Origin of the sequence: Rhizobium sp. ZW T2_16 (assembly GCF_044987325.1) — a bacterium.
Taxonomy (GTDB): domain Bacteria; phylum Pseudomonadota; class Alphaproteobacteria; order Rhizobiales; family Rhizobiaceae; genus Neorhizobium; species Neorhizobium cellulosilyticum.
This window is the reverse complement of record NZ_JBJDRG010000004.1, coordinates 1-115,343: the sequence shown is the minus strand read 5'-3', so window position 1 is coordinate 115,343 and position 115,343 is coordinate 1. Positions and strand designations below refer to the sequence as shown.

Genomic DNA, 115,343 nt, shown 5'->3' with positions numbered 1-115,343 from the left:
ACGGCCGGTGACACGGACACGAACCTCGGTCGGTTCAGGAGCAGGGGCCAGAACGTCAGCGTGGATCGAGTTGACGCCGATCAGATCGAAGCGCAGCTCGTTGGCCTTGACGCCGGTGATCTTGAGCCTTTCCCTGACGATATCGAGAGCCAGCTGGGCACGCGCCAGCGCACCGGGACCAGCATAGGAAATCTGGCCTTCGCCCATGTAGCCGTCGTTATAGCCGACCGAAACCTTGAAGGTGTCAGTGCGGGCACGACCGGTTACGCCACCGACCTTGATGCGGTTGGGAGCTATTTCGGTAAAGGTGATCTGCGAGAAGTCGGCAGTCACATCCGGCGTCAGGTAGGTCTTGGGATCATGAACCTCATAGAGGATCTGTTCCTTGCAGGTGTGCTCGGTGACCTTGCCACCCGAACCCTCGACTTTGGTGATGACGATCGCGCCGTCTTCGGAAACTTCCGCGATCGGGAAGCCGAGGCGTGCGAGGTCGGCAACGTCCTTCTTGCCGGGTTCGGCGTAATAACCGCCGGTGACCTGACCGCCGCATTCCAAGAGGTGGCCGACGGCCGTGCCCTTGCCGATCTTGTCCCAATCGTCCTGCGACCAGCCGAATTCATGGATCTGCGGGGCTAGGAACATCGACGGATCGGCGACGCGACCGGTGATGATGACATCGGCACCGTTGGCAAGTGCCTCGACCATGGGGGCGGCACCCACATAGGCGTTGGCGGAGACGAGCACGCTGGCCATGCTGGAAGCCGGAGCGCCGGTTTCAAGAATATTGGTGTCGCTGACCTTGAGGGCTTCGACGACATCATCCCCGGAGATTGCTGCGATCTTGAGCTTGCCGAGACCCAGACGGGCGGCAATTTCGCGAACCTTGGCAGCGCCGGCCTGCGGATTTGCAGCGCCCATATTGGTGATGATCTTGATGCCGTTCTTCTTGCAGATCGGCAGCACGGCCTCGAAACGTTCGACCAGCAGCGGGTCATAACCCTTTGTCGGGTCGTTCAGCTTGGCGTTCTGGGCGATCGCGATGGTGCGCTCTGCCAGGCATTCGAAAACGAGGTAGTTGATGTTGCCTTTTTCGGCGAGTTCCACCGCCGGCTCGATGCGATCGCCGGAATATCCGGCTCCGGATCCGATGCGAATAGTACGCATTATTGTAACTCCTTATTTCAAATCAGGTGGGCGCGGCTCATCCGAACGGGGATGGGATGACACCCAGGATCACTGCGGTAATGGTCATCAGGACCGTGGCAGCGAAGAGGAATGGAATTGCCAGTTTCTGGTGTTCACCGAGGCTGACGCCGGTAAGGCCCATGATCAGGAAGGTGGCGGGCGTCAGCGGGCTGACGGGGAAGCCGGTGGTCATCTGGCCGAGAATGGAGGCCTGGGCGACGTGGATCGGGTCACCGCCGAAGCTGTGATAGACATTTGCCAGAACCGGCATGACACCGAAGTAGTAGGAGTCGGGGTCGAACAGCAGGCTGAGCGGCATCGACAGGATACCGGTGATGAAGGGAATGGCCTGTGCATGGTCCGCCGGGACGTAGGTTGCGCCGGCTGCGGCCATCGCCTTGATCATGCCTGTACCGCCCATGATGCCGGTGAAGGCGCCAGCGGCGAAGAGGATGGAGGCCATCATCAGCGCGGCTTTTGCATGGGCATCGACGCGAGCCTTCTGGTCCTTGACCTTGGGATAGTTGATCATCAGGGCAAGCACGGTACCGATCATGAACATCGGAGCGGCATCGACATAACCCGAGATCATCGTACCGAGGATCGCAAGCGCCAGAAGAATGTTGACCCAGAAGAGATGAGGACGACGGATTTCCTTTTCGGCATCGGTGAGTTCGCGCTTGTAGGCGCCTTCCGAACCTTCGCCGGTTGCAGCAACCGTGGCGCCAGCACCAAGGCCAAGGCGACGTTCCTCGCGCTTACCCATGTACCAGGCTGTGGCGAAGACGAATACCAGACCAACAATCTGCACGACAAAGAGCGGTGTGAAGATCGACGATACCGGAACATTCAGTGCAGCCGAAGCGCGCAGAACCGGACCTGTCCAGGGCAGGAAGTTGACACCGGCAGCCAGAGCCACGACGAGTGCCAGAATTCGGCGTTGCATGCCCAGACGGTCGTAGAGAGGCAGCATGGCTGGAATGGTGATGAGGAAGGTGACCGCGCCGGAACCGTCGAGATGGATGATCAGGGCGAGCAATGCCGAGCCGACGACGATGCGGGTCGGCTTTAACCCGACGGCTTTCAGAATGCGGTCGATGATCGGGTCCATCATGCCGGCGTCAGTCAAGACACCGAAGAAAACGATCGCAAAGACAAACATGGCTGCCGTCGGCGCGATGTTTTTGACGCCACTGACGATGAATGTTGCTGTTTCTGCACCGAACCCACCAATCAGCGATGCGATGATCGGGATCACGATGAGGGCAACCAATGGTGACAGCTTGTTCGTCAATATAACTGTCAACAGAACAAGGATTGTCACTAATCCAAGAATAGCTAGCATATCTGCTCTCTCCCAAGTAACGCTAAAATTAGGAAGCGTTTACTTTTGAATTTGAAATGTATTTCCTCAGAAAGGGCTCCTTTTGTTTCTGATAAGCACAAATGATCGAGTGCAATCCATGTCGAGATTGCCTCAAAAAAAACTGATCTGAATTTGCTTTTCACTTCGAAGGAAGCGCCTGAAAACTTTGTGGCAGAGATGTGACGTTTAAAGAATTGAATTTATTGGATCACTGTAATTAGCAAACGTAATGACAAGAGAGATTTCTAGAAAACGTTATATTATCAACCGGTTGCCTGCGTCATTGAGATGGATCCAAGCGCGTGTGGATCAAAATGTTGACGTTTTGTCGCATATTTCGGGCTATGCAACGTCGCCTTAGTATTGGCTTCGGCTAGTTTCGGCCTGAATTGTCTCGGGGCTGGAGAAGCCTTCGATCGGGTTTGTTGCGTTTATAGATAGTGGATCACCTCTCGACGGACTGCAGCACGTGGGGCAAGTCCTGTTGCATATCCGTTCGCGCTTCCGAATTTTGACAAAGCTCTTTGCCCGGCACTGTGGGTGCAGCTATCGCGCAGGTTCATCAAGCGAGCAGAAACTCAGGCTTCAAGGAACAACCTAATCCATGCCGATGAACTGTCGGCCTCACGCCTGCCCTCTCAGTATCAGGCAGAGAGCAGTGGCATATTCGAATGTCTGATTTGTTGGACGAGTGGTTCAGGTGATCGGGGCAGGTCTAGGCGCCTTGCACCAGAATGAGTTTTGTTCGATTTCGGCCAGCGAGTTTGGCGTCGTAAAGTAATCTGTCGGCCTGCTTGTAAAGCTCGGCGAAGCCCGCATCTTCATCTGGTCGGGAGTTTGTCATGCCCATGCTGGCGGTGACCGCTTGCCCAAGTTCCGGTAGCGCAGTTGCGACTGCGGCAGTAATTGCCTGGCGCCGACGTTCCGCCCGTAGCTGGGCGTCTTCACCGCGTACGAGAAGCACGAACTCCTCGCCGCCCAGACGAAATGCACGAATCTGAGGGTCGGCCTGCAGGGTCTCGGCCACCGCTTTCAGAACCTCGTCGCCGATCCCATGACCGTAAACGTCGTTGATTTTCTTGAAATGGTCGAGATCAAGTACGGCAAGCGCGCGATATCCCTCGGCACGATACGTTTCGAAATTCTGTTCTATTGCCCTTCGGTTGAGCAGCCCCGTCAGTGCGTCGGATTCCGACAGGCGCTCGAAGACATCCGCCTCGAAGCGTGCGCTGTCTCTCTGGCGCCGGATCGCCATGAAGCGATCGGCAACCCCCAAGGTGGTGAACAAAACCTCGCATGCGCATCCCATATAGAAGAGCAGCATGGCATCATTGCTCTCCAGCCAAGGAGTGATACCGGTAACCAGCCGCACCGATCCGGCCAAGATCACGGGTATGTAGCCAAGCGCCTGGAATTTGGCGGCACGGCTGCCTCGCATCAAGGCGTCGGCAACTGACAGTAAGAAAATGACGAGAATCGGCGCAAAAGCCGCCGTATAGAGCGTCGACTGAATAGGGCGCGCTACGAAAGGAAATGCAGCGTGAGAGATGCTCAGCAACATTGCCCAGCCTGCGCAATAAAGCAACGCTCGGCGCAGGATGGGATGCATACGTCCGGGTTCGATGAAACTATGCGTAAACATAGCCCCGGATGCCACCGTAAAACCGAAAATGATCGTCGTCATCCAGCTTAGCGTCATCGCCGGCAGGTCGAAGAGAACCGCTGCAAGTCCAGACGAGACCAATATCGTCAGCAGAAGCGAGATGGTCAGCGTGGAATGCCACAATACAAAAGGCTCGTTCAAGATCCTGTAGAAAGCAGCGTTGAAAATGAGCGGCATGGAAAGCATGCCGGCAAGGATGGCAAGAAGCAGAAATGATCGTAGAAGATTGCCACTCAACGGGAGGTCGGATTGTGACAGATACGCTCGCTCCAGCGTCATCCGATGGCTTGGCAGATCAAATGCAGCTATGACGTGTTGCGTGTTGCGCGTGACTTCAGGCAACGATGCCTTGAAATACCCGCCACGAAGGGAATTCGACAGGTCACCTGAGGAAAATGAACTCTGGCGTGTCGCGCCATCCCGGTCGATCACCAACAGATGAACGGCCTGAAGTGCGCTTCTCCTGGAGAACAGATAGCGGGGAAGCGTATCGTCGGGCCCGATTTCGAAGCGCAGAACCACCCTTTCGCCCTCGAGCGAATAGGTCTGATCCCCGCAAATCCAATGCTCAAGCGATCCTGCAAGTTCGACCATGTCGCTCGATAATCCGCTCGAGGTCCAGCAGGAGCTAACAATTTTTGAAGGTTCTTCCGCACGCAAAGGATTGGCAACCAGATAGACCAGCACCGCCAAGCCTAACATTGCTATAAAGAATAACTTTTGAATTCTGTCCCTCAGCATCTCTCGACGCTATACGCCAAACATTGCAATGAAGTTACACCAGTTGTGTGTGTTCTTGCCTATGCTAGGTGCCTTGCCGGCCGCACCTGCGAGATTTTCGCGGCCGGCTGACCGCATCCACATTTGCATAAGCCAACCAGTCTGTGTTCATGTCAGACGCCATACTTTATCGCTTGCGGCTGACCGTTCTTAAGTTTCAGATCACGATGCAGCGGTGACCGCCATGGCCGCCCCCTTGAACATGCCGGATGCTCCGAGAAGAGAGATATTGGTTGACGATGCTTCCACCGTTCAGCCACAAGCGACCGACTGAAGGATGGAAGTTTTATGATCGAGTCCGTTTCCAGAACCACCCTCATTGGCTCGGATAGCAGGCTTGAAGCCCGAGACGTCACGTTGGTTTATGGCGACCGGACCATTTCGCGCGATCTGCGTTTCAAGGTTCCGGACGGTCTCTTCACCGTCATTGTCGGCCCCAATGCCTGCGGCAAGTCCACGCTTTTAAGAGCGCTCGCCCGGATCATCCGGCCGGATGCCGGTCATGTCGTGCTTGACGGCAAAGAGATCGAACGCATCCCGGCTCGCCATGTCGCCCGCACGCTCGGTCTTCTGCCGCAGAGTTCGGTCGCGCCTGACGGGATCACGGTTGCCGATCTCGTTGCTCGCGGCCGGTATCCGCACCAGTCTTTTCTGCAGCGCTGGAGCCAGGCGGACGAAGACGCGGTCTCATGGGCGATGCGTACCGCACGGGTCGAGGAGCTTGCCGAGCGCGCCGTTGACGAGCTTTCCGGCGGGCAGCGCCAGCGTGTGTGGATCGCCATGGTGCTGGCACAGGAAACGCCGCTTCTTCTGCTCGACGAGCCGACGACCTTTCTCGACATTGCCCACCAGATCGAACTTCTCAATCTTCTGCGCGATCTGAACCGGCGGCAGGGGAATACGGTCGTTGCGGTTCTGCACGATCTCAACCAGGCCTGCCGTTATGCGGATCACATCGTTGCCATGCGCGACGGAACCATTGTCGCGGAAGGAAATCCGCGCAGCGTCATGACCGCAGAGCTTGTCAAAGCGGTTTTCGGGCTTGCGGCAATCGTTATCGACGATCCGGTGACCGGTGATCCGATGGTCGTGCCGCTGGATGAGATGGCAACGTCGCCGTGACCCTGCCGTCAGCGCTGTTTTGATCGCGTGAGCAGCCACAGAAGATAGAGGCCGCCGACAAGGCCGGTCGTCCGCCCGATGGGCAGGACAATATCTGCGGCAATGTACTGGGTCACAAGATCGGCGATGACCAGAAGGAAAGCCCCCATGGCTGCGGCGCTCACGACCGGCATTCCGCGCGAGGCGGTCAAACGTGCCGCAAGCTGCGGTGCCGCCAGCGCCAGAAAGGCGATCGGTCCCGCCGCACCGGTGGCGACGCCGGCGAGAAGAACGGCGCAGGCAATCATGGCGAACCGCGTCCGTTCGACATTGACGCCCAGCTGTCGGGCCAGATCGTCGCCCATCTCGATCATCCGCAGCCGTGTCGCGGCAAGACCGACCAGCGGAATGAGCAGAAGCGCGCCACCGATCACGGTCGAGGCGTGATCCCAGTTGCGGGCATCGAGCGAACCGGCAAGCCAGAGATTGGCGGCGATCGCATTGTCGAGGTCGCCCTTCACCAGCATCAGGCCGTTGAGAGCATTGAGCGTTGCACCGGCGCCGATGCCGATCAGGACCAAACGATAACCGCCGGTCACTCCCTGCCGGAATGACAGGAGATAAACGAAGGTTGCCGTCACCAACCCACCGAGCATGGCCGAGAACGCCACGGCAAGCGGGCCTCCGCCGAAGATGACGATCTGTATCAGCGCGCCTGTCGCGGCCCCGGTGGTGAAGCCGATCACATCCGGCGAGCCGAGCGCGTTGCGGGACACGGACTGGAATACGGCACCCGATACGCCGAGAGATGCGCCGGCAAAGATCGCAACGAGCAGGCGCGGCAGGCGCAGGTTGATGACGACCTGTTGTCGCATGCCGCTCTCTCCATATCCGAATAGCGTTGCCACGACCTCCATGAAGGGAACCGAGACGCGCCCGAGCGTGATGGCGAAAAGTGCGGCGAGGAGTGTGAGAACCGTCAGGCAGAGCGTGATCGCGATCGGGCGGACGGCGATGGCAAAGGACATGCGCCGGCTGCGCCAGACAAGCCGGCGAGCCGTGCCGGTGGAACTGGAGGCAGATGCGCGGCTCATAGTTTCGATATCCTGTGGCGACGCACGAGCGTGATGAAGAACGGTCCACCCATCAGCGCCACCATGATGCCGACGCCGACTTCTCCGGGTGGTGCGATGATCCGCCCAAGCGCGTCGGCGCTGACTGTCAGGAGGGCGGCGATGGTCATGGCGTAGGGCAGCAGCCAGCGGTGACCGGGCCCGGTCATCAGCCGGGCGATATGCGGCGCGGTGAGGCCGATGAAGCCGATCGGACCCGCGGCCGCCGTCGCCGCGCCGGAAAGAATGATCACGGCAAGCGCCGAAAGGCTCCAGACATGCAGCGGATTGCCGCCGAGCGCCTTGGCGAGGTCCGCACCAAGGGCTGCCGTGTCCAAGGCCCTGGTCAGGGTGAGCGCGATCAGGATACCGACCGACGAGAGGGCGAGAGCAGGCACAAGAACCGCATAACCGCGGCCCTGAAGCGATCCGACGGACCAGTTGCGAAACTGATCAAAAACCTGTTCGTCGCTGTTGACCAGAACGATCTGGGTCAGCGACAGAAGAACGACGGAAAGCGCGGCACCTGCCAAGACGACACGCACCGGATCGCCGTTTTGCCCGAGATTGCCGAGCAGATAGACGGCCGCTCCGGCAAATGCGGCCCCGGCGATACCGAAGGCCATATAGGCCGTCACATCGGTTATGCCCAATACGGCAATCGCGCCCGTGACCGCCATCGCTGCCCCGGCATTGATGCCGAGAATGCCGGGATCGGACAAGGGATTGCGGGTCAGTGCCTGCATGATCGTGCCGGCCGCCCCGAGCGCTGCGCCGACCAAGATGGCAAGCAGCGTGCGGGGAATACGCAGCAGCCGAACCAGAAGATGATCGCTGTCGGCGGGATCGAAATGGGTAATCGCGTTCCAGGTGGTGGCAAGCGGGATGGGCCGGGCGCCAGCGACGATGCCGAATACGACCGCGGCGAGAACCAGCACGAAGAGCGCGCAGAGCCCGGCCGTCAGGCGGCTGTCACGTGTGCGGGTTGCCGCTGCCATACGTCTCGGGCCGCTTCGCAAGACCTCAGTCTCCGAACCTGGAGACGATGCCGTCGACGATTTCCTTGCCGCTGTAATAGTCGATACGGAAGGAATGGATACCTAGTCCAAAGACCTGGCCGTTCTTCACTGAAGGCAGGTTGGCAAGCACGGGATCGTTGCGGAAAGCTGCCGCCTTGCTGTCATCCACGCGCAGGAGGAATGTTGTTTCGGCCTTCAGATCCACCAGGCGCTCGTAGTCGGCCCAGACGAAATCGTCGCGGCTTGCCGCCTGCGTGTGCCATGCTGGATCCGGAGCCTCGATGTCGAAGCCGAGAGCTGCCAGAAGCGCTGCATGCGGACCGCCCGGTCGCCCGATCGGATTGCTCTGGCCGGCTCCGTTGAAGCTGATGATATTGGCCTTGCCGGCTGGGATCTTGATCCTGGCTCTGGCTGCCGCAACATAGGCGTCGAAATCGGCGATCGATGCGGCGGCCTCTTCCTCCAGCCCCGTTGCTTTAGCCAGTTCGGTTGCAAGTTCCTGCCAGGAAAGGGCGCCGTCATCGACGAGAATGGTCGGTGCGACCTGCCGGAATGCGGCAAGCTGGTCCCTGGTCGAGCCTGCGCCGCTTGCCGTCACGATGATGAGATCGGGTTCGGTGGCATAGACGGCTTCCAGATCGACCTTGCCGGCTGGCCAGGCATTGTCGACGTTTTTCTCCTTGGCGACCTTTTCCCACTGGGCAAAGAACTGGCCGTTGGCGGCCGAACCGCTCGCGGCAACTGGAGCCTTGATCGCCAGAAGCGTGCCCGTCAACGTCACCGAGGTCGAGAGAATGCGCTTCGGCTTGGCCGGTATTTCCGTCTGGCTGCCATCGACATTGGTGAAGATGCGCGGCCAAGTCTCGGTGGCGGAGGCCTGCGACCAGAATAGCAGCGACGCAATCGCCGCTGTGGCGATTCGCGCCGCGATTCGGCTGGTTGTCGCAATCCTCATGGCTGCATTCTCCGCTGACGGCGTGGGCAGGGCAGGGGCCGTGCCGTCCGCTCGCAGCCCGTGCGGGCGGCAGCATTAGCATCGCAGACCGGCACCCGCTACCAAAACATGAGCGCATCGCGCAGGATTGTTGGGGCTGCGTCGTTCAGCCCTCGATCTGTCCCGTCTGCCGTCGCAGTGACGAAGGCGGATAGCCGAAATGCTTGCGGAAGGCGGTCGTGAAGTTCGATAGATGCACGTAACCTGCCTCATAAGCGATGTCGGAAATGCTGCGATTGCTGAAGAGAAGCGCCTGGCGCGCCTCGGTCAGCCAGCGGTTGCGGATGAACTCGTTGAGGGAGCAATGATGCGCCTTGCGCACCAGCCGCTGCAGCGTCGCCTGGCTGGCACCGAGTTCGTTTGCCATCTCGGTGACGGCCAGTTCCTGGGCTGAATGACGATCGATATACTGCACAAGCGCATAGATGCGCTGCTGTTCTGCTGCCGTAAGGTTCGTCGGCGGCATCACCGCATCGGGATTGGAGCCGAAGGCTGCCGTCAGCGCTTCATAAACGATGGCGAGCGTATGGCTTTCCAGAAGCACGGCCGAAAACGGCGGCTTGCGGGCTGCGATATCGAACATCTGCCGGGCCAGGAATTCCACTTTGCGATTTGGCTGCCATTGCCAGAAACCGGGGTTTCCGCCCAGAAGCGCCTGGAATTTGTCAGGAGCCTCGCTTGTCTCGGAAAAGCGCTGCAGCCATTCGCGCGACATGCCGATGACCATCTTGTCGAGATACTGGCCCTTGCGTGCTCGCCGCCGCAGCCGCGCGCCGTTTTCGTGGGAAACGATGATTGCCGATGATTGCCAGCGTCCCTGCGCCGTGCGTTGCGGCATGGGCATCGGCACCCCGTTCAGCGAGGCCTCGACGAAACCTTCGAGGAAGATCTTGATGCAGACCTGAGCGTCGAGCGCCACTTCCATCTCGAGATCGTCGACCTGCATGCGGCGGCCGAAATTGACGTGGATGCCATCCATCCGCACCTGCCCGACAATACCGCATGCGACAACCGCATCGCCTTGATCGCCGCCATCGAGCACGCGCACGCCGTTCTTGCGCAATTCGCGCCGCGTCAGGACGGGGTTGGGATTGGCGAGCACGGGCGGAAGGGGATCGACGGCACTGTTCACACAGGTCTCCTGCATAAGTTTATGCGTGATTAACGAAAGCGGAGGTTTGCAAGACCACGTATAGGAATACATGAAATATGCACTCAAGAATAGCCGCGACGGGGGACGTCCGGCACTGTTTGCCGTGTGGGGCGCGACAATCGTGCGGAATGAACTGGTTGCCCAGGGGTATGGGAATGAACGGAAATAAGACAATCGCACAGCGGCAGGCAATCGGGCGGCTGACGCGGATCCTGCTGGCAACGACCGTGCTGACGGGCCTTGCGACTGCGGCGCAGGCGCAGGACGGCAGCGACAATCAGGACAGCAGCACGGAACTGGCGCCGATCGTGCTCGAAGGTGCGACCTACGAGACTGAAGGCACGAACAGCTATACGACGAAGGAAATCAGCGTCGGCGACAAGGACACGCGCACCCTGCGCGAAGTGCCGCAGTCGACCACCGTGATGACGCGCGAACGTCTCGACGACGGCAATTTTTCTTCGCTCGATACCGTCATGCGCAAGACGCCGGGCGTTGTGGTTCTGACCAATGACGATGGTCGCTCCAGCCTTTATTCGCGCGGCTTCGAATATGACACGCTCTACATGAACGGCCTTTCGACGCCGGTCTCTTCGATCTACGGCACCCAGCCGGACATGGTTGTGGTCGACCATATCGAAATCCTGCGCGGGCCTTCCGGTCTTTTCGGCGGGGCAGGCGAGCCGGCCGGTGCCGTCAACATGCGCCTCAAGCAGGCTTCCGATCAGTACAGGGCCAGCATCAACACGATCATGAGTTCGTGGGACGGCAAGCGCATCGAGGGTGATGTGACCGGACCTTTGACCAAGTCCGGCCGGGTGCGCGGTCGCCTTGTCGGCGCGCTTTCGACCAAGGACAGTTTCATCGATACCGTCGACAACAAGGTCGGTGTCATCTACGGCACGATCCAGGCCGACATCACCGACAACACGACGGCAACGCTCAGTGTCAATCACACCCGCCGCGACATCACGCCGTTCAACGGCCTGCCGACATTTGCAGATGGGACGCTGATCGATCTACCGCGTTCGACCTATACCGGTGCGGACTGGAACAATTTCGAAAACAACGTCACGCAGTATATCGCCGAACTCGAGCACCGTTTTGATGACGGTGGTCATGCGAAGATTTCGGCGCTCTATTCGCATGTGGACGTCAATTTCCTTTATGCTTACGCGGCAAGTGCCGCATCGCCAACCGGCAATGTATCCGCGACAGCTGGAGGCATTACTGGCGGAACGCGCTGGCTGGCGCGCGACTATCAGCAGGATTCGTTTTCGCTAGATGCCCACATCAGCAAGCCCTTCGAATTTTTTGGCCTTGAAAACAATATAATCGCTGGCGCCGACTATCGTGGTTCGGATGACAGCCTGCGGACGGCAACCGGCCTGATCGCGGGAACGCAGAATATCTACGATTGGAATTCCAACGTCGCAAAGCCGACCGTCAATTTCGGTAGCCCTGCCGAAACGGAGACCGATCAATATGGTATCTATGGCCAGTGGCGCATCAAGCCGATCGACAAGCTGACATTGATCGGGGGTGGCCGCTTCAGCTGGTACGATGCTCAGTCCGGAACCAGTGAGGTCAAGGTCAACGGTGAATTCACCCCCTACGCCGGTATCATTTACGATCTGACAGACCGCTTGTCGGCATATGCCAGCTATACGGAAATCTTCCAGCCGCAGTCTTCTCTTGAATACGCGACGAAAGATATTCTCGATCCGCGTACGGGTGAGCAATACGAGATCGGGTTAAAGGCTGAATTGACTGAAGATCTCAATGCTTCACTGGCATGGTTCGATCTGACTGACAAGAATCGCGCGGTTTCAGATACGGATCCGGCCCATAGCGGTTACTATCTTGCTGCAGGTGAAGCGCATATGCGGGGCATTGAGTTCGAGATCAATGGGGAAATCCTGCCCAACTGGGAAGCAATGGCCGGTTACACCTATACAGATACCCATTTCAAAAACACGACGCGCGCTGCAGGCTCCGAGTTTTACACCCCGGAGCATATGGTTCAGCTCTTTACCAAATACACGTTTGACGGCTCAGGCACCTGGACCGACGGCATCTTCGTTGGCGGTGGCGTGAAATTGTTCTCCTCGTTCCAGAACATTTCACGCACGGCTGCAGGTGGAGCCACCACAATCGAAGCCCCGGGTTACGGGGTGGTCGATTTACAGGCAGGTTACAAGTTCAACGAAAATCTGACGGCGAGCCTGTCAGTCAACAACGTGTTCGACAAGAAATACTACGAACGGGTAGGTGGCACTTCGGTGTTCAACTTCTACGGCGAGCCGCGCAACGTTGTCTTCAAGCTCAACGCGACTTTCTGATCAGGAGATTGCAAATCTCAAGAAGACGGCCCGGAACCAATGTTCCGGGCCGTCTTCGTTTTGCGGTCGATCTCAGTCGGCGGAACCCGCCTCGGTGAAGGCCATTGCCTGTGCGCGCCTGACACCATGCAGCAGCATGTCGAAATGGTCGTGATCGGCAGCGACGATCAGATCGACCTTCATGGTCGGGTTAGCGCGGGCGATCAGGCCGGCAGCTTCCGTGATATTGTCGACCATGGCCCGGCGCGACAGGTGGTCCTGCCGTCCGGCCGGCAGAGCGTGCGTTGCATATTGCTCGTCCTTGCCTACTGTGATCACAAGCCGCTCGGCCGCTCTCGTCGACGCATCCTCGCGCATGCGGCGCATCATCAACGCGTCGCTGAACCAGAGTGACGGGCTTGCGGCCCAATATCGCTGGAAATGGCCGGGACAGTGCAGCAGAGTGTGGACGGTAAAGAGCCCGCCATAGGAGAAGCCGAAGAGAGTGTTGCGGGTCGGGTCCAGCGGATAGAGCGCTGAAAGCGCCGGACGGAGTTCTTCAACGAGGAAATGCAGGAAATCCCTGGCGCCCCCGAAGACACCGGAGACGATGTCGCCGGTCTCCTGATCCGGCTGCGGTGTGTAGTTTCTGGATCGTGCGGGCGCATCGAACGGTGTGCCGCCGGGAAAGCCGATTGCAACGGTCAGACCCGTGCCCAGATCTGCCGGCGTCGATGCCGCAGGGAAAAGCCCGCCTGCAGGCTTGCTAAAGACGAGTGGGAAGCTCGCGTCCCCGTCTAGCATCCACAAAGCCGGATAGCCTGCCTGTGGAGGCGGCCCCAAGGGGGCGCGGACTAAGATTCGGTAGATTTCACCCGTGTGTTGAGAGTGGATTTCGAATGTTTGTGCTCCAGGCAGATTAACCGGCTGCCATTCACTCATGCCTTGCATAATAGAGGTCATTTTCGTCCGATGGCGTTATGCTGAGCCGCTTGGCAGAACACAGCTTGGCTCGACGAGATTCTGAGGAAAATCTATCAGTGATCAGTAGTTTATGGTACCTCTCTATTTGCGTTGAAGCGCGTCACTTCCGCAAAGTTTTTGCAAAGAATCAGGCATGGGTTCGATATCGCGCCTTCTGCATGCTGTTACTCCCGTCAGCGTGCCTTTTGTCCCGGATGCAATACGTCTGAGGCTTGGTGATCCGTAGATCCGGTTAGCGGCAGTCTAGCCTTCTGGCCCGATTTGATTGCAAACAGCAATCATCAGTGCGGATATTCTGTGGGTTATCGGATGACAATTCACTCGGTTGAGACTAGCTGTCGCTTACGAACGTGATGGGAGCCGAGCTTGATCTCTGGGACCACAGGCGTGCGACGCACGCTACATAGCGAAATTGTCGACGCTATCCGCGAGATGATCGTCGATGGACATCTGGAACCGGGTCAGAAGATCCCGGAAAAAGAACTGTGCGACAGGTTCGATATCTCTCGCACCCCACTCAGAGAGGCTCTGAAGGCGCTTGCCGCCGAAGGCATGCTCGAGCTTCTGCCGCAGAGAGGTGCCCGGGTCGCGATCCTCGATGAAGAAGAAGTGGCCGAGCTGTTCCCGATCATTGCAGCCATGGAGGCGCTTGCCGGCGAACTCGCCTGTGACAGGATCACCGCTCCGCAGGTCGAAGAAATCCGGCAGATGCATGAGCGTATGCTGTCCGCATTCAACCAATCCGACCGGCTGGAATATGCCATGCTCAATCGTGCCATTCACATGGCAATCTTCGATGCCGCAGGCAATGCGGCGCTGACTGCGCTTTATCGCAACATGGAACTCAAGATCCGCAACATCCGCCACACGATGCGCCAGCTCCCCGATGACTGGAAGCAGGCGCTCGATGACCATAATGAGATGCTTTTTGCACTCGGTGTTCGTGACAAGGTACGTCTTTCAGCGATCATGAAACAGCACGTGTTGAACACGGCAGAGGCTGTTCGTCATTCGATGGACGATCTCAATGGGCCAAGATTCGCTGCGGAGAGTGGCTCTTAAAGAGGCGATCGCAGGTCAATATTGAGGCAGATATTCATTTCTCGCCGAAGCTTTGGGCGGAAAAATAAATTCATAATTCATTATTCTGTTTTTGGTTGACGAGCGAAGCGGCTTCCCCAAGCATGGGTCCAATAACAGGCCTGTTCACCTGCCAATCGGTGGGGGATCAACAAACCGGGGAACCTTCATGACGATGAAACTGCTCGCGGCGCCGCTGATGACGCTGATGTTTGCCGCATTGCCTGCGCATGCCGCAGAAGAGAGTGCCACTCTCGCCAAGATCGCCGAGCGTGGCGAGATAACCGTCGGGCACCGGGATGGCGCGGTACCGTTTTCCTATTATGACGATCAGCAGAAGCCGATCGGTTACGCGATGGACATCTGCGCACGCGTCGTCGATGCGGTAAAGGCAAAACTCGGCAAGCCGGATCTGAAGGTCAGCTATATGCCGGTCACGGGTACGACCCGCATCCCGCTTCTTGTCAATGGCACGATCGACATGGAATGCGGTACGACGACCAACCATGCCGAGCGTCAGAAGCAGGTGACTTTCTCGACCACCAATTTCGTTGCCGGCATTCGCATCCTGTCGAAAAAGAGTGCGCCGGTCGCCTCCATGGCCGCCGCCAAAGGCAAGACGGTGGTGACACTTTCCGGCACAACGAGCGTGAAGCTGATCAACGCGGCAAATACGGCCGAAAATCTTGGCCTCACAATCCTCTCGGCCAAAGATCTTGCCGAAGGCATGCTGACGCTGGAGACCGATCGCGCTGTGGCGCTGATCTTCGATGACGTCTCTATCGCCGGTGCCGCTGCTACGTCCAAGGCGCCGCAGGATTATCAGATGTCGTCCGATCCGCTGTCGGTTGAACCCTATGGCATCATGTTGCGTCGCGATGACGACGGCTTCAAGTCTCTGGTCAACGGGACGATCGAAGGCCTCTACAAGGGCGGTGAGATCAACGGCATCTATGAGAAGTGGTTCACCCAGCCCATTCCGCCGAAGGGCATCAACATGAACTTCCCGATGTCGGCCCAGTTGAAGAAGGTCATCGCCAACCCGACCGACGATCCGAACCCGGATCTCTATCGCTGATATTTTTTATCCTCCCGGTCGCACCGTTGGCCCAGAGCCGGAACTGCGGCCGGGAGGATCTGCTATTCGACGGACACCCCCATGAATTATCACTGGAATTGGTGGATCTTCTTCGAGCCCTCGCTCGATGGCACCAACACGTATCTTACGACCCTTTTCTGGGGGCTCGGCTGGACGGCGGCAACCGCAGTCGTCGGGTTTGCCATCGCGCTCGCACTTGGCTCCGTCGTCGGCGTGGCGCGTACTGCGCCAATCGGCTGGGTGCAGACGTCGGGCATGGTGTTCGTCGAAGTCTTCCGCAACATCCCGCTGCTGGTGCAGATGTTCCTCTGGTACTTCGTGCTGCCGGAAGTGTTGCCACGGGATGCGGGAATGTGGCTGAAGCAGCTTCCCAACGCCCAATTCTACACCGCCGCAGTCTGCCTTGGTTTCTACCATGCTGCCCGTATGGCCGAAGTGGTGCGCGCCGGCCTGCTTAGCCTTTCCAGGGGGCAAAAGATGGCCGGACAGGCACTTGGCCTGACCTTGCCGCAAACCTATCGTTACGTTCTTCTGCCTGTCGCCTATCGCATCGTCGTGCCGGCTATCACATCGGAATTTCTGAGCTGCACCAAAAACACCTCGGTCGGCATTGCGATCGGTCTGGTGGAACTCACCGGTACTGCCCGCGCCATGCAGGAGAACACATTCCAGGTTTTTGAGGCTTTCGCCGCTGCAACGGTTCTATATCTGGCGCTCAACATGGTCATCGTTTTTGCCATGCGTTCTGTCGAGAAAGCGGCAGTCATTCCGGGGCTCGGCAATCGTATCGCTGGACGGGGGCGCTGAGATGCTGTCCGGTTTCGATTTTCAAATCATCGTCCACGCGCTTCCCTACCTGTTCCTGTCGGGTATGTCGTTCACGCTGACGCTGACGCTTTGCGCCACGATCGGCGGCATGATTTTCGGCACGCTGCTTGCCGTCATGCGACTTTCCGACAACCGCCTATTGTCAGCCATCGCTGGCGGCTACGTTAACCTGCTGCGGTCCCTGCCGCTCGTGCTTGTCATTTTCTGGTTCTATTTCCTTGTGCCGTTCATGGCGCAATGGCTGACCGGTTCATCAAGCCCGGTCAGGATCGATCCGTTCTGGTCGTCCGTGATCACCTTCACCCTGTTCGAAGCCTGCTATTTCTGCGAAATCGTGCGCTCGGGCATTCAGTCGCTGCCGCGGGGACAAACGCTTGCCGCCAGCGCGCTCGGCATGACCGACCGGCAGGCGCTCTTCTACATCATCCTGCCGCAAGCGCTCAGAAACATGCTGCCGCTGATCCTGACGCAGACCATCATTCTCTTTCAGGACACATCGCTCGTTTATGTGCTTTCGATCACCGATTTCCTCGGTGCTGCCGCCAAGATCGCCCAGCGCGATGGCCGATTGCTCGAGATGTATGTGTTCGCTGCGGTCGTCTATTTCATCATTTCCCTCATCGCGTCGCAGGCAGTCAGACGATTGCAGAAGCGTGTCGCGATCATTCGCTAGGGGCACTCCATGAGCATGATTACACTTCGAGACATCAACAAGACCTACGGGGATTTCCAGGTCCTGTCGCATTGCTCGACATCTGTTTCCAAGGGCGAGGTCGTGGTTGTCTGCGGTCCGTCGGGGTCGGGCAAGTCGACGCTGATCAAGACGATCAACGGGCTGGAGCCTATCGACAGTGGCGATATCATCGTCGACGGTACAACTGTCTCGGCGCCGACGACAAATCTCCCACTTCTGCGGTCTAGGGTGGGGATGGTGTTCCAGCATTTCGAGCTTTTCCCGCATCTCAATATCCGTGAGAACCTGGCGCTTGCGCAGGTGAAGGTTCTGAAGCGGTCGAAGGATGCTGCAATGGAGAAGGGCATGGCGCTGCTTGATCGCGTCGGTCTTACCGCCCACGCGGAGAAATTTCCGGGTCAACTTTCCGGCGGCCAGCAGCAGCGTGTCGCCATCGCGCGGGCGCTTGCCATGGATCCCATCGCGATGCTGTTCGACGAGCCGACATCGGCACTCGATCCCGAGATGATCAACGAAGTGCTGGACGTGATGGTGGAACTTGCCCGTGACGGCATGACGATGATGGTCGTCACCCATGAGATGGGTTTTGCCCGCAAGGTGGCGAACCGCGTGATCTTCATGGATCGCGGCGAGATTGTTGAGGATGCCGACAAGGGCGACTTCTTCGGCAAACCGCGCAGCGAGAGGGCACAGCAGTTCCTCTCCAAGATTCTCGTACACTGACTGGCTTGAAAATGGATATCGACGTCTGGAACGAAAACGGTCTACTGCAGGCGGCTGCGGAGCGAAGCTGGGTGTTGTCGCGTGAGCGCATCGTGCTCTATGCCGGGGCAAACCTTCCTAGCGAGGCAGCACAAAATGCCTATTCCGCAGGTCTGAGCGCCTATCCCGCCATGGGGCCGAGTTTCGACAAGGAGCAGCCGGAGACCGATCTCGTTTCGCGATTGGAAGTGGCTGTTCGATCTGAAATTTGTGCTTTGTTTTCAGCCGAATGGGCGGAGCCACGGCTGCCAAGCTGCACGATCGCCAACATGGCGGTCTTCCATGCGTTCACAAAGCCGGGCGATCTTCTGCTTGCACCGTCCGCCGATCACGGCGGACACTTGAGCCAGCGTCGCGGTGGTACGCCTGATCTTGCCGGATTAGAAATCGAGGATCTGCCCTTCGATATGGAGAACTGCCGGCTTGACGCCGCGGCCGCTGCCGCTGCGATACGCAAATCTGCGCCTGCCATGGTCATGCTCGGTCGATCGGTGATGATCAAGCCGGATGAGCTTGCGCCGGTGGTTGCTGCTGCAAAGGAGGTGGGAGCAAAGACTGTCTTCGATGCCTCGCATGTCTCGGGATTGATCGCGGGTGGAGCTTTTCCCAATCCGCTTTCACTTGGTGTCGATGTGATGACAAGCTCGACCTACAAGACGATTGCCGGTCGGCCACATAGTATCATCGCAGGTCGTATTCGAGGCGACGGCGAAAAGCTCGCGGCCCTCATCGATCAGAAATTCCTCGCCAATTTTGATGCCGGCAAGCTACCCTCGTTCCTCTTGACGCTCCAGGAGACGCGCGCTGGCGCGAAAGCATATGCTGCGAGGGTTTGCCATAATTCGCAGGTATTTGCACAGGCGTTACGCGAACGCGGCATAGAGGTTATCGCTCCGTCAGAAGGCGAGCAGTTTACCCATCAAATTCTTTTGCCGCTCGCGGATCATCTCAATCCGCCGCAGGTGATGCAAGGTTTGGAAAAGCTCGGGATTCTGGTTGGTACGTGCAAAAATCCAATCTTGCCTGGCCGGCATGCGCTTAGGGTCGGCACGCAGTTCATAACGGCGCAAGGTTGCGATAACGACTATCTTCATATGGTGGCCGAGAAGCTGGCCAAAGTTCTGGTTCATCTTTGTCTCTGAATTTCGTCGGGTCTGGTTGGGCGCGTGGTATCTTTTGGAGGTGCATCTTGACTTTGGGCCATCGCGCGCCGGAATTACCTAGGCAAAGCTAAAGTTGGCGGGCCGTGAGCATGCGTTCCGTATGGTGCCGGATCACGAAGCTGGCCTTCCGTGTCTCTAGCGTTCGCAATGTTTGGGCAATTAAAGTGTGAAGGCTTCGATGTTGCCTCTATATGGTCGCCAGGCTTATGAGGTTGATGTGCTTGCAGGATATCATACGCACAAACCCATCGCGCGACATTGGCACAGCAGACGGCCCCTGGTCCATTGGACCGGGTGACACCTCATTAGGGCTCCGGCACCGAACACGCTATGGGCTTCGTCTGATTTGCCTTCGTTATCGATGTTTCCACGCTTCGCATCGTGGGGTGATGAGTGAGCCGGAGGGCACATGCGATTTTTTCGCGATGTTCTGCGGCCGATCCTTCATGATCGACGTTCCACTCGTTGGCCGTCTCATGCCTCACTATTCCGACAAAGGGCGGATCGTCATTAAAGATTGCCTTGCGTCGTTCGAAGGTATGAAAACCGCTTGCAAACGAATAATCCGTCGCTAACATACCGATATATCGGGTAACGGGTCCGATGCAGGACCCAGGGAGTTTTTGATTGACGACCACCCCCTACATGCTTCTGACCGGCGCCAGCCGCGGCATTGGTCACGCGACGGTCAAGCTGTTCATGGAGCACGGCTGGCGGATCCTGACGGTTTCGCGCCAGCCTTTTTCCGAGGAATGCCGCTGGCCCTCTGCCCGCGAAAGCCACATCCAGGCCGATCTCGCAGACCTATCGACGATCGATGCGCTTGCCGCGACAGTGCGTGAACGGTTGCCTGACGGGAAGCTCGCAGCGCTGGTAAACAATGCCGGGATTTCGCCCAAGGGACCGGGCGGCAGCCGCCTCGGTGTCGCGGAAACGGATGCCGAGACCTGGATGAAGGTGATGAACGTCAACCTCATCTCGACGGCGCTTCTGGCGCGGGCGTTGTTGCCGGAACTAGAGGCCGCACGGGGATCGATCGTCAACGTTACCTCGATTGCCGGCTCCCGCGTGCACCCGTTTGCCGGTGTCGCCTATGCTGCGTCGAAGGCCGGGCTTGCTGCACTGACCCGCGAACTGGCGCATGAATTCGGTCCGCGTGGCATTCGCGCCAATGCGATTGCACCGGGCGAGATCGCGACCTCGATCCTGTCGCCAGGCACCGACGAACTGGTCAAGGCCGAAGTGCCGCTGGGTCGGCTCGGCACGACCATCGAAGTTGCCAAGACCATCTATTTTCTCTGCACCGAACAGTCGTCCTACATCAACGGTGCGGAAATCCACATCAATGGCGGACAACATGTCTGACCCTGTCATCTAAGGATAGACGCAGGCCAACTGCGCACCCTGCTGGAGGAAACGAAAGGATCCGTATCAACGTCCAAGGCCCAGGATAACAGTCCGGGCCCAATCAGGGGAACGAAATGAAAAATCTCTTCAAGACCGCAGCCTTCGGCATGTTCGCGCTTGCCTCCACGGCGTTTATAGCGGGGCAGGCAAATGCACGCGACCTGACGATTGTCGGCTGGGGTGGCGTGGCGCAGGCGGCGCAGAGCGACGTCTATTTCAAGCCGTTCTCGCAAAAGTCCGGCAAACCTTTCCTGGAAGAAAGCTGGGACGGCGGTTACGGCGTTTTGCAGGCCAAGATGAAGGCCGGCGCTCCGAACTGGGACGTCGTGCAGGTCGAGGCGGAAGAACTGGCGCTCGGCTGCGCCGACGGTCTTTACGAAAAGCTCGACTGGGACAAGATCGGCGTGAAGGGCGAGTTCCTGCCGGAAGCCGTCAACGAGTGCGGTGCCGGCGTCTATTACTGGTCGCTGGCAATGGGATATGACGGCGACAAGCTCAAAGACGGCCCGAAGAACTGGGTCGATTTCTGGGATACGAAGAAGTTCCCGGGCAAGCGTTCGCTGCGCAAGGGCGCCAAATACAATCTCGAATTCGCGCTTCTGGCCGATGGCGTGAAGCCGGCGGAACTTTATGACGTCCTGTCGACCGATGAAGGCGTCAACCGGGCTTTCAAGAAGCTCGACGAGCTGAAGCCGAACATCGTCTGGTGGGAAGCCGGTGCGCAGCCGGTACAGTATCTCGCATCCGGCGAAGTTTCCATCGCGGCAGTCTATAACGGCCGCGTCACCGGCATCAACAAGGCGGAAGGCAAGAACTTCAAGCTGGTCTGGCCGGAAAGCATGTATGCGATCGACAGCTGGGTGATCCTCAAGGGTGCCGAGAACAAGGATGCGGCGCTGGATTTCATCGCATTCGCGAGCCAGGCTGAAAATCAGGCCAAGCTGCCGCTGAAGGTGGATTACGGCATGCCGAACAAGAAGGCTGCGGCGACCATCCCGGCGGAAATCGACGTCAACCTGCCGACCCATCCGGACAACCTGAAAGTCGCGATCCCGCTCAATGTCGATTTCTGGATCGACAATTCCGAAGCGCTGACAGCACGCTTCAACGCCTGGCTGGCGCAGTAATCAAGCCATTTCCCGACGACCGGGAGGCTGCAGACATGCGGCCTCCCTCTTTAGCCGACATAACGGATGGATACGGACCGCCATGAAGGGCGCGACCGATAGGGCAACCGTATCCAACGACCGAAAAAGGGGAATCGCGTGGCTGAATTCCGCATACGCTTCGATGGCGTCAGCAAATATTACGGACAGCAATGCGTAGTCGACAAGTTGAGGCTGGATATCGAGAAGGGCGAGTTCGTCAGTCTTCTCGGACCATCGGGATCGGGCAAGACCACGCTTCTGATGATGCTGGCCGGCTTCGAGACCGCAACCGAAGGCCAAATCCTCGTCGACGGCTACAAGGTCAATGATGTGCCGTCGCACAAGCGCGACATGGGCGTGGTTTTTCAGAACTACGCGCTCTTTCCGCATATGACCGTCGGCGCCAATGTCGCCTTTCCGCTGCAGATGCGGGGGATTTCCAGGGCTGAAATCGCGTACCGTGTAAAGACGGCACTCGACATGGTGCAGCTCGGCACATTGTCGGAACGCAAGCCGTCGCAGCTTTCCGGTGGCCAGCAGCAACGCGTGGCGCTGGCGCGTGCACTCGTTTTCGAGCCGCGCGTGGTGCTGATGGACGAACCGCTCGGCGCACTCGACAAGAACCTGCGCGAGCAGATGCAACTCGATATCCGCGCGCTGCATCAGCGGCTCGGGCTGACGATCGTGTTCGTCACCCATGATCAGGGTGAGGCGCTGACGATGTCGGACCGGATTGCGGTGTTCAACAAGGGCAAGATCGAGCAGATCGGCACGCCGCGACAGGTCTATGACGAACCGGCAACGCGTTTCGTGGCGGAATTCATTGGCGAGACGAATTTGATCGACGGCACGGTGGAGGCGGTTGAGCCGACATCCGCCGTGATCCGCCTGAACGGTGGCGATATCGTGCGTGTCGCAGGCTCCGGTGGCTTGGCGGCAGGGCAGGGGATCTCGGTATCGCTTCGCCCGGAACGGCTTTCGCTGCCGGACGGCTTTAGCGGCAATAAAGGCCTGTCGGGCAATGCCATTTCCGCGATCGTGACGGACTGTGTCTATCAGGGTGACCATCTGCGTGTGCAGCTCGCTGGTCCCGCGGACGCATCTTATGTCGTGCGCCTCGACCGCAGGTCGCCGGAGCCGCAGCGCGGCGCTCAGGTCACGGCGTTTTTCAGCCCCGAGGATTGCAAGGTGATTGCATGATGAGCGGCAAGAGCTTTCTGAAGAAAAGTGGGCCGTTTCTTCTGGTCGCTCCGCTTTTCCTGTTCATCTGCCTGTTCTTCATCTGGCCACTCGGCTCCGTGCTGACGCAATCGGTTTCGGACAATGCGGTAGCGCGGCTCTTGCCGGAGACCTCCAAGGTTGCCTCGTCCTGGGATGGAGAAAGCGCGCCGGGCGCAGACTTGCAGGCGGCATTCGTCACCGATCTGCGGGCAGCAGCAACCGATGAACAGGCTGTCGGCGACATGGTACGCCGGTTGAACAGTGCCCAATCCGGTTTCCGGACGTTGATGAGCAAGACGCTGAGGGCCGTGCAGGAGACGCCGGACGCGCCGATTGACCTCGTGGCGCTCGACAGGAAATGGAGCCAGCCGCAATACTGGAAGGCGATTACCGACGCCCTGTCGCCGACGACCGATCGCTATCTTCTCGCGGCCTTAGACCTGATGCGAAATGATACCGGTGAAATCGTCTCACAACCGCCCGAGCAGACGATCAACGTGGCGATCTTCGGGCGGACATTCTGGATTTCCGCGACAGTCACGATCTTCTGCGTGCTGCTCGGTTATCCCTATGCGCTGCTGATCACGGTTGCGACCGGCTGGAAAAGGCAGGCACTGCTGGCAGCCGTGCTGTTGCCGCTCTGGACCTCGCTTCTGGTGCGCACTGCCGCGTGGTTCATCCTGCTGCAGGAACAGGGGCTGATCAATTCGGCCCTGATGGACCTGAACATCATCGCCGGTCCGCTGGCGCTGATCTTCAACCGCACCGGGGTGATCATCGCCATGACGCATGTGTCTTTGCCGATGATGGTGCTGCCGATCTACAGCGTGCTCCTGACCATCCCGAAGAACCTGATGCCCGCGGCGGCCTCGCTCGGGGCGCATCCGCTCAGGGCTTTCGTTCGGGTGCTGCTGCCGCTCAGCTTCGGCGGCATCGCGGCGGGCTCGCTGCTCGTCTTCATGTCGGCGATCGGATATTACATCACGCCGGCGCTGATCGGTGGGGCAGGGGACCAGATGATCAGTTCCTTCATCGCCTTCCATGCCCAGAATTCCGGAAACTGGGGCATGGCGAGCGCGCTCGGCATCGTGCTGCTTGTCGTCACCATCATCCTCTATGCCGTTTATGACCGGCTCGCCACACAGCGGGAAAGGAGCGCCTGATGCCGGCCAAAACACTGCAGTGGCTCTTCGGAGCGCTGATGGCTGCATTCCTGATCGTTCCGCTTCTGGTCATGATGCCGCTTGCCTTCACTTCGAGCCTGCTTCTCGTATATCCGATACCGTCATTCTCGTTTCGCTGGTTCGTCGAACTTTTCACCGCACCGGCCTGGCAAAGGGCGATCGTCAACAGCCTGATCATCGGTTTCGGAACCACGGCGCTGGCGACGGTGCTCGGCGTGCTGGCGGCACTCGGTCTGCGGCGGCGGTTGCCGATGATCGGCGGGCTGATCCGCACGCTGTTCATGCTGCCGATGGTGGTGCCAGCGGTGGTGCTCGGCATCGGCATGCAGATCTTGCTTGCGCGTATCGGGCTTGCCAATACGCATCTGGCGGTCATCATCGCACATACGGTCGTGGCGGTGCCTTTTGTCATCGTCAGCGTTTCCGGATCTCTGGCGGGCATCGACAGGAGGGTGGAGCTTGCGGCGGCAAGCCTTGGCGCTTCTCCGCAAAGGGTATTCGGCAAGGTGACCCTGCCGCTTGCCATGCCGGGCATCCTGACCGGTGCGGTTCTAGCATTTGCGACGTCGCTGGACGAAGTGGTGCTGACGCTGTTCGTGGCCGGGCCGAACCAGCGGACGCTGGCGCGCCAGATGTTTTCCACCATTCGCGACAATATCAGCCCGGCGATCGCGGCGGCGGCCTTCTTGTTCATCTTCGGCACGCTGCTGCTTGCTGCCTTGGTGTTGATCGTCCGGCGGAAAAAGGAGGTGGCTGCGATCTAGTATCGCAGCCATGTTCCGGAAGTCTCCCTGCTGCGCGTTCACGTGGGTGCAGAAAACCCGCGGGGCGGAGCTTTGCCTGAAAAACCTGACGATATTCCTTGCAAACCGCGGAGAAGAGACTAGGGAGAAGCCGCGATATATCGGTATGGCGCTGGCTGAAAACCTTCAGGGAAGGAGGACCGAGATGAACACACGTTTGCAGCAGTCCGACTTCCTGCCCGGAAATGCGGTGGGTCAACCCAAGGCGCTGACGGCCTATAACTACATCCGCCATGCGATCATCACCATGAAGATGGAGCCGGGCGCGACGATCAGCGAGAAGGAAACCTGCGCCGAGCTCGGCGTATCGCGTACCCCGATGCGCGAGGCGGTGTTAAGGCTTGCGCAGGAGGGGCTGGTCAATGTGGTGCCGAGCGGCGGCACTTTCGTCAACAGCATCTCGCTGCGGGGCGTGATCGAGGGGCATCTCATCCGTTCCAGCCTGGAACTACGGATGGTGCGGTTAGCTGCGCGTTCCCATGACGCCGCGCGGGACCGGGATTTCGATCTTCTAATGTTCCTGCAGGGCGATGCGGCCAAGCGTCAGGACTACGACCAGTCCTTTGCGGTCGACAATGACTTTCACCGGCTGATCTGCGCGATGGCCGGCTTCCCGGATGTCTGGCAGACCATTCACAATGCGACGGGGCAGCTTGACCGGATAAGGCGCTTCGCCATTCCGCGGTCGGGTTATTTCGATGAGGTCGAACAGGAGCACCGGGCGATTTACGAAGCGATCATTGCCGGCGATGCCGATCGCGCCCATGATCTGATGCGGCGGCATCTCGACGATATCGCCGCAGTCGTCGAATATGTGTTTGTCGATCAGCCGGGCCTGATCGTGCAGGAACCCGGCTTCGGTCTGTCGACGCTGGACGTGATGCTGGCGCCTGCGGCTCAATAACCGCTTTCACGACTGCCGGAATTGAGCGGCTCCTGTCCGGCCAGAACCCTCGTGGCGTTCTCAAAAATCTGCGCTGCGACATCGCGCGGATTGGGCATGGAGGCGATATGCGGCGTCGCGAAGATTCTGGGATGGCTCCAGAGTGGGCTTTCTTCGGGAAGGGGCTCCTTGAGGAAGACGTCGAGGACCGCGCCACGCAGATGGCCTGTGTCGATCGCGGCGAGAAGATCGGCCTCCACCATGTGCTCCCCACGCCCCATGTTGATGATCGCAGCACCTTGCGGCAGGTGGGCGAAGAGGTCGGCATTCAATATGCCGCGCGTGGCATCGGTGAGGGGAAGCAGGCAGATCAGCGCATCGCAGCCAGAGAGAAATTCCGGCAGTTGCGTGTCGCCGTAATAGGTGGCGATCCCTGCCTCTTCCTTAGGCGAGCGCGCCCATCCGCGGACATTGTAGTTGAGGGCGCGCAGACTGCGCCCGACGGTACGACCGATTGCGCCGAAACCCAGTATGCCGACCGTATAATCCTGTGCCGCCTTCTGTGCGGGGCGCTCCCAGCGTTTGCGCGCGGCGTTTTGCAGGTGCCGGTCCATTTCTCGGTGAAACAGCAGCACGGACCAGATCGCATATTCCGCCATGCCAAGCGCATGCTGGCTGTCGACGACACGGCAGACGGGGATGGCGGGAAGGTTCGGATCGGCAAAGATGTTGTCCAGGCCCGCGGCGATGCTGTGCACCATTTTCAGGTTCGGCATATCGGCCAAAAGCCCGTGCGGCGGGTTCCACGCCACGGCGACATCGGCTTCCTCGAAGCCGGGCTCGGGGTATATACTCAGCCGCACATTCAGGCCTGAAGCCTCGAATGCGGTTTTCAGAAAGGTGAGGTCGAGCGTGCTGCTGACCAGCGCGATGTGAGCGATTTTTGCGTCCGTTCGGCTCATCAATTCCATCTTTATCAGGACCTCATTGCTGCTGCTTGTCTGTCTTCAAAGCATATGGCGTCGCGATTTTCCGCAAGCTGATCAATTTTTGAGCAACCATTTTTCGAGTTCAAGTTTTATGCAAAAAATCACCTGCCTTGCTTGACAGGTGCCAAAGGCCGGAGTCAAGATGATGTATCGATATATCGGTATATTGTAGTTCCGATACGATCACGAAGTGACGTCTGCACGCAAACGAAAATCCATAAAGGGGAACTTCATGCGACGACTGATTTCTGCATCCCTAGCCATTTTCATGACGACGACAGCGGCCTTTGCCCAAGGCGTACCGGGTGGCAAACTGAACCTCATCGTTCAGCCCGAACCACCAAGCATCATGATCGGCACCACCACCAACGGCCCGGCTCTGCTCGTCGGCGGCAATATCTACGAAAGCCTGCTGCGCTACGACGAGAACCTCAAGCCCGAGCCGTCGCTCGCCAAGTCGTGGACGGTCTCCGATGACGGCCTGACCTATACGTTCACACTGCAGGATGACGTGAAGTGGCATGACGGCAAGCCGATGACCTCGGCCGACGTGCTGTTCTCCGCCAACGACTATCTGATGAAGATGCAGCCGCGTCATCGCAACCTGATGACCCATGTGGAAAGCGTCACGGCACCGGACGACAAGACTGTCGTGTTCAAGCTGAAGCAGCCCTTCGAGGCCTTCATCCGCGGTCTGGCCTTCTACACGATGCCGGTCCTGCCCAAGCATATCTATGAAGGCACCGACTACGCCACCAATCCGGCCAACGACAAGCCGATCGGCACCGGCCCGTTCAAGTTCGACGAATGGAAGCGCGGCAGCTACATCCATCTCGTCAAGAACCCGGACTATTACGTGAAGGGCAAGCCCTATCTCGACGAACTGTATTACCAGGTCATTCCGGACGGCGCATCGCGTTCGGTCGCATTCGAGACCGGCAATATCGACGTGGTGCCGGGCGGCTCGGTCGAGAATTTCGACATTCCGCGGCTGAAGGATCTGCCCAATACCTGCACGACCGAAAAGGGCTGGGAATATTTCGCACCGCTCTCCTGGCTGTGGCTCAACAACCGCAAAGCGCCGATGGACAATGTGAAGTTCCGTCAGGCGGTGATGTATGCGCTCGACCGTGAATTCGCCAAGGACGTTCTGTGGAACGGCTACGGCAAGGTTGCGACCGGGCCGCTGTCGTCAAAGCTTCCCTTCTACAAGGATGTCGAGCCAAAATACCCGCATGATGTCGACAAGGCCAAGGAACTGCTCAAGGAAGCCGGTTATGACGGCAAGCCGCTGAAGCTCCTGCCGCTTCCCTATGGCGAGACCTGGCAGCGCTGGGCCGAAGCCGTGAAGCAGAACCTCGAGGAAGTCGGTATTCCGATCGAAATCGAAGCGGCCGACGTTGCCGGCTGGAACCAGCGGACATCCAACTGGGAATACGACATCGCCTTCACCTATCTCTACCAGAATGGTGACCCGGCAATCGGCGTGGACCGCAACTACAAGACCTCGCAGATCGCCAAGGGCAACCCGTTCAACAATGTCGAGGGCTATTCCAATCCCGACCTCGACAAGCTGTTCGACGAGGCTGCAGTCGCCTATCCGGCATCCAAGCGTCAGGAACTTTACGACCAGGCGCAGAGAAAGCTTCAGGAAGACGTTCCGGTTGCTTGGCTGCTCGAACTCGGTTTCCCAACGATCTACAACTGCAAGGTTCAGGATATCGTGACGACCGCCTCCGGCCTGCCGGAATCCATGCGCGACGCCTGGATCAAGAAGTAATCGACATTCAGGCGGAGATCCGTCTCCGCCTGGCTCATTCCTGACCTGAAAAATCTAGTCGGAGCCGTGCTCATGCTGAGATTCATCTCGGGGCGATTGCTGAAGGCAGTCGTGATCCTGATCTGTATCACCGTGCTCAATTTCTTCCTCATCCATGCCGCACCGGGCGATCCGGCTGCGGTCATGGCCGGGGAAGCGGGTGATGCCGATCCTGCCTTCCTGCAACAGCTCAGAGAACGTTTCGGCCTCGACAAGCCGCTTTACATGCAGCTCTGGATCTACGTTTCTTCGGTGGTCCAGCTCGATCTCGGTTATTCCTACCGCCAGCAATTGCCGGTGCTGCAACTGATCGGCGAGCGCCTGCCGGCGACGCTGCTACTTTCCCTTTCAGCCTTCGTGATCTCGCTCGGCCTGGGCGTTGCGGCCGGTGCCTTTGCCTCCGCGCGGCAGGGCAAGTGGGCCGATACGATCATCTCGCTCATCGCGCTGATCTTCTACGCGACGCCGCTCTTCTGGCTGGCGCTGATGGGCGTGCTGTTGTTTTCCGTCCAGCTCGGATGGCTGCCCGGCTTCGGTTATGAAACCGTCGGCGCGAATTATACCGGCCTTGCCCGCGCGCTCGATGTCTTCCTGCACCTTATCCTGCCGGCAATGACGCTCGGGCTGTTCTTCATGGCCGTCTATGCCCGGATGACCCGTGCCTCGATGCTGGAAGTCAGCACGCTGGATTTCGTCAAGACCGCCAAGGCCAAGGGCTTGCGTCCCAGTGTCATCCAGCGCCGCCATGTACTGCGAAATGCGCTTCTGCCGGTGGTGACGCTTGCCGGCCTGCAGGCCGGGCAGCTGGTCGGCGGCGCAGTGCTGATCGAAACCGTGTTTGCCTGGCCGGGCATCGGCCGGCTGATGTTCGACGCCCTCTCGCAGCGCGACTACAATCTGCTGCTCGGCGTCTTTGTCGTCTCGGCGGCGATGGTGCTGCTCTTCAACCTCATCACCGACGTGCTTTACCGCCTCGTCGATCCGCGCATCAAGGTGACGTCATGAAGGATTTCTGGAAACGTTTTTCGCAGAACCGAGGCGCCGTCGTCGGTCTGGTCATCCTGCTTCTGGTCGTCGTTCTTTCGATCGTCGCTCCGTTCATCTACACCAAGTCGCCCTGGGCGATGGTGCAGCGGCCGTTCATTCCGCCCTTCACCATGGACGCTTTCGTGCTTGGCACCGATCCGATGGGACGCGACCTTGCGGCGGGTCTCGCCCACGGCGCACGGGTTTCCCTGCTGGTCGGGCTCGTATCGACCGTCGTCTCGCTACTGATCGGTATTCCGATCGGCGCAATTGCCGGATATTTCGGCGGCTGGGTCGATGATCTGCTGATGCGGTTCACCGAATTCTTCCAGAGCGTGCCGAGTTTCGCGCTGGCCGTGGTGCTGGTGGCGATCTTCCAGCCGAGCATCTATTCGATCGTCATCTCGATTGCCGTGGTCTCCTGGCCGCCGGTGGCGCGCTTGCTGCGCGGCGAGGTTATGTCGCTCCGGTCGCGTGAATTCGTCGAGGCCGCCGTTCTTTCCGGCCAGACGCATTCGACGATCATCTGGCGGCAGATCCTGCCGAACACGCTCTCGCCGATTATCGTGCTCGCCTCGATGATGGTGGCGGCGGCGATCCTGATCGAAAGCTCGCTGTCTTTCCTGGGGCTGGGCGACCGCAACATCATGTCCTGGGGCTATATCATCGGCGCGGGCCGCACCGTGATCCGTCAGGCCTGGTGGGTGAGCTTCTTCCCGGGCCTTGCAATCCTTCTGACCGTGCTGGCGCTCAATCTCGTCGGCGAAGGGCTGAACGACGCTCTCAACCCGCGCCTTGCGCGCAAGGGGAGGTAACCATGGCAGACATGATCGACACCAATGCCGTGACATCCGACGAAACCGCTGCCGCCGTCATCCATCCGGGTGCTCTGAAGGAAGAGGGGAGGGGCGAACCGGTCGTCCATATCGACAGGCTGAGCATCGCACTTCCGGACGGCGCTGATCGCCCCTATGCAGTCGACCGCGTCTCCTTCAAGCTGTTTCCCGGCGAGATGCTCTGCGTGGTCGGTGAAAGCGGCTCGGGCAAATCCATGTCGGCCAATGCGCTGATGGGGCTTCTTCCCGATACGGTGCGCGTGGCGCAGGGTCGTATTCTGCTTGGCGCCACCGATCTGATCACCATGCCGGCGGATGCGCTCTACTCCATTCGCGGTCGCCGAGTGGCGATGATCTTCCAAGAGCCGATGTCGGCGCTCAACCCGCTGATGAAAGTCTCGGCACAGATCGAGGAAGTGTTCGAGGCGCATGGTCTTCTGACTCCGAAGGAGCGCAGGCAAAAGGCGCTATCGCTTCTGACGGAGGTCGGTCTGCCCGACCCGCCGCGAGCCGCCGACAGCTATCCGTTTCAGCTTTCCGGCGGTCAGCGTCAGCGCGTGATGATCGCGATGGCGCTGGCGCTCGAGCCGGAAGTGCTGATCGCCGACGAGCCGACAACGGCGCTCGACGTGACGACGCAGGCGCAGATATTGAAACTCATCGCCGGGCTCCAAAAAGAGCGCAACATGGCAGTGATGTTCATCACTCACGATTTCGGCGTCGTGGCCGAGATCGCCGACTATGTGACGGTGATGCAGCTCGGCCGCATCGTCGAGCAGGGAACGGCCGAAGAGGTTCTGTTTTCGCCGCAACACCCCTATACGAAGAAGCTGATCGCGGCGATCCCGCGTCCCGGCGAAGGGGTGGCGCGTATCGAGACCCGCGAGCCGCTGCTTGCCGTCGAGAACCTCTCGAAAATCTATCGCATGGGCGGCGGGCTGTTTTCCAAGGCCCGTGAAGTGCATGCCGTCAAGGACGTGTCGTTCACACTCGGTCGCGGCGAAACGCTTGGCATCGTCGGTGAAAGCGGCTCAGGCAAGTCTTCGGTCGGTCGCTGCCTCGTGCGGCTGCAGGACCCCGAAAGCGGCCGCGTTCTGCTTGGCGGACAGGACATGGCGCATCTGAAGGGCGAACAACTGCGCGCCATGCGCAGACGCATGCAGATGATCTTCCAGGACCCGTATTCGTCGCTCAATCCGCGCGAAAAGGTCGGGCGCATCATTGCCTCGGGGCCGATCGCCTATGGTGAGGATGAGAAAAAGGCGCTCGCCCGCGCTGCCGAACTGATGGAGATGGTCGGGCTAGATCCCAAAGGAAACAATCGTTTTCCGCACGAGTTTTCCGGCGGTCAGCGGCAGCGTATCGGCATTGCCCGCGCATTGGCGCTCGAACCCGAGATCATCATCGCCGACGAGGCGGTGTCTGCACTCGACGTTTCGATCCAGGCTCAGGTTCTGGAACTTCTGGGCCAGCTGAAAAAAGACCTCAACCTCTCCCTCGTGTTCATCACCCATGACCTGCGCGTCGCGGCCAAGATCTGTGACCGCGTTATGGTGATGCAGAAGGGCGAGGTCGTCGAACTTGGTACGGGGAGCGAGATCTTCGACACGCCCCGGCACCCCTACACGAAAAGCCTGATCGAGGCCATTCCCGGTCGGGCAAAGGAAGCGCTGATGACGGCCTGAGCCCGTCGGATATCAATCAATCTGGGCAACAGAGCCCGCTTATGGAGCAGCACATGACGATTATGCCGAACTCGGTCGAAGCCCGCGACATGGCCTATCAGATGCATCCGATGGTCAATCTTCGGAAATATGAAAAAACCGGCGGCCTCGTGATCGAGAGCGGCGACGGTATCTATGTTACCGACAATACCGGCAAGCGCTATATCGAGGGCCTGGCCGGCCTGTGGTCGGTGGCGCTCGGTTTCGGCGAAAAACGTCTGGCGGAAGTCGCCAAGGCGCAGATGGAAAAGCTGCCCTATTACCACAGCTTCTCCTACAAGACGCATGGCCCGTCGATCGATCTGGCCGAGATGCTGGTCAAGATCGCACCGGTACCGATGTCGAAGGTGCACTTCACCTCCTCCGGTTCCGAAGCCAACGACCTTGCCTGCAAAATGGTCTGGTACCGTTCCAACGCGCTCGGCAAGAAAGACAAGAAGAAGATCATCGGCCGGATCAAGGGCTATCACGGTGTGACGATCGCCTCAGGCTCGATCACCGGCCTGCCGCGCAACCATGAAAGCTTCGACCTGCCGCTCGACCGGATGGTTCATACATCCTGCCCGTCCTATGTGCATTTCGGTCTCGAGGGCGAAAGCGAAGCCGATTTCACCAAGCGCATGCTGAAGGATCTGGAGGACCTGATCCTCAAGGAAGGCCCTGAAACGATCGCCGCCTTCTGGGGCGAGCCTGTGATGGGCGCCGGCGGCGTGCTGATGCCGTCAGACGGCTATTGGGCCGGCGTTCAGGCCATCCTGAAGAAATACGACATCCTTCTCGTCGCCGACGAAGTCATCTGCGGCTTCGGCCGTACCGGCAAGATGTTCGCCTGCGAGACGCTCGGCATCGAGCCGGACGTGCTCGTCGTGTCGAAGCAGATCTCGTCGTCCTACATGCCGCTTTCGGCGATCATCATGAACGACCATTTCTATCAGCCGATCGCTGACGAAAGCGACCGTATCGGCGTGTTCGGCCATGGCTTCACTGCCTCCGGTCATCCGGTTGCGACCGCGGTTGGTCTCGAAAACCTGAAGATCATCCAGGAGCGGGATCTCGTCGGCAACGTCGCACGACTGGAGGAAAAGTTCCTCGGCGGCCTGGCAGAACTTGCCAAGCACCCGCTGGCGCATTCCTCGCGCGGCGTCGGCCTGCTCGGCGCGCTGGAAATCAAGCCCTGGGCGGATGCCAATGCCGGTGATGCGGCTGCAGCAATCGCCGCCGCATGCCAGGACGAGGGCCTGATCATCCGCAATATCGGCGAAGCCATCTGCTTCTGCCCGCCGCTGATCATTACCGCCGAACAGATCGACGACATGTTCGGTGCCGTTGCCCGCGCGCTGGATACCGTTGCGGCCGCGCACGCCTGAAGCATCAAGGATTGAGATCATGAACATGATGGAAAAGACAGATCTTGGCGAAATGACCGCGGCACAGCTTTCCCAGCTGTTCGCGTCGGGCAAGGCGTCCCCGGTCGAAGCCGCCAAGGCCTCGCTTGCGCGGATCGAAAAGTTCAATCCGAGCGTCAACGCCTTCGCCTATGTGGTGCCAGAACTGGCGCTCGCCGAGGCAAAGGCATCCGAAGCGCGCTGGAAGAAGGGCGAACCGCTTTCACCCATCGACGGTGCGCCGACGACGATCAAGGAACTCACTCCGGTCAAGGGCATTCCGTGGCGGCGCGGCTCGGCGCTCGGTGCAACGACGCCTTCCGAAAAGGAGTTCCTGATCATGGAACGCCTGCGCGGCGCGGGTGTGACCATCCTCGGCACGACGACGTCGCCGGAATTCGGCTGGAAGGGTGTCACTCACGGTCCGGCATTCGGCAACACGCTTAACCCGTGGCGCACCGATCGCGCCTCTGGCGGCTCGTCGGGCGGTGCGGCCGTGGCAGCTGCGCTCAATATGGGCGTTTTGCATGAAGGGTCGGATGGTGCGGGTTCGATCCGCATTCCGGCTTCGTTCTGCGGCGCGTTCGGCATCAAGCCTAGCTATGGCTGGATTCCCTCCGACACGCCGACGGCGCTGTTCGAGCTTGCCCATCGCGGCCCGCTGACGCGGACGGTCGAGGATGCGGCGCTGTTCATGAATGCCACAACCGGGCCGACGCCGAAGGCGATGTATGGCTATAGTCCGACACCGGTGCCGAACTGGCACGAAGGGATCAATGCTACCAGCGTCGAGGGCGTGAAGATCGGTTACAGCCGAAATCTCGGTTATGCCGAAGTGCAGCCGGATGTCGCTGCTGCGGTCGAGCGGGCCGCCCAGCGGCTGGCGGATATGGGCGCGATCATCGAGGAGATCGATCCGGGCTTTTCCAATCCGCAGGATGCTCTTCTGGCGCTCTGGTACGCCGCCGAAGCCCGCACCGTCGAGATGGTCAATCCGACGGAAGAGCAGAAGAAGTTGATGGATCCCGGCCTGATCCGCATCTACGAGAAGGGAAAGACCTACTCGGCCATCGACTATGTCACGGCCGAGCAGGTGCGTGCCGATCTCAAGGTGACGATGGCACTTTTCCACGAAAAGTATGATGCCCTGATGCTGCCGACCATGCCGACGACGGCAATCGAGGCGGGTGTCGATTTTCCCGGCGGGATCGAGGGCAAGGACTGGTCCGACTGGTCGCCCTTCACCTATCCGTTCAACATGACCGGCCAGCCGGCCGTATCGGTGCCCTGCGGCTTCGATGCCGGCGGGTTGCCGATCGGCCTGCAGTTCGTCGGTCCGCGTTTCCGCGACGATATCGTGCTGGCATTGGCTGCGGCCTATCAGTCCGCCTATCCCGAAGACGTTCTCAGCGCGCCCAGGCTCGGCTGAGCCGGACAACAAAGGTGCGGGAGGCGTTGTCTTCCGCACCAAACGATCAACAGCAGTATCGGGATGGGACAGATGGCCTCCACGGCAAGCCAAGGAGCGGCAAGCGGGCTTGGCGCAGAGCTGAAGACGGGCGCGACTGCCGTGCCTCCGGATCAGGCCGAGCGCATCGCAAGGGAAAAATACGGGCTGTCCGGCAAGGCCGAATGGCTCTGGGGCGAGAAGGACAGCAATTACCGGCTGACGCTGGACGACGGAAGGGAATATCTCTTCAAGGTTCTCAACCCGGCGGAAAATCCGGCGATGACGAACATGCACAGCCAGGCGCTTCTGCATGTCGAAGCGGCCGATCCCGGCATTCCGATCCAGCGGATCATCCGCACACTGGACGGCGAGGCCGATTTCCGCATGACCGATGACGAAGGCGGCACGCGCGGCGTGCGCATGGTGACCTTCGCGCCTGGCATTTCACAGAAATCACAGCCGCATTCACCCATCCAGCGCTACCGCGTCGGCGTACTTCTCGGTTGCATGCAGAAGGCGCTTGAAGGATTTACCCACGAGGCCGCGGGCCATCGCATCACCTGGGACATGTCGCACGCCGCGGGGCTTCGCGAATTGCTGCCGGTCTTCGAAGACGAAGCGCAACGGGTAAGGCTGGAACGGGCGATGGCCGATTTCGAGACCCTGATTGCTCCGCGCATGGGCGAACTGCCGGCGCAGGTGATCCATAACGATTTCAACATGGAGAACATTCTCGTCAGCGAGGATGATCCGGATGAGATCAGCGGCATCATCGATTTCGGCGACATGGTGCATGCACCCATCCTGTTCGATGTCGCTGTCGGCGCGGCCTACCAGATGGGCGACGCCGATGATCCGGTGGAGGCGATGTGCGATTTTCTGAAAGGGTATTCGACCGAAAAGACGCTCGCTCAGGAAGAGATCGAGTTGCTTTACACCGCGGTGACCACCCGGATGCTGATGCGGCTTGCGATACCCGAATGGCGCGGAAAGCTGTTTCCCGAACACCGGGCGCTTTACACCCGTAACAGCCCGACCGTATGGGCGCAGTTTGCCCGGCTCGACGCAATTTCAAGAGATGACGCCGTAAAGCGCCTGGCAGCGGCCTGCCGCGCCTGACACCCGAGGGAGAGAGACATGAACAAGCCAGCCACAACGATGATCAACGGCTTCGATGCATCGCGCCTAAGTAGCCTGCCGGAGCGCGAGCGGTCGATGATCGAGCGCCGCCAGGCGATGCTCGGGCCGTCCTACCGGCTGTTCTACGAAAACCCGCTGCATCTGGTGCGCGGCGAGGGCGTCTGGCTCTACGATCCGGACGGCAATGCCTATCTCGACACCTATAACAACGTGCCTTCGGTGGGACATTGCCATCCGCGCGTTGTCGCCGCGATCGCCGAACAGGCTGCTGTGCTGAATACGCATACGCGTTATCTCGACGAAAAGATCCTCGATTACTCCGAAAAACTGCTTTCAACATTTCCCGACGAGATGAACCGGGTCATGTATTGCTGCACCGGCAGCGAGGCGGTCGACCTCGCCATGCGGCTGGCCTGTTACTACACGGGCGGAACCGGCATCATCATTACCGAGAACGCCTATCACGGCACGACGGCCGCCGCCGCCGCCATCTCGCCGTCGCTTGGCCACAACATGCCCCTCGGCATGCATGTGATCACCGTACCGGCACCGGATGCCTATCGCGCCGACGGCAAGGATGTCGGCGAGACCTTCGCGCAAGAGGTGTCCAAGGCGATCGCCTTCATGTTGCGCCATGGCATCAAGCCGGCGGCCTTCATCGCGGACAGCATATTCTCGACTGACGGCATCTATTCGGAGCCTGCGGGCTTCCTGAAGAAGACGCTGGACGTGGTGCATGAGGCCGGCGCGCTTTACATCGCCGACGAAGTGCAGCCGGGCTTTGGCCGCACCGGCTCGCATATGTGGGGTTTCATGCGTCACGGCATCGTTCCCGACATCGCCGTCATGGGCAAGCCGATGGGCAATGGCCTGCCCATCGCGGCCGCGGTGATGAAGGGCGAGGTGCAGGAACGTTTCGGCAAGGACATCCGCTATTTCAACACGTTCGGCGCCAACCACGTATCGATCGCCGCCGCCAATGCCGTGCTCGACGTCATCCGTGACGAAGACCTGATGGGCAATGCGCTGTCGACCGGCAATTACATGCTGGAAGGCATGCGCAAGCTGCAGCAGCATTTCGACTGCATCGGCGATGTGCGCGGCGCGGGCCTCTTCCTCGGGCTGGAATTCGTCAAGGACCGGCAGAGCCGCGCCCCGGACGGACCGCGCTCGCTCGCGGTCGTCAATCGCATGCGCGAGCGTCGTGTGCTGATCAGCGCCGCCGGAATTCATGGAAACACGTTGAAGATCCGTCCCCCGCTGCCGTTCGGCAAGGACCATGCGGACATCTTCCTCAAGGTGCTCGAAGAGGTGCTGCACGAGACCCAGTGACAGCATCCGCCTCGCTTATCGCTGCCATACCCAATGCCAAAGGATAGACCATGACCACCTTGCCGGAAATCAACGCCGAACGCCTCTGGGCGGATATCATGACGATGGGGGCGATCGGCGCGACGCAGGGCGGTGGCAGTTTCCGGCCCGCGCTTTCGGATGCGGACCGCGAGGGGCGCAACCTGTTCCGTTACTGGGCGGAGGAGGCGGGGCTGGTGGTGACTGTCGATGCTATCGGCAACATGTTCGCGCGGCGGGAAGGTACCGATCCGTCGCTGCCGCCGCTGATGATCGGCAGCCATCTCGACACGCAGATGCCGGGCGGCAAGTTCGATGGCGTTCTGGGCGTGCTTGCCGGGGTTGCGGTTATCCGCGCGCTCGATGCGGCAGGCGTCAGCACGCGGCGAGCGATCGAGATCGCCAATTTCACCAATGAGGAAGGCGCGCGGTTCCAGCCGGGCGTGATGGGGTCGGGCATTTTTGCCGGGCTCCTGTCTTTGGAAGATGCGTTGTTTCGCAAGGATGATGACGGAGTGATGCTCGGCGACGAGCTTGCCCGTATCGGTCATGCCGGGCAGCTGCCGGTCGGCGGGCGGGCGGTGCATAAATATCTCGAACTGCATATCGAACAGGGGCCGGAGATGGAAAAGGCAGGTGCGATGATCGCTGCCGTTTCCAACAGTTCCTGGGGTTGCAGCGGATTTATCGATATCAGCGGCGAGAATGGCCATTCGCAGACGGCCGCAATGTCGACGCGGCGCAACGCGCTTGTCGCTGCGGCCAAACTGATCCTCGAAATCGAGGCGATCGGAGCCGAGAACGAGCCGGCGGGCATGGTCAGCGCCACGGTGATCCGTAACTGGCCGAACAACCGCGTCAACATTCCGCATCTGACCAAGCTCTCCTATGTCGCCGTTCATGCAACCGAAGAGGGGAGGGCGAAGATCATCGATCGCATCGAGGCCGCGGCGGGACGCATCGCCGGAGAGACGGGGCTTACGATCGATGCCACGACCTCGCATTATCGCCAGCGGCTTGACTTGTCGCAGGAGCTTGCCGGGCAGGTTCTCGAAGTGGCGGAACGGCTGGGCTACACGTCGATGATGCTGCCGACGCTGACCTCTCATGACGCACTGTCGATGACCCATCTTTGCCCGACGGCGATCATCTTCGTGCCCTGCAGGCAGGGCATTTCGCACAGCGAAAAGGAATGGTGCGAGCCCGATCAGGTGACGGCCGGAGCCAAGGTGCTTCTGGAAATGGCAATGATCGCGGCGAACGAAGCATGATGCTCGTGCCCTCTTTATGCCGACGAAAGCAACTGCTTATAATGTAAGGAAGCTAAAACACGTAAAGCGAGCGGACGAGGCGCTGAGTGAATTCACACGCTAAACTTGCATTGGAAGACATGGGGGCCGGCCAGCCCAAGGCGGTCTGGGCGTATAACGTCATCCGCGATGCGATCATCACAATGAAACTGGCGCCGGGCGAAACGCTGAACGAAAAGGAGACCTGCGCCGAGCTTGGCATTTCCCGAACGCCGATGCGGGAGGCCTTGTTGAGGCTGGCGCAGGAAGGGCTCGTCAATATCGTTCCGAGCGGGGGCACATTCGTCAACAAGATCGCCATGCGCAAGGTGATCGAGGGGCATCTGATCCGTTCCAGCCTTGAAATGCGCACGGTGCGTCTTGCAGCCCGTAATTTCGATCCTGTGCATGAGAAGGACCTCGATCTACTTATCTTTCGCCAGCAGGAAGCGGCAAAGCGGCGTGACATCGATGAGGCTTTCAAGGTCGACAACGAGTTCCATCGCCTCCTCTGCCGCATCGCCGGCTTTCCGAATGTCTGGCAGACGATCCATAACGCGACGGGGCAACTCGACCGCGTACGGCGCCAGGCATTTCCGAAGATCGGTTATTTCGAAGAGGTTCTGGAGGAGCATGTGGCGCTTTATGCCGCGATCAAGGCTCATGATGAAATTCGGGCTGCGAAACTGCTCAAGGAACATCTCGGCGGCATAAAAGCCGTTGTCGAATACGTCCTTCAGGCCGATGCCGATATCATTACCGGCGAGGACGATATCGTGTTGCTCAACGCACTCTCGGACGTGTGAACCGGACGTCCGGGAAGAGCTCTACATCCAGGCGCAATGCGCGATATTGCCAGCATCGCTGCAAGTGAGGTTGCTGCACATGCCGTCGGCGAGGCCCAGCCGTGGATCGGGCGGTGGGCAGGCTTTCCATATTGCCCGCATAGCCAGACACGACTGAACCGCTCCCCAAGTCCCAAGTCCCAAGTCCCAAGCCACAAGCCCTTGCCCGACACCATGCCGTCTCCCGGCATGCGTCGCATCCCGGACCCGCGACCGCCGGGCGGGATCTCTCGCTGCATTATGAAAAGCCTATCCACAAGCGAAAACGACAAGGAGCGATTGACACCCTTTTAGTCGCGTGTTTTGCTATGATGTCAGACCAATTTTGCTTGCATGGTGTTATGACGAGAGCGACGTTATCCGCAACACTTCAACCGCTGCCGACACTGGATCGTGCCCGGCAGGTGACTTCGGCGCTTGCGCATTATATCGCCGATGTTCAGCTCAAGGCCGGTGATCGACTGCCGGCGGAGCGTGAGCTGATGGCAACGCTTGCTGTCGGCCGCTCGACGATCCGGGAGGCGATCCGCCACTTTCAGGCGCTCGGCGTCATCGAAACGCGAAAAGGCAGCGGCACCTATCTGCTGCGGCCGATTTCTCCCGATACCGTGCATATGCCGCTGTCGCTGGACACGACACGCCTGCGTGACGTGCTTTTGCAGACGTTGCAGGTGCGCCGGGGCATCGAATGCGAAGCCGGCATGGTGGCCGCCCGCATGCGTACCGACGATGACCTCGTGATCATCGAGAAGAAGCTGGTGCAGATGGAGACCGTGCATCTGGAAAAGGGCTCGTCCGGCCCGGAAGACCTTGCCTTCCATCTCGCCGTTTATGACGCCACGCATAATCCGCTGTTCCGGCAGATACTTGAGCAGATGCGCGAGAGTTTCGAGCATTTCTGGGCTTCGCCCTTCGATCGCAAGGATTTTGCCCGACGCTCCTTTCCGTTTCACCGCACGCTTTTCGACGCCATCGCCGCCCAAGATCCCGAGGGTGCAAGGCGCGAGACATTAAAGATCCTCGCCGTCGTCGAGGAAGACATCAAGGAAATGTCCCAATGAACGAAATGTCCGATCCGTCGCAATTCGCCTCGCTGATTACCGCCCATGACGACGGAAATTTCGCCGATGCGGTCGTGCCGCCGATCTTCCAGACCTCGCTCTTCACCTTTTCCGACTATGACGAGATGATCGCTTCCTACCGCGGTGAGAAGGTGCGGCCGATCTATACGCGCGGCCTCAATCCGACGGTGCGCATGTTCGAGGAAATGCTGGCCAAGCTCGAAGGCGCCGAGGATGCGCTCGGTTTTGCCAGCGGCATGTCGGCGATATCGTCGTCTGTCCTGAGCTTTGTCGAGCCGGGTGACCGCATCGTTGCAGTCAAACACGTCTATCCCGATGCATTCCGCCTTTTCGGCACGCTGCTGAAACGCATGAAGGTAGAGGTCACCTATGTCGACGGCCGCGACGAAGAAGCAGTCGCAAAGGCGCTGCCGGGGGCCAAGGTTCTCTATCTGGAAAGCCCGACAAGCTGGGTGATGGAAGCCCATGATGTCGGCGCGCTGGCGGCCTTGGCGAAAAAGCACGGCGTTGTGTCGATGATCGACAACAGCTGGGCAAGCCCCTTCTTCCAGCGGCCGATCACACTCGGCGTGGATCTCGTCATCCATTCGGCCTCCAAATATCTCGGTGGCCATAGTGATGTCGTCGCCGGTGTGGTTGCCGGTTCGAAGGAGATGATCGCGCGGGTGAAGGCGGAGGCCTATCCCTATCTCGGCGGAAAGCTTTCGCCCTTCGATGCCTGGCTCTTGATCCGAGGCATGCGCACGCTGCCCTTGCGCATGAAAGCTCATCAGGAATCGGCGCTGACCATCGCGCGGCGGCTGCAGGAACTCGATGTGGTGGAAACCGTCTGCCATCCGGGTCTGGCGAACCGGCTGCCTGCGGGGCTTCACGGCACGTCGGGCCTGTTTTCCTTCATCTTCAAGGAGGGCGTGGATATCCGCGCCTTTGCCGACCATCTCAAACTCTTCAAGCTCGGCGTCAGCTGGGGCGGCCACGAAAGCCTGATCGTTCCGGGCGAAGTGGTGCTGCAGCAGAAGGCCCAGCCCAATTCCGCGCATACGTTCGGCATCCATGCGCGGTCCGTACGCCTCCATGTCGGCCTCGAGGGAACCGAGGCTTTGTGGAGCGATCTTCAGGAGGCAATCGCCGTCGCCTCGTAACGCATGAAATCAAGACAACTGGGAGCAGGACAGTGAAAACAATCATAACGACTGCAATCTTCGCCACTCTGATGGCAAGCAGCGCATTGGCCGATACGACATTGAAGCTGGTGGAAGTCATCACCAGCCCGGAACGCACGCAGACACTGAAATCGCTGGTCGACAAATTCGAGGCCGCCAATCCCGGCACCAAGGTGGAAATCATCTCGCTGCCCTGGAACGAGGCCTTCCAGAAATTCGCCACCATGGTGTCTGCCGGCGATACGCCGGATGTGATGGAAATGCCGGATACCTGGCTTTCTCTCTATGGCAACAATGGCATGCTCGAAAGCCTCGAGCCCTATCTGGAAAAATGGCAGCACACCAAGGAACTGACGCCGCGCGCGCTGGAGCTTGGCCGTGACGTCAAGGACACCGCCTATATGCTGCCCTACGGCTTTTATCTGCGGGCGATGTTCTACAACAAGAAGCTGCTTGAACAGGCCGGCGTTTCCGCGCCGCCGAAGACCATGGACGAGTTCACCAAGGCATCCGAAGCCGTATCCAAGCTGCCGGGCAAATACGGTTATTGCATGCGTGGCGGCCCGGGCGGCCTCAATGGCTGGATGATCTTCGCCGCCTCGATGGCCGGCGACAACAAGTATTTCACGGAAGACGGCACCTCGACCATGAACAGCGAAGGCTGGGCAAAGGGTATCGAGTGGATGGTCGATCTCTACAAGAAGGGTCTTGCGCCAAAGGACAGCGTCAACTGGGGGTTTAACGAGGTCGTGGCCGGATTCTATTCCGGCACCTGCGCCTTCCTCGATCAGGACCCAGATGCTTTGATAGCAGTTGCTGAGCGTATGAAGCCGGAAGATTTTGGCGTCGCGCCACTGCCGAAGGGACCGACGGGCAAATCCTTCCCGACGATCGGTTATGCCGGCTGGTCGATGTTTGCCAAGAGCGAAAACAAGGATCTCTCCTGGAAGCTGATCGAAACGCTGCAGAGCCCGGAAGGCAATATCGAGTGGAACAAGAAGATCGGTGCTTTGCCGGCCTATACGGCGGCAGAAAAGGATCCGTTCTATGCCGGTGACCAGTTCAAGGGCTGGTTCGAGGAACTGGCAGACAAGGACACCGTTCCGACCGTAATGCCGACCTTCCTCGAAGAGTTCGCTTTCTTCAAGGATTCGCTGGCGATCAAGACCTCGCAGCAGGCTCTGCTCGGCGATATTTCTGCGAAGGAACTTGCCGACGAATGGGCGGCTTACCTGACCAAGGCACAGCAGAAGAACCTCTCCAAGAAGTAATCGACGCCGTGGCGGCGCGAGCAAAACCGCGCCGCCACCCCGCCTTCTTTTGAAATGACGGCGCAAACCTTGCGCCTCAAACGGGAAACTGTCTGATGTCCATGACCGCCGACGTCTATGATCGTCGCCAGGATCGCAGGCCGTGGCAAAAGCGCCTTGCCGATGCCTCGGAGCCTTATCTCTACAGCGCGCCGGCGCTGATCCTCATTAGCGTCGTCATGCTGGTGCCGCTTGTCATCGGCATTTCCTATGCCTTTCGCGATATCCAGCTGCTCAATCCGTTTTCCGGCGGGTTCATCGGGCTCGAACATTTCGAGACGCTGTCGAAGGACAGGGCGTTTTATACGGCGTTGAAAAACACGCTGTGGTGGACGGGCGCCTCCGTGTTCCTGCAATTTACCTTCGGCCTCATTCTGGCACTTTTGCTCGACAAGCCGTTCATGGGACGTGGCCTTGTGCAGGCGCTGGTATTTCTGCCGTGGGCGGTGCCTTCCTTCTTGGCCGGTCTCAACTGGGCATGGCTGTTCAATCCGGTCATCGGGCCGATCCCGCACTGGCTGTTCGATCTCGGCCTGATGAGCCAGCCCGGCAATATCTTGTCCGATCCGCAATATGCGATGTGGGGACCGATCATCGCCAATGTCTGGTGGGGCATTCCCTTTTTCGCCATCACGCTTCTGGCCGCACTGCAATCGATCCCGCGCGATCTTTATGAAGCCGCCTCCATCGATGGCGCCTCGTGGTTCCAGCGTTTCTGGTCGATCACGCTGCCATTCCTGGCGCCGACCATCGCCATCACCGTTCTGCTGCGCACCGTGTGGATTTCCAACTTCGCCGACCTGATCGTCGTCATGACCGGCGGGGGACCTGCCGACCGCACCCAGATCGTCGCCAGCTACATCTTCACCCAGGCCTTCAAGGCGCTCGATTTCGGTTATGCCTCGGCCATCGCGCTGGTGCTGCTGGTGCTGCTTCTGGCCTATTCGATGTTGATCATCCTGCTGCGGCAGACATTGCTGAACAAGGGGTGAGGGCCATGAAAACGTCGCTTCTTCCGACCATCGCGCATCGTCTGGCGCTACTCGGTTATATCGTCTTCGCACTCTTCCCGCTGTTCTGGCTGCTGAAGGTCTCGGTTACGCCCAACGACCTTCTTTATTCCGAAGGCGTGCGCATGTGGCCGTCGCGGACCACGTGGGAACATTATTCCTTCGTGCTGCAGCACAGCGCCTTTCCGACCTTTTTCAAGAACAGCCTGATCGTCTCCGGCTCGACGGCGATCATCGTCACCATCTGCGCGTCACTGTCCGGTTATGCGCTCTCCCGTTTCAATTTTCGCGCCAAATACTGGATCGTGGCCCTGATGCTGCTGACCCAGATGTTTCCACTGGTCATGCTGGTGGCGCCGATCTTCAAGATCCTCACGCCACTCGGTCTCACCAACAGCCTGACAGGCTTGATCGTCGTCTACACCGCCTTCAACGTGCCCTTCGCGACCTTTCTGATGCAGTCCTTCTTCGACGGTATCCCAAAGGATCTCGAAGAAGCGGCGATGATCGACGGCGCCACAAAATTCACGGCGTTTCGGGAAATCATCCTGCCGCTGACCTTGCCCGGCATCGCCGCCACACTCGGTTTCGTCTTCACCGCCGCATGGAGCGAGCTTCTGTTCGCGCTGATGCTGATCAACGGCAACAATGCCGCGACCTTCCCGGTCGGGCTGTTGACGTTCGTTTCCAAATTCTCGGTGGATTTCGGGCAGATGATGGCGGCAGGCGTGCTCGCGCTCATCCCGGCGGCTCTCTTCTTCCTGCTCATACAGCGCTACCTCGTCCAGGGCCTGACGGCCGGCGCGGTCAAGGGGTAATACCATGGCATCGATCGATATCCAGAACGTCAAAAAGGCTTATGGCCATGTGCAGGTGCTGCACGACGTCGATTTGCAGATCAAGGACGGCGAGTTCGTCGTGCTGGTCGGCCCGTCCGGCTGCGGCAAGTCTACGCTGTTGCGCATGATTGCGGGGCTGGAAGGAGTTACCGGCGGTGAGATGCGCATCGACGGGAAGCGCGTCAACGAGCTGCATCCGAAGGACCGCGACATCGCCATGGTGTTCCAGTCCTATGCGCTTTATCCGCACATGAATGTCGCCGGCAACATGAGCTACAGCCTGAAGCTCCGTAAAACGGCCAAGGAAAAGATCGCCGCTGCTGTTGCCAGTGCCGCATCCAAACTCGGGCTCGATCCGCTGCTCGACCGCCGACCGAAGGCACTCTCCGGTGGTCAGCGTCAGCGCGTCGCCATGGGCCGCGCCATCGTGCGCCAGCCGAAGGCGTTTCTGTTCGACGAACCGTTGTCGAACCTCGATGCCCGCCTGCGCGAGCAGATGCGGGCCGAAATCAAGAAAATGCATGGCGACCTCAAGGCCACCTCGATCTATGTCACCCACGACCAGATCGAGGCGATGACCTTGGCGGACCGGATCGTTGCCATGCATGGCGGGGTGGTCCAGCAGGTGGGGGCTCCGCTGGAGCTGTACGACCGTCCCGCCAACCTCTTTGTTGCCGGTTTCATAGGCTCGCCGGGCATGAACTTTCTCGACGCGATCTATTCCAACGGCAATGTGACGCTGAAGGATGGAACCGTGGTTGCCCTCCCGGCGCCGCTATCGCTTGACGATGGCGCAAGAGTGACGGTTGGCGTCCGGCCCGAGCACGTGGTGATGGGCGGGGAGGGCGCCGGCATGGCGGCGAGCGTCGATCTTGTCGAGCCGACCGGCTTCGGTATCATCCTGCACCTGTCGCTGCACGGTCTGGCCTTCAAGGTGTTTACGCTTGATCGTGCCGCGCTCTCGGCGGGTCCCATGGTCCATGTCAGTTTCCCGCCGCAACACCTGCATGTCTTCGACGAAAACGGGGAGCGGTGCGTTTCGCTCCAATAGTGCTTGGTCAGTGGCAGTGGGCACGGAAATTTTCCCTGTCCGCTGTCCCTTGAACTTATGCCGGTTTCCCGCAAAGTAGCGAGTGTTCCGTTTCCCGATCAAAGAGATGCATCTGGTTCATGTTGATGGAGACCGGCAGCATTGCTCCGGCTGTAACCGGAATTTCACTATCGAGGCTGGCGCAACATATGTCTCCGGCAACGTTGAAATAGACCATGTTGGTCGACCCAAGCGGTTCGACCAGTTCGACATTGGCATGGAAAGGTACCCAGCCGGGCCGCTCCTGGCTGCCGGAAATGGCTTCGGGGCGAATACCGAACGTGACGTCTTTTCCGCCGGCGGAAGCGAACCGGGATCTCCTGGCTTCCGGAATGGCAAGACGGGTTCCGTCCTTCAACTCCACAAAGAGGCCTGTTCCCTCCGTAACGAGTTTCGCGGGCAGAAAATTCATCGATGGCGATCCGATGAAACCGGCAACGAATTTGCTCACCGGGTTGAAATAGAGTTCCTGCGGCACGCCCTGTTGCTCTACCAGCCCCTTGTTCATCACCACGACCCGGTCGGCCATGGTCATGGCTTCGATCTGGTCATGCGTCACGTAAACGGTCGTCGTCGGCAGCAGATTGTGCAGCCGTTTGATCTCCGTCCTCATTTTCACCCGCAATTTTGCGTCGAGATTGGACAGAGGCTCATCGAAGAGAAAAACCTTCGGATCTCGGACGATGGCGCGGCCCATTGCGACGCGCTGCCTCTGGCCGCCGGACAGCTGGCCCGGCCGTCGCTCCAGAAGTTCGGTGATATGGAGCGTCTCGGCAGCCTGCGCGATCCGCTTGTCGATCTCGCCTTTCGACAGGCGCTGTTGTTCGAGGCAAAAGGCGATGTTGTCACGAACCGTCATATGCGGATAGAGCGCATAGTTCTGAAACACCATGGCGATATCGCGCTTACCTGGCCCAAGACGGTTGACGACCTGATCGTCGATGACGATCTCGCCGCCGCTTATATGTTCAAGCCCGGCGATCATCCGGAGCGTGGTCGACTTGCCGCATCCAGAAGGCCCGACGAAGACGACGAATTCCTTGTCCTTTATATTCAGGTCGATGCCACGGACAGCCTCATAGATACCGTAGGATTTGGTGACATTGCGAAGTTCCAGACGCGCCATGTGTTTCTCCTATCGTTCCGCCAGCCAGACCTGCATCGCGCCTGCGTCACGATTGGCCCAGAGATGGTAAGGGATGGCCTTGAAGCGCCGCGGCCTGAAGGCGGCGGGGCTGTTGCGATAAAGCCCTGCCTTCCAATCCTCCACCTGCGCTTCCAGGGCTTCCCCCTCCAGCACGACTGCACCACCGAGTAGCTCCGGATCGAACCGTGCTTCGATCGTGCCGGAAGCGGACAGGCGAAGCCGTTGCGGCTCCATGCCGATATCTGTTTCTTCGACGCAATAGACGACAGGCCCGCGCTTCAGTGCAACCCGGTCCGCATCTTCGCCCACTGCCGGATGGGCGTAAAGCCGCTCGACCGGCATGTCGAAGGACAGCCTGATTTCATCGCCATCCGCCCAGGATCGGCGGATCGTCGCATACCCTTTTTCGACAATGCCGTCGGCATCAAGGGTCACGCCGTTGATGCTGATTGTCCAACTGCGGCACCAACCGGGGATACGAAACCTGATGGTAAAGTCCGCTTGCCGGGATAGGCCTAGCTGGATCCTGACATCGCCATCCCAGGGATAGAGAGTTTCTTGTTTCAGGCGAAGATAGGTATTTCCAAGATCCAGTTCGGCCGTGTTTGCGCCGTAGAGATGAACCGCGAGTTCCTCGGCCTTGCCTGAATAGAAATATTGGCCGAGCGAGGTGATCATGCGGGCGATATTGGTCGGGCAGCAAGGGCAATAATGCCACTTCCAGCGGCGGTGCTGACCATGGCTTTCCAGCACGTTTTCATAGAAATAATGCTCGCCATCGCGGGATATGCCGGAAAGCGCGCCGTTGAAGAGCACCGTCTCCAACGCATCGGTGAATTTTGCGTCGAGATCGATCTGGGCCATGCGATGGCTCCAGAATCCGAGCGCTACCGCGGCGCAGGTTTCCGCATAGGCGGTTTCGTTCGGCAGGTCGTATTCGCGGGTAAAGCCTTCATTGGAGGCGGATGGCCCAAGCCCGCCCGTCACATAGAGCTGGCGGCTCGTGAGATTGTCGAAAAGCCGGTCGCAGGCCTGTTTCAGGGTCGGGTCGTCGTTTTCATGGGCGAGATCGGTCATGGCCGAGAACAGATACATGGCCCGCACCGCGTGACCGACGACCTGCGACTGCTCGCGCACCGGCCGATGTGCCTGGCTGTAGGCGTAGGTCTTGTAGACATAATCAGCCGGATTCTCACCGCGAAGCCGTGCTTCCTCGTCATAGTAGGATGGTATCTGGCCGCGCTCGTCGATGAAATAGGCCGCAAGCTTAAGGTGCCGGGGATCTTTTGTGATCCGATAGAGCTTGACCAGAGCCAGCTCGATTTCCTCATGGGCGTCATAGCCGCGCAGCTTGCCCGGCTCCGAGCCGAAGGTCGCGTCGATGTGATCTACGGCGTGGATCATCACGTCGAGGAAGCGGTGCTTGCCGGTCGCCTCGTAATAGGCGACGGCACCTTCCAGCAGATGGCCCATCGAATACATTTCGTGCAGGTCGCGCAGATTGGTCCAGCGCTTGTCAGGCTCGCGGCGAATGAACCAGCTGTTGAGATAGCCGTCTTCCATTTGCCCCTGTTCGAGCTTTTCGACGATCGCGTCGATCTGTGCTTCGAGTTCGGCATTAGGGGCGTTTTTCAGGGTGTAGCTCGCGGCCTCGATCCACTTGCCGAAATCGGAATCGAAGAAATGCTGCATCGAAAGCCCGCTTGGCTGGATCGGGCGCGCAAGCGGTGCCGGTGGCTTGTCGAAGTCCAGCACTTCGAGAAAACCTTCCTCCTCAAGCCGCTTATGCTGCGTCGGGATGGTGGTCTTCCGAACGGTCTCCGACCAGCTTTTCCAGAACCCGTCCGGAAAAGCCACGCGGTGATGCTCGATCGGTACGAGCCTGTCGAAATGGCGTGCGGCGGCGTTAGTCGGCTTCTTCAGGGAGGACGACATAAAAGCTCCTTTTGCAGTGTTCTGCGGCTTATTTGACGGCGCCGGCGGTGAGGCCGCGCACGTAGTAGCGTTGAAGGGCGAGGAAGAGCAGGATGCAGGGGATCATGGTGACGGTGATGCCAGCCTGCAGTGCTCCCCAATCGATGATCCCATAGATGCCGGAGGACACGTTCACGAGCATGATCGGCAGGGTGAACTTGTTCTGATCCGAGATGAAGATCAGCGCTGCGAGGAACTCGTTCCAGGAATTGAGGAAGGCGAACATCGCAACGGTTGCGACACCGGGCAGTGCCAATGGCATCAGGATGCGCCGCAGCAGCGTCCATTGCGAGGCACCGTCGATGCGTGCCGCTTCCACCAGCGCGGCGGGGATCGCATCAAAGGCGTTGCGCATCATGAAGATCGAAAATGGCAACTGGAATGTCGTGTAAACGAGGACCAGTCCGAACAAGCTGTTCTGCAGACCCAAAAACTTCAGGATGAGAAACAGCGGGGTCAGGATGGACTGGAACGGGATCATCATCGTGGCCATGACCAGAACGAAGATCAGAGATTGACCCGGAAAGCGGAATTTCGAGAAACCGTAACCGGCAGGCACCGACACCAGTATGGTGAGGATGATCGTGCCGGCCGCGATCAGCAGCGAATTCATTGCATAGATCTGCCAGCCGGCGCCGACATCTTCCAGCCGCCGATAATTCTCCAGCGAAAAGGCCTTCGAGAAAAGCGCGACTGGATTGGCGAGCGCTTCCGCCGCCGGTTTGAAGGAATTGGCCACGGACCAGACAATCGGCATCAGGAAGATGATTGCCAAAAGCAGGGATACCAGAAGGAAGGTGACGTGTCCGATTCGCTCCGAAAACGGCCTGCCGGCTGCAACATTCGCATGTGTCATCGGCCTTCCTCCGGGCGGTGGCGCATGAAGCTGAGCTGGATGGAGCTGATGGCAACGAGAACCACCAGCAGTGCGAAGGAGAGGGCGGATCCGTAACCCAGCCGATAGGACGAGAAGGATGCCAGGTATATGGAGAAGACGGCGGAGATCGTGCTGTTGCCGGGGCCGCCCTGGGTGATGATGAAGAACTGATCGAAAGCGAGCATCGAGGATGTGATGTTGAGGATCAGTGCCAGAAGCAGCGAGTTGCGCATCAGAGGCAGGGTGATGCGGCGAAAGCGGCTGAAGACACTGGCGCCGTCGATCTTGGCAGCCTCGATGACCTCGGCGGGTATGCTCTGCAATCCGGTGAGCAGGATGACCATGGTGAAACCTGCTGTCTTCCACACGACCATCAGAATAATAACGGCGAGCGCCGGCCAAAAACTATCGAGCGGCCGAGGTGATGCATCAACAACGCCGAGGCTGAGAAACAGGCGGGAAAAAACGCCGTTGTCAGGGTTGAGCAACCATGTCCAAAGCGTCGAGGCGGCACCGAAGCCGATGACGACGGGCATGAAATAGATCGTGCGGAAAAAACCGGCGCTACGGAGCGGGCGGTCGACCAGCAAAGCGAGCGGAAAAGCCACTGCCATGATCGCTGCGGTAACCAGCAGCGTGTAGAGAAGGGTAAATCCCAGTGAGGACCAGAGTTGGCTGTCGCCCAGAAGTTCCGCGTAGTTTTCCAGGCCGATGAACTTTTTCCGCCCCAGAAGCGGCCAGTGATAGAAGCTCATCCATACGGTCATCAAAAGCGGGATGACGAACAATCCGATGATGAACACCATACTTGGCGCGATGAAAAACAGGCCCAGCCAGCCATGCGGTTCGCGGCTGCCGCCGAAGGCTGAGACAGGGCGCGCGACCGCGCTCGGCAGTGTGGTCTCTACCATTCAATCCTCGTCGTCATTCTATCAGGCTATCGATGCTGATGGTGGAGCAGGCAGATTTCGGCTGCCTGCTCGCTCATGCGTCAGGGATTTGTCCGCTCGAGAATCTTGGTAAAGTCATCCTGCGCCTTCGAGATGGCTGCATCCACATTGCCATCGAATATGCTCGACTGGACAAGGTTCAGGAAAGGGCCGGTCCGGCTGACGAAAAGCTCATCGGAGGAGAAGGTATAAGGCGTGCGTGCCTTCGTCAGGATCTCGTAGGAAACAAGGTTTCGCTTGTCGAACTGGGCATAGGCATCCGCTGCGAGATCGGTGCGCGATGGCATGCCGGATTCCTTGGTGATGAACACCTGCTGTTCCGGCTGCATGTAGAAATTGACGAAGTCGAGCAGAACCTTCTTCTTTTCCTCGCTGATGCCGGCAATCAGTGCCAGGGTGTCACCACCGGCAAAGCTGGAAGCGCCATCCTTCGGTCCGGGAATGGGAGCAACGTTGAATTTAACATCCGGATATTTGGCCGTCAGAAGATTGACGATGTAGGAGCCGGTCATCAGCACGCCGACTTTTCCGGAGGCAAATGCCTCCACCGCGTTGTTGCCGTTGCCGGAGCGCGATGTCGGATGAATGGCGCCAGCCGTCCACATGTCGCGATAGGCCGCGATCGTTTCCCGCATGGCAGGTGTATCGACCGTCGCCTCACGGCCGTCCTGGCTGAGAATATCCGCGCCGGCCGCCCAGAGGTGGGGCAGGAAATCGTAGATCAGCCAGCTTCCGGAATTCGCGACGAAATAGAATCCGTAGGTATCGGATCCGAGTGCGCGAACCTTATTCGCGTCTTCCGCAATTTCCGTCAGAGAAGCTGGCGCCTTGTTAGGATCAAGGCCTGCTTTTTCGAAAAGGTCGATATTCCAAGCGATGATCGACGCGTCAGGCAAGGCGGGGACGCCGTAGATCTTGTCATCATAGGTGGCTAAACGAACATGAGACGGGCTGAGCGCGTTTGCATAAGGCAGCCCCTTCACGAAGTCAGTAATGTCTTCGAGGCTCTCGTTGGCGGCAAATGTCGGCAGGTAGATCAGATCCAGAACCGCGCCTTCCGGCGGTGATCCGCCGGCGATGGCGGCGCCGAGCTTTGGCACCATCTGTTCCGCCGTGATCTGGGTGACGATGATCTTGTCATCGTGCTTGGCGTTGTACTGCTCGGCAAGCGACTGCAAGACAGCGCCGGACGAGGTGCGAACCCAGAGATTGACTTCCTCGGCGGCAGCAAAAGAGGTTGTCGCAGCAAACGTAATTGCTGCGAGCGCAAGGCTAGCTTTATGCATCACGGTTCCCTTTTTCTATTGTTCGTCGCAGTTTCCCGATGGACGTGAACAAACGGTAGGGCGGATTTTTTTGCCTGTCGACAATTTTGAATTCGATTTTTGCAAAAACGTTTTTGCACGTCTGAAAACGCTTGAGAAATCGTTTTTGCAAGATCATTCTTGCGGAATGTTAAAGCCTATTTCTCATCGAAAACGAACACTGCGCGATGTCGCGAAGGCGGCTGGTGTCAGCTTGTCCACGGCCTCAAACGCACTGAACGGTGTTGGCCGTGTCAACGCTGAAACAAGCGAACGCATCAACAGGATTGCCCAGGAAGTCGGTTTCAGGCCCAATGCACTGGCGCGAAGCCTGCAGAGCAAGCGCAGTTCCACGATCGGCATGCTGACCAATGATACATACGGGCGGCTCACGCTTCCCATGGGGGCAGGCGTCTCGGAAGTTTTGGTCGATCAGGGCGTGTCAGTTTTTCTCTGCGCCACCAACAACAACCCCCGTCTTGCACAGCTTCACCTTCAGGCGCTTCTCGACAAGCAGGTCGACGGCATCATCTTCACCGCAACGCGACTGGATCTCGAGCAACCTCGGGAGCTCCTGGCACTGCCTATTCCGGTGATATACGCCTTTGCCGAAGGTCCTCCGGGGAGCGTCAGTTTCGTGCCCGACGATGAGCATGGCGCACGCCTGGCGATGGAGCGCTTGAGGAAATCCGGCTGCTCGCGCATCCTTCATATCACCGGTCCGAAAGACTATCTGGCTGCCAGACTGCGCGCAGCCGCGTTTTGCAATTTTGCCGAAGCCTGTCGCGAACCGATGTTCGGAGACTGGTCCGAGGAGTGGGGACATGAGGCAATAGCCCGGCTGGTTTCAGACGGAGACCAATTGCCCGACGGCATCTTTTGCGGCAACGACGAGATCGCCAGAGGCGTCATCGATGCTCTGCGTGATCGTGGTATTCTTGTGCCGAGGGACATATCCGTCGTCGGCTTCGATAATTGGGAGGTCATTTCGCGGCAAACCCGCCCGCCCTTGACCACTGTCGACATGGAACTCATGGAACTTGGCCGGCAGGCGGGCTTGGCCATGCTGAGCATTACCAGAGGTGAGGCTATTGAACCTGGAACCCGCCGCTTGCCCTGCCGATTAGTCGAACGGCTCTCAACGGCGAACAAGGCGAATGAATACTAGCGGGCTTCGCCGAAGCCCAAGAAACGGCAAAAAGCCGTCACTGATATAATTGGCGCGAACTGCTCGGGGCGCTCGTGTCAGGCCACAAGCCTTGTTACGTTTTACATGATCGGAACAGGAGAGCTCTGTCGAAGCCGACTTAACTCTATCGCTAGGGGCAATGTCGCGAAACAAGTCCAACTACCGAAGTCGGTTCTGCGCCTGGACATAGCTCAGGCTACGTGACGGTGAGCGCAGGGCTGGGTCGAATGGATTGATCCGGCGACCGAGTTCGCGAGCCTCGGCCGAGAGAATATCCACCATCGCCTGCAATCTCTCGCCTTCGGCGCGTTCGGCAAGCGTACCGACGCTCAAGGCCGCGACCACCGTACCGTTTGCGTCGCAGACGGGAACGGCGACGCCCGCCATGCCCGGAATGAGACCCGCATTAAAGCTGACGAAACCCTGTTCGCGGGCATTGGCGAGAAGAAGTCGGAAGCTTGCCTCGTCGAGATGGCTGCGATCGAGCAGACGCGGCATATTGAACCGGATAACGGCTTCTCTTTCCGCTTCCGGCAGGTTGGCGAGAATGGCGGTGCTGCCTTGGCCGATGCCGAGTGGCACCTTGCCGCCGATGTCGCCGGTGAAGGAGCGGATCGGGAAGGGGCCTTCGACACGGTCCAGGCAGACCGCATCATAACCGCTTCGCACGAGCAGGAAGATCGTGTCCGTCAGGGTTGACGACAGGCGAAGCAGTGCCGGTCTGGCCAGTTCGCGCAATCCGTCGGAGCGTCCGGCGCGGGCCGCCAGCACGAAAAATTCGAGACTGAGGCGGTAGCGTTTGCCGCCGGACACCTGTTCGACGAACCCTTCGGCGACCAGATCCTGCATGGCGCGATGGGCTGTCGGCTGGTTGCAACCCACTTCCTTTGCCACATCTATCAGCCGCACCCCGGCGGCATCTGCCGCGCCAAGCGCCTTGAGGATGATCAGCGTGCGCCTTGCGCTTGAGATCTGGCGAGTGTCTTCATCCATTAAATGTAATCCGGATTGGGCTGATCTTCCATAAATTTCATATAATGGAATATTTCAATGATAATTTTCCTAATTGGAATTTTTCATTGACCATAGGCAGTTTTCTACTGTCTCCTTCGCCTGGGAACGAAATTAGAGAAAGCGCGAAAACTGGCGCAACTGGAGTGGACATGAGCTTTCTGACGCTCAATTCGCTGTCGAAAATCTATGGCAATTTCACCGCTGTCGATGCGGTCAATCTGGAAGTCAGCAAGGGCGAATTCGTATCGCTTCTGGGGCCTTCCGGCTGCGGCAAGACCACGACGCTGCAGATGATTGCAGGGCTGGCCGAACCATCGGCCGGCTCGGTCATGCTCGACGGGCGCGAGATCACCCGCGAGAAACCGAACCGCCGCGGGCTCGGCATCGTATTCCAGACCTATGCGCTCTTTCCGCATATGACGGTGGCGCAGAATGTCAGCTTCGGGCTGGAAATGCGCAAAGTCGGCAGAGCCGCGCGCGATCGGCGGGTGGCCGAAGCGCTGGCGCTGGTCAAACTCGACCAATTTGCCGATCGTTATCCGCGCCAGCTTTCCGGCGGCCAGCGGCAGCGCGTCGCAATCGCTCGTGCCCTCGTCATCGAACCGCCGGTGCTGCTGCTCGACGAGCCGTTGTCCAATCTGGATGCCAAACTGCGCGAGGAAATGCAGTTCGAGCTTCGGCGCATCCAGCAGACGGTCGGCACGACGACGATCATGGTGACCCATGACCAGGGAGAGGCGCTGTCGATCAGCGACCGTGTGGTTGTCATGGAACACGGAAAGATGACGCAGGCGGATGTGCCGGCGGCAGTTTATGATCATCCGGCGACGGAGTTCATCTCCTCCTTCATTGGCAAGATGAACAATATTCCCGGTATAGCACTCAGGCTTGGCATCCAGTCTTCCGGCGTCATCCTGCCGGCGACGGACTGTCCCGCCACAGAGGGCGAGCCGGCCATCCTGTCGCTTCGCCCCGAGCGGATTACCATCGTACCCGCGGGCCAGGGGCATCTGCACGGAGTGGTCAGTGCAAGGTTCTTTTTCGGCAGCCACTGGCTGTTCAACGTCGATACGGCGGTCGGCCAGATCATCGTTTCCTGGCCGAATACGGATGGCTCATTGCCTGCATCCCAGGGGCAGCCCGTTGGGCTCTCTTGGTCGCCGGAAAGCGCGCGTGTCTCGGCCCGGACGCGGGAGACTTCGAGGATTGACGCATGACGGCGCAGACATCCTCGACGCCGTGGTTCCTGTCTTTCCCCGGCCTGATCTTCTTCCTCGGCATGGTGGTTCTGCCGCTGACGCTGACCGCGGTCCTTTCCTTTCATGCCTATGATTTCAATATAGGTGTGCTCGACAGCTACACGCTGTCGAACTACACGACGGTTCTCTCCGATCCCTATTTCCTCTCGATCTTCTTGCGGACGCTGAGGATCGCCCTGATTACGACGGTTCTGTGCATCGTGATCGGTGTGCCGGAAGCCTATATCCTGTCTCGGATGTGGAACCCGTGGCGGTCGATCTTCCTGCTCGTCATCATAGGCCCGCTGCTGGTTTCGGTCGTTGTGCGCTCCTTCGGCTGGAGCATGCTGCTCGGTTCGACGGGGTTGATCTCCAAAGCCAGCATCATGCTCGGTCTTGGCCCGGTTCGCATTCTCTACAGCGAGGCAGCGATCGTGATCGCGCTGGTGCATGTGATGCTGCCGTTCATGATCATCCCGGTCTGGACGGCGATCCAGAAGCTCGATCCTGGGCTTGAACCGGCCGCATGGTCGCTTGGCGCTTCGCGCTTTACTGCAGTGCGACGGATCATCCTGCCGCAGATTTCGCTCGGCGTTCTTTCCGGCAGCCTGATCGTTTTCGGCCTTTCGGCAAGCTCTTTCGCCATTCCTGGCCTGCTCGGCGGGCGGCGGCTGAAAATGGCGGCGACCGTCGTCTATGACGAATACATGCACGAGCTGAACTGGCCGCTCGGCGCTGCCATCGCTTTCATCGTTCTTGTCGCCAACCTTCTGATCATGCTGGCCTACAACCGGATGATCGAAGCCAAGGCGCGCAAGGTTCTGGGCTGAGGGGGCGGAATATGGATCGCAACGGACCAAGCGCCCTCATCTTTCACACGCTCGTCGTATGCTTCATGCTGGCGCCTCTGGTGATCATCTGTCTGGTCGCTTTCACGCCCGACAGCACGCTCACCATCCCGACGACCGAGTTTTCGCTGCGGTGGTTCAAGGCCGTGTTTGTCCATCCGGACTTCATGGCATCTTTCTACAATAGCCTGTGGCTGGCAACGCTCGCGGCAACGATCGCCGTGCTGATCTCGCTTCCGGCCGGCATCGCGATCTCCCGCTACGAGTTTCCGGGACGCGGTTTTCTCAATGGCCTGTTCCTGTCGCCGCTGATCATTCCGCATTTGGTTCTCGGAGTCGCTCTTTTGAGGCTATTCACGCTGATCGGCGCAACGGGCAGCTTTGGGTGGCTGGTGGCAAGCCATGTCGTTATCGTCACGCCCTATGTGCTGCGGCTGGTGATGGCGGCGCTCACAGGCATCGACCGCAATGCTGAACAGGCGGCGCTGACGCTCGGTGCCGGGCCGCTCACGGTGTTCCGGCGGATTACCGTGCCGATGATCCTGCCCGGCATTACCGGCGGTTGGCTGCTCGCCTTCATCAACAGTTTCGACGAATTGACCATGTCGATCTTCGTCACCTCACCCCAGACCGTCACGTTGCCGGTCAGGATGTACATGTACGCGACGGAATCCATCGATCCGATGATGGCAGCCGTTTCCGCGCTGATGATCGCCCTGACCGGTATCGCCATGCTCGTGCTCGACCGGGCGTTCGGACTGGACCGTATTCTTGTCGGGCAGAAGTGAACGAAAATGCCGCTCCTGCATCGCGTTGCGCGACAGAATGAAGTTCCGATCAGCTTTTCGCTGAACGGCAAACCTTGCGAGGGACGGCGCGGTGACACGCTGCTCAGCGCCATCCTCACCATCGATGAACGGCTCAGGCCCAGCGATTTCAGCCATGAGCCGCGGGCAGGTTTCTGCCAGATGTCGGCTTGCCAGGATTGCTGGGTCACACTCACAAGCGGTGGGCGGGTGCGTGCCTGTTCCACCCCGCTCGTGGAAGGCATGCAGGTGATCACCCAAGCGATCACCGGGGCGGGAGAGGCCGCATGAGTGACGCTGTAAAAGATCGTGCCCAACCTCTCATCGTCGGAGCCGGCCCAGCCGGTATTCGTGCCGCGGCCACGCTTGTCGCGGTGGGGATTCGGCCGATCGTCGTCGACGAAGCGCCGGCCTGTGGTGGACAGATCTATCGCCAGCCTTTCGTGCCGGATGGTCGCGATGCTAAAGCGCGGTATGGCTCGGAAGCGCCCAAAGCCGAGCGGCTGCATGGAGAATTCGCCGGGCTGCAGGGCAAGATCGATTATCTGCCCAACACGCTGGTCTGGAACCTGTCGGACGGCATTGCCGATGTGGCGACGAATGGCGGGCATCGCCGGCTCGCCCATGATGGGCTGATCCTTGCGACCGGAGCGATGGACCGCATTCTGCCGGTTCCCGGCTGGACCTTGCCCGGCGTATTTTCGCTTGGTGGCTCGCAGATCGCCTTGAAGGCGCAGGGTTGCGTCATCGGTTCGCGCGTCGTCTTTGCCGGCACTGGACCGCTGCTTTATCTCGTCGCTTGGCAATATATGAAAGCCGGGGTGAAGGTGGCGGCGGTGCTGGACGCCGCACCGCTCACCGCGCAAATGGCAATGATGAAGGCCCTGCCGAGCTTCCCCGCCATCGTCCTGCGCGGCACGCGCTTCGTTGTCGAAATGATGATGAAGGGTGTCGCCTTCCACTACGGCATCAACAAACTTCGCTTCGAGGGGACGAGCCGCATCGAGGGCGTCTCCTTCGAGGTGCGCGGCAAACGCCGGCATCTGGCCTGCGATGGTGCGGGCTTTGGGCTCGGGCTGAAGCCGGAAACACAGCTTGCCGATCTCGCCGACTGCCGGTTCGCCTTCAACGAACGGGATCGCGTTTTCCTGCCGCAAACGGATGCCGCTCGCCGCTCCAGTGTCGCCGGGGTCTATCTTGCCGGTGACGGATCCGGCATTGCCGGCGCCGATGCCGCGGAGATGTCCGGTGAGAGGGCAGCGCTATCGTTGATCGAAGACCGCGGCCTTGCCGTCGATCCGCGTCGGGCAGGCGTGCTTGAAAAAGAACTGCGCAGGATCTTTGCTTTCCGCACCATTCTCGAACAATCCTTTCCTTTCCCGTCGCACTGGATCGCCGACCTTCCGGGCGACACGATGGTCTGTCGTTGCGAGGAGATTGATGTTTCGGCCATTCGTGACGTCACCGATCATTTCGGCATTGTCGAGATGAACAGGCTGAAGGCGGTAAGCCGGGTCGGCATGGGACGTTGCCAGGGCCGTGTCTGCGGTTCGGCTGCTGCCGAACTGCTCGCCGCCTCGACCGGCCGGCCTATTTCGGCCGTAGGTCGCCTGCGCGGACAGGCGCCGGTCAAGCCGCTGCCCATGTCCTACTCCGCGATCGCGCCCTCAATCACTGGGGAGGCTGCGGAATGAAGGTCGATGTCGCGATCATCGGTGGCGGTCTTGTCGGTTGTTCCGCAGCGCTGGCCTTGAGGCAGATGGGCCTTTCGGTTGCCTTGCTGGAACGCGGGTTCTGTGGCGCGCAGGCGAGCGGCGTCAACTACGGCGGCGTGCGCCGCCAGGGCCGCCCGGTCGAGCAATTGCCGCTGGCGCAGCGCGCCCATGCGATCTGGCCGAAGCTCAGGCAGTTGATCGGCATCGATGGCGAGTTTCGCCGCACCGGTCAGCTGAAACTTGCCCGCAACGAGGCGGAAATGGCCTCGCTCGAAGCCTATGCCAGAGGCGCTGCATCGAGCGACCTGAAGCTTGAACTGCTTGGCGCCAATGCCCTTGCCGAGCGCTTCCCGTGGATCGATCGCGATATCGCGGTCGGCGCTTCGTTTTCAGCCGATGATGGGCAGGCCAATCCGCGCCTCGTGTCTGCCGGCTTTGCCGCCGCCGCAAGGCGGGCGGGCGCCGAAATTTACGAACAGACGCCGGTGCTTGGCGTTTCGAAGGAAGCCGAAGGGTTTCTCGTCGAGGCGCAGGGTGTACCGGCTATCCGCGCTACGCATCTGGTCAATGCCGCCGGTGCCTGGGCGGGGCCGTTTGCCGACATTTTCGGGGAGGGCGTGCCGCTCGGCCGGATCTATCCGTCGATGATCGTCACCGAGCCGATGAAAGTGTTCATGACCGTCAATACCGGCGTAGAGGGCGGCGAGGTCTATGCTCGGCAGGTAGAGCGCGGCAATTGCGTTATCGGCGGCCAGCGGGGAGTTGCCCGCGCGGACAATGCCGATTTTTCCCGCCCGACGGATGTCGGCGTCACGACAGTGATGCAACGCGCAGCGCGGCTTTTCCCGTCGCTGAAACATGCCCATGCAATCCGGTTCTGGTCGGGAACGGAAGGGGCGATGCCGGACAAGAACCCGGTGATCGGTCAAAGCGGCACTACATCCGGGCTGATCCATGCCTTCGGTTTTTCCGGTGCTGGTTTCCAGATCGCGCCGGGTGTCGGCGAAGTCATCGCCGAGCTGATTACCACGGGTAAGACGACCACACCGATCGATGCCTTTTCGATCACTCGCTTCTTCGTCGACGCCGCCAAGGGCTCGGGCGCCGGCGCTCCACCGCAGAGCCCTCAATCAAGGGGAACGTGAATGATGAAATCCATCCATGCGGCACTCGCCGCCAGCATCGCATGCCTGACCGTTACCGGTTCGGCCCATGCCGAAACCAAAACCCTTTATGTCGGGATGAACGGCGGCAATCTGGAACGCACGTTCACCCAGGCTGTCTTCCCGGCCTTCGAAAAGGCCAATGACGTGAAGATTGTCGTCGTGCCGGGCACATCCAGCGATATTCTCGCCAAGGCGACCGCTGCAAAGGATGCGCCGCAGATGAACCTGATGTTCCTCGACGATGGCATCATGTATCGCGCCATCGGCCTCGGCCTTTGCGAAAAACTCAAGGAAAGCCCGGAGCTTGCCGAAGTTGATAAGGCAGCCCGGATGAAGGACGACATGGCCGTCGGTGTCAACATGGGCATGACCGGGATCGCCTATAACACCAAGCTGTTTGCCGATAACGGCTGGGCCGCCCCGACCTCTTGGATGGATTTTGCCGATCCGAAATTTGCCGACAAGGTGGTCTTCCAGTCGGCATCCGCCTCGTCCTTCGGCCTGCACGCCTTCCTGATGTTCAACCGCATCCAGGGCGGTGACGAAACCAATGTCGAACCGGGCTTCACGAAGTTCGGCGAGACGATCGGCAAGAACGTGCTCGAATATATTCCGAGCTCGGCGAAGATTTCCGAAATGACCCAAGCAGGCGAAGCGGCCATCTTCCCGCTGACCCCGACGGCGGTCAGCACACTCAAGGCCCAGAGTATTCCGGTCGAATACGCTCAGCCGAAGGAAGGCTCCGTGGTGCTGATGTACACGGCCTGCACGATCGCCAAGAACAACGAGCCGGAACTGACGCAGAAGCTTGCAGCCTATCTGCTGTCGGCCGATGCGCAGTCCGCGGCGCTCGATGCGGGCGATGTCTACCCGTCCAACCCGAAAGCTGTTGCCTCGACGCCGGAAGGCAAGGTGAAGCTTGATGCATTCCAGACCTACATGAAGACTGCCGTCGTTCTTGATTGGGATGCGATCAATGCCAAGCGCGCCGAATGGAACAGCCGCTGGAACAAGATGATCGAACAATGAGCCGTTCGTCCTGACCTTCATGTCGCCGGAAAGCTTTGCGGGAGCTTTGCATCCCGATCGCGCTTTCCGGCGTCTTTTTTGAATGCGCTTGTGGAGTGCCGCGTGAGCCTCGTCATCATCAGAAAAAACGCCCCGACGGCTCCCTGGCAGCAGGCATTCGCCAGTCAAGCACCCGATCTTGTCGTCCATGCCTGGCCCGAAACGGGGCCGCTGGAAGAGGTTGACTATGTGCTCTGTTGGGCACCGGGCGCCGGAGAGATTGCGCGTTACCCCAATCTCAAGGCGGTGTTCTCGCTGGGGGCGGGCGTCGATCATCTCCTGAGCGACGACACGATCCCGCTACATTTGCCGATCGTACGCATGGTCGACAAGTCGATCACAGATGGCATGGTGCAATACGTCGTCATGGCGGTGCTCAACCATCATCGCCGCATGGATGAGATGCGTGCGAACCAGGCTGCAAAGATTTGGCAGAAACTCGATCTCTCAAATCCGCAGATCGGCATCATGGGCATGGGCGGCCTCGGCAAGGCTAGCGCCCGGGCGCTGGCGGCGATGGGATACAGGGTTCGCGGCTGGAACCGAAGCGGGCGGCCGGTTGAAGGTTTAGACGTTTTTGGCGGAGCGGATGGTCTTAAGTCCTTCCTGGCTGAGACCGATATCTTGATCAGTCTTCTTCCGCATACCGAACAAACGATCGGCATCCTCAATCGGGAAACATTCACAGCGTTGAGGCAAGGTGCCTACGTCATAAATGCCGGGCGTGGAGAACAGTTGGTCGAGGAGGACCTGCTGAGAGCGTTGCGCAGCGGCCAGATCTGTGGCGCCATGCTCGACGTATTCTGCAAGGAGCCATTGGCGTCAGACCACCCTTTTTGGGGCGAAGAGAGGGTTACTGTGACGCCGCACATTGCCAGTTGGGTCGATCCCGCCGCCGGTACGGCGCATGTTCTGCGCGCGATCGAAGCTATCAAGCATTGCGAGATTCCGGAAGGTCAAGTTGATCGAACCGCCGGTTACTAGCTCCTCTCAACGAATACGGACAGGGCTCTCATAAGAGCAGAACGGAACCCACACGGCCCGTATCGAGAGATCATTTTACAGAGACCGAACTTCTATGTCGAAGTATCGAAAGTGATGCCTGCTGATTGATACTTGTTACCATCAGCAGCTCATTAGAGAGTAAGGCACGCACTCCATCTGTTCATGAATATTTTGCTGTCAATGCTTGAATAATCGACGAAGTATAGATGCTTAGCGCTTTTCCAAAATAACCTTTTTCGACACCTGGGAATTAAAGTGTAGATTATTTTTTTATTTCCTTTATTAGTGTCTTGGGGGAGAAGGAATATGCGTGTTTCAGTATTTCTTGTGAGTGACAGCACGATCGTTGCTTGTGCCATGGCGCAAGCCATAAGAACTGAGTTTGCGCAGGTCTCACACTCTCCTTCCTTCTCAAGCGTGGCGGACCTGGTAATCGACTGGGACGACACTGTCGTCATCATCGACGCGGTCAATCCGAAAGAACTGGTTGCGCAACTCAATCGTGACAACGACGCCGTCGACACATCGCACATTATCGTCTTGATGCGGGCAAACCAAAGTGTCGACGAGTATCGATCAATCATCGGCAAAGTGGGCGCGTTGCTGCCTGATGGTGCCTCGCTGCAGGAAATAGCGCTTGCTGCGCGCATCGTTCGTCATGGGATCACGCTATTGCCGACGGTTGCCGTTGCGGGCTTGGGACACTCCGGCCTTAACGACGACATGAATGCCCGGGCCCTTGAGGGATGCTCTTTTACAGATCGCGAACATGCTGTGCTCGGACTGATTTCGAAGGGCGCGAGCAACAAGGTTATCGGCCGAAAACTGGATATCACAGAAAGCACCGTTCGCGTCCATGTTCGGGCCATCCTGAAAAAGCTCGGAATGCAGAATCGCACCCAAGCGGCGCTTTATGCCGTGGGTCACAAGGGCATTCAGGTTGGCTCGGATCTCTTCCGGCCGGCAACAACCGTAATGTCGGCTATTTGCGGCTTTGTTGCCGTCAATCTACGAACATTCATGCCCGAATTCACCCAAACGCTCCTACTCCAGGCATCGATTATCGCCTGAGCATGCGTTTCCCGCGCCGCTCGGCGCGATTGCGGGACAACCATCCCATCTGTCTTATCCCGTTTGGATTATGGTTCTTCGAATTCAAGACGTGAACAGGATCCTGCTCTTGCCGTCGGCTTCGGTTCCGCGCTTGCGGCGTCTCAAAGGTCTCCAGATAGCCCCATCCTTGGCGAGCCTGCCGCTTCAGCTCAATAGATGCTCTCTTTTGCCCCACTGCGATTGCAAGTGGCGCTTTGCCGGTTTCATTCAGAAATTGGCGTTTCGGGTAGGGGGCTGCGCGTTTTGTTTAGTCGTTAATCATTCGTTTACCTCAATTGACCAAGCGCTTCGGCCTTTTGGGATGTTTGTGATCGCAATCGCCTCAAGCACACTGCGGGGTGGGGACAAGCCCGGACAATCACGGGCTGTCGGAGCACTTCGAGCGCGATATCAGCGCTCTTCCTTTTGGGGGCGATCATGGATAACGAAAGCAAATCCGGCAAAATCATCGTGACTTCCGTAGCTGAGCTGACATCCCCGCTGGGGGTAACTGTCGGCGAGGCAGCCGGGGCCAAAGGCTTTCTTCTCGACGTGTCAGTCGGTGGCCTACAGGAAATCCTGATCGCCTTTTCCAATGGCCGTAACGAACCTCTTCGATCGACATTGTCCGTCGGTGGCCAGGTGCCGGAAGTCATCGAGTTTGAGCCGACCGGCTCTTGGACGACCTTCTCCAACAGGGTCCTTCATATCGATCTTGCAGAGGGCATGCATGTCCTGACCTTCTCGTCGCTCAACAATGCCGGTGCGGAAATTGCCAGCGTCAGCAACCTGGGCCCTGCCAGTGGCGGCAAGTCCGGCCGTTCGCTCCTGACATCGGCAGCCCTTGCCGGGTTGAACATTGCCGCCGTCGGCGCGGTTGCGCTGGCGCTGAGCCCCAGTGTCCAGCACGCGACGGAGGAAAAGCCGAGGGTTGGTGCTGCCCCTGACGATACGCCGCCTGCGCCACGGGCCGAAGAGGTTGCAAGTCTTGCAGCGACACCTTTGTCTGCCACCGCCAATGCATCGAACGAAACCCAGGAAGAGGCGTCTGCAACACCGGATGGCAAGGCGAACCTGACGACCGGTACCGTACCGCAAGCTGCGCCGGCTGATTTGGCTTCCGCTGCAATACCGGAAACGAGCGGGCGCGATTTCCGCTTTATCGGCGCCGGTGATATCTCTTCTTCCGGCCGCGAGGGCGGTCCCGTTTCGTATGTTGCGCCGATCGAGATCGGAGGACAGGCGGTTAACCGCTCCGTAGCTGCGTTGGTCACGGTAGAGCCTTCGGTAGACAACCCGGCTCTGGTCGCAGACGAACCTTCGGAGAACGTGGTTGAGGAAGTGGTCGAGCCGTCGGTGGAGCCACCAGTCGAACCGGTGATTGAGCCGCCGGTCGTAACAGCCATGCCCTTACGCATTCAGGCTGAAGTCGCCACGCTCGGCAATTCCGGTGGCAACGTGACCACCAATCCGAATGTCGTTCATAAGGACACAGCGGGCGCGACCGATATTCCGAATGCGGACGCGGCCGATGGCGACGCCTATGTCGATTTCGCCGGCGTCGGGACCAATAACAATATCGGCAACGGCCAGTATATCCAATGGACATTCTCCGTTGGCCAGGCGGGTTTCTACGACATTGGTTTCGGTTATGCGTTTTCCTCGACCGTTACCACCCGTCCGATGCGTCTCGACGTGAATGGCCAGCTTTGGGATCGCGTCTTCGACTTCAATGGCACGACAAACAACGCCACCTATTCGGAGAGCGGGACCCGCGTTCTGCTGCAGGCCGGAGAAAACACGATCCGCCTGACGGCGAACGGCTTTTCGGGGCCGAATATCGACTATCTGGAAATCCGCAATGCCGATCCGAACATGATCGTGATCCAGGCGGAAAGCCTTGTGACCCAGGTCGGCAACAATTCCAACGGCGCGATAAATCGGCCGATCAATCTGTCAAACACGCCTGCGAGCGAAATCTTCCGATTTGGCGCCGAAGGCGAATCCTATCTCGACTGGGCGCAGAGTGCCGCTGCGCAGGTGTCGATGACATTCGACGTTCCCGTTTCCGGCACCTATTCGTTCATGGTCACCTATGCCAACGGCGGCACAACAAACCGGCCGTTGAAGCTTTATAGCGACGCGGTCGCAGGCGATCCGCTACACACGCTCAACTTCGCCTCCACACAGGCCAATGCGGTGAGGGCGCGCCCGACCGATCTTCCCACCAATGTCCAGACAGCCCCGGCCGGTGCCACCGGTATCGGTCAGGGCTGGGAAGGCTGGTCAGTCGAAACCGTCACGGTGCATCTTGAGGCCGGCTCCAACACACTGATCCTCAGCGGCGCCGGCGTCACGACCGGTCCCAATATCGACAAGTTCGTCATCAAGCTTTTGGAAGCCGATCCGACGCCGGTCGAAAATACCGCTCCGATTGCGCTCGACCTGACGGTTGAAGGCGTCGAGGACACGTCGATCACGATCGACGTTGCGGAACTGATTTCCGACGCCGAAGATGATACGCTCACCATCATCGCAACGGTGCCGGCAGAACAAGGCACCGTCTTGGTTCTTGGCACCGTCATCACCTTCACACCGGCTGCCGACTTTCATGGCTCGGCATCGATCAGCTACACGGTGACCGATCAGGACGGCCTGAGCGATACGTCCACCGTTACCGTCACGGTTGCTTCGGTGAATGATACACCGCTGCTGTTTGGCAGCGTCGCCCCGCAGAACGTGGTCGCAGGCAGTGCGCATGTCATCGAGCTTCCATTGACGACCGACGATGTGGATGGCGACGATGTCTCGCTCGTCATCGCCAATGCCGAAGAGCTGCCGGACGGCTTTTCGATCGTTGCGGGCAAGCTCGCGATTGCTGCAAGTGTCGATCCGGGCTCTTATTCGGTGGAGATTGTCGGTTCTGACGGTACGCTCAGTTCGACCCCGATCACGGTCAGCATCACCGTTGCTCCCGAGCCGGTCGACCCTGTCGATCCCACCAATGCGGCGCCGGAAATCTCCAGCGAACCGGGCTTCGTCATCAACGAGAACAGCCTTGCTGTCGGCCAGATCAGCGCCTCCGACGACGATGGAGACCTGCTGCAATATGCGCTCTCCGGTGCCGATGCGAACAGGTTCACCATCGATACCAATGGCAACCTGTCGCTGATCGCAGCGCCCGATTTCGAAAGCCCGAACGATGCGGATGGCGATGGTGTCTATTCCGCCACCGTGACCGTCGGCGACGGACAGACCACCGCCACACAGGCCATCACTGTCACGATCGCCGATATCAACGAAGCGCCGACCGGCATTTCGTTTACGGGCGCAAACACGTTCGTGGAAAACGTGGCGCAGGGCACTGTGCTGGGCACGGTCGGCGGATCCGACCCGGATGGCGACTTGCTGTCCTATGCGGTCAGCGACGCACGTTTCTTGATCAATGGCGGCCAGCTGATCGTCGCACCGGGCGCCAGCTTCGACTTTGTCGCAGAACCGTCTGTCCAGATCGTCGTCAGCGCCACCGATGGGGTGCTCACGACCACGCAAACCTTTACCTTCGGCGTGACCGACGCGCCGGATCAGCCGGTCGAACCGGCTGATCCGCAGTCACTCGTCTTCAACCACGCCGGCCTGACGCCCTACAGCGCGCAGGACAGCGGTCCCGGCGGCGTCATTGCCGATGGCGGCAATACGCTCACCCTTAACGGGAATTTCTGGAAACGCGCGTTGCTCGGAGAAAGCTACACGATCACCGACAACACCCAGCTGACCTTGAAGGTCACTATCGGGAGTTCGCTATCGGAAATCATCGCTATCGGTTTCGACAACGACGAGCTGCCTTTCGAGGCGAGCGACAAGTCGATCTACCAGATCGCCGGCAACCACAACCAGCCTTCCTTCATCGACCTGCGCAACGGCTCGGCCGGAACACCCGGCCAGATTATTACGGTCACCATCGATCTTTCGGCCCATGCGGGCAAGACGATCAGTTCGCTGGTGTTCATCGCCGACGATGACCAGGCCAGCAACGGCCTCGGCTCGGTCAGCTTCTCCAACGTGCAGCTTGCCGAGATCGAACCGGAAAATACCGTTCCCGGCATTGTCGGCGGTGGTTTTGCCGACATGAGCATCAACGAGCGCGGTTTGCTCGAAGTCGACCTTCCCTTCGTCGATGCGGATGGCGATACGCTGACCTATACGCTGGACGTGAAGACTGCGCTGGGTGTTCCCGCCCAGGGTTTTGCCGGCCTCGTCTTCGAGGACGGGGTTCTCTCAGGCCCGATCGCGGCACTGCCGGGAAGCTATACGGTTACCGTTGTCGCGACAGACGGCCGTGGTGGTTCGACCAGCAGCGATTTCGTCCTGACTGTTGCCGACATCAACGATGCACCGGTCGCCGACACGTCGATCCAGTTCGAGCCGATGGAAGCGATGACGGGAGACGAGGTATCAATCGACATCTCGTCCTTCAGCGATGCGTTTTCCGATGTCGACGGCGATCAGCTGACCTTCTCCGTCGAAGACCTTCCGCCCGGCCTCAGCCTCAATGCGCAGGGTGTCATTGTCGGTACACCGACGCAGCCGGGCGAGGGCTTCTTTACCGTTGTCGCGACCGATCCTTCCGGCCTGCGTGCGGAAATCCAGGTTCCGTTCCTGATCGGCGGTGAGGCCACAGGCGAGACAAGCTTCGTCGTCGAAGCGGAAGCGTTTACCGGTCTGGGCTCGGCGACCGGCTTCTATCTCTCGGCTGCACCCGCCGCTTCCGGCGGCCAGTTGATCCGCACCAATGCCAACCAGTCTGCCAATGTCACCACCGTTCTATCGCAGAACGGCGTGACCGAAGGCTGGTACACCGTCACCATCAGCGTCTTCGATGAGACAGACGGCAGCGCCACCTTCTCCCTGAAAATCGGCGAAACGGTTCTGGCGAGCAATCTGAGCTTCGACAATAACGGCACGTTCGACAATCCGTCGGCGACGCGTGGCAATGCCGCGCAGGCCGGTAACCTGAAGACCATCACCTTCACCAGTCCGGTCTTCATCAATAATACAACCATCGCGCAGCTTTCCGGCCAGTCGGATAGCGGCGAGCACCTGCGTATCGACAAGCTGACCTTCACCCCGACCACCGGGCCGGTGCAGCAGGCACCAGGCGCTGTGACACTGACGGGTGGCTCGATCAACGAAAATGTCGTCGCGGGCATCATCGGCACGCTTTCGGCCACCGATCCGGATGGCAACAGCGCCGCGATCGTCTACACGACGACGGATACGCGCTTCACCATCGAAGGCAACACGATCCGTCTCGCCGATGGCGTAAGCCTCGATCACGAGGCGCAGGAGACCGTAACCGTCTCCGTCAAGGCAACCGACACCCAGGGTCTTTCGACCACCACGAACCTGGCGATCAATGTCGGTGACGTCAACGAAGCCCCGAAGCTCGTGGTGGGAGCCGATATCGCCGATGTCGTGCTGGATGCCGGCGAGGGGACAACGATCAACCTTGCAACGGCACTCGGCGCTACCGATCCGGATGCGGGCGACAGCGTCAGCTATGTCGCAACCCTTGCCAACGGCTCTGCGCTGCCGACCGGTATCAGCGTTGCCGGTGGCGTGCTGACCGTCGCGACCAATGTGGCCGCCGGTACCTATGCCATTTCGGTTGCCGCCAGCGATGGTGAGCTTTCGAGTGCACCGGTGACCTTCTCAGTCACGGTAGGCGAACCGGTGATCCTGGTGCCGTTCTCGACCACGATCCAGGCGGAAGCCGGCTCGATCACGCTGCTGGACAATGGTTCGAACACGACGATCACGACCATCCGCGACCCAAGCAACCAGGAATCCCCCGGTACCGTGGGCCTCGTCAATGGCCTGCGTCCAGGCTTCTCCGGAACCGGCTATGTCGATTACGGCGACACGGCGGGCGATCGCCTGAACTACAGTGTCGATGTGCCGGCAGCCGGCACCTACACGTTCAGCATCCGTTATGCCAGCAATAGCGCCCGCCCGCTCAATCTCGTCGTCAATGGCGGCACGGCGCAATCTCTGCCCTTCGTCGCCACCGGCACCAATACGTCCGGCCCGGCGGAAGGCTTCAACAACTGGTCGTTCCAGACGGTTACGGTGGCGCTGCAGGCGGGGACCAATACGTTCTCGCTCGCCATCCCGCCGGGTGCCACGACCGGTCCTAACCTCGATTCCATCGAGATTACCGGCAATGTGCCCTCGACCGGCGATACATCGGCTGATGCGGACGAAATCCCGTTGTTCCTCTCCGGCCCGCAGGGACCCTTGAGCGGCGCCGGTGCCGACTCCATCAACTTCAACCTTGCCGGTATCGACGACGATATCGTCAAGGTGGAGATGAGCTTCGATGGTGGCGTGACGCGTGTTACGGTCAATCCTGATGCCGACGGCGATTATGCGGTCGACGGTTCGGCGCTTGCATCGGGCAATTACGCGGCGATCGCCTATGTCACCGATGCTGCGGGTAACGTAGCGCAGTCGCAGATGAATATCACGATCGCCGGTCCGGTTGTCGTCGCGCCGCTCACCATTCAGGCGGAAGACGAAACGAAGGTCACCGTCAACGATACCGGAACAGGCGACAGCGACACGTCTCTCACCCGCGAGGTCAATGCCACCCGTCTGGATGCAACGGGCAATTATCGTCCCGGCGCGAATGGCGGTGCCTATATCGATTTCGGCTCCAATCCGGGCGATGCGATCACTTTCAACGTAAACGCGACGGCAGCAGGCACCTACCTTGTCACATTCCGTTATGCCAACGGAGCCACGACGGATCGTCCGCTTGTCATGGCTGTCAATGGCGAGAGCGAAGGCTCCGTTTCCTTCGTTCCAGGGCCGGTCACCGGCACCGGCTCCGCCGCAACGGGCTGGAATTCCTGGATCGAGAAAAGCGTCGAGGTGACGCTGACGGCTGGGGCTAATACTATTCGCCTCGAAATTCCGGCCGGCGCGGTCGGTGGCCCCAATATCGACCAGGCAACTTTCGAATATCTGGATGGCGAAGGCCCGCAGAACCCGACCGAGCCGTTCTCTGTTACAATCGAAGGCGAGACATTCACGATCACGGATATCGAGGCGAACGCCTCGACGCCGGCCGACACCGTTTATCGCACGCCCACCAACAAGGAAGGTGGAGCGAATGCCGGCAATAGCGGGCCCGGACTGACCTATGACAGCAACGGCCTGCGTCCCGGCTATGAGGGCAGCGGTTATCTCGACATGGGCGGAGAGGTTGGCGACAAGGCCGGCTTCAACGTCACCGTCGATCAGGCGGGCACCTATCAGCTGACGATCCGCTATGCCAATGGTGGCACGACGGATCGCCCGATGGTGCTGTCGATCAACGGAGAGAACCAGACCATATCGATGAACTCGACCATCCCGACCGGCGGCACCGGTGACCAGGGTTGGGCGAACTGGGTGGAGGTTACCTACGACATCGAGCTTGACGCCGGCGTCAACGCCATTTCGATTGCCAACACGACAACCAACGGTCCGAATATCGACAATGTCACGATCAGCCGCGAGGGAGACGAGGGGCCAGGAGAAACCCGCGATCTCATCCGCTTCGAGCCGGTGGTGAAGATCAACTTTGAACCGGCACCAGGCCAGACGACGCAGGGCCTGCCGACAGGATATCAGACCCCGACGGGTTATCTTGCCGATACCGGTGCCGCATATGGCAACCGCGGAAACGGCTTCTCCTATGGCTGGGTGACCGAGGCAAGCGTTGCCGACGGAACCGCCAACGGCACGATCGCATCCGCCCAACCGGCAAATGCCCATTGGTACAAGGACACCGTTTCCGGCGCGTCCAGCCTGCAGAAGACCTACGCCCATTTCGAATATCCGGGTGCCGGAGCCGCCGGTGCACGCGCCTGGGAAATGGCACTCGAAAACGGCACCTATCAGGTGACGATGTCGGTCGGCGATACGGCAGGAGCCTTCGATTCCAACTACATCATCAACCTCGAAGGCGTGAATGTCTTGCCTGAGTGGACGCCGGCAAACCCGATCAACGGCAGCCAGAACGGCGGCGGTTTCCGCTCGACGCTGGTCACAGCTGTGGTGACGGTAACGGACGGCAGGCTGACGATGGACTCGATCGGCGGCGTCAACACCGAAATCCAGTATCTCGAAGTCGAGCGCATTCCCGACCTCACGCCGGGCGATGGCCGAAGCGCCGACAAGGATTTCTCCTACTTCGTCGCCCCTGTCGCTGCCTCGCTGGAAGACGGCCAGGTCTCGATCGCGATCGGTCCGGATGGCGAATTGCCGACCGGCATCGATCCAACCTCGACCTTCGTCGTCGGCATCAACCTGCAGGCGGAAGGCAATCGCGGGCCGAACATCACCCATACCGACAACATTACGCTGATCGAGACACTCACCGGCATCGAAGTGCCGGTTGCGATCCAGATCAGTGGTGGCGCCGATACGCTCAACATCCGCCCGCTTCAGGATCTGAAGGAGAATACCAGCTATACGCTGAAGGTTCAGGACGTGATGGACCTCGGATCGATCACCGATCCGAACGGCCCGCTCAGGCAGTTCCAGGACCTGACGACCACGTTCGTCACGGGCACGGCGCCGGAAGACGTGCCGCGCGAGGTCGCCTTCTCGACCGACGTCATTCTCAACGGCTTTGCCGATGGCTCCTTCGGTTATACGTCGATCGAGTTCGGCCCTGACGGCAAGCTTTATGTCGCCACCATCACCGGTGAAATCCATCGCTGGGACGTCAATCCTAACGGGACGATCGACAAGGCCTCGCAGGAAACGCTGTCGCTCAGCTATCTCGAAGCACCGGGAGGCGAACGCCGCGGCATTGTCGGCTTCGTCTTCGATCCTGAAGATCCCAATACGATCTGGATTTCCGACAACGCGCCGATCCCGCGTGAATCCAAGGCGTTCGACACGCCGGAATTCTCCGGCCGGGTCAGCAAGGTTACGCTCAGCGAGGTCTTCGAGAATTCGACGGCGGAAACTTATATCACCGGCCTGCCGCGCTCAGGTGGCGACCACCTGACCAACAGCCTGGAGTTCCGCCGTAACCCCGATTACACTGTGAGCAACGGCGAGCCGGAATATCTCCTCTATCTCAGCCAGGGATCCAACTCCGCGGCTGGCGCTGCCGACGGCGCGTGGGGGAACCGTCCAGAACGCCTGCTTAATGCGGCAATTCTCGAGATAGATCCGACGCGCGATGCGCCGGCCGGCGGGTTCAACGTACAGACCGAGCCCAGTGTCGCCGGAAACCCGAGCTATCAGTCGCCGGCTGCGAGCTTCAATGCGAACGGCACCCATTCGACATTCTACAATCCGTTCGCCCCGGATGCCGTGCTGAGCATCTATGCCACCGGCGTGCGTAATGCCTACGACCTTGTCTGGCATTCGAACGGTAATCTCTACGTGCCGACCAACGGCACCGCTTCGGGCGGCAAGACGCCGACCGATTCGACCCAACCGGGCCTCGATACGACGATCGCCAACTCACCGAAACAGTACGACTATTTCTTCACCATCGACGAGGGTGGTTATTACGGCCATCCCAACGTTCTGCGTGACGAGTATATCCTCAACGGAGGCAACCCGACGGGAGGCAAGGATCCGAACGAGGTCGTCGGCGGCAATGACGGCAACAGCAATACGGACGGATATCAGACCGGCGTCCAGCCCGATCCGGACTACGATCTCGATGGCGTCTACAATCTCGGCTACAACCAGTCGCCGAACGGCGCGATCGAATATACCGGCGGAGCCTTCGGTTCCAACCTCAAGGGCGCGGTCCTCTTCGCCCAGTTCTCAACCGGCGATAACGTCCGCTACATCCGTGTCGATGCCCAGGGCAATATCATCGACGACGACGTGCTGCGCCGTCCCGACGGTTCGGTCATCGACGATTATATCGATCCGCTCGACATCATCGAAAACCCCGTGACCGGCCAGCTCTACCTGATGACGCTGAACCGCAGCACGGGTGCGAGCCAGCTGATCCTGCTTACCCCGGCGCCCGGTGGCGTTACGCAGGATCTGACGGCCGACGAGGGCAACAATCTCGCCCTCGTCGCCGTCGACGTTACCGATTCTGAAGCCGCGATCTTCCGCATCGATGGTCTAGACGACGATATCACGGCGATCCGCATTTCCTTAGATGGCGGGCCGAAGCAGACGATTACCGTCAATGCGCAGAAGCAGTTCACCATCGATCTCGGAACAACATCGGGGCCGGTGACTGCCAGCCTCGAAGTCACGGACGACGCGCTCAACAGCAAGACCGTGAGCCTGAATTTCGTGCCGGGCGAAGAGCCTTCCGGTGAGGATTTCGTGCTTCTCACCACCATTCAGGCCGAAGACAGGACACCGAATGACGGCACCTCCGTCGTCGTGCCGAACGGGACCGCACCGCAGATCCAGATCCGCGATGCGTCCAATATCGAACCCGGCACTGTCGCCGGTACGGTGAACGGCCTGCGTCCGGGTGCTTACGGCACGGACGGGAATACCAACAGCAATGATGGAATTCCGGGCGGTTATGCCGACTTCGGGTCCACCAATGCCGATTTCATCAGCTTCAATTTCTCGGTTCCGTCGGATCAGGCCGGCAATGCCATCCTGCGCTTCCGTTATGCCAATGGCGGCACGACGGACCGGCCATTGCAGCTTGAAATCAACGGCACGATCATCAAGGTCCAGTCCTTTGCGCCGACGTCGGTGACCGATGGTTCCGACCCCTGGAACCACTGGCAGACGATCGAGATCCCGGTCGTTCTGACGGCGGGCGCCAATACGGTCACCCTCCGTTCCGTCTCTAACACCGGCCCGAATATCGACCAGCTGGAAGTGCTGGTGGCGAGCGAAGGAAATGCCGTTCCCAATGATGGCGAAATGGTCGTCGACGGCACGACCTATGTGAAATACGAGGCGGAAAAGGGTGATCTCGGCGGTGCGGCGATCATCACGGAAAACCGCAACCAGTCCGGCGGCGCCTTTGTCGACTATGTCGGCACAGCCGACCAGTCGGTCAGCTGGACGATCTCGACAGGCACCAGCGGCAGCTACGGCCTCGATATCCTCTATGCGCTTGGTGCGGGAAAGGCCGCGCGCCCGATGACTATTCTCGTGAATGGTGTCGCGGTCCAGACGCTACCTTTTGCCGCCAACTCGAATGCCGGGGAAACCGTCTGGGGGCCGCAGTCGGTCACACTTGACCTGTCTGCCGGCACAAACGTTATTACCCTGAAAGCGCCGGGCGGTGTCGGTCCGAACATCGACTACATCCGGGTCACCAAGGATGCGGTCGCCATCTTCGAACCGGATTACGCCGAGATCGACGGCTCCGGCCGCATAGAGCTTGAGGCGACCGATGGCTCGGCGCATACCGTCAACGGCAGCACCGTCGACTTCTACTTCACCGTCGATGCGGATGGCACCTACAAGCTGGATGTCGCGGCCAATGCCAACGCAGTCAATGGCCAGTCGCTGAAGTGGTTCCTCAATGGCGTCGAAGTGGATATCAGCGCCTTCCCGGGCGCAGGCACAGCAGGGGAGGAGTCCGTCTATCTGGCGCTCGAAGCCGGTGAGAACTACCAGCTGCGCATCGTCTCGAACGCACCGGGTGCCAACGGTCTCGACTATCTCGATATCCAGCCGGCGCCAGGCAATCCGAATGCCGATATCGCGGTGCAGAGCCTCGATGCCGCCTATTTCGACGACCGGCTGCATTTCTCCTATATCGAGGACCCGGATGCCGTGGAACCCGGCGCGCCGCGCGACTTCAAGGATACCGGTACGGTGCGGTTGAGCAATACCGGCACCGAGCCGCTGACCATCAGCGACTACCAGCTCACCGGCCCGTTCGTGTTGCAGAACCCGAATGCGCTCAACGGCGCCACGATCGCGCCCGGCTCCTTCCTTGATGTGACGGTTGTCTTCAATCGTGCGGCCTATACGCCGCCGACCACCAATGTCGATGCGACCTCGACCGTCTTTGAAGGCCAGTTGAAACTCATCACCAATGATCAGGACAGCCCTGTCGCAAACATAAAACTTGCCGGTTTCTGGCAGGCACGCGACGAGGGTGGCCAGGAACCCAATGTCAACGAGATCTGGAAGATCTTCGGTTTCGGCAACGTGATCGAGGGGTTGAGACTGCAGGGCGGCGGCGAGAACTCGGTTCTCTCTACCGACGACGTCTTTGCCAAGACCGATGAGACGGAAGTGCTGTCGCCGTACTGGAAGCTCGCCGATGGCGTGACAACCGCGAAGATCACCCAGATCGCAGCTTTCCACGGGCCTGGCGGCGCGACGATCGGCATCCACAATCCCGGCAACAAGGGGCAGGGCACGACCTTCTGGAACCACGAAGGCAACGACAACCAGCGGCTTCTGCCGAATGCCGGCAATGACAACACCTTTGCCACCCGCAACTTCACCAACAACGATATACCTGACGGCTGGGCGGGCAACGAAATCTTCGGGATAACCGTGGCCGGCCTTTCGACCGACCCGCGTCTCAACCCGACAGGTGGGGTCATCGTACCCGGCGCTCAGCAGGGGCATACCGTGAAAATGTTCCAGGCGCTCGACGCCAATGGCAACGTGATCCCGAATGTCTATCTCGGCATCATGGACTATACCGGCATCAACTACGATTATAACGACAACCTCTTCGTCATCGAGGGCGTCCAGCCGGTCGGTTTCGGTGCGGATATGGTCATTTCCAGTCTCGATGATGCCGCAGCAGACGACCGTCTGGTCTTCACCAATATCGACCAGCCGGTGAATGCCGCGCAGACTTTCCGCAACGAGGCGACGTTCACCATCACCAATGATGGCTTTACCGCGCTGACACTGACGAGCCTTGTCCTGTCGGATACTTCGGCCTTCGAATTTGTCGGCACGGTTCCGACGAGCGTTGCCGCCGGCGCCTCCGTTCAGGTCACCGTCCGCTTCAAGGGTACCCATGCCGGCAATACTGCCGGTGCGGATCTCTACAAAGCGACGCTGACGATCAACTCCAACGATTACGATGGTGCGCAGGTCATCCGGCTTGCCGGGCTGGCGCAGGAGTTTTCCGAAAACAATTCCGAGCCGACTGTCGCCCAGATTGTCGAGGCATTTGGTTACTCGACCGATATCGCGCAGGGCCAGCTTGCCAATGGCGGGAAGGTGGAAACGATCGGCGACGAAGTGCTGATGCCCTATCTGCAAAAGCTCGACCCGTCCAAGAGCGTCGAGGTCATCCAGATGGCGGCCTTCCTGCAGCAGGGCAATGTCGCTCGCCTCGGTTATCACCAGGTCGGATCGAGCGCCGTGACCAATCTCTTCGCCAATGACGACCAGCAGGGCCAGACGGTTCTCCCGGATCAACTGGTGACGGGAAACGGTGCCGGTGCATCCGTCGCCCGCGGCGTGATCAACCAGAACACGCCCTTCGGTCTGTTCATCTCGGTCGATGGCCGCCCGACCTACGCCTCGTGGACCGACCCGGAAGCCAACAAGATCGATCCGAATTTCGGCCAGCTCGTCGGCGAGGACCAGGGTCATCTGATCCGCTTCTTCGAGGCGCTCGATGCCGACGGCAACGTCATTCCCGGCACCTATATCGCCATCCAGGATTATCCGGGCGCTGGAAATTACGACTACAACGACCACATGTTCATCATCAAGAACGTCAAGCCGCATGCCCTGACGGCTGCCAATGACGCCAATGGTGACGGCATCAACGATGCGCTGCGGCTTGATGCGGACAATGACGGCACGGTCAACTTCTTTGACACGACCACGCCGCCGCCGACCGGACCGCAGACACCTTATGGCGGCACGGCTCCGAGCTTCACCAATGGCGTGCTGACAGTCGACGCGACGAACTTCGACAATGGCGGCCAGGGTATTTCCTGGAACGACAATACAGGCCTCGACAACCCGACAAGCAACCCGACCTTCCGGCCGGGCCGTGATGTCGAATTGGTCGGCTCGGGCCTCGATATCGGCCATGTGAAGCCGGGCGAGTGGGTGGAGTACACGATAAATGTGCCGACGGCCGGAACCTACACCTTCTCGGCCAATGCCAAGACACCGGTGACCGGGGCCACCATTTCCGTCTCGCTGAACGGCCAGACGCAGCTTGGAACAGTCACGCTGGCAGACGGTCATGCAGGCGGATCGAACTTCGGCAATGCGGCTTTCGCCGACAGTGCGCCGATCTCGATCAACCTCGGCGCGGGCGTGCAGACGCTCAGGCTTACCTTTAATGGTCCGCTTGCATCGAACGGCTATGTGTTGGATCTGGCTTCGTTCAAGCTGACGGCACCGGTCAACCAGCAGACGCCATATCCGGGAGCCGCCCCGACCTTCACCAACGGGGTGCTGACCGTCGACGCCACAAACTTCGACAATGGCGGCCAGGGGATTTCCTGGAATGACAATGCTGGCCTCGACAATCCGACGAGCAACCCGACCTTCCGGCCGGGGCGCGGTGTCGAGCTGGTCGGTGCGGGTCTCGACATTGGCCATGTTAAGCCGGGCGAGTGGGTGGAGTACACGATCAATGTGCCGACAGCCGGGACCTACACCTTCTCGGCCAACGCCAAGACGCCGGTTGCCGGCGCCACGATCGGCGTCTCCCTCAATGGCCAGGCCCAGCTCGGCACGGTCACCCTTGCCGATGGCCACGCGGGCGGTTCGAATTTCGACAGCGCCGCCTTTGCCCAGAGTGCGCCGATATCGATCAATCTCGCTGCAGGTGTGCAGACGCTGCGGTTGACTTTCAACGGTCCGCTCGCTTCCAACGGCTACGTGCTGGATCTGGCATCCTTCACGCTGACGGCGCCGGCCAGCCAGCAGCCCTTCGGTGGTGTGGCTCCGGCACTCGGCGATGCGGGTCTCGTCTTCGACGGCGTCGAGTATGACAATGGCGGTCAAGGCGTCGCTTACAATGATGCCGCTGGCCTTCAGGGTGGCACCAATGGTGGCCGCGCAGGTTCGTCGGTCGAGATAACCAGCAGCGGCGACGTGGGCTGGATCGCCAACGGCGAATGGCTGGAATACACGATCAACGTGACAGAGGCCGGTACTTACGACTTCAACCTGTCCATGTCGCTTGGCGAAACCGGCGGCCCGAACCGCAGCGTGACGGCCACCTTTACCAACGGCTCGGCAGTCGACACGGTGACGGTCGCGACGCCCAGAACCGGAACTTGGTCGAACTTCCAGGACACCGAAACCGTCAGCGTCGCGCTCGATGCGGGTACCACGGTCGTGCGCCTGACCTTCAACGGCGGCTCGCAGGACTTCTCGTCCTTCTCGCTGGAACCGGCAGGTGCATCCGCGATGACATTGATGAGCCTCGGTCTGGATGGCGAGACCTCCGCCATCGACGACACGCCGCCCGCCCCGGAGATCACGGATCTCGGCACGACGCCGCTCGAAGAGCAGGAGCAGAACCACCTGCAGGGCTACGACATCGTCATCTGACGGGATCGGGCGACGGCGCCTGTCAAAGGGCGCCGCCGCCAATCAAGGGGGAATGGCCGGGATGAAAACCGGCCGGATACTGGGGCGAGTTCATGTTGAAACGTAATCGCAATCTCTCGGTCGCCGACGCCATCCGGACCTGCCGGTCGGCATTCTGGGGCATCTTCGTCATCAGCGCCGTGCTCAATATCCTGATGTTGACCGGGCCGATCTTCATGCTTCAGGTCTATGACCGGGTGCTTTCGAGCAGCAGCGTACCGACACTGGTCGTCTTGTCGGTGATCACGCTGTCGCTCTATCTGTTCAGCGGCATGCTCGACATCCTGCGCTCCAAGGCGCTTCTGCGGATCAGCATGCGGGTCTATACACGGCTCTGCAATCCGTCGCTGCGTGCCAACATCCGTCTTCCCGTGCTGCTTGGTTCGAAGGGCTCGGGCGTTCATCCCGGCCGTGACCTCGATACGATCCGCCGCTTCCTCGGCTCGCAAGGCCCGGCCTCAATCTTCGACCTTCCCTTCATGCCGCTCTATTTTGCGCTGGTCTTCATCATGCACAGCGCGCTTGGTTATCTGGCCCTTGCCGGCGGCGCGCTGATCTTCGTGCTGGTCATCTGCAACGAGTTCGCCTCGCGCAGCCCGACCAAAGAAGTGGGCATGCGTACCGCCGCGCAATCGAAGATCATGGACAGCGCGAGGCGCAATTCCGAAGTGGTCAACGCGATGGGCATGCTGGGGCGGCTGTCGGACCGGTTTTCGGAAATGGTCGAACCCTATTATTTCTCGCAGCAGATGGCGACCGACCGCAGCAATTTCTACTCATCGGTCATCAAGCTCCTGCGCATGATCCTGCAATCGGCCATGCTGGCGCTCGGCGCCTATCTGGCGATCAAGCAGGAAATCTCCGGCGGGGTGATGATCGCCTCGTCGATCATCATGGCCCGCGCCATCGCGCCGATCGAACAGGCCGTCGGTCAATGGCCATCCTTCATCGCCTGCCGGCAGGCCGCCGGTCGCCTCAACCAGGTCCTGCTCCAATGCGATGTCGACAAGGGGCTGGAAGGTCTGCCGCTGCCGAGGCAGGAACTGACCGTTCAGGATGCCGCAACGAGTGCGCCGGGAGAACCTCTCGTGCTCCTGCAGGGTGTCGAGTTCTCGCTGCAGGCGGGTGACGGGCTCGGGATCATCGGCGGCTCCGGCTCCGGCAAGACGAGCTTTGCCCGAGCCTTGGTCGGCGTTTGGCCGGTGCTCAAGGGTGCCATCCGCCTCGACGGTTCGACGATCGACCAGTGGAGCGATCAGGATCGCGGCCGCTTCATCGGCTACCTGCCGCAGGATGTCGAGCTGTTCGAGGGAACGGTTGCGGAAAACATTGCCCGCTTTGACAAGGATGCCGATGTCGTGGCAATCGTCGCCGCCGCCAAGATGGCCGGGATCCACAATCTGATCGCTGGCTTGCCGGAAGGCTACAACACGATGATCGGCGAGGCCGGCGCGCGTCTTTCCGCCGGCCAGCGGCAGCGTGTCGGTCTTGCCCGCGCGCTTTTCGGCAACCCGTTCCTCGTCGTTCTGGACGAACCCAATTCCAATCTCGATGTCGAGGGCGAGCAGGCGCTTTCCCGCGCAATGATGGATATTCGCGAACGCGGTGGCATCGTCGTCGTGGTCGCCCATCGGGCAAGCGCGCTGGCCGCCGTCAACAAGGTCCTGATCATCCAGAATGGTCAACAGGTGGCTTTCGGCGACAAGGACCAGGTACTCTCCAATGTCTCGATGCTCAGCGGCTCGCAGCAGCCCGGAAAGGTGGTCGCCAATGCGCTATGACACACTCGACAGAACCATCACCAGCGCCATCCGCAAGCAGCTGTTCCTGGCGATCGGTGTCGGAGGGCTGTTCCTCGGAGGCGTGTGCACCGCTGCAGCCTATGCCGAAATCAGCGGCGCCGTGATGGCCGCCGGCAAGATCATCGTTCTTGGCCGCGCCAAGCAGGTCGAACATGCCGATGGCGGTATCATCTCGGAAATCGTCGTCAACGAGGGAGATCGCGTCGAGGCCGGCGCCTTGCTTTTCCGCCTCGATGGGACGACTGCTCGCGCCAATCTCGGCATCATAGAAGGCCAGCTTGCGCAGCTCATGGTGCAGGAAGCGCGTCTTCTTGCAGAACAGGCGGGGCGCACAGGCATTGATCTTCCAGCCGAACTCTCCTTCGTGCCGACCGACCGGCGTACCTTGCTGGCCGAGGCGCAGATCATGCTCAAGCTTGCCCGCCAGATGACGAGGAGCAGCCAGAAGGCTCAGCTGGAGAAACAGGTAGGACAATTCGCGGAACAGATCTCGGCGCTCGAGGCGCAGCGCAAAGCGGTGGACGCCAATATGGCGCTGGTCGATGATCAATTGCGTCGCTACGACAGCCTGAATGCTCGCGGCCTGATCACTCAATCGCAGCTGATCGCGATGCAACGCGAGAAGGCTTCACTCACCGGCAGCCAGTCCGCATTGACGGCTGAAATCATCGAGACGCAACAGGCCAAGACCCAGGCGGAACTGAAGCTCATCCAGGTGGACGAAGCTTTCTATGAGAGCGTGCTGACCGAACTCGACCAGAAACGTCCTGAGATCGCCAAGCTGAATGAGGAACGCGTGGCCGCCCTCGACAAGCTGCGCAAACTCGAAATCCGCGCGCCGATTGCCGGATCCCTGCATCAGCTCAATGTCCATACGATCGGCAGCGTTGCAGCACCGGGCGAGACGCTGGTCAACATCATCCCCGAAGACGACGAACTGATCGTCGAGGCGATGATTTCGCCAGCCGATGTCGATCAGGTTTTCGGCGGTCAGGATGCCCGCGTTCGCCTGAGCGGGCTTAACCAGCGGGTGACGCCGGAGCTCGGCGCGCTGGTTATCGACATCTCGCCGGATCTGACCACCGACGAAAAGACTGGTGCGAGCTATTACCTGACAAGGCTGCGCATCCCCGAAGCCGAGATCGCCAAGGTGGGGGACACGATGCTGAAGCCCGGCATGCCCGCGGAAGTCTTCATGCAGACCGAAAACCGCACGATCCTGTCCTACATGATCAAGCCGCTTTCCGATCAGCTGCGTCACGCAATGCGCGAAAGCTAATCGCGACTGGAACCGTTTCTATCGAGAATGCCTCACGGAGTATTGAGGGAGTAACATGGACAACAGACTTTCGGACGTACACTCAATCGCCGGCGAATTGCTGCGCCGCGGAGACATCGGGCAGGACAATACGGCGCAGGAAAGCTCGCGTATCGTGCGTGTCGAGCGCCAGACCGTTGCCCGCAGCCCGGCGGTGATACCCGCAGCCGCACCGCCGGGATTAGATGAGGAAATACGCAAGCTGAGCACCGCCATCGAGGTGATACGTCGCTCGGTCGAATTTACCGAAGCGCATATCGCGCTCGGTGCAGGTCCGGCGAAAGCGTTGGAAGGCGATATCGAACCTGTGGTCTCCGGTCATCGCAACTGGGCCAAGCCGTTTTTGATCACCGGTAATCTGATCCTTTTGGCAATGCTGCTAGTGGAAATCCATGACAATCGCATCGGGACAACTGTTTTTTCGCTATACGACGCTTTTGTTGCCATGCTGATTGGCTGAGCTTGCGCTGCGGTTTGGAGGTCTGCGAGTCTGCTATTCCTCGCAACGCCGTCGCCCGCCATCGACCTTGCCTTCAAGCTGCGGACATCGCGTTCCTCATAGACTGTATGGAGTTCGAATTGCGCTCGTTTAAAGAATGGTTTTCGGAAGAGCCTGAGCGAAAAACGAGCTGTCGCGATAACTGAGATAAGCGACGGGATCCCCGCCATTAGAAAGCCGTGTATCGGCCGACTGGCTTCATCTGGTACGGAAACAGCAATCACGCGTTCGGCTCCCAGCGTGAGATAGGGATGTTGAGGCATTTCTGGGTTGAGGCGACACATGTCGCGCAGCCGTTATTATGGCCCATGCCCTTCGACATGGGCCATCGCAATGATTAAAGGCGACGCAGGGCCTTGGTCAGGCCATCGACGATTTCCTGGCCGGCTTCATCGGCGGTCAGCTGGCCATAGGCAAACTGCTCGATGACGTCCTTGAACAGTTCCTGAACCGTCGGATGCTCGATCAGCGGAGACATGGTCGGGCCAGAGGCCGCCGCAACGATTTTCGCGCCTTCGAGACGTTCCGGTGTCAGCTTGCCTGCGGCTTCAAGCGTCGACTTGGCAATAGCCGAAGCAGGAAGGCCGCGGCTGTCGCCAAGGATCATGATGGCTTCCTTGTCGTTCAGCAGGCAGTTGACCACCTGGGCTGCGGCTTTCGGATCCTTCGAATGCCTGGAGATCGAGAAGACCATTGACGGCTTCTTGTAGACGCCATCCGATTTCGCTCCCGGGATTTGCAGCGGAGCGGCCGGTATCAGCTTTCCGACCGTCAGCGGATCATCGTATTTCGAATAGGTCGAATCCCAGAAATAGGTGCCGCCGATCCTGCCCGTGACCCAGGCCGGATCGTCGAAGATTTCGATATTGCCGACACCGGCCGCATCCTTGGCGGAGCGTACGATACCGTTATCCACCATCCACTGGTAATGCTTGAGTGCACCGGCGATGTCTTCTGCAGTCCAGGCCAGCTCATTGGTGCCGGGCTTGACGAATTCCTGACCGGAAATCTGTGCCGCAAAGGCTTCGACCATCAGCATCAGGATGACGCGGGTGGTATCGAACGGATAGAGGCCCTGCGGGTTCAGCTTCTTGGCCGCTGCGGCGAGATCATCCCAGCTTTTCGGCGTCTCAAGGCCGGCCTTCTTGTAGATCTCGTCATTGAAGTAGAAGGTGGCGCCGGTAACGGAAACCGGTACCCCGTTGAGCTTGCCGTTGATCATGGCAGGCGCCAGCTGGCTGTCATTCCACTGGGTCAGGTCAAGCTCGCCGGCAAACTGCTTGAGATCGGCAAAACCATCGCCGTTCTTGGAAAACTGGAAGAGCCAAGGCCAGTCGACCTGGATGATATCGGCCTCGGTGCTGCCGGCCATCTGCGTCGTCAGCTTTTCGAGATAACCTTCGAAGCCGGCGAACTCGGCCTTGACCTTATGCCCCGTCTTCGTCGAGCAGTATTCCAAAGCTTTCTGCGTGGCGACATGGCGACCATCGCCACCCCACCAGGACATGCGCAAATCCGCCGCCGAAGCGAAGCTTGTGGCAACTACGGACGCTGCCAGCGTAACAGATAGAACCTTCAGTATTGATTTCTTACTCATGATGCGTTTTTCCTCCTGAAACCCTGCATCGGTGACATAGTCGTCGGCTGCGCCCTCAGGCTAAGCTGACGTTCAAACCGCTTGCGCGGTCGAAGATGAAAACCCGTTCCTCTTCCGGGCGAATACGGATGGCGCCGTCAACGACAGCCTTGCGGAAGTTCTCGACAGGCAGAACGATGGTAAAACGCTGACCGCCGATGGTAATGTGCACATCGACTTCATGCCCAAGGAAGTCCGCCTTGATGACCTTCGCTATCAAGGCATCCTCACCCGGTTCTGCCAGGCGGAAATGCTGCGGCCGCACGCCGAAGGTTACATCGCCGTCCACACCCGATTGTAGACGCGCTGCGAGTTCTTTGCCGAACTGGATCGATTGGTCTCCGAAGGTCACGACCGGCCCGCTTTCGCCGCGGCTCAAGCTGGCACTGACAAGGTTCATTTCCGGCATGCCGATGAAACCTGCAACAAACGCATTTGCCGGCCGGGCATAGAGCGTTTCGGGATCATCCACTTGCATGATGTGGCCGTCCTTCATGACGCAGATCCGGTCGCCCATCGTCATCGCCTCGACCTGGTCATGGGTAACGTAGACCACAGTGGACGATTGCCCCTGCTCCTTCAGCCGGCGATGCAGATCGGTGATGCGTACGCGCATGGACGCACGAAGCTTGGCATCGAGGTTGGAAAGCGGTTCGTCAAACAGAAACACTTCCGGCTTCTTGATCAGCGCACGCCCGAGTGCCACGCGCTGGGCCTGGCCGCCGGAGAGCTGCTTGGGCAGGCGGTCTAGCAAGGGCTCGATTTCCAGCACCTCGGCGACTTCAGCAACGCGCCTTGCAATCTCCTCCTTGCTTTCCCCGGCCAGCTTGAGCCCGAAGGAGAGGTTCTTGCGCACCTTCATATGCGGATAGAGCGCGTAGTTCTGGAAGACCATGGCGATGCCACGGTCACCCGGGGGCAGGTTGTTGACGACCTTTTCGCCGATTGTGATGTGGCCGCCGGAAACGGTTTCCAGGCCTGCAATCATACGCAGCGTTGTCGACTTGGCGCAGCCGGAAGGACCGACCAGCACCATGAATTCCCCGTCCTTGACTTCGAGATTGATGCCGTGAAGCGCCTTGATGGTGCCGCTATAGACCTTTTCCAAGTTACGGATAGTCAATTGTGCCATTGGATTAACCCTTTACGCCACCGGCAGAGATGCCTTCGACGAAGTATTTCTGAGACATGAAGAACACCAGCAACGACGGCAGAAGCGCCAGCACTGACATGGCAAGGATGCGGTTCCACTCGAACGATTCAGCAGTATCGATCGACAGTTTGAGCGCCAATGAAACAGGAAATTTTTCAACCGAAGAGATGTAGATCAACGGGCCGAGAAAATCGTCCATGGTCCACATGAACTGGAACAGCCCGACCGAGATCATCGCAGGCACCAGCATCGGCACGACCACGTAGATCAGTGCTTGAAAACTGGTGGCGCCATCCACGCGCGCCGCTTCTTCCATGTCACGCGGAATGGAACGCAAGAACTGCAACAACAGGAAGACGAAGAACGCATCGCCGGCGAAAGCGGACGGCACCCAGAGCGGCAGGTAGCTGTCGAGCCAGCCGAGTTCGTTGAAAAGCATGTATTGCGGGATGCGGGTAACAACGTTGGGCAGAAGTAGCGTGCCGATCACGGCGGCAAACAGAATCTTCTTGCCGGGAAAGTCGAAACGGGCAAACCCGTAGGCAACCACCGTGCAGGAAATCACCGTGCAGATCGTTTTCGGCGCTATGATCAGGAACGTGTTCCAGAAGAAGCGACCGAATGTGTAGGGCGTCGACGTCTGCCAGCCTTCGATATAACCGTCCATTACCGGGTTCGCTGGCATGAAGCCGGCGCTGCCAAAAATTTCCTCATTGGTCATGAAGCTTGCGCCGACCAGCCAGATCAATGGATAAAGCATGATGAGGCCAACAACCGTCAGGATCGTATAGCGGATGGTCAGCGTTATCTTTTCGCGGCGCCTCTGCACGGCAAGATACTGTTCGGCCTCTTCGATGGCCTTGTCGTCGGAGTGAATGATACTGTCACTCATGGTCAGCTCCTCTTGTCGCCAGCGTAATAGACCCAGTATTTCGACGACCAGAAGGCGATGAGCGTCAGCACCATGATGACTGTGAACAGCACCCAGGCGATGGCGGAGGCATACCCCATGTCGAATTTCTTGAAGGCCATTTCATAGATGTACAGCGGCAGCAGGTAGGTAGATTTCAAGGGGCCGCCGCTGGTGATGACATAAGGTCCGTTGAACTCTTGGAAGGCCTGAACCATCTGCATGATCATGTTGAAGAAAATGACCGGCGTCAGAAGCGGCAGGGTGACGGCGAAGAAGGCCCGCCACGGCTTTGCGCCATCGATGGCCGCCGCCTCGTAAAGCGACTTGTCGATCGATTGCAGCGCCGCCAGGAAAATCACCATGGCCGACCCGAACTGCCACAAGCGCAGGATGGTGATGGTGAACAGCGCCGTACCGGGATTGCCGAACCAGTTGATGGCTTTGAAACCAAGGCCGGTCAAAGCCATGTTGACCATACCGACATCGGCAAACATGTAGCGCCACAAAACCGCGACAGCGATCGAGCCGCCAAGAATGGAGGGCACGTAATAGGCGGTGCGGAAAATACCGATGCCCTTGAGCTTGGAGTTGAGGATACTGGCGATAAAAAGCGCGAAGGCCAGTTTTAGCGGCACGGTTAGCGCCACGAAGAGCATCGTCACGTTGAAGGACCGCGTGAATGTGCGGTCACTGGTCAGAATGTCGATGTAGTTTTGCAGTCCGACAAAATCCATGCCCTGCATCAACCGGTAATCGGTAAACGACAGGTAGAGCGAGCCAAGAAACGGTATGGCCGTGAAAACCAGCAGGCCGATCAGGTACGGCAGGACGTACCAGAAGCCGAGAAGTCGACTATCGCCACTCATGCAGAGAGCCTCCTCAACTTCTCCGGCAGGCGCGCGGCTGTCGCGGCAACCATGGCCCGGAACAGTTTTGCGGCACGGTCCTGACCTAGCGGTGCAACCAGCGGGTCGGAAAGGAACAGGCCTTCGAGAGTTGCGCCGTCACCAGCGAGGACCGCTTGCAATACGGCATTCTGACGCTCCGCATGTGGTTTTACCAAAGCCTCGACGGCTGCTGGCAAACGTCCGGCATGTATCGGGCGCACCCCATGACCGGAAAACAGCACATTGGTCTCGACGACAGTGCCCGGTGCAAAGCCTTGCATCTGACCGATGTTGGGCATGTTGGCGTTGACGACTAGCGTCTCGCCACGGGTCAACGCGCGGATCTGCCCGACAAGGGCCTCTTCCGAGACTGTCCGTAGTGGTGGCACTTCGTTGCCAGTCTCAGCTAGGCGTGCGTCTTCCCGGCGTTTGGCCTGATCGCGGCGGCGCCAATCCACCGGTGTCAGGCCAAAGCCCCATTCGGATGCGCGGTTGAGATACCAGCTTGCGGGCAGGAATTCGGCAAGATGCCTGTCACCCGCCGCAGCCGCTATGCCGAAGCGCGAGGCCAGATCGAACTTGACTCTGTTGACGTCCTCGAAATAGCGCTGGAATTCATCGTTCGGATCCAGGGGCTTGGCGCGCCAGCCCTTTTCGCGATTTTCCGCCGCGAAGTTCAGATAGTCCGGTAGCCAGTCCCGGCCACCGACGAAGGCGCGGTCGACCCAGGTGAAGTGGTTGATGCCGAGAACATTAACCTGCACATCGCGAAAACCGTAACGGATCGCACCTTCTGCCCGATTGGCGAGCCAGGCGATAATGTGGCGCAGCTTGGTGACTTCGTGGCATTCGCCCCATGCCCTGATATCGGGGAAAGCGGCGTAAAGCGCGCCCGTTAGGACCGACATAGGGTTAGTCAGGTTGCACACATAGGCCTTGGGCGCATATTTTCGGATCGCTTCGGCGATTTCGGCCATGGCCGGGATCGCACGCATGGCGCGCACCAATCCGCCAGGCCCGACGGTATCGCCAACCGCCTGAATGATGCCCTCGGCTTCCGGCAGTTCGAGATCCTTTGCCATGTCATCGAACGACCCCGGCAGGATCGATACGACGACAAAATCGACACCGGTCAAAGCCGACGCGATTGTCTCGCTGGCGGTATAACGAATAGAAAGCCCGTGGGCTTCAGAGAGACGATTGCCGATCGCTGCGTTACGCTGCGCGGCTTCCAGGTTGAGGTCGAATAGACGGATTTCTCCGGCCACTGTACGGTCATGAACCAGATCGGCCATCAGGACCTGAGCCCAATTCAGTGAGCCGCCGCCGATATAGGCTAACGTGATTTCGGAAACTGATTGCGAATGCATGCTTTCCTCCTCCTAAAAAGGACAGCGTTCATCGGCCCGGCGACAGGCGCCGGGCGTATCACAAGGTCATGAAATGCCCGGAACCCCCGGGTTGGTCGTTAGATATAGGAACGCAAATATTCCGACAGGCATAGGATCGCCATCGCCTGCCCATACGGCATTGCCGTCAGCTTGATCTGGCGGTAGTAATCGAGATCTGATCCCATGGCCGTGCCGAAGGACGTGTTCTGCAATTCACCGGCCGCATCGATATGGCCGATCACACCGTTCACCGCACGTTCCGCCACGGGAAGATATTCCGGACCGAGGTAACGCTTGCGCACGGCCTTCATAAGCCCGTAACCGAAGCCGGCGGCAGCCGAGGATTCCACATAGCTTTGCGGATCATTGATCAGCGTGTGCCAGAGACCGGACGGCGACTGATGTTCTGCCAGCGCTTCAGCCTGACGTTTCAGCGTCGAGATCAGGTGACGCCGGAACGCGTCGCCTTCCGGCAGGTCGAGTAGATCGAGAAATTCCGGGATGGCGATGGTGATCCACGAATTGCCGCGTGCCCAGAGCGCTTCGGCAAAATTGTGCTTGTCCTCGAAGGTCCAGCCGTGGAACCACAGTCCGGTCTTGCGGTCGGCCAGATACTGGGTGTGAATGAGAAACTGGTATTTCGCCTCTTCCACATATTCAGGCTTGTCAAGGAGCAGGCCAATCTTGGCCAGCGGCATGACGCTCATCATCAGCGTGTCGTCCCACATCTGCTGATGATTGACGTTGTTATAAACGATGTGCTGGATGCCGCCTTCGCTCGTGCGCGGCATTTCATGCATCACCCACTCCGCCCAAGTTTCCAGGTAGGGCCTCCAGGCCGGGTTCGGGTTGAGTTCATAGAGGCATGCAAGCGTCAGGAACGGGCAGACGGTATTGACGTTCTTCGTCGGGGTACCTTCGGCCAGACGCGCATCGAACCATGAGGTGATGATGTCGAGCGCCTTCTGGTCGCCGGTCTGCTGCCAGTAATTGAACAGACCATAAAGTCCGATACCGTGGGTCCATTCCCAACCGGCCCAGCCCTTCGTGTCGATCACCCGGCCATCTTCAAGACGCAGCAGAAATTCGCCCGTCTCGTCTTCTATGGCGACGAGATTATCCGCGAGTCGCTGGATCAAGCCCAAGACTTCCTGTCTCGGCGCCACGAAATTTTTCTGCCGCAGAAGCGCATGCATAGTCAAAGATACTTCCCTCCAGTGCCGCCGGACCTCCGCGCCCGGCCACGAAATCGGAACGCGATTTCATTCTGAATTTGAAGGAAGCATACAAAAAAATGAAATGCAATGGGCGCTCAGGATTTATCGATAGAAACCTCTCAAACCGCAAGAACTAAGGTTTTGAAGGAATTTTTCGTCGGTGCGGCAGAGGTTGACAATGTGCTGCAATATTTTCAAAATGTAATTCTATTTTTTTTGGAGTGATCGATGTCTGACGCCTCGCGCAACAAATCTGACAATGTGGCTGCGGTTTTGAAGGTCTTTTCGGTCCTTGAAACGCTGGCTGAGGAAGGGCGCTCCAGCCTGGGCGATATCGCTCAAAGAGCCATGACGTCCAAGGCCACCACACACCGATTGCTGCAGACAATTGTTGATCTCGGCTATGCCGAACAGGAGGATGAGACCGAAAAATATCGGCTGACGTTGAAATTGTTTGGACTGGGCGCGCGCACACTGCGTGGCCAGACACATCTGCTTCAGGCAGCAGACCGAGCTATGGGCGTGCTCTCTCGTGAGACTGGCGAGTCCATAAATCTTGGGGTGATGGACGAGCGAGAACAGCGCGTCGCTTATATCCACAAATACGACAGTGCCTATAGCCTGTCGATGAACTCTCCGCTCGGCAAACGTAATCCGTTGCACAGCACCTCTCTTGGAAAGGCGTTGCTTGCCTATCGCGATGAAACGGAAATCGCCGAGCGGTTGTCTAAGATGACATTCGAGAAACTGGCGCCGAAAACGATTACTGATGTTCAGACACTGCGTGAACAGCTGATCCGTATCCGCGAAGACGGTTATTCGGAGGAACTGGAGGAGAGTGAGGTAGGAGTACGATGCATGGCTGTACCCATTCGCGATCATCTGGGAAAGTCAATCGCAGCAATCAGTATCTCATTTCCGCTATTCCGCTTCGATCCGGCCCGCAAATCCACATATGTTCGGATATTATTGGAGGCCGGACAGATGGCTTCGAAGAGCCTCGGCTTTAGCGGCTGAATGGCTAAGTCGCCTTGGGCAAACATCCTCGAAACCACCCACTGGAGAAGCTACTCCAAGTGCGTCATGTGTATTTCGCAGGGTAGGGGAGCCGGCGTCTTCCTGCAAATTGGCCATGAACGCTTCAGTCGGCGTCCTGTAGCCTAGGCATTTTCTGCGTTGAGAATGCGTGCGATCTGGTTCATTGCTTGGGACATCAACCTTGAGGTCTGACGGCAAGAAGCGGCGGATGCGCTCGCTTGCGTTTTCTATCGCACATTTCAGCCATGGCGCGCATGGATCGCAGAACTGGATACGTACGTCGATACCATCTTCCAATGCCCGAAATGCAGCGAACTGCATGGCGCGATCTAAAGTAAAGTTCTGACGTGCAAAGCGCTGAACTGAGGAGGCTCGTTGTCATGGGAGGTTTTGCCATGGATCTCGCGAGATATAGTTCAACGACAACGTCACTGCTGTCGGGCCATCTCGTTGACCGAGACTTTCTGTTCAGGCAAACCCGTGAAGATGATGCCGATCGGCGAGGAGCGGTGCAAATTCCGAGGCAACCCGCCCCCTGATTCCGAAATGATGTCGCCCCCTCGTTCCGAGATGATGCCGCCCCCTTTTGAGGCATCTTTGAAGGATGTTCTGCAGGTGTGAAGTTTCTTCCCTCGAGGTCGAGGAGGAAGGAACGCAATGCCTGCGGAGAGAGTGGAGATGCGGCGTGTCCGCGAGATACTGAGATATCGGTTTGAGCAAGGACTTGGGCACAAGTCGATTGCGGTACGGGTTGGGACTGCGCCGTCGACGGTGCGCGAGACGCTACGGCGTGCAGCGGTTGCTGGCCTGTCGTGGCCCCTTGGTGACGACGTCAGCGACGCAGTCCTGGAGGCGGCCCTCTACAGGGGGGCCGGGACGAAGATAGGACATCGCCGCGCGCCGGAACCAGATTGGGCGCAGGTCCACCGCGAGCTGAAGCGCAAGCATGTGACGCTGCAGATCCTATGGGACGAATACATCGGTCTTCATCCGGATGGTTATCGCTATAGTCGATACTGCGACCTTTATCGCGGCTGGGCGTTGAAGCTACCGGTGACGATGCGGCAGGATCATGCAGCCGGCGACAAGCTGTTTGTCGATTACGCCGGCGACACCGTTAGCGTCGTAGTCGACCGATTGTCTGGCATGACACGACAGGCCCACCTGTTCGTTGCGGTTATGGGTGCATCGAGCCTCTCCTACGCCCAGGCGCGCTGGAGCGAAACGCTTCCCGACTGGATTGAATGCCATATCCAGGCGCTGGAGTTCTTCGGCGGCGCGCCGGCGTTGCTTGTTCCGGACAATGCCAAGGTGGCGATCATCAAGGCGTGCCACTTCGATCCTCAGGTCAACCGGACGTATAGCGCGATGGCGGCGCATTATGGCAGCGCCGTCCTGCCGACGCGGCCGAGACGCCCTCGTGACAAGGCGAAAGTCGAGGCCGCGGTTCGTATCGTCGAACGCTGGCTGTTGGGCCGCCTTCGCCATCGCACCTTCTACAATCTCGCCGAGGTCAACGCGGCGATCGCCGACTTGCTGCATGATCTCAACGACAGGCGGGTCCTCCGCCGGGTCGGCGTCACGCGCCGCCAATTATTTGAAGAGCTCGACCTGCCTGCTCTAAGGCCATTGCCTGTGGAACGCTATGTCTTTGCGGAATGGCGTATCCGACGTGCTGGATTGGATTACCACGTCGAGATCGAGCGGCATTATTATTCCGTCCCGTATCGCTTCGCTCGCGAGCAAGTCGAGGCGCGCATCACCGCCAATACGATCGAGATCTTCCACAAAGGCGAACGGATAGCCGCTCATCGCCGCTCCAGCGGTAACGGCAAGCACACGACGACCCCCGATCACATGCCCTCGGCCCACCGCCGTTTTGCCGACTGGACGATCGAACGCATTCAACGCGAGGCCACGTCCATCGGGCCGGAGGTTGCGTTGCTATGCGAAAAGATCCTCACCGACCGGCCGCACCCGGAGCAGGGCTTTCGAGCGTGCATGGGAATTATCCGTCTGAACAAAGGCTTTGGGCGCGACAGAGTGAATGCTGCTTGCAGCCGTGCGCTGGAGATCGGAGCCCGGACCTACGGTTCGGTGCGCTCCATCCTCGACAATCATCTCGATCGAGCCGCCACCACCAATGGACCAGCCTCGCATGAGCCTATCCACCACGAAAACATCCGCGGACCTCGCTACTACCACTAAGGAGAAAGAAGAATGCTTGCTCATCCAACACTCGACAAACTCAACGCCATGGGCCTGGCCGGCATGGCAAAGGCCTTTGGGGAGCTCATCTCCAACGGTGAAGCTGAACATCTCTCGCACGCTGAGTGGCTGGGATTGCTGCTCGAACGGGAATGGAGTTCCCGCTACGATCGCAAGCTTGCTGCCCGGCTCAGGTTCGCCAAGCTGCGCCACCAGGCGACCCCGGAAGATGTCGACTATCGCAGTGCACGCGGCCTCGATCGCGCACTCTTCATGAAGCTCCTCGGGGGCGACTGGATTAATGCTCACGACAATCTGGCAATCTGCGGCCCCTCAGGTGTCGGAAAAAGCTGGCTAGCTTGCGCACTCGGTCACAAGGCGTGCCGTGACGATCGCTCTGTTCTTTATCAGCGCGTCCCAAGGCTGTTTGCCCAGCTCGCGCTTGCTCGCGGCGACGGCAGGTATGCCCGGCTGCAACGTACGCTGGGTCATGTCCAGGTCCTGATCTTGGATGATTGGGGTCTCGAACCGCTCAACGAACCGGCGCGACACGATCTGTTGGAAATACTCGAGGACCGCTATGGCCGCCGGTCAACGATCATTACGAGCCAGCTCCCCGTATCCGCCTGGCATGGCGTCATTGGAGACCCGACCTATGCCGATGCCATTCTGGATCGCCTCGTCCACAACGCCCATCGCGTCGAGTTAAGCGGCGACAGTCTGCGCCGAAACCTGCCGCGTAGCGCTTGACACGTCGCCTCAACGAATTGACAACAATACCTGCCTGCAGACCTCCTCGGAAGGGGGCGAGATCATCCCGGAATCACGGGGCGCAATCATCTCGGAACAAAGGGGCGGCTTCATCGGAATCAGCAAGGAGCGGTTGCTGGTAGTATCGGGACAAGCGAAAATTTTCAAAGAGAAGCCATTGAAATTACGGATTAAATGTACTCGGCTACAAGGCATGCCCTCAGACTTCGGATTACGGACCTGGTGAGGGCATCTGCAACTGGCGGGACCTTGTGCCCGCCAAGGTTGTTATCCGCTCGTCTCGGGATAACCCCCGTCCGCATATCAGGATGCTTGCGAGGCGGTGGGACCCGAAAACGCAGCAACCGCCGTGGCCTGCATCCTCGAAAGAGCCAACATGATTAACTCAGCCGGCGGTTACTTACGCAGTCTCACGCAGCGGTCGACCCGTGGCGAATTCTCACTCGGACCAATGATCATGGCCCTTATGAAAGCGCATGTAAGAGAGCCTTTGGCGGAGCGAGCGGGATAAACGCGCGCAAGCTTTTGCCGATTTATTTAAGAGAAATAACAGTGGTCAGCTGACCACTGTGCTATCTAACTGAATGATCTAGTATTTGTGCCTTCGACAACGCCTCGATCGCCTCCGACCGCCGCTTTCGCAGCCCGGGATTGCCTGGCAGCTTGCCGCGCGCTTTTGCCGCCTTGATACCAGCCTTAGTCCGTTCGGCGATCAGTGCCCGTTCGAGCTGGGCGACGGCGCCAAGGACCTGAAGGGAAAACATCCCCTGCGGGGAGGACGTGTCGATCGGATCGCCGATAGATCGAAAACGAACGCCGCGTTCTTCAAGATCCTCGATCACCTGCAACAGATTGCTAATGGAGCGGGCAAGGGGATCCAGCCGGACGACGACAAGCACGTCGCCGGCAGTCAGATCTCCGAGCAGTCTGTCAACACCGGCCGGGCCCGTGAAGCGCCAGTACTGTGCTCCTGAAACATCCGCTCGCAGCCGGCGGCGCGCAGGTCGTCCATCTGCGCATCATGGACCTGATCGTCGGTCGACACGCGGGCATAACCGATACGACGTTTGGGGGCCGACGCTGGATTGACGGCCTGTCGTTTTGCCATGACTTTCTCGCGTGAGTATCTGGTGCTTTGTACAGATAAGGAATGTGTGAGCAAGCGTGTATTATGTGAAGAATCCAGCCCCGTGAGACGTCAAACGCGGTGGCGTACGAGTGAAGGGCCGAAGATGATGTGCAGGGCGCTGTGGCGGCCGTTCTAGGCGGGAATTCGTGAATATAGCGAAATGGAAGAAGATAGCAGCGGTTCTGGATCGGCTGAACGACAGAATTGGATCAGACTATGGCTCACCTTAGTGCAGCCACATCATCCTCCTTCGTGCTTTGGTTTGTTCTTGGAGTTCTGAGGCTTCAATCCAGACTGGCAGTGCAGTCGGCCCAATAAGGTAAATATGGTAGCGATAGACCGGCATTATCCCAATTGAGCGCGAGATTTTTTCCGATTTCTGGGCCCGTCGCGCCATCGAGCAAAGTTAATGTCGACGAGGCCAATGTCAGAGACCCCTGACACCCGCAACATCGGCTTTCTATGCCGCGACACCGGCCACATGACAGCCGAGCGACTGGACAGGATCTTCGATCTCCATCGCTATCAGTGCCTGATCTTTCAAGAATGAGTACATCGAATGCCATCTTTGACCTTGGTTGTGTAGGGTCATAAGCAGGCATCCCCGCGTTTGTTCCGGATTACCCGGAATGCCTTCGGTGGGCTCTACTGCCGCAGATTGTTATCTGTATTCAACCGACCCGCCTGGTCCGTTCAACGGCATTGTAAAGGTAAACATGGTCTCGTCCTCTCCTGAGGATACGTCCAGAGTACCGCCATGCACTGTTGCGATCTGTTTTGCAATGAATAGTCCCAGACCGAGTCCGTCCTTGTAGCCCTCAGACTGTCCGCGAACAAAGGGATCGAAGAGAGTTGGGATCACTGCATCCGGGATAGGCTTGCCGCCGTTAGCGACGGACAGGCGCAGTTGGCCGTGTCTCGTTTTACAATCAAGGCGAATGGGTTGGGTCTTGTCCCCATGGGTCAAGGCATTGCCGAGAAGGTTCGATACCAACTGTCCGATTTTCAGGGGATCGCAGGTTAGCGGCTGGAGAGGCTCGTAGGACGCGAGAATTTCATGATCAGGATGAACCGCTCGCAGTTCCTGAACAACCTGGTCGATCAAGAGCTGCAGCGACTGTTCCGTTTGCAGGCTCAGGCCGATACCAGTTCCTAGCCGGGCGCGAGCAAAGTCGAGGATGTTCTCGATCAGGCTCGACATCCGCAGCGCGCTGCCTTGCATCAGTCCAAGGACCTGTTTGCCCCGGTCGCTAAGCGCTTCCTTAGCCAGCATACGCGTGGCCGCAGTGATCGACGCAACGGGATTTCGGAGATCGTGGCTGAGAATGGCTACAAACTGCTCCCGAAGAACCCCATCCGCCTGTTCCTGCCGAAATCCCTCTTCGGCACTGTCTCGCTGGCTGACCAGCTCTCGTTCATACAACCGGCGCTCGGCAGCCAGCACAAACGCAATACGCGTCGTGTCAGGTAGACCGGCCGTATCAAGGTCTGCGAAGCAGACATGATCACGGGAATGGCTTTTCCATCGCGTCTCTTGAGATCAATGGTGACCTCACTTACGCCCTGCTGCAGCCTCAGCAGCAGTGCAAGATTGGTCTCGTAAAGAATGCGTGCGGCAATGCTGAGAATATCGCGCAGCCGCTTCCCATCAATCCCACCGGATGGATATCCGAGAAGTGACGATATCCAGTTGTTGGCTTGGATAATTACCCCATCGGGCGCGACCAGAAGGTAGCCGCATGGCGCATCGTCGAATAGTTGCTTGTAATCGAGGTTAGCCTGCCGCTCCGTCATCCCGATGTTTGAACGAAATCCATGATCGCCCTCGTGACTTCGTTGGGTGCGCTGAGATTAGGACAATGTCCGGTGGCGTCGAGAAGGACGAGCTTGCTGCCCGCGACGTGGTCTCGAACATACTCGCCGACGTTTTCCCCGGCGATAATGTCGTCGCGACATTGAAGGATCAGAGTTTTCGCGGTCACCTTAGGCAGATCGGCACGGTTGTCGGATGTGAACGTGGCACGCGCAAACTGAAGCGCGATCTGCGGGGCAGTCCGGCAGAAGTTCTGTGTGAGCTCCTGGCCAAGCTCTGGCCGCTCGGCGTTACCCATGATCGCCGGAGCCATGGTCGCCGACCACGCGAGAGGATTGTCCGCAAACGAGGCCAACAGCTCGTCTATGTCCGATCGCTCGAATCCACCAACGTACTCACCGTCGTTGATGTATCGAGGGGAGGGGCCAACCATGATCAGTGTATCAAAGATTTCAGGGGCCTTGAGCGACGCGACTACACCAATCATCGCGCTCACCGAGTGTCCGACAAAGATTCCATTTCGGATCCCGAGCTCATGACAGAGATCGACGATGTCTGCGGCATAGCCATCGAGAGATGCGTATTTTACAGGATCGTACGCTGACAGATCGGACTGGCCAGCACCGACATGATCCATGGTGACGACTTTGAAAGTCTGCTCAAAATGAGGTGCCACGAACCGCCACATGGTCTGGTCGCAGCCAAACCCGTGGGCGAAGACCATGGTGCGATCGCCTGAGCCGGCGGCTTTCACGTTGTTTTTGCTGAGAACTGACATTGGCTTTCCATCAAGAGGATCTTGCCACCTCTCGAGGTTCGGATGGAAAGTCTCCTCAGACTATTGCGTTTCCGGTTGCTCGTCCATGTAAACAGTGTTGGTTGCTCACCAAAAGCCGTCCTTTCGCGAGTTGGCCAGCTGAATTGGGAACGATGTGGCTCCCCGAGTGTTCACTCATCAAGCGGATCGTTAAACGGTCTGGTAATGGACTTCCCCGGCAGATGACCGGATAGCGACTTGGAAGACCGTGCGTCCCCGCTCGATACAGGAGATCCCATTATGGGTTCCACAGCTGATAAAGTTTCCGGCAAGGCGAATGAAATGACCGGCAAGGCAAAGCAGGCCGTTGGCGGCGCCACCGACAACAACAAGCTCCAGGCAAAGGGTGCCGCCCAGGAAGCAAAGGGTGATGCACAGCAGGCCAAGGGTGAAGCCAAGGACGCGGTGGAAAAGGTCGTCGACAAGACCTGATCGTTCCTGCCACAGAATGAGTGATGGCCCGCAAACGCGGGCCATTTTTTATGTCACTCTGGCAAAGGCTCGGCAGCTTCTGGGCCGCCCGCGGGCTGGTCGGTTGGTTTGGCCACTTCACCTGCAGGCCTATCGTCTCTGCCGCCGGATTGCCTCTGCCGCTGGACGCCACCGGCTGACGTGTCGCGTGTCTCCTGCGTAGGGCTCCGCAATGTTTGACGCCCTTCGCCGGTGTCCGCATCGCTGATAGACGGCGGATGGAGAAAGACCTCACGCTTCTCGCGTTCGCCCAAGGCCTCGACGTTCGCTTGCCAGAATGCGTCAGCGTCCATCGGGTCCATTTCCCATTCGCGACTATTGGCGATGTTGTCGTCCACTTTCGCCAGCCGTCTGCCACCTAACTCCAGATATCCCATCGCTGTATCGTAAGATGGTGTCTGCAAACTATCGTTGGGCTGCGGGTCAAGATCTTCCGTCCTGCCCAGGATCTGCAGGAGCGAGTCGTGCTCGGGCTTGCCGACGCTCACCTCAAGAAACCGATCTATGGTGCTCCTGGTTTCATGTCCGCCAGACGATGCGTTCGCTGTGTGAAGAACGATCGCCTGACCTGTCGATGGATCGGTCTCGAGCGACCAGCTGTCTCCATTGGCGCTGAGCGAGAATGTTTTGCCGTCAGTCATATTCCGGCTTCCTTGTCGGAGAGAGCGGCCCCAACAGGGTGCTGGGGACAAAGGCAACGCGGTGCTGCGGTTGACGCGCTTACATCCAACGGCAGCATGAAAGCGTTGGTTCGCCGCTCTTTCAGTCGTCTATGAAGTGAGATCTACGGGAGGTGCAGCGGCACATAGGCTAAACAGCTCGGCGACATCGATTGTTCCGGTCGCCCACTAGAGCAGCCGCGCGCGCCCACTGCGACAATTTCCGCGGCGATCTCATCGATTAGAGCTCAAGCTGGACAAGCGCTCTTTTGAGGGGAGCATCTGAAATCTGAATCGCGCCAGCAAATGGAATGTCCATGTCCAGGACAAGATAGATCGACGCCGCCACGAGACCAGAAGAGACGACGAACATGCCTGCTATCACTGGGTTGAATGGTGCGCGATATCCAAACGACGCGAAGATCAACGTCAACCAGGCGATCAGCATGACGATCAACGGTGTAGGAATGATCCCCTCGGATTGCTCTACTATGGACCAGCGTTGCTCGACGATCTGCCGATACTGGCGCTGCGCCTCAGTTATCAGGGAAAGGTGATATCCGTCGGCCGGTTGGAGCATGGCCAGATGATCGCCAATAGTTGCAAGTCGTTGCTCAGCCAATCTGGAGCCCGGTGCTTGGTTGGCACGCTCGGGCGCATCGATTGCCGCGGCTAAATAGTCTTTCAGGCTTTGCCGTGCTTGGACAGCACCCAAGCCATACGTCCGCAAGCTACGATCAAGAAGGATAATCTGGGTGGCGTAGGAATGAACATTGCGGTCAATCGTTTCATAGGTCGCCTTCGACGAATTGATCATCAGTCCGAACACCAGCGACGTCATGATCGCAAAAATATTCGCAATCAGCCTGACGATGGTGTTTGTCTCGTCGTCTCTGTGGTGAGCCGGAAGCCGCGGGCAAAGCCACATGACACCGAACGCCGCACTGATCAAAATGAAAAACACCCCAACTGAACCGATGATTTCTTCCAATGACAGCTATCCTTGGTCGTGAAAGTATGTTCGAGACATTGCGCAAAGCGCTTTGCAGATTTCAGGATCCCCCGATCTCCAGAGCGGGCCGTCCCAGAATTGAAAGTTATAGTTCGCTACGCTGCATCAAAAGATGCAGAATTATTCTGCGGCTGCCTCGCCCCATGGTCAACAAGCCAGCGTTTTGCGAATATCACAGAAGTCGTGCCGCACGCCCACTTCGCCGCGTCGCGTTATTGTAATAGCTCGATGCCTGCTGCACCGATCGATGCCGTGACTGCTCCATCGCCTCGGGGAGCGGGATCCCACGATTAGCTGCCTCGGTCAGATATCCCGACCGCAACCCATGTGCCGAAAACTCCTCAGGCTCCAACCCAGCCATCGCCGCCCGCTGCTTGACGATATCGTTGACCGATTTCGGATCCAGCACCCGCTTGGACACATTGCCCCAGCGATCGACCTTTCGGAACACAGACCCAGCCTCGATCTTTGCCGCCGTCATCCATGCATCAAGCGCCTCGACCGGCCGGCGGGTAAGATAGACAACCTCGTCGTGATCGGCACCGGATGTTTTCGTCCGTCCGAGACGAATGGCAAGCGAGGGGAGGGGAGGGCCGCCTTCGACAACGATCGTTGGCTCGACCGTTAGCTGCTCGCGACGCAGTCCAGCAATCTCGCTGCGCCGGCGTCCACCTGAGGCGAACGCGACCATCAGGATCGCCCGGTCGCGGAGATCGCGCAGGCTGCCGCTCGCACAGGTCGCCAGCATTTTGGCCAGCACATCACCGGTGACCGCCTTGGCGCTCTTTCTTTTGCGTGGTCGCGGCGTGGCCCGTACAGCGAGACGAATGGCCGACTTGAGGGCAGGGGAGGCGAAGGCTCCGGAAAGCCCGCGCCATTTCGTCAGGGTCGACCAGCTGGCCAGCCGCCGGCGCACGGTGTCAGGCGCATGCGGGCCGGTCACCTTCAGAAAACCCTGGTTGCGGAGGCTTTGCTCCACGGCTGCCGCCATTCCGTGCTCCGGATCGGTTTCGCGCTTTGCCGGATCCCACAAATGATGCGCCACGAATTTCAGCAGCAGCGCCTCGGGCGCCGGCCAGGGCAAAGACTTCCCCGTGGCCGCCAGCGACCAGGCCTGTAAATAGGCAAGATCGGAGGTGAGCGCGCGAAGCGTGTTTTCACCCATGCTGTGGCTTTTAGCTCCCGATTTCAATTGAAGCGCTAAGCGAGAATTCCGACACTAAAATCTCCGCTTACGATTTCATGCGGAGGAGGGGAGGGGCCAGCTAAAGCCCTGAAGCCTTGGTCAAATTCACGCGGAAGCGGTCACGCCGGCGCTGGTACCGGCGGGTCATTTCGGCTGATGCATGGCCTAGCTGCTTCTGCACATATCGCTCGTCGACCTCGGCAGACGAGGCGAGGCCCGCGCGCAGGGAGTGGCCCGAGAATTTGAACTGACGCTCGATCTCGGCCAGATCGCCTCGAATACCCGCAGCCATGGCGGTGCGCTTGACCAGGCGGGCGATTTCCTTGTCGTTCAAGCGCTCCGATCCAACCGCTTTGCCCTGTCCCGTGACCCGACGGAAGAGGGGACCGTGCGCAAGCTTGGCGAACTTGATCCACGTTTCGATCGCGGCGACCGGGCAGGTTGCATCGGCCGAGCCGCGGCCGACCTCGACCTCTCGCCATCCGGTCTTGCCGCGTAAGGTGAGGAGCATGCCTTTGTCGAGGATCTCGATCCAACCGCGTCCGTCCTCGGTCTGATCGGCTTTCAGATCAAGGCCAACGATCTCTGACCGTCGAAGTCCACCAGTGTAGCCGATTAGCAGCATCGCCCGGTCGCGCATGCCACGCAGGGTGCCGCGATCGAGTGTTTCTAGCATGGCGATGATGTCGGTCGCCATGACCGCTTCCTTCTGGACCGGTGGGCGGGCATGGCTGTTTCGAATGCCGGCCATGACAATGGCGATATGCCGGTCCTTGCGATCGAGGCTCAGGCCGCGTTGCGCATAATTCCACGAAATCGAAGAGAGGCGGCGCTCAATCGTCGAAACGGAATTTGCTTTTGCTCCGCGGTCAACGGATCCCGAGGCGCAGGCTGTGATGTAGAGACCGACGGTCGCCGGATGTGGGGGGAGGGGGGAAAGACTGGAGCGACGGCACCAGGCAGAAAAGTGCTTCCAGTCGGATGCGTAGGCTTTTCTAGTGTTGATCGAGCTGGCTGCCTCGACGTAGCTTCGAGCGCGATCGGTGAGGTCTTGCAGGTGGCCCGACAGGCTGGACCCCGGTTGTGGGGCAGGGGAGGAGATTTCTGCTCTGGAAATGGAAGGCTCGTCCGCCACAGCTTGTCCACCGAGGATGTTGCTCATCTCACGCTTCCCATGGATTGATCACGGCTGCGCCTGTGTCCTCAAAGTCCTTGACGTTGCGAGTGACGAGGATCAGGTCATGGACGATTGCAGTGGCTGCGATCAGCCCGTCGATGTCTCCGCGCGGACGGATCGCGGCGATGCGGCCCCATTCGACTGCGATCTCGTCGGTCACGGTAAGGATGCGGTCAGCATGATCGTGGCGCAGCTTGCGCAGCCATTCGGCAAGATGTCCCGCAGCCTTGGGATCTGTTTTTTGTTTTAAGGCAATACCGCGCATGATCTCACCAAGCGTCAGCGCACTCAAGTGGACGCTGAGAGGATCGACCGAGCGCAGCCACGACACTGCCTGTGGAGTGCCCCGCCTTGCCTCCGAGACAATATTCGTATCCACTAGATACATCAGAAGGCCACGTCGCGGCTTGAGACTTTGGCCCGTGCGTCGACCGTGTCGGTGAAGGCGTCATCCCAAGGCGGACCGGCAAGCAGATCATCGACCAAAGTCGGTCGCCCTGCGCGCAAGGCGTCGTAGTCTTTTGCGGACAAGACAACCGCCGTCCGCTCGCCACGCACGGTTATCTCTTGCGGGCCTTCAAAGCGGGCTTTTTGCACTACTTTCGAAAATTGGTTTTTAGCGTCCTGCAGCTGCCAATCCATGAATCCGCTCCGATCTAGCTAGGCTGTCTAGCCACAAATAGCACTGTTCTCAATCATCCGAAAGCCACGGAGTGCATGTTTAGAGGTAAAATCTTGGCGTCGCGGACTATCCAGTAACCATATCGACGACGTCCGATAATGCAAGATTATCGGACGTTTTACATCACCAACGGGCTGTGCGGTTTGCGTCAATATGGCTGGTATAAACCGCGCGCCTGATCTATGTTGTCGGACATGGATTCGATCACGACAGCGCAAAGTTCATCACCAACATGGTCGGCGAACCTGCCGGGCTGGACGGTGGCGCGCGGTCGCGACGTCGACGAGCGCGACGCGGCCTTCTCTGCCGGTATCGCTCTGAAATCGCTCGACGATCTGATCCGCGCCGACCCGCCATGGCTCGGCTGCTGGCGCGATCGCCTTGCCCTCAAATCAGCAGCTGTCGCTGCCCGAATGCTCGGGCGAGGCGAGGAAGAAGCCGCCATCCGCGACGCGGTTTTGTTGACGTCTGCAGGCGACGATCCCGGACCGGCCGGCAACATGTTTTTGGCCATGCGAATGCTGGTGCGTCGAACCGGGACGATCGCCACATCCTTCGTTAAGGAGCTTGCCGCGCTGCTGGGGATGAGATGGGACGAAAGCCTTGTCCAGGTTTCGGAGTTGATCGATACCGCGATCCAGTCCGGGCGCGCGGCACCCCTCGCAGTTGCTGAGCTTGTGTTGGCAATTACGACCCTTCGCCCGGACGCCGAGGTGCTCGCCCTTGGGCTGGGCGAGGTTGTGCTGGCGCATAAGCTGAATTGGCCGAAACCTGTGCCGCTACTGCTCCCCGAGCGTTTTGGCCCGGCGTTCCGCACCATCGGTGGTCGCGGTCGCGTTCGACCGGGAGAGCCCGCGTACCCGAAAGCGATCTGCCTGGCGCTGGTCGATGGCGTCGAGGCAGCGCTTCGCTCCGCGGTCGAAATCGATCGCCGCGCCGCAAGGCTGCTGGCCGTGGCGCCGAAGATACGGACCAAAGGCGCCGATCCGGTGGTGCGCCGGCTGCTGACCGAGGATGCCGTGCCGGCCTCCGCGCCCGGCTCAAAACTGTCGCGCTGGGCGGCGAACCGGCTGTTCGAGCGTCTCGAAAGTTTCGAGGCGGTGCGCGAGCTCTCCGGCCGCTCCGCTTTCCGGATCTTTGGATTATGACGATGGCCGGATCACATGCTGCCAAGCAAACTCGTAAGGAAAGGACGAAGGTCGCAAGCGAACGCTTGTTTGATCGTGAGCTGGAGGATCTGCCGGCGGAGATGCGCTGGCGGGAATGGATGATGCGGATCGAGGCGGTGATCTTTGCCTCCGCCGAGCCGGTCAGCCGCGAGACGCTGGCGCGGGTGGTCGGAAAAGACTGCAGCATCGATCTGCTCATCGATGATCTGCGCGAGGAACTGAGTTCCCGGCCCTATGAACTGTTGTCGGTCGCAGGCGGCTGGCAGCATCGGACGCGTCCGCGGTTCGCCGACACCATCCGCGCGTCTTCGGCGCCGACAAGAGGAGGGGCGGCGTTGCCGGAGTTCGAGGCGATGGTGCTGATGGCGGTGGGATATTTTCAACCGATCACCCGTGGTGACCTGTCGAAGATTTTTGGCAAGGAAGTCAGCCGCGACACCATCGGTAATCTGCGTGGCGCGGGTTTTATCGGCTCCGGGCCGCGCAGCCCGACGCCGGGGGCGCCGTATACCTACGTGACCACGCAGCACTTTCTCTCGGCTTTCAGTATGGAGACTCTGCGCGACTTGCCAAATATTGAAGCGCTGGAGGACGCCGGCTTGCTGAGCAGACACGCCGTACAAAGCGAAGCCGCTATGTCACAAGCTGAAGAAGTGGACGAGAACTTGATGGAGTGAAGTCGATCGTCCCCACCCGGTCGGTATTTCCAAATTTATGGCGACGAATCCGGGATGATCTCCATTGACGATGCCGAGTCACCCTTTAGGCTGCTGGGAACCGCGAAGGGGATCATTTCAAGATGGCAATGCCGCTTTTGGTTCGTAACCGAAACTATCGCCTCCTTCTGACGGCGGGAACGCTTACAAACCTTGGCGACGGAGTGATTGTCCTCGCGCTGCCTTGGCTCGCTACGCTGATGTCACGCGATCCGCTCGCGATTGCTGCTGTAGCAGCTGCCGGCAGTATGCCTTGGCTGCTGTTTGCCCTGCCGTCAGGCGTGATCATTGACCGAACTGATTGCCGCAAGTTGATCGCGCGTGCAGACATGATCCGGGCGGGCATCGTAACAGCTATCATGATGCTCGCTTTGAGCGAGCCGGTGGCCGGGGCTGTGTGGCTCCTGTCCGCCCTTGCCTTTCTTCTCGGATCTGCCGAGGTAATGCGGGACAACGCAGCTCAAACAATTTTGCCGTCTATTGTCGCATCAGCAGATCTGGAGGTTGCCAATGGTCAGATGTGGAGCGCAGAGCAACTGATGGGCCAGTTCATTGGGCCCCCTCTCGCAGGCGTACTGATCGGGCTGGGTATCGCAGTGCCTTTTGGCCTGGATGCCGCGGTGCTGGTGCTTGCAGCCGGCATGGTCTGGCTAATTACATTGCCCCCTCAACTGACGAACTCTGCGCGGTTTTGGCCGGCATTGTTTGAGGGCATAAACTGGATGCGAAAAGATCGCCTCCTGTTTAGGTTCGCCGTGACCTTGGGAATGGTGAACTTTCTGTTCTCGATGGCGACGACAATCACTATTCAGTTCTCCCAGGAGATCTTGGGGCTGTCTGCCGCTGAGCATGGGTTCTTGCTGTCCATGGCTGCGACAGCCGCGGTAGCTGGCAGTCTGGGAGCGCCGCTTATCACGAAACGGATTGGGGTTCAGGCCGCTCTCTACCTCTCGTTCCTGACGTGGGGGATTGCACACGCAGCCATTGGTCTCAGCTCCACGACGTGGGTGGTCGGCGCAGCAATGGCTTTGTTTATAGCGGCATCCATGCTTTGGAACGTCATCACCGTGTCATGGCGCCAGCGCCGCATTCCGGCAGAACTGCTGGGGCGGGTAAACAGCATTTACCGCTTCTTCGGCTGGGGATCGATGCCTCTTGGTGCTGTCGCTGCGGGGATACTGGTGTCGCTGATCGAGAACGAGGCCGGGCGCGAATTGGCTCTTCGCGGGCCGTTCGTTCTGTCGGCCGCCGGCTATCTGGTTTTGTTGGTTTACGCCAGATTGAAGCTGAGACTGCAGTAGGCAGGAGTTGCGGTTGCGCCGTCGCGACGCCGGTTTGCCATTCAAGTTTGGTTCTGGCGCCTGATCTTTCATGTCTTCGGGGTCATCGCTCATTTCGAACGCAGGTTGATCTCCGAATGTACCAAGGACGGTATCGCGGCAGCACGGGTAAAAGGAAAGTTGCTAGGCCGGCAGCCTCTCGACATGAAAAGGGTCGAAGCAGAAATCAAACTTATCGAAGCGAAAACCTCTCCGACGGAAGCCGCCCGGCAGCTTGGTCTTGGGCGCTCTACTGTCTATCGGGAGATGCGTCGTCTGGGTATCCAACGACCAGCATGATCAAATGGCATTATCGGAAGTTGCAAAAAAGCCGCAACACCACAGGTTTCAGCGTCCGCTGTCCTCGGGGGACTCCAAATCAAAGCGGTCATTTGGTATCGCTTTGGTTGAAGAGCGTTGGCGCATCGAGGTAGACTTTGCCTAAGTAAATACCGGTCTCAATCCAGTTTCACCCGTACGTCCTGATAGCAATAATGCTGTCGGCGTATGACTGTGTTCATCGGGTGGTGGCAAGAGACCGGTTTGGCATTGTTAAAATGTGCCAGTGCAGCTCTGCTGTCTCAGCTCTTCAGCCGCCCAATAGCATCGCCAACACCGCGCCCAATACGGGGTTTCTCATGCACCATCTTGGTGGACTTCCGAACGGAAGACCAAGACGGCATGTGCAATATACTTCAGGTCCAATGGACCCTTATACCCACAAAACCTCCCCAGCCGTGGATCGCATGCAGCGGATGTAGTGGCTTGAGAGCATTCCAATCTAGCGGCAAAATCCGGCTCAACGCCAATGGCCGCAAGCTCGATGCATGGCTTATCTACAAATGCCTTGTATGCGAGAAGACATGGAACCGACCTATCTTCGGGCGGCAGAATGTTCGCGACATCAATCCTGACACCCTTGCAGCGTTGCAGTCCAACGATCCTGAGTGGGTCCGGGCAGAGGCGTTTAACCTCGAACCTCTAAAGCGTAAGGCGCAAAGGGTTGATGAGTTTGACGATTACGCCATCGAAAAGGCCACGCTACGTGAAGCTGAGGGCTGGACAAAATTGGTGATCGACCTGGCAACTCCTATCCCGACCAGTATACGCCTTGATCGTTTGCTTGCGTCGGAGTTGAAGATTTCGCGCTCGCGCCTTCAGAAGCTGAACGAAGACGGTTTTCTCCAGGCAACATCTGACCGGGCCAACGCAATGCGGCGGCATATTAAAACCGGCACGGTGGTAATCATCGATCTATCCAACGAGGCGGATCGAGAGCAATCGTGGAAGCCTCTGGCGACGAGTGGACCGCTTTAGCCGCAATGGCGGAGGCCTGATATCCTCAGGCCTTCGTCACGAATGTTCAACTCTGCCGTTGTTTAGCGGGAAATCCAGCGACGCCCTCCATTTCGGGCTGCTGCTGGGGAGGTCGCCAATGGGCGGCAATCCGACATGACGCAGAAGCGCCAACACCGGACATTGCGGTAACGGAATGAATAGCTTTATCTTGCGGCGTACAGTGTGAACCAAGAGGCCCATCTTGAAAGACACTCTCGTTTATATCGCCGGACCGTTCATCGTTCTGTCTATCATTTTTTTGGTATCTAGCCCTTTCGCTTTAATCTTTCACGCCATGATCGCTTTCATTAAGCGGAGGATAGGTGGTTTAGCAGCGGCCGCCTTCTACGGCGCTGAAGTGATCGGCACATATCTTTGGTTCAGATGGATTATGGACCCGATTTCTGCGGGCTTTGATGCCAACCTTTATGATGGCCCTGTAGGCTTCGGGGCAGGTATGTTTGGGGGCTTCATCATGTTCTTTTGCGGAATGCTTGTGATACTCAACGGTATTGGGCTGTACCGATTATTCCGCAAGGCACCGCAGCGCCCATGAAAGGGATGCAGAGTCCGCTTCGGGGCCGAAAGCCGACCCGCCACCCTGACATCATCTACACTGGTTCGTGTTCGGAATGATCTCTTCCACATTTGGCGCAGCACTTAACCGGTGTCGTTTGACGGGGATAATAGGAAATCTTTTCAGTTTTCCATAGCGAACGCGTCCCACCTGGACAGAATGGATCAGAGGTAAGACGGTGCCATCAGAGGTCACAGATTATGAAGTCATTCTAACGGTTCTGCATTATGCGTTAATAGAAATCAGAGCAGCTGAGAACCTAAGAAAAGCGCAAATTCTGGCGGACGTGTTCCACAACGTGCCCAATGGAATTGCATCAAGCAGGCCGCCCGAAGAAATTCGAAGAAAACTAGACGAATCGGCAACTCGGTTAGGTTGCCAAGACTATATCGACGGCCTCTTTGTCAGCGCTCTGCGAAACATGAACAGATAGCGCAATTTGTCTGCTTCGGGCCCGATAGCGGCCCACCGCCCTGACATCTGGCACCGTTTACGCTGTTTCGTACAAGGAATGATCTCGTCCACATTTGGCGCAGGACTTAGCGGGGGTCGTCTGACGGGGATAATAGGAAACCTTTTCGGTGTTCCAAAGTGAGCGCGTCCCACTTGGACAGAATATCGATGTACCACACGTCGGACACTTGAAGTAGTAGAGGAGAACAATTGCTTCGGGGAGAAGGTAACTGAGTGCGACCGCGAATGCCGCCCAGATACCATACGCGTTGTAGATCATGAAACTGCCAGGACCCACGATCAGGAATCCGACTGTTGATAGTGTTCCGTATACCATCGCTCGCTTGTAAAGTGACATGCAATGCGCCTTGGTGAAACTGTAGAACTCTCGCAGAATTTCATTATTCGGCGTTGGAATGCTGGTTGGACTAACGTCCTCTCAGCCGACGGGCAAGATGCGAAAATGGGGCTGCGTCACCCCACCGCCCTGACATCGAAGAATTGCTTTGTCGGCCGCTCTGCGCCAATTGCGGTCATTGGCAGTCCAACCTAGAATGACATGTGGGCAGCCAAATGGACGACGCGATTGGAAACATCAACACTCAGAGCTTGCGTTCAGGCGGTTTGCCTCTTGATATCGGCTGACCAAGTCTCTGCAGCGGAAACAGCTCGCCTAAGTGCCAAAGCCGATCCCATCATCATTCAAGAAGTTCTAAAAATAGGGCGACAAGCCCCTGAAAAAACAGCAGCATCGTTGGACCTCATCTGCTCCAAGAACTCGACGCTGCATCTGGTCCTAACAACAAGGCTACCGGGCCCCCGGCGGGCTATCGAAACAGGCCGAGATACTGCCTCGCTGTTCATAGGCAATCAGGAACAGAAGGTTGAGCTGGCTCTCGTTAAGCGAGGGCGCGACCTTAGTTGGCTTGAATCTGCGGTATTGAAGGACGGAGAAGGCGGCCCGGACATCTTGCTAACGGCACCACTCGCGGCTGATGACGCGACTGCCATTGGCTCAGCATTCGGTAACACGCCACCATCGAAAGTGTCTGTCATAGGCTACGCCGAAACGGGAGTGTTCATGACTGGCATTGTTGCTGGGCGAGCCGTTTCTGAGTTCAGCTCCTCATGTTTAGCTAAATAGCGTTTCATCCCGACGGCCGCTTAGGGCCGGAGGCTGTCTTCCGCATCGCGCCATTAGCAGCCATAATCGACTGAGGTAGCATGCCGAAGAGTTGGGAAGTTGCGCTCAGGACTGCTAAATGTGAGCATGTTCGCTCACGAAGCCCGCCGTATCCGAGAAATCGCCGCGAAGGACACCGCGTTCCAAGGCGTATCCGAGGCTGAACTCAATGCCGCCGAGGCGCGCCTTGCCCAAGCGGCCACGATCGACAGCTTCCGGCTGGAAGCGATGAGAACGCTGGCGCTCGGCCGGAATGGCCACAGCCGTGCCATCGCCAATATTGCTGTCCAGGTGGCGCCTATACGCCTTGTGTGGCTGGCAGATGGGCCCTGCCTCGTTGAGGGACTGCAAGCGGGCGCTCGGCTTCTTGCGGTGAACGGCATATCGGTCGCGGAAATCTTCGCTAGGCTTCGCCCTTACCTTGCTGGCACGGATCAGAGAGCGCGGGCACTTGGCCGGGTTCATGCTGGCCTGGCCGCCCGCTGTAGCGCTGGCAACAGACGTTCCGACTGCTCCGGTCTACAGCTTTGCGACCGTCGGCGGGGATCGGGTTGATTTCGGCGCCATCGATACGGTCCCGGCAGAGTCGCTCTACCCCATGAGAGAGCGCGGAGTTGCAGACCAGCTGATCGCCCGGGGAATCGGCGAAGCCGGCACGGAAGGTCGCGGGACCTTCCTCCGTCAGCTTGCAGGGCAAGTATCCTATGTCCGGATCGGCGATCTCGGCGTCGCTCCGCCTGCGGCGACCGTGGCGCAACTCTCGGCCATCGCGACGCAAATTCGGGGTACCCGCCGTCTCGTTGTCGATCTGCGCGGCAACCCGGGCGGCGACTTCTTCGGCGCCGCCACCTTTGCACGCGACCTGCCAGAGGTCGCTCCCGGGGCGGCGCTCGCGGTTTTGATCGACAAGTTCACCTTCTCGGCGGCGCTCGTCGCCGCGGCGCTGCTGAAATTCCGCGCGGGCGGTCGTCTCGTCGGCGAGGAGATGGGAGACGCGGCAGCCTTTCACGCCGAGGGTGGCACCGAGCTATTCCCGCAGTCAGGCCTTTTGATCCGCTATTCGGACGGCTGGCACGATTGGGCAGAAGGTAAGCCCGACCCCGTTCTGACACCACCGGAGATCGCACGCGAGATGGTGCCGGCGGGATCGCTTATGCCCGACGTAGTCGCCGCGCCGACTTGCGCCGATCTGGCTGGTGGCCGCGACACCACACTCGCGGCTGCGCTCATGATGGTCCGAGCACCGCACTGACGGGGCGCTCCCTGTCGCAAAATTCCCGAATTTCGCGCGATTTAATAGCCTGACTTACGCGGTGTCGCAAAACTAGGTAGAGCGTGTCAAAAGGTTAGACCCGACGAGTTTTAGCGTCAGCTTGGGCCGTCAGGGTGGAAACTTTGGCGCCTCGGCTGGTGCTGGCCTGGAATCTCTTTCTGATCGTACTTGGTAGACTCATTTAGTGCGATGATGTTGTTTTTTGGGTCGCCAAGCTCTCCTCAAGCTCTGACGGCGGCGATCAGGTCGGGAACGCCTGCGAGGGTGATGGCTCTGCGAATGTTGTAGGCGAGCGCCGTCAGGCTGAATTCACCGCGGACGTTCTCCAGCCTTCGCGTCAGGAAGGCACCCTGATACATCCATTGCTTGATGGTCCCGAATGGGTGTTCAACGCTTTCGCGTCGTTGGTTCAACACCTCTGGCCTGGCGGCAGACGCGCTGCCATCCGGTCCAGCACCGCTTCGTTTTCGACCCGCCCCACCCTTCGTGCAGTGCTGCTTGAGGTCACAGGATCGGCAAGCGTCGCGGTTGCAGTATTCGACCAGCTTCAGATCACGCGTCTTTTTCTCGTAGCGTGGAGAAAGACGCTGTCCGGCCGGGAGATGTAGACATCGGTCTCTGCGTCGTAACGGAACTCGTCCTTGGAAAAGAAGCCTTCTCGGACCGCTGCTCCCCGGAGTGGCTTGGGAACATAGGCCGTGATACCAGCTTTCTCGCAAGCCTCAATGTCTTCAACCTTGAAGTAGCCGCGATCGGCCACAACGTTGATTTCGTCCACGCCGAGATTGTCCATCGCCGCCTCCGTTGTCTGGGTCAGCAAGCCCATATCGACAACCTGGCTGCTGACCTCCTGTTCGGCGATCAGCTTGTGCTTCACATCCACGGCGAGCTGTACGTTGTAACCGACGGCGACTTTAGTCATCCGCGCCATCGCCCGGGCGTCCGGATTGGTCAACGAAATCTGGTCTTCACCCGAGCGATCCAGTTCGTCGAGCAATGCCTTATGACGGTCTCGTTTACCTTTGATCGCCGCGGTCAGCCACATAGCTTCAACATTACGCCCTGCCTCACGTTCCAGCCTTCGACTTGAGGGGATGCGGTTCAGGTAGCCGTAGATGAAAAGCTTCAGTAAGACCGAAGGATGATAACAGGGGCGTCCGGTTTGCGCAGGCGACATGCGGCCGAAACCGGCCCCCGCCAAATCCATCGCATCAACAAATGCCTCGATCACCCGAGCAGGGTGATCTTCGTCGATCCAATCCTCAAGGCGGTCCGGAAACAGCGTAGCCTGATCGCGACTGATGCCTTCGATATAGCCTGACATTGCCACCTCCGATCGACGAAGATGATTCTACATCAGAATCGAGTTTTTACACAGCCTCGGCCGAAAGCAGGCGTTGATGCAAAGGCCTTGCTTTAAATTTGTTCTGGATTACCTGCGGCGAATTCCCGTATGAAACGTTCCGGATCACGGACATATCGCGCCGCGTTTGAACGCATGACTGCCCGAATGAGCGAAGTCCCATTAGGTCGGACAATTGCGCCGTCTCGCGTTACCAACACGCATGCTGTATCCTGCGCAAGTGAGCAAATTTGCGCCACAAGCGGCATAGAAAGGTTGGCAACGTCCAAACGAAATTGCACCCCTTCAATACCGGGCTCTCCAAGGACGACTTGCACATCGTTTGTCTTCTCATCACCCCATATACGCAAGCTCGGGCTCCAAGATGTCTTCTCAGGCATCATTGAGTTCAATCGCTCAAACAGATGCATTATTGTGGGACTTGAAAAGTCTTGATTAACAGCCTCAAGCTGCGCTCGCGTCATTCGTGCGGCAGCCGCCCCATTAATGATTGCGGCCGACGACGGCATTAGATCAAAAGCGAATTGCCAAATTGCCATGTCGAAATCATTATTGCCTGATGCGGTTTTTGCAACCTGTATCATGACCGCAAAGGGCCCGAAAGCGGTCCCCACCGCCCTGACATCAGCCGGTCACGTCACTCCTGATCAGTACGTTGCCACACGATCTGCGGTTGATCGCGAGAAACGACGTCGAGGCACTGTCCACCGGTGACAAAACGGTAGTGCTCCGAACCGGGAAGCGCGGTTTCGAAAACCTCTCGCTGCGCCGCCCAGAACGGACTTCCTTGGATCTTATATGCGAAGTGGTTTGCGATCGCTCCAACCCGTGGGATGTCGCTCTCCTCTAATGGAAGATGCAATTCCTCGATTACGCGAAACAGTACGACGTGGGGGAATACAAGTTTCACGAGGTCGCGGCGTCCAGCAATCGAGAAGAAAACAGTAAGCTTATCAGCGTTGGTCATTCGGTCATGCTCCATCACGAGACGATCGATCTCAGCCGCAGTGGCCGGGGCGTTGATGTCGAAGTCGATAGGGATGTAGCGGATGATGTCGGTGTGCATTTCGCTTCTATGAAGGTCGATTGTTAATCGGATGTGCCTAGATAGGCGCTGGGAATTGAGCCAGAGGCGCGGACAACGCAAGCCCGCACCCTGATATCCGTCGCTAGATAACGCTGAAGTCAACGCGCTCCGCGCCGATGTAAAAATCAGAGGAGCGAACCTGTTCAACCGTACGCTCTGTATCGCCTAGGCAGTCAAAGTCGACAAACGTGATGCCGCCTTCAATCGTGATCGCTATTCCAAAAGAAATCACGCTTTGGGTTGAGTTGGCGCGCTGCTCGATCCTAAATTCACGAACATTGTGGAAGTCGATCCGGCAAGATCTCCATGTCGGCTCGTCTGCATCGTCGTCTTGGCATGTCAGCGTGATTTGGATATGCGGAAGAGTGCGCTCCGCATAGTCAACCGATATTGCCCCGAGGACTGAGTCATTGAAGTGGTCAAACCGGCGAAGTACGTCGGATGCCGAGGACGGGCTTAGCATTCGGGCGCCTGTCTAAAGATGAACGCGATCAGAGCAGCACAGTACTGTCGCGCCTGCAACCAAGTGATTAAACACCCGCACCCTAACATCTTCGTCGTGCCGGTTTGACCGTTTTGCGCCACTAGCGGTCATTGCCGCTCCTCTCTTATCAGGCTACCAACGTTTAGGTCGTAAACTCATAAACTTGGGATTCTAAGCTGACAGTGTGTGGTCGCTTATTCTCAGTTGGATGCTGTTCAGGTTCAGGTAGCGTTGTCAAATGGATGTTTTAGACTGGTTTTCGCGCTGGTACGAAGCGCAGTGTGACGGTGACTGGGAACACGGCTTCGGTCCGTCGATCAGCACGGTTGACAATCCTGGTTGGTCACTGACGATCAATCTCGCCGGGACAGACTGCGATGGTCGGACACTCGAACGGATCACTTATAATTACGAGGACGAAGCCGACTGGTGGACATGCTGGACGGAGAATAACGTATTTCACGGTGTTGGCGGTCCTCTTCACCTTCGATCAGTTCTTGAGGCATTTCGAGACTGGGCGACGATTGTCTCGCCATCTCTCCCGAACTAGCCGCACACTAAGAAACGGGGTTCAAATACGGGTATGTCTTTGATTCACTGAAACCTTGATTTGGAGGCCTGTCATGACCCGTCTCCGGTTTGATGTCACGGATTTCGAGTGGACTGTTATTCAGCCGTTGTTACCGAATAAGCCGCGTGAAGTGCCACGGGTCGACATGGCCCGAAAGCGCTATTGACGGACCTCCGAATGTCACATCAGTTGCATCGAGGCTCGAAGCGCTCTACTGGAAGGAATGCTTCAAGGTATCTTGTTCGGTGTTGTTATGGCGACAATTCTCGACCCTATCGGGGTGGATGAGGTGCGGTTGAGGGCTGAGCGAGCGGCTGACGCGGACGTACTCTCCAGCTTGCACCGAAATGGGGATTGCGCCGCCGCAGTCCGCTCAATTGACCTTCGCTTCGTCGGGTCCGCGTCAGGAACATCAGGGCTCTCGGCCAAGTCTGCGGACCTCGGATTAACTGTCATCCAGTCTGTGCAGATACCGGACGGTACCACGGCTATCGACTTATCCGTACACTCGGATGCGCTGCCTTCCACAATTGACCGCCTGACTGTGATTGCACTGAAAATCGAGTCACGTTTCAACTTGAGATATGACGGATGGGGGACGGTCGCCACCAAGTGCTGATTTGCTGGAAGTCCCTTGTGGCCCGACGGCGATCTTCGGCTCTGCGCCATGTGTGGACGGCTCCGGTTTGGCAAGAGTTTTGTCGACTTTTTGCACGTTGCTGGTCGGAGCTGCCATGTGTCCGGCCTTTGGATGCGGCACAGAACGAGGCCGCTGGCCATAATGCTCTC

Annotated in this window: 92 protein-coding genes and 5 pseudogenes (1 of these 97 running past the window's edge); 60 read left to right on the top strand and 37 right to left on the bottom strand. The window is 59.0% G+C overall.

Going from position 1 to position 115,343, the window contains the following annotated elements; genetic code table 11:
- From ACI3K0_RS13435 to ACI3K0_RS13425, 3 genes are all read right to left on the bottom strand, one after another.
- Nucleotides 1–1,164: the 5' portion of an acyclic terpene utilization AtuA family protein gene (locus ACI3K0_RS13435; RefSeq protein ID WP_404945417.1), read on the bottom strand. It extends 174 nt beyond the left edge of the window; the window shows 1,164 of its 1,338 coding nt (coding positions 1–1,164); it begins with the start codon at nucleotides 1,162–1,164; its stop codon lies beyond the left edge, outside the window.
- 37 nt (nucleotides 1,165–1,201) lie between these two features.
- Complete coding sequence (locus tag ACI3K0_RS13430) at nucleotides 1,202–2,530, bottom strand: CitMHS family transporter (protein ID WP_206827812.1); 1,329 nt, start codon at nucleotides 2,528–2,530, stop codon at nucleotides 1,202–1,204.
- 736 nt (nucleotides 2,531–3,266) lie between these two features.
- On the bottom strand, nucleotides 3,267–4,916 hold the full coding sequence (locus ACI3K0_RS13425) for a diguanylate cyclase (protein ID WP_404945523.1): 1,650 nt from the start codon (nucleotides 4,914–4,916) through the stop codon (nucleotides 3,267–3,269).
- Between the two features lie 366 nt (nucleotides 4,917–5,282).
- Here ACI3K0_RS13425 and ACI3K0_RS13420 point away from each other — a divergent pair, with 366 nt between their 5' ends.
- Complete coding sequence (locus ACI3K0_RS13420) at nucleotides 5,283–6,116, top strand: ABC transporter ATP-binding protein (protein WP_404945416.1); 834 nt, start codon at nucleotides 5,283–5,285, stop codon at nucleotides 6,114–6,116.
- A gap of 8 nt (nucleotides 6,117–6,124) precedes the next feature.
- Here ACI3K0_RS13420 and ACI3K0_RS13415 read toward each other — a convergent pair whose 3' ends face one another.
- The 4 genes from ACI3K0_RS13415 to ACI3K0_RS13400 form a co-directional block, all read right to left on the bottom strand.
- Nucleotides 6,125–7,189 (bottom strand): FecCD family ABC transporter permease, encoded by a 1,065-nt coding sequence (locus ACI3K0_RS13415; RefSeq protein ID WP_404945415.1) that lies wholly within the window; start codon nucleotides 7,187–7,189, stop codon nucleotides 6,125–6,127.
- A complete protein-coding gene (locus ACI3K0_RS13410) occupies nucleotides 7,186–8,205 on the bottom strand; it encodes an iron ABC transporter permease (RefSeq protein WP_206827805.1) in 1,020 nt (339 codons plus the stop codon). Before ACI3K0_RS13410 ends, ACI3K0_RS13415 begins: the two co-directional genes overlap by 4 nt.
- Nucleotides 8,206–8,230: 25 nt before the next feature.
- Nucleotides 8,231–9,181: a Fe2+-enterobactin ABC transporter substrate-binding protein gene (gene fepB, locus ACI3K0_RS13405; RefSeq protein ID WP_404945414.1), complete on the bottom strand. Its 951-nt coding sequence runs from the start codon at nucleotides 9,179–9,181 to the stop codon at nucleotides 8,231–8,233.
- A 145-nt stretch (nucleotides 9,182–9,326) separates the two neighbouring features.
- Entirely contained in the window at nucleotides 9,327–10,352 is a 1,026-nt protein-coding gene (locus ACI3K0_RS13400; protein WP_206827801.1) for an AraC family transcriptional regulator, read from the bottom strand.
- A gap of 176 nt (nucleotides 10,353–10,528) precedes the next feature.
- Between ACI3K0_RS13400 and ACI3K0_RS13395 the strand changes: the two genes are divergently transcribed.
- The gene (locus tag ACI3K0_RS13395; RefSeq protein WP_206827799.1) at nucleotides 10,529–12,715 is read left to right on the top strand and encodes a TonB-dependent siderophore receptor; all 2,187 of its coding nucleotides are present in this window, start codon (nucleotides 10,529–10,531) and stop codon (nucleotides 12,713–12,715) included.
- A 72-nt stretch (nucleotides 12,716–12,787) separates the two neighbouring features.
- Here ACI3K0_RS13395 and ACI3K0_RS13390 read toward each other — a convergent pair whose 3' ends face one another.
- Nucleotides 12,788–13,636, bottom strand: a complete 849-nt coding sequence (locus ACI3K0_RS13390) for an alpha/beta hydrolase (protein ID WP_286194990.1) — start codon at nucleotides 13,634–13,636, stop codon at nucleotides 12,788–12,790.
- Between the two features lie 408 nt (nucleotides 13,637–14,044).
- Here ACI3K0_RS13390 and ACI3K0_RS13385 point away from each other — a divergent pair, with 408 nt between their 5' ends.
- The 12 genes from ACI3K0_RS13385 (at nucleotide 14,045) to ACI3K0_RS13330 (ending at nucleotide 25,971) form a co-directional block, all read left to right on the top strand.
- Nucleotides 14,045–14,740 carry a GntR family transcriptional regulator gene (locus tag ACI3K0_RS13385; RefSeq protein ID WP_206827795.1) on the top strand — a complete coding sequence of 232 codons (696 nt, stop codon included), beginning with the start codon at nucleotides 14,045–14,047 and terminating at the stop codon, nucleotides 14,738–14,740.
- Nucleotides 14,741–14,927: 187 nt separating this feature from the next.
- Entirely contained in the window at nucleotides 14,928–15,836 is a 909-nt protein-coding gene (locus ACI3K0_RS13380; protein WP_404945413.1) for a transporter substrate-binding domain-containing protein, read from the top strand.
- 81 nt (nucleotides 15,837–15,917) lie between these two features.
- On the top strand, nucleotides 15,918–16,664 hold the full coding sequence (locus ACI3K0_RS13375) for an amino acid ABC transporter permease (RefSeq protein WP_404945412.1): 747 nt from the start codon (nucleotides 15,918–15,920) through the stop codon (nucleotides 16,662–16,664).
- A 1-nt stretch (nucleotide 16,665) separates the two neighbouring features.
- Nucleotides 16,666–17,358, top strand: a complete 693-nt coding sequence (locus ACI3K0_RS13370) for an amino acid ABC transporter permease (RefSeq protein ID WP_404945411.1) — start codon at nucleotides 16,666–16,668, stop codon at nucleotides 17,356–17,358.
- Between the two features lie 15 nt (nucleotides 17,359–17,373).
- Entirely contained in the window at nucleotides 17,374–18,102 is a 729-nt protein-coding gene (locus ACI3K0_RS13365; RefSeq protein WP_206827903.1) for an amino acid ABC transporter ATP-binding protein, read from the top strand.
- 11 nt (nucleotides 18,103–18,113) lie between these two features.
- On the top strand, nucleotides 18,114–19,283 hold the full coding sequence (locus ACI3K0_RS13360) for a glycine hydroxymethyltransferase (RefSeq protein WP_404945410.1): 1,170 nt from the start codon (nucleotides 18,114–18,116) through the stop codon (nucleotides 19,281–19,283).
- A 666-nt stretch (nucleotides 19,284–19,949) separates the two neighbouring features.
- Entirely contained in the window at nucleotides 19,950–20,669 is a 720-nt protein-coding gene (locus tag ACI3K0_RS13355) for an SDR family NAD(P)-dependent oxidoreductase (protein WP_206827902.1), read from the top strand.
- Nucleotides 20,670–20,785: 116 nt separating this feature from the next.
- A complete protein-coding gene (locus tag ACI3K0_RS13350) occupies nucleotides 20,786–21,838 on the top strand; it encodes an ABC transporter substrate-binding protein (RefSeq protein WP_206827788.1) in 1,053 nt (350 codons plus the stop codon).
- Nucleotides 21,839–21,976: 138 nt separating this feature from the next.
- On the top strand, nucleotides 21,977–23,059 hold the full coding sequence (locus tag ACI3K0_RS13345; protein ID WP_404945409.1) for an ABC transporter ATP-binding protein: 1,083 nt from the start codon (nucleotides 21,977–21,979) through the stop codon (nucleotides 23,057–23,059).
- On the top strand, nucleotides 23,059–24,243 hold the full coding sequence (locus tag ACI3K0_RS13340; protein WP_404945408.1) for an ABC transporter permease: 1,185 nt from the start codon (nucleotides 23,059–23,061) through the stop codon (nucleotides 24,241–24,243). The genes ACI3K0_RS13345 and ACI3K0_RS13340 overlap by 1 nt, the downstream gene beginning before the upstream one ends.
- Nucleotides 24,243–25,028, top strand: coding sequence for an ABC transporter permease (locus ACI3K0_RS13335; protein ID WP_206827785.1), 786 nt, complete (start codon nucleotides 24,243–24,245; stop codon nucleotides 25,026–25,028). Before ACI3K0_RS13340 ends, ACI3K0_RS13335 begins: the two co-directional genes overlap by 1 nt.
- 184 nt (nucleotides 25,029–25,212) lie before the next feature.
- On the top strand, nucleotides 25,213–25,971 hold the full coding sequence (locus tag ACI3K0_RS13330) for a GntR family transcriptional regulator (protein WP_206827784.1): 759 nt from the start codon (nucleotides 25,213–25,215) through the stop codon (nucleotides 25,969–25,971).
- On the opposite strand, the gene ACI3K0_RS13325 is transcribed toward ACI3K0_RS13330, so the two are convergent.
- Nucleotides 25,965–26,912: a glyoxylate/hydroxypyruvate reductase A gene (locus ACI3K0_RS13325; RefSeq protein ID WP_206827783.1), complete on the bottom strand. Its 948-nt coding sequence runs from the start codon at nucleotides 26,910–26,912 to the stop codon at nucleotides 25,965–25,967. The genes ACI3K0_RS13330 and ACI3K0_RS13325 overlap by 7 nt on opposite strands.
- A gap of 259 nt (nucleotides 26,913–27,171) precedes the next feature.
- On the opposite strand from ACI3K0_RS13325, the gene ACI3K0_RS13320 reads away from it, so the two are divergent.
- The 16 genes from ACI3K0_RS13320 to ACI3K0_RS13245 all read left to right on the top strand — a co-directional run bounded on the left by ACI3K0_RS13320 (nucleotide 27,172) and on the right by ACI3K0_RS13245 (nucleotide 46,258).
- Nucleotides 27,172–28,719, top strand: a complete 1,548-nt coding sequence (locus ACI3K0_RS13320) for an ABC transporter substrate-binding protein (protein WP_206827782.1) — start codon at nucleotides 27,172–27,174, stop codon at nucleotides 28,717–28,719.
- A gap of 72 nt (nucleotides 28,720–28,791) precedes the next feature.
- Nucleotides 28,792–29,763: an ABC transporter permease gene (locus ACI3K0_RS13315; protein ID WP_206827781.1), complete on the top strand. Its 972-nt coding sequence runs from the start codon at nucleotides 28,792–28,794 to the stop codon at nucleotides 29,761–29,763.
- Entirely contained in the window at nucleotides 29,760–30,599 is an 840-nt protein-coding gene (locus ACI3K0_RS13310; RefSeq protein WP_183993661.1) for an ABC transporter permease, read from the top strand. Before ACI3K0_RS13315 ends, ACI3K0_RS13310 begins: the two co-directional genes overlap by 4 nt.
- A gap of 11 nt (nucleotides 30,600–30,610) precedes the next feature.
- A complete protein-coding gene (locus tag ACI3K0_RS13305; RefSeq protein ID WP_206827901.1) occupies nucleotides 30,611–32,305 on the top strand; it encodes an ABC transporter ATP-binding protein in 1,695 nt (564 codons plus the stop codon).
- 53 nt (nucleotides 32,306–32,358) lie between these two features.
- A complete protein-coding gene (locus ACI3K0_RS13300; protein ID WP_404945407.1) occupies nucleotides 32,359–33,711 on the top strand; it encodes an aspartate aminotransferase family protein in 1,353 nt (450 codons plus the stop codon).
- Between the two features lie 19 nt (nucleotides 33,712–33,730).
- Entirely contained in the window at nucleotides 33,731–35,158 is a 1,428-nt protein-coding gene (locus ACI3K0_RS13295) for an amidase (protein WP_206827777.1), read from the top strand.
- A gap of 72 nt (nucleotides 35,159–35,230) precedes the next feature.
- Entirely contained in the window at nucleotides 35,231–36,298 is a 1,068-nt protein-coding gene (locus tag ACI3K0_RS13290) for a phosphotransferase (RefSeq protein ID WP_206827775.1), read from the top strand.
- A gap of 18 nt (nucleotides 36,299–36,316) precedes the next feature.
- Nucleotides 36,317–37,651: an aspartate aminotransferase family protein gene (locus tag ACI3K0_RS13285; RefSeq protein WP_404945406.1), complete on the top strand. Its 1,335-nt coding sequence runs from the start codon at nucleotides 36,317–36,319 to the stop codon at nucleotides 37,649–37,651.
- Between the two features lie 50 nt (nucleotides 37,652–37,701).
- Nucleotides 37,702–38,940, top strand: a complete 1,239-nt coding sequence (locus tag ACI3K0_RS13280) for a Zn-dependent hydrolase (protein ID WP_404945405.1) — start codon at nucleotides 37,702–37,704, stop codon at nucleotides 38,938–38,940.
- Nucleotides 38,941–39,026: 86 nt separating this feature from the next.
- Nucleotides 39,027–39,764 carry a GntR family transcriptional regulator gene (locus ACI3K0_RS13275; protein WP_404945404.1) on the top strand — a complete coding sequence of 246 codons (738 nt, stop codon included), beginning with the start codon at nucleotides 39,027–39,029 and terminating at the stop codon, nucleotides 39,762–39,764.
- 380 nt (nucleotides 39,765–40,144) lie between these two features.
- On the top strand, nucleotides 40,145–40,864 hold the full coding sequence (locus ACI3K0_RS13270; protein WP_183685338.1) for a FadR/GntR family transcriptional regulator: 720 nt from the start codon (nucleotides 40,145–40,147) through the stop codon (nucleotides 40,862–40,864).
- Nucleotides 40,861–42,027 carry a PLP-dependent transferase gene (locus ACI3K0_RS13265; protein WP_404945403.1) on the top strand — a complete coding sequence of 389 codons (1,167 nt, stop codon included), beginning with the start codon at nucleotides 40,861–40,863 and terminating at the stop codon, nucleotides 42,025–42,027. The genes ACI3K0_RS13270 and ACI3K0_RS13265 overlap by 4 nt, the downstream gene beginning before the upstream one ends.
- 71 nt (nucleotides 42,028–42,098) lie before the next feature.
- A complete protein-coding gene (locus ACI3K0_RS13260; protein ID WP_210297893.1) occupies nucleotides 42,099–43,319 on the top strand; it encodes a sugar ABC transporter substrate-binding protein in 1,221 nt (406 codons plus the stop codon).
- A gap of 95 nt (nucleotides 43,320–43,414) precedes the next feature.
- A complete protein-coding gene (locus ACI3K0_RS13255) occupies nucleotides 43,415–44,350 on the top strand; it encodes a carbohydrate ABC transporter permease (protein WP_148144715.1) in 936 nt (311 codons plus the stop codon).
- Between the two features lie 5 nt (nucleotides 44,351–44,355).
- Entirely contained in the window at nucleotides 44,356–45,186 is an 831-nt protein-coding gene (locus ACI3K0_RS13250) for a carbohydrate ABC transporter permease (protein ID WP_148144716.1), read from the top strand.
- 4 nt (nucleotides 45,187–45,190) lie between these two features.
- Complete coding sequence (locus tag ACI3K0_RS13245) at nucleotides 45,191–46,258, top strand: ABC transporter ATP-binding protein (RefSeq protein WP_206827766.1); 1,068 nt, start codon at nucleotides 45,191–45,193, stop codon at nucleotides 46,256–46,258.
- 55 nt (nucleotides 46,259–46,313) lie between these two features.
- Here ACI3K0_RS13245 and ACI3K0_RS13240 read toward each other — a convergent pair whose 3' ends face one another.
- From ACI3K0_RS13240 to ACI3K0_RS13220, 5 genes are all read right to left on the bottom strand, one after another.
- Entirely contained in the window at nucleotides 46,314–47,423 is a 1,110-nt protein-coding gene (locus tag ACI3K0_RS13240; RefSeq protein WP_404945402.1) for an ABC transporter ATP-binding protein, read from the bottom strand.
- Between the two features lie 9 nt (nucleotides 47,424–47,432).
- Nucleotides 47,433–49,379, bottom strand: coding sequence for a glycoside hydrolase family 127 protein (locus ACI3K0_RS13235; RefSeq protein WP_404945401.1), 1,947 nt, complete (start codon nucleotides 49,377–49,379; stop codon nucleotides 47,433–47,435).
- A gap of 28 nt (nucleotides 49,380–49,407) precedes the next feature.
- Nucleotides 49,408–50,274, bottom strand: a complete 867-nt coding sequence (locus ACI3K0_RS13230) for a carbohydrate ABC transporter permease (RefSeq protein ID WP_148144720.1) — start codon at nucleotides 50,272–50,274, stop codon at nucleotides 49,408–49,410.
- Entirely contained in the window at nucleotides 50,271–51,206 is a 936-nt protein-coding gene (locus tag ACI3K0_RS13225; RefSeq protein ID WP_404945400.1) for a carbohydrate ABC transporter permease, read from the bottom strand. The genes ACI3K0_RS13230 and ACI3K0_RS13225 overlap by 4 nt, the downstream gene beginning before the upstream one ends.
- An 80-nt stretch (nucleotides 51,207–51,286) precedes the next feature.
- Nucleotides 51,287–52,531, bottom strand: a complete 1,245-nt coding sequence (locus ACI3K0_RS13220) for an extracellular solute-binding protein (protein ID WP_404945399.1) — start codon at nucleotides 52,529–52,531, stop codon at nucleotides 51,287–51,289.
- A 166-nt stretch (nucleotides 52,532–52,697) separates the two neighbouring features.
- Here ACI3K0_RS13220 and ACI3K0_RS13215 point away from each other — a divergent pair, with 166 nt between their 5' ends.
- Nucleotides 52,698–53,717 (top strand): LacI family DNA-binding transcriptional regulator, encoded by a 1,020-nt coding sequence (locus ACI3K0_RS13215; RefSeq protein WP_404945522.1) that lies wholly within the window; start codon nucleotides 52,698–52,700, stop codon nucleotides 53,715–53,717.
- 180 nt (nucleotides 53,718–53,897) lie between these two features.
- Here the strand turns inward: ACI3K0_RS13215 and ACI3K0_RS13210 are convergent, their stop codons facing one another.
- Complete coding sequence (locus ACI3K0_RS13210) at nucleotides 53,898–54,731, bottom strand: IclR family transcriptional regulator (RefSeq protein ID WP_206827753.1); 834 nt, start codon at nucleotides 54,729–54,731, stop codon at nucleotides 53,898–53,900.
- Nucleotides 54,732–54,901: 170 nt separating this feature from the next.
- Between ACI3K0_RS13210 and ACI3K0_RS13205 the strand changes: the two genes are divergently transcribed.
- The 13 genes from ACI3K0_RS13205 (at nucleotide 54,902) to ACI3K0_RS13145 (ending at nucleotide 82,822) form a co-directional block, all read left to right on the top strand.
- Nucleotides 54,902–55,969 (top strand): ABC transporter ATP-binding protein, encoded by a 1,068-nt coding sequence (locus ACI3K0_RS13205; protein WP_206827751.1) that lies wholly within the window; start codon nucleotides 54,902–54,904, stop codon nucleotides 55,967–55,969.
- The gene (locus tag ACI3K0_RS13200) at nucleotides 55,966–56,820 is read left to right on the top strand and encodes an ABC transporter permease (protein ID WP_148144725.1); all 855 of its coding nucleotides are present in this window, start codon (nucleotides 55,966–55,968) and stop codon (nucleotides 56,818–56,820) included. The genes ACI3K0_RS13205 and ACI3K0_RS13200 overlap by 4 nt, the downstream gene beginning before the upstream one ends.
- 11 nt (nucleotides 56,821–56,831) lie before the next feature.
- Nucleotides 56,832–57,626, top strand: a complete 795-nt coding sequence (locus tag ACI3K0_RS13195; RefSeq protein WP_206827749.1) for an ABC transporter permease — start codon at nucleotides 56,832–56,834, stop codon at nucleotides 57,624–57,626.
- Between the two features lie 6 nt (nucleotides 57,627–57,632).
- Nucleotides 57,633–57,935 carry a (2Fe-2S)-binding protein gene (locus ACI3K0_RS13190; protein WP_148144727.1) on the top strand — a complete coding sequence of 101 codons (303 nt, stop codon included), beginning with the start codon at nucleotides 57,633–57,635 and terminating at the stop codon, nucleotides 57,933–57,935.
- Nucleotides 57,932–59,338, top strand: coding sequence for an FAD-dependent oxidoreductase (locus ACI3K0_RS13185; RefSeq protein ID WP_206827747.1), 1,407 nt, complete (start codon nucleotides 57,932–57,934; stop codon nucleotides 59,336–59,338). Before ACI3K0_RS13190 ends, ACI3K0_RS13185 begins: the two co-directional genes overlap by 4 nt.
- Complete coding sequence (locus ACI3K0_RS13180) at nucleotides 59,335–60,504, top strand: FAD-binding oxidoreductase (RefSeq protein WP_206827745.1); 1,170 nt, start codon at nucleotides 59,335–59,337, stop codon at nucleotides 60,502–60,504. The genes ACI3K0_RS13185 and ACI3K0_RS13180 overlap by 4 nt, the downstream gene beginning before the upstream one ends.
- Before the next feature lie 3 nt (nucleotides 60,505–60,507).
- Nucleotides 60,508–61,554 carry an ABC transporter substrate-binding protein gene (locus ACI3K0_RS13175; RefSeq protein WP_404945521.1) on the top strand — a complete coding sequence of 349 codons (1,047 nt, stop codon included), beginning with the start codon at nucleotides 60,508–60,510 and terminating at the stop codon, nucleotides 61,552–61,554.
- 102 nt (nucleotides 61,555–61,656) lie between these two features.
- Nucleotides 61,657–62,577, top strand: a complete 921-nt coding sequence (locus ACI3K0_RS13170) for a 2-hydroxyacid dehydrogenase (RefSeq protein WP_404945398.1) — start codon at nucleotides 61,657–61,659, stop codon at nucleotides 62,575–62,577.
- Nucleotides 62,578–62,904: 327 nt separating this feature from the next.
- The gene (locus ACI3K0_RS13165) at nucleotides 62,905–63,669 is read left to right on the top strand and encodes a LuxR C-terminal-related transcriptional regulator (protein WP_404945397.1); all 765 of its coding nucleotides are present in this window, start codon (nucleotides 62,905–62,907) and stop codon (nucleotides 63,667–63,669) included.
- Between the two features lie 459 nt (nucleotides 63,670–64,128).
- The gene (locus tag ACI3K0_RS13160; RefSeq protein WP_404945396.1) at nucleotides 64,129–79,203 is read left to right on the top strand and encodes a carbohydrate-binding protein; all 15,075 of its coding nucleotides are present in this window, start codon (nucleotides 64,129–64,131) and stop codon (nucleotides 79,201–79,203) included.
- Nucleotides 79,204–79,295: 92 nt separating this feature from the next.
- Nucleotides 79,296–81,023, top strand: coding sequence for a type I secretion system permease/ATPase (locus tag ACI3K0_RS13155; RefSeq protein WP_206827737.1), 1,728 nt, complete (start codon nucleotides 79,296–79,298; stop codon nucleotides 81,021–81,023).
- Nucleotides 81,013–82,323 (top strand): HlyD family type I secretion periplasmic adaptor subunit, encoded by a 1,311-nt coding sequence (locus tag ACI3K0_RS13150; RefSeq protein WP_206827735.1) that lies wholly within the window; start codon nucleotides 81,013–81,015, stop codon nucleotides 82,321–82,323. Before ACI3K0_RS13155 ends, ACI3K0_RS13150 begins: the two co-directional genes overlap by 11 nt.
- A gap of 55 nt (nucleotides 82,324–82,378) precedes the next feature.
- On the top strand, nucleotides 82,379–82,822 hold the full coding sequence (locus ACI3K0_RS13145) for a hypothetical protein (protein WP_148144735.1): 444 nt from the start codon (nucleotides 82,379–82,381) through the stop codon (nucleotides 82,820–82,822).
- A gap of 376 nt (nucleotides 82,823–83,198) precedes the next feature.
- On the opposite strand, the gene ACI3K0_RS13140 is transcribed toward ACI3K0_RS13145, so the two are convergent.
- The 6 genes from ACI3K0_RS13140 to ACI3K0_RS13115 form a co-directional block, all read right to left on the bottom strand.
- The gene (locus ACI3K0_RS13140) at nucleotides 83,199–84,458 is read right to left on the bottom strand and encodes an ABC transporter substrate-binding protein (protein ID WP_206827733.1); all 1,260 of its coding nucleotides are present in this window, start codon (nucleotides 84,456–84,458) and stop codon (nucleotides 83,199–83,201) included.
- A gap of 55 nt (nucleotides 84,459–84,513) precedes the next feature.
- The gene (locus tag ACI3K0_RS13135; RefSeq protein WP_404945395.1) at nucleotides 84,514–85,629 is read right to left on the bottom strand and encodes an ABC transporter ATP-binding protein; all 1,116 of its coding nucleotides are present in this window, start codon (nucleotides 85,627–85,629) and stop codon (nucleotides 84,514–84,516) included.
- A 4-nt stretch (nucleotides 85,630–85,633) separates the two neighbouring features.
- Nucleotides 85,634–86,542, bottom strand: a complete 909-nt coding sequence (locus ACI3K0_RS13130) for a carbohydrate ABC transporter permease (RefSeq protein WP_183685320.1) — start codon at nucleotides 86,540–86,542, stop codon at nucleotides 85,634–85,636.
- Between the two features lie 2 nt (nucleotides 86,543–86,544).
- The gene (locus tag ACI3K0_RS13125; RefSeq protein ID WP_148144739.1) at nucleotides 86,545–87,429 is read right to left on the bottom strand and encodes a carbohydrate ABC transporter permease; all 885 of its coding nucleotides are present in this window, start codon (nucleotides 87,427–87,429) and stop codon (nucleotides 86,545–86,547) included.
- Nucleotides 87,426–88,820: an alpha-galactosidase gene (locus ACI3K0_RS13120; RefSeq protein ID WP_206827729.1), complete on the bottom strand. Its 1,395-nt coding sequence runs from the start codon at nucleotides 88,818–88,820 to the stop codon at nucleotides 87,426–87,428. The genes ACI3K0_RS13125 and ACI3K0_RS13120 overlap by 4 nt, the downstream gene beginning before the upstream one ends.
- 98 nt (nucleotides 88,821–88,918) lie before the next feature.
- Complete coding sequence (locus tag ACI3K0_RS13115; protein ID WP_353654229.1) at nucleotides 88,919–89,980, bottom strand: glycoside hydrolase family 88 protein; 1,062 nt, start codon at nucleotides 89,978–89,980, stop codon at nucleotides 88,919–88,921.
- 306 nt (nucleotides 89,981–90,286) lie between these two features.
- Here ACI3K0_RS13115 and kdgR point away from each other — a divergent pair, with 306 nt between their 5' ends.
- From kdgR to repC, 4 genes and pseudogenes are all read left to right on the top strand, one after another.
- Nucleotides 90,287–91,075, top strand: a complete 789-nt coding sequence (kdgR, locus tag ACI3K0_RS13110; protein WP_206827728.1) for a DNA-binding transcriptional regulator KdgR — start codon at nucleotides 90,287–90,289, stop codon at nucleotides 91,073–91,075.
- Nucleotides 91,076–91,774: 699 nt separating this feature from the next.
- Complete coding sequence (istA, locus tag ACI3K0_RS13105) at nucleotides 91,775–93,304, top strand: IS21 family transposase (RefSeq protein WP_404945520.1); 1,530 nt, start codon at nucleotides 91,775–91,777, stop codon at nucleotides 93,302–93,304.
- Nucleotides 93,305–93,316: 12 nt separating this feature from the next.
- Entirely contained in the window at nucleotides 93,317–94,054 is a 738-nt protein-coding gene (gene istB, locus ACI3K0_RS13100) for an IS21-like element helper ATPase IstB (RefSeq protein ID WP_029869867.1), read from the top strand.
- A 209-nt stretch (nucleotides 94,055–94,263) separates the two neighbouring features.
- Nucleotides 94,264–94,586 (top strand): annotated as a pseudogene (repC, locus tag ACI3K0_RS13095) (replication initiation protein RepC); the annotation flags it as partial.
- Between the two features lie 85 nt (nucleotides 94,587–94,671).
- Here the strand turns inward: repC and ACI3K0_RS13090 are convergent.
- The 4 genes and pseudogenes from ACI3K0_RS13090 to ACI3K0_RS13075 form a co-directional block, all read right to left on the bottom strand.
- Nucleotides 94,672–95,183, bottom strand: a pseudogene (locus tag ACI3K0_RS13090) (recombinase family protein); the annotation flags it as partial.
- A gap of 682 nt (nucleotides 95,184–95,865) precedes the next feature.
- Nucleotides 95,866–96,648 carry a sensor histidine kinase gene (locus ACI3K0_RS13085; RefSeq protein ID WP_404945394.1) on the bottom strand — a complete coding sequence of 261 codons (783 nt, stop codon included), beginning with the start codon at nucleotides 96,646–96,648 and terminating at the stop codon, nucleotides 95,866–95,868.
- Entirely contained in the window at nucleotides 96,534–96,998 is a 465-nt protein-coding gene (locus tag ACI3K0_RS13080) for a PAS domain-containing protein (protein ID WP_286194979.1), read from the bottom strand. Before ACI3K0_RS13080 ends, ACI3K0_RS13085 begins: the two co-directional genes overlap by 115 nt.
- Nucleotides 96,995–97,795, bottom strand: coding sequence for an alpha/beta fold hydrolase (locus ACI3K0_RS13075; RefSeq protein WP_206827726.1), 801 nt, complete (start codon nucleotides 97,793–97,795; stop codon nucleotides 96,995–96,997). Before ACI3K0_RS13075 ends, ACI3K0_RS13080 begins: the two co-directional genes overlap by 4 nt.
- A 279-nt stretch (nucleotides 97,796–98,074) precedes the next feature.
- On the opposite strand from ACI3K0_RS13075, the gene ACI3K0_RS13070 reads away from it, so the two are divergent.
- Nucleotides 98,075–98,266, top strand: coding sequence for a CsbD family protein (locus ACI3K0_RS13070; RefSeq protein ID WP_183688166.1), 192 nt, complete (start codon nucleotides 98,075–98,077; stop codon nucleotides 98,264–98,266).
- Between the two features lie 53 nt (nucleotides 98,267–98,319).
- Here ACI3K0_RS13070 and ACI3K0_RS13065 read toward each other — a convergent pair whose 3' ends face one another.
- From ACI3K0_RS13065 to ACI3K0_RS13040, 6 genes and pseudogenes are all read right to left on the bottom strand, one after another.
- Nucleotides 98,320–98,946 (bottom strand): hypothetical protein, encoded by a 627-nt coding sequence (locus tag ACI3K0_RS13065; RefSeq protein ID WP_404945393.1) that lies wholly within the window; start codon nucleotides 98,944–98,946, stop codon nucleotides 98,320–98,322.
- Between the two features lie 259 nt (nucleotides 98,947–99,205).
- Nucleotides 99,206–99,961, bottom strand: a complete 756-nt coding sequence (locus tag ACI3K0_RS13060) for a hypothetical protein (protein WP_183688601.1) — start codon at nucleotides 99,959–99,961, stop codon at nucleotides 99,206–99,208.
- Between the two features lie 187 nt (nucleotides 99,962–100,148).
- Nucleotides 100,149–101,150: pseudogene (locus tag ACI3K0_RS13055) on the bottom strand (site-specific integrase); the annotation flags it as partial.
- 91 nt (nucleotides 101,151–101,241) lie between these two features.
- On the bottom strand, nucleotides 101,242–102,324 hold the full coding sequence (locus ACI3K0_RS13050) for a tyrosine-type recombinase/integrase (RefSeq protein WP_206829540.1): 1,083 nt from the start codon (nucleotides 102,322–102,324) through the stop codon (nucleotides 101,242–101,244).
- A 1-nt stretch (nucleotide 102,325) separates the two neighbouring features.
- Nucleotides 102,326–102,727, bottom strand: coding sequence for a type II toxin-antitoxin system VapC family toxin (locus ACI3K0_RS13045; RefSeq protein ID WP_206829541.1), 402 nt, complete (start codon nucleotides 102,725–102,727; stop codon nucleotides 102,326–102,328).
- Entirely contained in the window at nucleotides 102,727–102,981 is a 255-nt protein-coding gene (locus tag ACI3K0_RS13040) for a type II toxin-antitoxin system Phd/YefM family antitoxin (RefSeq protein ID WP_206829542.1), read from the bottom strand. The genes ACI3K0_RS13045 and ACI3K0_RS13040 overlap by 1 nt, the downstream gene beginning before the upstream one ends.
- 234 nt (nucleotides 102,982–103,215) lie before the next feature.
- Between ACI3K0_RS13040 and ACI3K0_RS13035 the strand changes: the two genes are divergently transcribed.
- From ACI3K0_RS13035 to ACI3K0_RS13000, 8 genes and pseudogenes are all read left to right on the top strand, one after another.
- Entirely contained in the window at nucleotides 103,216–104,169 is a 954-nt protein-coding gene (locus ACI3K0_RS13035) for a DUF1403 family protein (protein ID WP_404945392.1), read from the top strand.
- Nucleotides 104,170–104,171: 2 nt separating this feature from the next.
- Entirely contained in the window at nucleotides 104,172–104,867 is a 696-nt protein-coding gene (locus ACI3K0_RS13030) for an SMC-Scp complex subunit ScpB (protein WP_206829544.1), read from the top strand.
- Nucleotides 104,868–104,989: 122 nt separating this feature from the next.
- Nucleotides 104,990–106,207 (top strand): MFS transporter, encoded by a 1,218-nt coding sequence (locus ACI3K0_RS13025; RefSeq protein ID WP_404945391.1) that lies wholly within the window; start codon nucleotides 104,990–104,992, stop codon nucleotides 106,205–106,207.
- 60 nt (nucleotides 106,208–106,267) lie between these two features.
- Nucleotides 106,268–106,525: pseudogene (locus ACI3K0_RS13020) on the top strand (recombinase family protein); the annotation flags it as partial.
- Between the two features lie 381 nt (nucleotides 106,526–106,906).
- Nucleotides 106,907–107,542 (top strand): DUF1062 domain-containing protein, encoded by a 636-nt coding sequence (locus ACI3K0_RS13015; RefSeq protein ID WP_404945390.1) that lies wholly within the window; start codon nucleotides 106,907–106,909, stop codon nucleotides 107,540–107,542.
- A 223-nt stretch (nucleotides 107,543–107,765) separates the two neighbouring features.
- Nucleotides 107,766–108,119, top strand: a complete 354-nt coding sequence (locus ACI3K0_RS13010) for a hypothetical protein (protein WP_404945389.1) — start codon at nucleotides 107,766–107,768, stop codon at nucleotides 108,117–108,119.
- Nucleotides 108,120–109,857: 1,738 nt separating this feature from the next.
- Nucleotides 109,858–110,331, top strand: a complete 474-nt coding sequence (locus ACI3K0_RS13005; protein ID WP_404945388.1) for a hypothetical protein — start codon at nucleotides 109,858–109,860, stop codon at nucleotides 110,329–110,331.
- Nucleotides 110,240–111,028 (top strand): hypothetical protein, encoded by a 789-nt coding sequence (locus ACI3K0_RS13000; RefSeq protein WP_404945387.1) that lies wholly within the window; start codon nucleotides 110,240–110,242, stop codon nucleotides 111,026–111,028. Before ACI3K0_RS13005 ends, ACI3K0_RS13000 begins: the two co-directional genes overlap by 92 nt.
- Before the next feature lie 242 nt (nucleotides 111,029–111,270).
- Here ACI3K0_RS13000 and ACI3K0_RS12995 read toward each other — a convergent pair whose 3' ends face one another.
- The 5 genes from ACI3K0_RS12995 to ACI3K0_RS12975 all read right to left on the bottom strand — a co-directional run bounded on the left by ACI3K0_RS12995 (nucleotide 111,271) and on the right by ACI3K0_RS12975 (nucleotide 113,962).
- Nucleotides 111,271–111,594, bottom strand: coding sequence for a transposase (locus ACI3K0_RS12995; protein ID WP_404945519.1), 324 nt, complete (start codon nucleotides 111,592–111,594; stop codon nucleotides 111,271–111,273).
- A gap of 2 nt (nucleotides 111,595–111,596) precedes the next feature.
- A complete protein-coding gene (locus tag ACI3K0_RS12990; protein ID WP_404945386.1) occupies nucleotides 111,597–112,373 on the bottom strand; it encodes a transposase in 777 nt (258 codons plus the stop codon).
- A 92-nt stretch (nucleotides 112,374–112,465) separates the two neighbouring features.
- Entirely contained in the window at nucleotides 112,466–112,996 is a 531-nt protein-coding gene (locus ACI3K0_RS12985; RefSeq protein WP_404945385.1) for a hypothetical protein, read from the bottom strand.
- 53 nt (nucleotides 112,997–113,049) lie between these two features.
- Nucleotides 113,050–113,478, bottom strand: coding sequence for a hypothetical protein (locus tag ACI3K0_RS12980; protein WP_404945384.1), 429 nt, complete (start codon nucleotides 113,476–113,478; stop codon nucleotides 113,050–113,052).
- Nucleotides 113,479–113,581: 103 nt separating this feature from the next.
- Nucleotides 113,582–113,962 carry a hypothetical protein gene (locus tag ACI3K0_RS12975; RefSeq protein WP_404945383.1) on the bottom strand — a complete coding sequence of 127 codons (381 nt, stop codon included), beginning with the start codon at nucleotides 113,960–113,962 and terminating at the stop codon, nucleotides 113,582–113,584.
- Nucleotides 113,963–114,221: 259 nt separating this feature from the next.
- Here ACI3K0_RS12975 and ACI3K0_RS12970 point away from each other — a divergent pair, with 259 nt between their 5' ends.
- The 3 genes and pseudogenes from ACI3K0_RS12970 (at nucleotide 114,222) to ACI3K0_RS12960 (ending at nucleotide 115,173) form a co-directional block, all read left to right on the top strand.
- Entirely contained in the window at nucleotides 114,222–114,533 is a 312-nt protein-coding gene (locus ACI3K0_RS12970; RefSeq protein ID WP_404945382.1) for an immunity 53 family protein, read from the top strand.
- 73 nt (nucleotides 114,534–114,606) lie between these two features.
- A pseudogene (locus ACI3K0_RS12965) lies at nucleotides 114,607–114,708 on the top strand (IS5/IS1182 family transposase); the annotation flags it as partial.
- A 69-nt stretch (nucleotides 114,709–114,777) separates the two neighbouring features.
- On the top strand, nucleotides 114,778–115,173 hold the full coding sequence (locus ACI3K0_RS12960; RefSeq protein WP_404945381.1) for a ribonuclease E inhibitor RraB: 396 nt from the start codon (nucleotides 114,778–114,780) through the stop codon (nucleotides 115,171–115,173).
- Here ACI3K0_RS12960 and ACI3K0_RS12955 read toward each other — a convergent pair.
- Nucleotides 115,120–115,343: hypothetical protein (locus ACI3K0_RS12955; protein WP_404945530.1), on the bottom strand; the 224-nt coding region annotated here is incomplete at its 5' end. The two genes, ACI3K0_RS12960 and ACI3K0_RS12955, sit on opposite strands and share 54 nt — an antisense overlap.

Bases quoted from the DNA above. Each gene is read 5' to 3' on its own strand.
- ACI3K0_RS13430 (WP_206827812.1), bottom strand. From the start codon at position 2,530: ATGCTAGCTATTCTTGGATTAGTGACAATCCTTGTTCTGTTGACAGTT.
- ACI3K0_RS13425 (WP_404945523.1), bottom strand. From the start codon at position 4,916: ATGTTAGGCTTGGCGGTGCTGGTCTATCTGGTTGCCAATCCTTTGCGT.
- ACI3K0_RS13420 (WP_404945416.1), top strand. From the start codon at position 5,283: ATGATCGAGTCCGTTTCCAGAACCACCCTCATTGGCTCGGATAGCAGG.
- ACI3K0_RS13415 (WP_404945415.1), bottom strand. From the start codon at position 7,189: ATGAGCCGCGCATCTGCCTCCAGTTCCACCGGCACGGCTCGCCGGCTT.
- ACI3K0_RS13410 (WP_206827805.1), bottom strand. From the start codon at position 8,205: ATGGCAGCGGCAACCCGCACACGTGACAGCCGCCTGACGGCCGGGCTC.
- fepB (WP_404945414.1), bottom strand. From the start codon at position 9,181: ATGAGGATTGCGACAACCAGCCGAATCGCGGCGCGAATCGCCACAGCG.
- ACI3K0_RS13395 (WP_206827799.1), top strand. From the start codon at position 10,529: ATGAACGGAAATAAGACAATCGCACAGCGGCAGGCAATCGGGCGGCTG.
- ACI3K0_RS13390 (WP_286194990.1), bottom strand. From the start codon at position 13,636: ATGAGTGAATGGCAGCCGGTTAATCTGCCTGGAGCACAAACATTCGAA.
- ACI3K0_RS13380 (WP_404945413.1), top strand. From the start codon at position 14,928: ATGACGATGAAACTGCTCGCGGCGCCGCTGATGACGCTGATGTTTGCC.
- ACI3K0_RS13375 (WP_404945412.1), top strand. From the start codon at position 15,918: ATGAATTATCACTGGAATTGGTGGATCTTCTTCGAGCCCTCGCTCGAT.
- ACI3K0_RS13370 (WP_404945411.1), top strand. From the start codon at position 16,666: ATGCTGTCCGGTTTCGATTTTCAAATCATCGTCCACGCGCTTCCCTAC.
- ACI3K0_RS13365 (WP_206827903.1), top strand. From the start codon at position 17,374: ATGATTACACTTCGAGACATCAACAAGACCTACGGGGATTTCCAGGTC.
- ACI3K0_RS13360 (WP_404945410.1), top strand. From the start codon at position 18,114: ATGGATATCGACGTCTGGAACGAAAACGGTCTACTGCAGGCGGCTGCG.
- ACI3K0_RS13355 (WP_206827902.1), top strand. From the start codon at position 19,950: ATGCTTCTGACCGGCGCCAGCCGCGGCATTGGTCACGCGACGGTCAAG.
- ACI3K0_RS13350 (WP_206827788.1), top strand. From the start codon at position 20,786: ATGAAAAATCTCTTCAAGACCGCAGCCTTCGGCATGTTCGCGCTTGCC.
- ACI3K0_RS13340 (WP_404945408.1), top strand. From the start codon at position 23,059: ATGAGCGGCAAGAGCTTTCTGAAGAAAAGTGGGCCGTTTCTTCTGGTC.
- ACI3K0_RS13335 (WP_206827785.1), top strand. From the start codon at position 24,243: ATGCCGGCCAAAACACTGCAGTGGCTCTTCGGAGCGCTGATGGCTGCA.
- ACI3K0_RS13330 (WP_206827784.1), top strand. From the start codon at position 25,213: ATGAACACACGTTTGCAGCAGTCCGACTTCCTGCCCGGAAATGCGGTG.
- ACI3K0_RS13325 (WP_206827783.1), bottom strand. From the start codon at position 26,912: ATGAGCCGAACGGACGCAAAAATCGCTCACATCGCGCTGGTCAGCAGC.
- ACI3K0_RS13320 (WP_206827782.1), top strand. From the start codon at position 27,172: ATGCGACGACTGATTTCTGCATCCCTAGCCATTTTCATGACGACGACA.
- ACI3K0_RS13315 (WP_206827781.1), top strand. From the start codon at position 28,792: ATGCTGAGATTCATCTCGGGGCGATTGCTGAAGGCAGTCGTGATCCTG.
- ACI3K0_RS13310 (WP_183993661.1), top strand. From the start codon at position 29,760: ATGAAGGATTTCTGGAAACGTTTTTCGCAGAACCGAGGCGCCGTCGTC.
- ACI3K0_RS13305 (WP_206827901.1), top strand. From the start codon at position 30,611: ATGATCGACACCAATGCCGTGACATCCGACGAAACCGCTGCCGCCGTC.
- ACI3K0_RS13300 (WP_404945407.1), top strand. From the start codon at position 32,359: ATGACGATTATGCCGAACTCGGTCGAAGCCCGCGACATGGCCTATCAG.
- ACI3K0_RS13295 (WP_206827777.1), top strand. From the start codon at position 33,731: ATGAACATGATGGAAAAGACAGATCTTGGCGAAATGACCGCGGCACAG.
- ACI3K0_RS13290 (WP_206827775.1), top strand. From the start codon at position 35,231: ATGGCCTCCACGGCAAGCCAAGGAGCGGCAAGCGGGCTTGGCGCAGAG.
- ACI3K0_RS13285 (WP_404945406.1), top strand. From the start codon at position 36,317: ATGAACAAGCCAGCCACAACGATGATCAACGGCTTCGATGCATCGCGC.
- ACI3K0_RS13280 (WP_404945405.1), top strand. From the start codon at position 37,702: ATGACCACCTTGCCGGAAATCAACGCCGAACGCCTCTGGGCGGATATC.
- ACI3K0_RS13270 (WP_183685338.1), top strand. From the start codon at position 40,145: ATGACGAGAGCGACGTTATCCGCAACACTTCAACCGCTGCCGACACTG.
- ACI3K0_RS13265 (WP_404945403.1), top strand. From the start codon at position 40,861: ATGAACGAAATGTCCGATCCGTCGCAATTCGCCTCGCTGATTACCGCC.
- ACI3K0_RS13260 (WP_210297893.1), top strand. From the start codon at position 42,099: ATGGCAAGCAGCGCATTGGCCGATACGACATTGAAGCTGGTGGAAGTC.
- ACI3K0_RS13255 (WP_148144715.1), top strand. From the start codon at position 43,415: ATGTCCATGACCGCCGACGTCTATGATCGTCGCCAGGATCGCAGGCCG.
- ACI3K0_RS13250 (WP_148144716.1), top strand. From the start codon at position 44,356: ATGAAAACGTCGCTTCTTCCGACCATCGCGCATCGTCTGGCGCTACTC.
- ACI3K0_RS13245 (WP_206827766.1), top strand. From the start codon at position 45,191: ATGGCATCGATCGATATCCAGAACGTCAAAAAGGCTTATGGCCATGTG.
- ACI3K0_RS13240 (WP_404945402.1), bottom strand. From the start codon at position 47,423: ATGGCGCGTCTGGAACTTCGCAATGTCACCAAATCCTACGGTATCTAT.
- ACI3K0_RS13235 (WP_404945401.1), bottom strand. From the start codon at position 49,379: ATGTCGTCCTCCCTGAAGAAGCCGACTAACGCCGCCGCACGCCATTTC.
- ACI3K0_RS13230 (WP_148144720.1), bottom strand. From the start codon at position 50,274: ATGACACATGCGAATGTTGCAGCCGGCAGGCCGTTTTCGGAGCGAATC.
- ACI3K0_RS13225 (WP_404945400.1), bottom strand. From the start codon at position 51,206: ATGGTAGAGACCACACTGCCGAGCGCGGTCGCGCGCCCTGTCTCAGCC.
- ACI3K0_RS13220 (WP_404945399.1), bottom strand. From the start codon at position 52,531: ATGCATAAAGCTAGCCTTGCGCTCGCAGCAATTACGTTTGCTGCGACA.
- ACI3K0_RS13215 (WP_404945522.1), top strand. From the start codon at position 52,698: ATGTTAAAGCCTATTTCTCATCGAAAACGAACACTGCGCGATGTCGCG.
- ACI3K0_RS13210 (WP_206827753.1), bottom strand. From the start codon at position 54,731: ATGGATGAAGACACTCGCCAGATCTCAAGCGCAAGGCGCACGCTGATC.
- ACI3K0_RS13205 (WP_206827751.1), top strand. From the start codon at position 54,902: ATGAGCTTTCTGACGCTCAATTCGCTGTCGAAAATCTATGGCAATTTC.
- ACI3K0_RS13200 (WP_148144725.1), top strand. From the start codon at position 55,966: ATGACGGCGCAGACATCCTCGACGCCGTGGTTCCTGTCTTTCCCCGGC.
- ACI3K0_RS13195 (WP_206827749.1), top strand. From the start codon at position 56,832: ATGGATCGCAACGGACCAAGCGCCCTCATCTTTCACACGCTCGTCGTA.
- ACI3K0_RS13190 (WP_148144727.1), top strand. From the start codon at position 57,633: ATGCCGCTCCTGCATCGCGTTGCGCGACAGAATGAAGTTCCGATCAGC.
- ACI3K0_RS13185 (WP_206827747.1), top strand. From the start codon at position 57,932: ATGAGTGACGCTGTAAAAGATCGTGCCCAACCTCTCATCGTCGGAGCC.
- ACI3K0_RS13180 (WP_206827745.1), top strand. From the start codon at position 59,335: ATGAAGGTCGATGTCGCGATCATCGGTGGCGGTCTTGTCGGTTGTTCC.
- ACI3K0_RS13175 (WP_404945521.1), top strand. From the start codon at position 60,508: ATGAAATCCATCCATGCGGCACTCGCCGCCAGCATCGCATGCCTGACC.
- ACI3K0_RS13165 (WP_404945397.1), top strand. From the start codon at position 62,905: ATGCGTGTTTCAGTATTTCTTGTGAGTGACAGCACGATCGTTGCTTGT.
- ACI3K0_RS13160 (WP_404945396.1), top strand. From the start codon at position 64,129: ATGGATAACGAAAGCAAATCCGGCAAAATCATCGTGACTTCCGTAGCT.
- ACI3K0_RS13155 (WP_206827737.1), top strand. From the start codon at position 79,296: ATGTTGAAACGTAATCGCAATCTCTCGGTCGCCGACGCCATCCGGACC.
- ACI3K0_RS13150 (WP_206827735.1), top strand. From the start codon at position 81,013: ATGCGCTATGACACACTCGACAGAACCATCACCAGCGCCATCCGCAAG.
- ACI3K0_RS13145 (WP_148144735.1), top strand. From the start codon at position 82,379: ATGGACAACAGACTTTCGGACGTACACTCAATCGCCGGCGAATTGCTG.
- ACI3K0_RS13140 (WP_206827733.1), bottom strand. From the start codon at position 84,458: ATGAGTAAGAAATCAATACTGAAGGTTCTATCTGTTACGCTGGCAGCG.
- ACI3K0_RS13135 (WP_404945395.1), bottom strand. From the start codon at position 85,629: ATGGCACAATTGACTATCCGTAACTTGGAAAAGGTCTATAGCGGCACC.
- ACI3K0_RS13130 (WP_183685320.1), bottom strand. From the start codon at position 86,542: ATGAGTGACAGTATCATTCACTCCGACGACAAGGCCATCGAAGAGGCC.
- ACI3K0_RS13125 (WP_148144739.1), bottom strand. From the start codon at position 87,429: ATGAGTGGCGATAGTCGACTTCTCGGCTTCTGGTACGTCCTGCCGTAC.
- ACI3K0_RS13120 (WP_206827729.1), bottom strand. From the start codon at position 88,820: ATGCATTCGCAATCAGTTTCCGAAATCACGTTAGCCTATATCGGCGGC.
- kdgR (WP_206827728.1), top strand. From the start codon at position 90,287: ATGTCTGACGCCTCGCGCAACAAATCTGACAATGTGGCTGCGGTTTTG.
- istA (WP_404945520.1), top strand. From the start codon at position 91,775: ATGCGGCGTGTCCGCGAGATACTGAGATATCGGTTTGAGCAAGGACTT.
- istB (WP_029869867.1), top strand. From the start codon at position 93,317: ATGCTTGCTCATCCAACACTCGACAAACTCAACGCCATGGGCCTGGCC.
- ACI3K0_RS13080 (WP_286194979.1), bottom strand. From the start codon at position 96,998: ATGACGGAGCGGCAGGCTAACCTCGATTACAAGCAACTATTCGACGAT.
- ACI3K0_RS13075 (WP_206827726.1), bottom strand. From the start codon at position 97,795: ATGTCAGTTCTCAGCAAAAACAACGTGAAAGCCGCCGGCTCAGGCGAT.
- ACI3K0_RS13070 (WP_183688166.1), top strand. From the start codon at position 98,075: ATGGGTTCCACAGCTGATAAAGTTTCCGGCAAGGCGAATGAAATGACC.
- ACI3K0_RS13065 (WP_404945393.1), bottom strand. From the start codon at position 98,946: ATGACTGACGGCAAAACATTCTCGCTCAGCGCCAATGGAGACAGCTGG.
- ACI3K0_RS13050 (WP_206829540.1), bottom strand. From the start codon at position 102,324: ATGAGCAACATCCTCGGTGGACAAGCTGTGGCGGACGAGCCTTCCATT.
- ACI3K0_RS13045 (WP_206829541.1), bottom strand. From the start codon at position 102,727: ATGTATCTAGTGGATACGAATATTGTCTCGGAGGCAAGGCGGGGCACT.
- ACI3K0_RS13040 (WP_206829542.1), bottom strand. From the start codon at position 102,981: ATGGATTGGCAGCTGCAGGACGCTAAAAACCAATTTTCGAAAGTAGTG.
- ACI3K0_RS13035 (WP_404945392.1), top strand. From the start codon at position 103,216: ATGGATTCGATCACGACAGCGCAAAGTTCATCACCAACATGGTCGGCG.
- ACI3K0_RS13030 (WP_206829544.1), top strand. From the start codon at position 104,172: ATGGCCGGATCACATGCTGCCAAGCAAACTCGTAAGGAAAGGACGAAG.
- ACI3K0_RS13025 (WP_404945391.1), top strand. From the start codon at position 104,990: ATGGCAATGCCGCTTTTGGTTCGTAACCGAAACTATCGCCTCCTTCTG.
- ACI3K0_RS13015 (WP_404945390.1), top strand. From the start codon at position 106,907: ATGTGCAATATACTTCAGGTCCAATGGACCCTTATACCCACAAAACCT.
- ACI3K0_RS13000 (WP_404945387.1), top strand. From the start codon at position 110,240: ATGCTGGCCTGGCCGCCCGCTGTAGCGCTGGCAACAGACGTTCCGACT.
- ACI3K0_RS12990 (WP_404945386.1), bottom strand. From the start codon at position 112,373: ATGTCAGGCTATATCGAAGGCATCAGTCGCGATCAGGCTACGCTGTTT.
- ACI3K0_RS12985 (WP_404945385.1), bottom strand. From the start codon at position 112,996: ATGATACAGGTTGCAAAAACCGCATCAGGCAATAATGATTTCGACATG.
- ACI3K0_RS12980 (WP_404945384.1), bottom strand. From the start codon at position 113,478: ATGCACACCGACATCATCCGCTACATCCCTATCGACTTCGACATCAAC.
- ACI3K0_RS12975 (WP_404945383.1), bottom strand. From the start codon at position 113,962: ATGCTAAGCCCGTCCTCGGCATCCGACGTACTTCGCCGGTTTGACCAC.
- ACI3K0_RS12970 (WP_404945382.1), top strand. From the start codon at position 114,222: ATGGATGTTTTAGACTGGTTTTCGCGCTGGTACGAAGCGCAGTGTGAC.
- ACI3K0_RS12960 (WP_404945381.1), top strand. From the start codon at position 114,778: ATGCTTCAAGGTATCTTGTTCGGTGTTGTTATGGCGACAATTCTCGAC.